Raw genomic sequence first — 81,504 nt, forward strand, 5'->3', positions numbered from 1 at the left:
CCTGCGCGTCGACGTCGATCTTGCGGGTCAGGTCTCCGGTGGCGACGGCGGTGGTGACCTCGGCGATGTTGCGCACCTGGTAGGTCAGGTTGTTGGCCATGAAGTTGACGTTGTCGGTGAGGTCTTTCCAGACGCCGGAGACGCCGCGGACGCGGGCCTGGCCGCCGAGCTGGCCCTCGGTGCCGACCTCGCGGGCGACGCGGGTGACCTCGTCGGCGAACATCGACAGCTGGTCGACCATGGTGTTCAGGGTGTCCTTGAGCTGAAGGATCTCCCCTTGGGCGTCGGCGGTGATCTTCTTGGACAGGTCGCCCTGGGCCACCGCCGTGGCGACCGTGGCGATCGCGCGCACCTGGGTGGTCAGGTTGCCCGCCATGAAGTTGACGTTGTCGGTGAGGTCCTTCCAGACGCCGGAGACGCCGCGGACCTGGGCCTGGCCGCCGAGCTGGCCCTCGGTGCCGACCTCGCGGGCGACGCGGGTGACCTCCTCGGCGAACGCCAGAAGCTGGTCGACCATCGTGTTGACGGTGTTCTTCAGCTCGAACATCTCGCCGACGGCGTCGACGGTGACCTTGCGGCTCAGATCGCCCCTCGCGACCGCGGTGGTGACCAGCGCGATGTCGCGGACCTGCGCGGAGACGCGGCTGGACATGGTGTTGACAGCCTCTGTCAAATCACGCCAGCTGCCGGACATGCCGCGCACGTTGGCCCGGCCGCCCAGACGGCCCTCGGTGCCGACCTCGCGCGCCACCCGCGTCACCTCGGAGGTGAAGAGGGAGAGCTGGTCGACCATGCCGTTGATCGCCTTGCCGAGGCGGCGCACCTCGCCTCTGGCGCTGCGGTCGAGGTCGATCCGGCGTGACAGATCTCCCTTGGCCACGGCGTCGATGACGTCCGCCGCGCCACTGACCGGACCCACCAGGGCGTCGATCAGAGAGTTCACCGAATCGACGCTTTCGGCCCAGGAACCCACGCCTGGACCGGCGGTCAGGCGTTCGCCGAACCGGCCTTCCTTGACCACCTCGCGGCGGACGCGATGGAGCTCGTTGGCCAGGTGCTCGCGACGGTCGGCGACCTCGTTGAGCAGCAGGCGGATCTCGCTGAGAATCCCCGGCGGGGCATGCGGAACCCGGCGACGGAAGTCACCGTCGCGCCAGGTGATGAGCGTCTGAAGGATCGGTTGCAGATCCGACTCGCTGTAACGTCGCTCCTCGACGTCGGGCACGGTGTTGGCCGTGGTCATAAGACCTCCTTGACTCGCGGGGGCGCAGCCGTGAGTCACCCCAGTCTGTCACGGTGCGCAACTTGTAGTCCCGCCTTCGAATCACCCCATGACAGTGGGATGTGTGGTAGTCACGGAACAGTGACCAATGCTCCCCGAGCCGTTCTGGCTGCGACATTCGCCCCAGGAGACACGGCTGTCTCTGCCGCCAGGCGGTTCACCAATGAGGTGTTGACCGCCTGGGCCGCCGTGTCCGTGCTGACAGTGGCGGATCGCCTGGTGGGAGAGCTGGCTTCGCAGGTCGTCGACCTGCCGTTCGAGGTCGTCTGGAGCCATCTGGGCGACGGTCTCCGGGTTGAGGTGCGCCAGAACAGCGCCCCGGCGACGAGCCCCAGCGGTCCCAGTATCCCGGTGGAGGAGTGGGGCGTCACCTTCGCCGGGCAGCACCGCACCCACTGGGCCAGGCTCCGACTGCCCGAATTCGCGGGACGGACGGTCTCCGAGTCGTCCATGGAGGAGCCGAGCCGCGGGCCGATCTGGATGGGTTTCCTCGCCGACGCCAGCGACCTGCTCGCCGGAACCCTCAACCCGGACATGGTGCCCGCGATCATCTCGCAGATCGTGGTGCCCCGGCTGGCCACCTGGTGCGCCGTCTACACCTGGACCGACGGCGGCGGACCGCAGCGCCCGGCCTACCTGTGGCACACCGACGAGCGGCGCATCGACGAGCTGGCCGAGGAGCTGGCCGCGATCCAGATCCCGCAGGCCGGCGGCTCGATGCAGCTCGGCGACTCCCAGATGCTGGTGATCCCGCTTCTCGCGCGCGGGCGGGTGCTGGGGACGATGTGCCTGGGACGGCCCGACCGGTTCCCCGAGGACATTTTCCAGTACGCCGAGGACATCGGCCGCCGGGCGGCCCTCGCCATGGACAACGCCCGGCTCTACGCCACCCAGGCGGCGGCCAACCGGGCGCTGCAGCGCAGCCTGCTGCCCCCGAACGAGCCCGGCGAGATCCCCGGGCTCGACTCCGCCGTGGTCTACGAGCCCGCGGGGGAGACCAACGAGGTCGGCGGCGACTTCTACGATCTGTTCGCGGCGGGAGACGACTCCTGGCGGTTCGCGGTGGGCGACGTCTGCGGGACCGGCCCCGAGGCCGCCGCGGTCACCGGCCTGGCCCGGCACACCCTGCGCCTGCTCTCCAGGGAGGGGTACGGCGTGGCCGCCGTCCTCGACCGCCTCAACCAGGCGATCCTGGAGGAGGGCGAGCGGGCCCGGTTCCTGACCCTGCTGCACGGGGAGATCACACCCGTGCCGACCGGGCTCGACGTGTGGGTGGTCTCCGCCGGCCATCCCGAGGCGCTGCGGCTGAAGCCCAGCGGCGTCGTGGAGACCGTGGTGACCTCCCAGTCCCTGCTGGGCGTCTTCCCCGAGGCGACCTTCAAGGCGGAGCTCGTCCACCTCGACGTCGGCGACGTCCTTCTCGCGGTGACCGACGGGGTGACCGAGCGACGCCGGAACGGCCACCTGCTCGACGACGACGGGGGTCTGGCCAAGCTGCTCGCCGAGTGCGTGGGCCTGTCGGCGCGGGCGGTCGCCGAGCGGATTCGCCGTGCCGTACAGGACTTCGCCCCCGAGCCGAGCGCGGACGACATGGCGATCGTGGTCCTCCGCGCCCGATGACCCGGTGAACCGGCGCCTCGGTGGCCGGGAAAGCCGGTGTCCCAGCGGTCCGGCGACCCCGTGACCGATGCCTCGGCGACCCGGCGGCCGGTGTCCTGGCGACCTTGTGGCCGATGCCCCGGCCATCTGCGCGGCGATCTTGAAGCCCGGCGATTCGGCGACCCGGTGGTTCGCGGGTGGCATGCCGGTGCGCCGGGCGGGGCGGGGGTTAGGCCTCCGTCTTCACGTGCTTGCGGGCGAAGTCCAGCTGGGCCGACATCTGCGCGATGCGCTCGGAGACGACCAGCGAGCCGTGGCCCGCGTCGTAGCGGTACACCTCGTGATCATGAGCGCGCTCGGCGAGCCGGGACACGTACGTCTCGATCTGCCCGATCGGGCAGCGCGGGTCGTTCTCCCCGGCCAGGATCAGCAGCGGGGCCTCGACCTGGTCGACGTAGGTGATCGGCGAGCAGTTCTTGTAGCGCTCCGGCTGTTCGGCGGGAGAGCCGCCGAGCAGCGCCCGGTGGTAGGCGCGCAGCGCCTCGGTCTCCTCCTCGTAGGTGGCCAGATGGTCGGCGATCGGCACCGTCGCGATGCCCGCCGCCCACATCTTGGGCTGGGTGCCCAGGCCGAGGAGCGTGAGATAGCCGCCCCACGAGGCGCCGGCCAGTACCAGCCGGTCCGGGTCGACGACGCCGCGGTCGACCATGGCGTCCCTGACGGCGGCCACGTCGGCGAGCTCGATGTGCCCGACCTCGCCGCTCAGGGCGTCCCGCCAGGCGGAGCCGTACCCGGTCGAGCCTCGGTAGTTGACCCGCACCACCGCGAAGCCGAGGTCGACCCACGCGGCCACCTGGGGCACGAAGGAGTCGTCGTCCTGCGCGGACGGCCCGCCGTGCAGCAGGAAGACCGCGGGGAACGGCCCGGATCCGCGCTCGGGGCGGGAGACCAGGGCGTGGATGCGGCCGCCGGGACCGTCCACGTCGACGTCCTCCACCGGGACGGACGGCGGGGAGATCGGCCCGCCGTGGTTCATCACCACGTGGCCGTTGGTCGACCGGATCACCTGCGGGTGGGCGCCGCTGGACCAGGAATATTCCACGGAGCCGTCGGGACGGGGCGCGGCTGCCTCGATCACGCCGTGCTGGGTCTCGATCGGGAAGTGCCCGCCGCCGGGGAGGTCGTAGCGGGTCAGCTGGGTGCGGCCGCGGTTGGCCCGGATGACGAGCAGCGAGCGCCCGTCGTCGTACCAGTCGGCGGTGATCTCACCGGGGTCGCGTAACCAGATCTCCCGCTGGTCGCCGGTCTCGGGATCCCAGACCAGCGGCTCGCGGCGGCCCCTGCGCTCGTGCAGGGTGAGCAGCCTGCGGTCGCCGGGCAGGGGCGCGAAGCGCAGGCCGAGAACGCCCTTGCCGGGGCCGTCGTACAGGTCGCCGACGAGGTCGCCGTTCGGCCGGAGCACCCGCAGCGCGGGGTGCCGGGAGTCGCCGTGCTCGCTGTGACTGATCGCGATCAGCGAGCCGTCCAGGGAGATCGCGGAGACGGAGGCGGCCTCGGCGTGCTCGTAGATCACACGTGCGGGCTCGCCGGGCCGTACGAGATAGATCGTGAAGCCTCCGCCGGGCCTGGCCATGCCGATGGCCGCCTCGCCGGTCGAGGACAGCGCGATCCCCGCGGGAGAGCCGGGTTCGAGGTCGATCGGCTCGTCGGGACCGCCGCCGAAGGGCTGGCGCATCCAGCGGCCCCACTCGTCGCCGTCGGTGTCGGAGAACCACCAGATCCATTGGCCGTTGGGGTCGAGCGCGCCGTGCGAGGTGCCCTTGGGTCGCGCGGTCGCCTGGCGCGCCGAGCCTGCCGCGCGGTCCCAGACGTAGACCTCCCACGCACCGGAGGCGTTACTGCGGTAGACGGCCCGGGCGGGAGCCTGGCGTGCCCACACGGGCAGCGTCACGCGCGGCGCACCGAACCTGGCCTGCCAGCGTTCCTCCGCCTTCATATGGCGCTTCCCTCCGTCAAGGCATTGGTTTTACGCGTCCTGGCGCGGGCTCGCCGGATTGCGGTCCAGTATGTCGTCTTCAAGGGTTATTCGCTTCACTAATGTCTGGGAATTTCGGACTAAAAGTCACATCAGTAACATGTGTCACGAAGGGGGCTGTCAAGCACACGACTTGATCGGAGATGGGTTTGAAAGATAGACATACGGAAAGAAGCGACCACATTGGTTGTTTCCGGGAGCTCTGTGATTTTTCGTCGCATAACCTCCCTATCTGTATGCCAGGCGCTCGGTCCCATTCCCACGACGGCCTCGATCGTCTCGTGCCCCAGGGCCATCTCGAACTCGTGGGTGCTCCGTCCGGTTTCGAGGAAATGGTCGCTCAGACTCTCCGCCACCCGGCGTTCCTTCGACTCGTCCACCGAGAGCAGCCCCAGGCTCTCGACCAGGGGCGCGAGATGCCGTGAGGTGGGCGTGACCACGATCAGCTCGCCGTCGTCCTTGAGCACCCGGGCGAACTCTGCCCCGTTGCGCGGAGCGAACACATTAAGAAGGACATCCACCGTGTTGTCGCGGACGGGCAGCGGCCTCCACACGTCGGCCACCACGGCCCCCAGCCGCGGATGGGCCCGCGCCGCCCGCCTGATCGCGTGCTTGGACACGTCCAGTGCCATCCCGACGGCCTCGGGGAGACGATCGAGCACCCCGCTGAGATAGTGCCCGGTCCCCGCGCCCGCGTCCGCGACCACTCGCGCCTCGGTACGGCAGGCGCTTGCGAGCGCCTCCGCCAGGGGGTCGAAGTGGCCGGCCCCGAGGAAGGCGTCCCTGGCGGCCACCATGGCGGTGCTGTCGGCCGTGCCGGGCGCCTGGGAGCCGGTCAGCAGGCTGACGTATCCCTGCCTGGCCACGTCGAAGCCGTGCCCTTGGGAGCACCTGACGACCGGGCCGTCCAAGCTCAGCCCGTCGCCGCAGACCGGGCAGGCAAGGTAGTCGACGACGTCAGCCAGCATGTCCCTATCATCCCTGCTTCAGGACATGGTCCGACTGCCGCTCCGAACGCCGACGCCCACGGTCGCCCGTGACCAGGCCGTTTCCGGCATCCGGAGGACGAGGCGATTGGCCGTTTCTGGGGAGTTGAGGAGGCTCAGGCGGTCTGCTGGATCTGCTGGAGGAAGGCGGCGTTGGAGGGCGTCTCCCGGAGTCTGTCGGTGAGGAGCTCCAGGGCCTGCTGCTTCTCCAGGCCTCCCAGGGTACGGCGCAGCCGCCAGGTGAGCTGGTGCTCCAGCGGGTCGAGGAGGATCTCCTCGCGCCGGGTGCCGGAGGCGTCGAGGTCCACGGCGGGGTAGAGGCGTTTGTCGGCGAGGGCGCGACTGAGGCGCAGCTCCATGTTGCCGGTGCCCTTGAACTCCTCGAAGAGGGTGTCGTCCATCCGGGAGCCGGTCTCGACCAGGGCGGTGGCGAGGATCGTCAGCGAACCGCCGTCGCGCAGGTTGCGTGCGGCGCCGAAGAAGCGGCGCGGGGGAAGAAGAGCCGAGGCGTCGATGCCACCGGCGAGGGTGCGTCCGCCGCCGGGGGCAAGATTGTTGTAGGCGCGGGCGAGGCGGGTGAGGGAGTCCAGCAGGAGGACGACGTCGTGCCCGGCCTCGGCGAGGCGCTTGGCGCGTTCGACGGCGAGTTCGGCGACGACGGTGTGGTCGCGGTCGGGGCGGTCGAACGTGGACGCGGCCACCTCGCCGTGGATGGACTCGCGCATCTCGGTGACCTCCTCGGGGCGCTCGCCGACGAGCACGACCATGAGGTGGCAGTCCGGGTGGTTACGGGTGATCGCGGCGGCCAGGTCCTGCAGGATCATGGTCTTGCCGGCCTTGGGCGGGGCGACGATCAGGCCGCGCTGGCCCTTGCCGATCGGGGCGAACAGGTCGACGACCCTGCCGGTCACCGAGCCGGTCTCCAGGCGGAGCCGGTCGCGCGGGTGGATCGGGGTCATGTCCGCGAAGTCGGGTCTGCGCCGCCAGTCGGCGACGCCGTTGACGGTCTCCACGTCGATCAGCTTCTCGTACGGCTTGCGCGCGGTGGCGACGACGTGGTCGCCGGGGCGCAGGCCGTACTGCCTGATCTGGGAGTGGGGAACGCGCACGTCGCCGGGACCGGGCAGGTAGCCGGAGGTCCGGATATATCCGGTCTTGTCATGGATATCGAGCAGGCCGGCCACGGTGTCGACCGGGGCATCGCTCTCGCGGGGACGGGGCGGTCTGGGAGGGCTCTCGCGAGGACGCGAGGATTTCTTGATGGGTGTTTCGACGGTCATCTATGACCTTTCACAGGGGGCGAAAGGTCATAAGCGACCTTTCACGGGGGGTGAACCGCATGCCTGAAAAGGGGCGGTAACTGAGAGAAGCGGGGTGGAACGTCGCACGCGGCCTAGCCAGCAGTGCGTCACACCCGATATCACCGTAGCATCGTCAATCCATTCCGAACAGGAGAACGGATGCCACATCAGTCCATAACAGTCGCCGGGGTCGAGGTGTTCCCGCTGTGTGACGCCGTGGGGCCGATGGGTGACTCGATCCGGCGCCCGCTGCCGGAGATGTTTCCCGGAGGCTGCCACGGGGAGCCGGACGAGTGGGTCCTGCACTTCCACTGCTACCTGCTGCGCGACGCGACGGGCAGGACGGTGCTGGTGGACACCGGAATCGGCCCGGAAAACTCGCCCGCGGCGACCTGGGCGCCGGTTCCCGGAGTTCTCGGCGACGAGCTCGCGCGGGTCGGGGTGGCGCCGGAGAAGGTGGACGCGGTGGTCATCACGCACCTGCACAGCGACCACGCGGGCGGGGCCGTGATCGACGGGTCACCGGCCTTCCCCAACGCCCGGTACGTCCTCCAGCGGGCCGAGATCGACGCGGCCGCCGAGGAGGTCCTCGACCATGTCATCCGGCCGCTGGGCGAGCGGCTCCAGGTGGTGGACGGGCGATCGGACGTGCTTCCCGGCATCCGGGCGCTCCTCGCACCGGGGCACACCCCGGGCCACCAGGTCGTCCAGGTCGGCGATCTGGTGCTGACCGGAGACGTGGTGCTGCACCAGGTGCAGCTGACCGATCCCAGGGTGACCTATCTCTACGACGACGACCCCGAGCTCGCCGCGACCACGCGGGTGGAGTTGCTGGACCGGGTCAGAGCGGAGCGGGGAATGATCGCCACCGCCCACTTCGCCGAGCCGTTCACCAGGCTCCCCTGACGGAGGCGCGCGGGGCACCATCGGACCCGGCGGTCGTTCGCTGACATAGGAAGCTGAGACGCTCGTTCTCCGGCGAGAGGCCGGGGCTCTTCGTTCTCCGGAGCGCTTCAACGCCGTGGCGGGGTTTTCGATCGGGCGTCTCGGCGGGGCGCGCTCCGCGGTCGGGTCCGCTCGGTCGCGGCGATCACGGCCGCGGCGGCGCAGAGGACGGCGGTCCAGGCCAGCGTGGCGTCGGTCGAGGTGTGGTCGGCGAGCATGCCCGTGATCCAGGGGCCGGCGGTCTGACCGGCCGCGAACAGCACGGTGAAGGCGGCCAGGGTGGCGGTCCAGTCGGCGGGTGCGGTGCTGTCCCGGATCAGCGCGGTGACGGCGGCGGGAACGCCCATGAACGTCGCCCCGTAAACGATCGCGGAGGCGATGATGACGGGCGGTGAGGGTGTGGACAGGGCGAGCGCCGCCGCGCCGCCGAGGACGCCCAGCAACGTGGCGAGGGTCCGGGCGCCGGACCAGTTGGTGGTCGGACGGCCCCACAGCGCGGGCGCCGCCACCACGGCGAGGCCGAGCGAGGTCCAGGTGAGCACCACCTGGGCGGGTGACGCGTGCTGGTCGGCGAGATATACGGACAGGAAGGTGATGTAGGAGATGTAGCCGGCGGAGAACAGCAGGTACGCCAGAGCGGTCCGCCGGAGCGGACGCACCCGCGCTCGCCCGGCGGTGGCGGCGACGGGCAGGTCCTCGTCCGTGCGCGCGGCGGTCCAGCCGACGATTGCCGCCAGGCCGGCCGCGGCGCTCAGGGCGACCCAGGCGACGTGCCAGTGATGGCTCAGCATCGGGACGGTCACGCCGCTGAAGGCGATGCCCAGCCCGGTGCCGGCGAAGTAGACGGTGATGGGTGCGGTCGAGGAGACACGGGTGGCGATGCGCGAGGCGATCACACCGCCGGTGATGAACACCAGCGCCCCCGCCGCCCCGGCGGCGGCCCGTGCGGCCAGCAGCACCGGGTAGTCGTCGCTGACCGCGGTGGCGGCCAGTGCCACCGCGGTGAGGATCATCCCCCACCGGAAGGTGGCGGCGGTGCCCAGCCGGCGGACGACGACGGCGGTCACCAGCGCGCCGACGAGGTAGCCGAGCCCGTTGGCGGTGCTCATCGCTCCGGCTTCGGCCAGGCTCCAGCCGAGGTCACCGCGCATCGCCGGGACGAGTAGCCCGTACGCGAAGCGCGCGAGTCCGAGCGCCGAAGCGGTGCCGAGGGCCAGCCGCACCGCCTGCCACTCCGGTGGCCTCATCGGTGTCGCGCCAGGGGGCTCGGCACCGTACGTGCCGGGGTCACGCGGTGGTCCGGCAGGGGACGGCCGGTTGCGAATGCGGTCCGATCTGTCACAGAGTTCCTTTTTCTGACGTTACGGCGTGTGGCAGGCGTGTGAACGACGTGCTGGGCATGGCGAATCCGCCGTTGGCGGATGCCGGTATCGCCCGACGGCCGGCCGGGGCCGCCGGGCTACGGAATCGGTCGACGGTCGAGCAGGGGGCACCGGTCGACGGCCCCGGCCGGGGCCGCTGGGCGAAGGAATCGGGCTGAGCAGTGATCAGCCGGGTTGAACGGCCTCAAGAAGGATCTTCAGCAGATCCTCCGGCGCGTCCCGCATGAGGTTGTGCCTGCTGTCCAGCGCGTGGGTCGTCCACAGCGGGTCGTCGCGCAACCGCTGGTAGATGGGGGTGAACGGCGACTGGCCGTCCCACCCCGCCGCGTACACGTAGTCCCTGCGACGGAACCGCGCGAGGTCGCCGGTGAGCCGGATCGACTGGAGCAGCGAGGCGAGCGGATGGGGCGTGGCACGTGAGTCGAAAAAGGGCAGCGGCCGCACCGAGTAGCCGGTCTCCGCCACGTCCAAATACCATTCTCGTTCCTGGTCGGAGACGAGGGTCCAGCAGGAGTCGCCATGCCGCGGCACGACGGCGTCCAGGTACGCCAAGGAGTCCACCCGCTCCGGCACGCGGTCCGCGACCCCGGTGATCACCATTCCCCCGTAGCTGTGGCCGACCAGCACCGCGTCCTCGATCTCTTCGGCCTCCAGCATGCCGACCACGTCCTGGACATGCGTTTCGAGGTTCACTCCCGCGTTCAGCAGGTGGCCGCGCTCGCCGAGCCCGGTCAACGTCAGCGGGTACGCGCGATGGCCGTGGAGCCGTAGCCCTTCGGTGAGGGGCTCGTAGGTCCAGCCGCCATGGCACATGCCGGGAACGAGAACAAAAGTCGCCAAGATCGTGCTCCTTGTATCGGTTGCCGGCGTTGTCACCGCGTGGGTGGGTGGGTGGGCGGCCGGTCGGGTTCGCCGAGCCCGGCTCCCGCTCGGGTTTGTCGGACCTGGCCACTGCTCGGGTTTGCCGGATCCGGCCCCGCTCGGGTTTGCCGGATCCGGCCCCGCTCGGGTTTGCCGGACCCGGCCCCTGCTCAGATTCGTCGGATCCGGCCCCGCTCGGGTTCGTCGGGCCCGGTCCCTGCTTGGGTTTGCCGGATCCGGCCCAGGGGCCGTTTCTCATATCGGGAGGTGGGGGGTCAGCGGGTGGGAGGGACGAACTCGGGCTGGTCGAGCAGGCGGAGCCAGCTTCCGTCGGGCTGGCGCCGGACGACCTGCGCGCGGGCGCCGGTCCCGTCCTTCGGCGGGGTCGAGGTGAGGGCGATGTCGCCGCTCGTCAGCGTGGGCAGCGGTTGTTCCGGCTCGAAGTGGGGGCGGCCCGCCAGCACCTTCTCCCACAGCGCGCGGATCGCCTCCCGGCCCACCGTCTGGCCGCCCGGCGGGTAGGCCAGGACCGCGTTCTCTTCGTAGAGTTCGGCGACTCCGGCCGCGTCACCGGCATTGGACCGCTCGACGAACAGGCGGGTGAGGTCTTCGGGCCGCATGGCCTTCTCGTACTCCGGCATGGATTCCTCCTTGGGGTCGGGCTTCGACATCTCCCAGCGTGGTCACTCGCTTCCCAGAAGTCCAACAGATGGATCTGCTGGGAACTAGAATCTCCAGTTATGGAGCTGAGGCAGCTGGAATACTTCGTCGCGGTCGCGGAGGAGCGAAACTTCACCCGGGCGGCCGAGCGGGTGCACATCAGCCAGTCCGGCGTCAGCGCCCAGATCCGCCAGCTCGAACGCGAGCTCGGCGCCGAGCTGTTCGACCGGTCGGCACGCACCGCCACCCTCACCGTCGCGGGAAAGGCCGCGCTCGAACACGCCCGCGCCGCGCTCGCCGCCACCGCGGCGCTCGGACAGGCGGTGGGCGAGGTGACCGGCCTGATCCGGGGCCGGCTCACCGTCGGGATGATCATCGGCTGCACCGTCACACCGCTGTTCGACGCACTCGCCGCCTTCCACCGGGCGCATCCCGGTGTGGAGATCTCCCTGTTGGAGGACAACTCCGACCGGCTCGTCGAGGGGGTGCGTGACGGCACCGTCGACCTGGCCCTCATCGGGACCGCGACCGCCGCCCCCGACGGGCTGGACGCGCTGACGATCGTCAGCGAGCGGCTCGTCGCGGCGGTCCCGGCCGGTCACCCCCTGGCGGAGCGGGCCCCGGTCACCCTGCGCGACCTGAGTGCCCACCCGATCGCGTGCATGCCACCCGGCACCGGCCTGCGTACGGTGTTCGACCAGGCCTGCGCGGCGCAGAGCCTCCAACCGGTGATCGCGCTGCAGGCCAGTGCCGCGGACGCCATCGCCGATCTCGCCACCCGCGGGCTCGCCGTCGCCATCCTCAGCGCCTCGATGGCAGAGCGTTACCGCGACCGGCTCATCACCCTCACCATCGACGACGTCGAGACGCCCGCCCTGCTCGCCCTGACCTGGAGGAGCACGCACAACCCCGCGATGCGCGAGCTGCTCGCGCACAGCCGGAGGGCGTTCGCCAAGCCCGATCCCGGACACGCCCCCGCCCGCCGTTGAGGCGTCGGTGAGCTCGGCGACCTCTAGGCCGTTTCGGGTGCCACCTGGTGGCCGGGAGCGGGTTCGGGTGCCGCCTGGCCGGCCAGGAGCAGGCGCCTGGTCTTGCCGCGGTAGCGGAGGACCTGGATCGCGCCCAGCGCCCAGATCGGATACTGCACGGCGAACGCCCACCGGAAGGTGTCCAGGGTGGTCTCTCCCAGCAGGTCGAGGGTGACGCCGACCAGAGCGATCACCGACACGGACGCGACGAAGCCGCCGCCGTTCACGATGCCGGTGGCCGCGCCGATCCGGGCGGCCGGGTTGAAGGTCCTGGCGTAGTCGAAGCCGATCATCGATCCGGGGCCGTTGACCGCGAGCACCGCCACCAGTAGGAAAAGGAGCCAGAGCGGAGCCCGGCCCGGCCAGATCAGTACGGCGGTCCACGCTCCGGCGGTGCTGCCGATCACGATGAGCACCATCCGGGAACGGTGGAAGGGGAACCGCCCGGCGAGATAGCCGAGCAGCGGCCCGCACACCATGCCGCACACGGTCAGCGTCGTCAGCAGCAGGCCCGCCGTCGAGGGATCCAGACCCTGGCCCTGGACCAGGAACGGATATCCCCACAGCAGGAGGAAGGCCGCCGCCGAGCACTGGGTGGCCGCATGGGTCCACATGCCCAGCCGGGTCCCCGGTTCGGCCCAGGCGGCCCTGAGGCTCGGTGGTTCTCCGGTCCGTTCGGGGCGGGAGTCGCCCAGCACCGTGAGCACCAGGAACACCGACACGACACCCAGGCCGGCGGCGCCGAGGAAGGTGGGCGTCCAGCCGTAGGCGTGGAGGGAGTGGATCAGGGGCACCGTTGAGGCGATCGCGCCGAGCTGGCCGAGCAGGCCGGTGAGCTGGACCATCACCGGGTTGCGGTGGGCGGGAAAGTAGAGGTTGACCAGGCGGATCACGCTGATGAACGTCATCGCGTCGCCGCAGCCGATCAGCGCCCGGCCCGCGATCCCCGGCAGCAGCCCGCCTGCCAGCGCGAAGACGAGCTCGCCGCAGGCCATCACGGCGGCCCCGATGACCAGCATGCGCTTGGACCCGAGCCGGTCGACGAGCACTCCGACGGGTACCTGCATGGCCGCGTAGACCAGTAGTTGCAGCATGGCCAGTACCGCGAGCCCGGCCGCGCCGACATCGAGCCTCGCCGCGGCCTCGATGCCGGCGACGCCGAGGGACTGACGGTGGAAGACCGCGATGATGTAGGCCGATACACCGGTGGCCCAGAAGAGAACTGCCTTGGACCGTGGTGTCATGGGATGAATATTACTTTTAGGTATTTTTTCATGACGTAATGGGGTCTTCGGTGGGCCCGGAGATGGGGAATTCGCGCGGGACGTCAAGGACGAGCCCGAGGAAAGGCCATGGGCGGGCCCGCAGAAGTGGGAGCCACCTGGATATCTGAGGCGGACGCCCTACTCGGTGGCGGGGGGCTCGGGGTTGCCCGTGAACCGCGAACCGACAGACCCGGCTGGAAGGCCGGGTGCTGAAATCCTCGGTTTTCAGAGCCGGGGAGGACGTCAAGGACGCGGATAGCGGATCAGCAGGCTGGCCTGAACGTCCTCGTCGCCGACCGTGGCATAGATGTGGGGGACGTCCGACCGCCAGGTGATGTGCTCGCCCGCTCCGGCCAGGAGGGGTGCGTTCACCGGGCCGGCGTTCAGCACCCCCGCGAAGATCGTCATGTGCTCGGTGACGCCTTCGTGGTGGGCGGGGGACACCTGTGTGGAGCCCGCGGGGATCACCAGCCGGTAGAGCTCGTAGGTGACGGACTCGTCCTCGAAGACCTGGAGCAGCACACCTTCGACGGCCGTACCGCGGATCACCGAGGTCGTGTCGGCGGCGAGAAGCGAGGCCAGCGGGACGCCGAGCTCGGCGGTGATCGCCCAGAGCGTTTCGAGGGTGGGGTTGCGGAAGCCGTTCTCCAGGCCGGACAGGGTGGCCTTGCCGATGCCCGCCCGGCGGGCGAGCTCCGACAGGGAGATGCCGTGTTCCTCGCGCAGCAGGCGGATCCTCCGCCCCACGTCATGGGTGCCGGTTTCCAGGGCTGGACGGGGGGTTTGTCGGCCGGAGTCCATGAAGCTATGGTGCATCACGATGACCGTTCCATATACGGAACGATCCGTGAAGCGCCGGGATGACCGGTAAGCCAGGGAAGGGGCGGCGAGGATGACACGTCTGCTTCAGCCGGTTCTGGCGGGAGTGGTGACCGCGCTCGTCGGCTTCGCCAGTTCCTTCGCCGTGGTTCTGGCCGGGCTCCGCGCGGTCGGCGCCGACCAGCGGCAGGCGACTTCGGGGCTGCTCGCGCTCTGCGTGGCGATCGGCGTGGTCTCCATCTGGATGGGTCTGCGGCAGCGCGTGCCGATCACCATCGCCTGGTCCACACCGGGAGCGGCGCTGCTGGTCGCGACCGGCGCCGTCGAGGGCGGGTTTCCCGTCGCGGTCGGCGCGTTTGCGGTCTCGGGGCTGCTCATCACCGCCGCGGGGCTCTTCCCCACGCTGGGCCGCTGGATCGCGGCCATCCCCACCCCGATCGCGGGCGCCATGCTCGCCGGAGTCCTGCTCAACCTGTGTGTGGCACCGGTCAGGGCGCTCGCGGAGGTGCCGCTGATGGCGGGTCCGGTTGTGCTCACCTGGGCGCTGCTGAGCCGCTTCGCCCGCAAGTGGGCGGTCCCCGGAGCCCTGCTGGTCGCCGTCGTGGCGATCGCACTGACCGGGCCGGGGCTGGGGGCGGTGGACGTGCGCCCGGTGATCGAGCCGACCCTGCCGTCCTGGAACGCCCAGGCGATGATCAGCATCGCGCTCCCGCTGTTCCTCGTCACGATGGCCTCGCAGAACGTGCCGGGCATGGCGGTCATGGCGGGGTACGGCTACCGCCCGCCGCTGCGCGGGATCCTTCTCTCCACGGGCCTGGCCGGCACCCTCGGGGCCCTCCTGGGAGGGCACGCGGTGAACCTGGCCGCCATCACCGCGGCCCTGACCGCCGGTCCCGACGCCGACCCCGACCCCGGCCGCCGGTGGATCGCCTCGGTCACCGCCGGGGCCTCGATGATCGTCCTTGGGATCGGCTCGGGACTGGCCACCGCGCTGGTCCTGCTCTCGCCGCCGGTGCTCATCGAGGCCGTCGCCGGTCTCGCCCTGATCGGCGCACTCGCCTCGGCGATCACCGCGGCCATCTCCGAACCCGAGGGCAGGGAGGCCGCGGTGGTCACCTTCGTGGTCACCGCGTCGGGGCTGACCCTGCTCGGGGTGGGCGCCGCCTTCTGGGGACTCGTCGCGGGAGGACTCATGATGCTCCTGCACCGCCGGAGGAAGATCTCACGGGCCGTTTCCGTGGAGCAGGCCGTACCGAAGCCGGCCGTTTCCGAGGAGCGGACCGTGCCGGAGCCGGCCGTTTCCGTGGAGCAGGCCGTGCCGAAGCCGGCCGCGTCCGTGGAATGAGTGCTGGCGCGGGCGGCGTCTTCGTGCGGACATGGCTCCGCCGGTACGGCATGCATGCCGTACCGGCGGAAAGGCAGAGCGAACGATGTGCGTCTGCAGCGGTTACCCGGATGTGCCCGGGACCGTCTGCGGTTATCGGCGGTTGCTCAGAGGCCCGCGGCGACCGGCCACGAGCTCGTCGGTGGCGGGCTGGCTGGGCGCCTCGACGTGGGGGTGGGGCGCCGTCGCCTCGACGCGATCGTCGACGCCGTCGTGATCGCGGTCGACCACGGGGGCCGCGGCGGTCGCGGGGACGACCTCCGGGGTCTCGTCGAGCTTGCGCTCCAGCTCCCGCTTCTCCTCCTCCAGTCGGGCGACGCGGTCACGCGCCTCCGAACGGGAGGAACGGAGCTGGCGGCGCTTCGCGGAGGAACGGCGCATCCCGGCGAACATGATCATCAGGCCGAGCAGGAAAACGGCTCCCACGGCGACACCGGCGAAGAAGAGCTCCAGCTGAGAGAGCTGGACCGTACGATCGAAGATCGTGAACGATGCGGTGGCGGTTGACGCCGCCGTCTCGTCCCAGGAGACCGCGATCACGGTTGCTCCCGCGAGGACGATCAAGAGAAGTCCCAGTACTATCATGTGACCTCGCTCAGGCTGCTTATGTTGTGATAGTCGCTGCTGCCCTGTAGACGCGGGATTATTCATCGGGCGCCGATAGTTGCCAGGAAACGTGGCGAACATCGACGTCGTGGTCATCGGGGCGGGGCAGGCCGGCCTCTCCAGCGCCTACTTTCTCAGCAGGTCCGGGCTGGACTTCGTGGTGCTCGACCGCTCTCCACGTCCCGGCGGTGCCTGGCAGTTCCGCTGGCCGTCCCTCACCCTCGGCGCCACGCATCGCGTACACGACCTGCCGGGGCTGCCGCTGGGCGTCGCCGACACGACCCGGCCGTCCTCGGAGGTCGTCTCCGAATACTTCGCCGCCTACGAGCGGGCCTTCGACCTGCCCGTGCGCCGCCCGGTCGGGGTGCGGTCCGTGAGGGAGGGGCAGGACGGGCGGCTGCTGGTGGAGACCTCGGCCGGAGAGTGGTCGGCCCGTGCGCTGATCAACGCCACCGGCACCTGGGACCGCCCGTTCTGGCCGCGATACCCGGGCCAGGAGTCTTTTCTCGGACGGCAGCTCCACACCGCCGACTACACCAGCCGGGAGGAGTTCGCGGGCAAGCACGTGGTGGTGGTCGGCGCCGGAGCCTCGGGCATCCAGCTTCTGATGGAGATCGCGGAGATCACCACGACCACCTGGGTCACCCGGCGCCCTCCCGTCTTCAAGGAGGGGGTCTTCAACGAGGAAGCCGGCCGCGAGACCGTCGCCAGGGTGGACGCCCGCGTTCGCGCGGGGCTGCCACCGGGAAGCGTCATCGGGGCCTCCACCGGCTATCCGGTGAACCCGGCGGTGAAGGCGGCCATGGCGGCCGGGATCCTGGACCGGCTGCCGATGTTCGACCGGATCGTCCCCGAGGGCGTCGCCTGGGACGACGGCCGTCTGGTCAAGGCCGATGTGATCCTGTGGGCCACCGGTTTCCGCCCGGTCATCAACCACCTTGCCCCGCTGCACCTGCGCGAGCCCGGCGGCGGCATCCGGGTCGAGGACACCCGGGCCGTTCTGGACCCCCGCGTCCATCTGGTCGGGTACGGCCCGTCCGCCAGCACGATCGGGGCCAACCGTGCGGGCCGTACCGCCGTCCAGCACATCCGGCGCCTCCTCGCGGCTCCGGAGGCGGGTGCCTCTCGGGACGTGGTCTCGGGTGGCTCCGGGGCGTTCTCCGCTTCCACAGCGTCGCATGCCTCTCGTGATGTGATCCTGAGTGTCTCCGACGCCTTCCCCGGCTCTGCGGCTTCGAGGGTCTCTTCTGCCGTCGCTCCGGATGTCCCTCTTGTTCCTGTCGACTCGGCTGCCTCCGCGGCATAGAAGCCGCCTCGGCCCGGCTCTCGGGAGAGTGGCAATCCTGAACCTGGGGGAAATTTCAGGCTTCGCATCGCACGGCTACTGTTGGCGGTCATGGAGCGCACCCGCCTTTACCGCAAGGGTGTCCTCGAGTCCGAGGGCTTCCCCATCGCCGACGTGTCCGACTACGTCGGCGATCCAGCCGCCGTTGTGTGGTTCGACCTCTGCTCGCCCACGCGTGAGGACCTGGGGAAGATCAGCGAGGAGCTCGGCCTGCACGCGCTGGCCGTCGAGGACGCGCTTCACAGCCACCAGCGTCCCAAGCTGGACACCTACGAGAGCCACCTGTTCCTCAGCGTCTACGGCGCGAAGCTGATGGAGGCCAGGTCCGACGGCGTCCACGCCGCGGAGCCGACGGACGCCGAGCTCGAACTCATCGAAATATCGATCTTCGTGACCAAGAACGCCCTGGTCACCGTCAGGGAGAGCCCCACCTTCGACATCGACGAGGTGATCAGACGCTGGGACGCCAACCCCGAGATGGCCAAGTACGGAGTGCCGTACCTGCTGCACGGCCTGCTCGACTACGTGGTGGACGGCTACTTCGAGGTGCTGCAGACGCTGGACGACCGGATCGAGGCACTGGAGGACGATCTCTTCGACGGGAATCCGGGCGACCAGGAGCACATCCAGCGGCAGACGTTCCGGATGCGCAAGAAACTGGTGCGGTTCCGGCGGCTGGCGGTGCCGATGCGCGAGATCGTGGGCAGCCTGCTCCGCAGGAGCGAGGAAGTGCTGGAGCCCCAGCTGGTCCCTTACTACCAGGATGTGTACGACCACGCGCTGCGCACCGCCGAGTGGTCCGACTCCCTGCGGGAACTGGTGGGAAACGTCCGCGAGGCTCACATGAACCAGCAGGGCTTCAAGCTCAACGACATCATGAAGAAGATCACGAGCTGGGCGGCCATCATCGCGGTACCCACCCTGATCACCGGTTTCTACGGGCAGAACGTGCCCTACCCGGGCGCGGAGCACCCCATCGGCTTCTGGACGTCCACAATCTTGATAGTCCTGGGGACCGTTCTGCTCTACCGGGCGTTCAAGAAGCGGAACTGGCTCTGACCGAGAAGAACAGAGGTCATACCCTGGGCTTATGGGCATACCAGCCGCCAACGCGCTGGAGCTCGAACCGGCCCTCGACGGGGGGTGACCGCGGTGTGGAACGTGAGGTACGAGCGGTTCGCGCCGCGACCCCGGAGCGGAGCGACCAGGGGGACGCTGCGGAACGCGAAAGATGAACGCCATGGTTTCGGAGCGGGGTGACCAGGTGAGCACCGCGCGTGGGCGGCTGCGGATCTATCTGGGGGCGGCCCCCGGTGTCGGCAAGACCTTCGCGATGCTCAACGAGGGCCGCCGGCGTCGGGACCGTGGCACCGACGTGGTCGTGGGCCTGGTGGAGACCCACGGCCGGCCCCGCACGGCCGAGCTGCTCAAGGACCTGGAGACGGTTCCCCGGCAGTCCATGATCTATCGAGACGCCGTTTTCACGGAGCTGGACGTGGACGCGGTCATCGCACGCAGGCCGAGGGTGGCGTTGATCGATGAGCTGGCGCACACCAACGTGCCGGGGGCGAGGAACAAGAAGCGCTGGCAGGACGTCGAGGAGATCCTCGACGCCGGGATCGACGTCGTCTCCACGGTCAACATCCAGCATCTGGAGTCGCTCAACGACGTCGTCGAGGCGATCACCGGGGTGCCGCAGCGCGAGACCGTGCCCGATGAGGTCGTCCGGCGGGCCGACCAGGTCGAGTTGGTCGACATGTCGCCCGAGGCGCTGCGTCGCAGGATGGCCCACGGCAACGTGTACGCGCCGGAGAAGGTGGACGCCGCCCTCTCCAACTACTTCCGGATCGGGAACCTGACCGCATTGCGGGAACTCGCGCTCCTGTGGCTGGCGGGGAAGGTCGACGATCAGCTCGACCGCTACCGCGCCGACCACGGCATCGCCGGGACGTGGGAGGCCCGCGAGCGGGTCGTCGTCGCGCTGACCGGCGGTCCCGAGGGAGACACGCTCATCCGGCGGGCCGCCAGGGTCGCGGACAGGACCAAGGGCGCCGATCTGCTCGCCGTCCACGTCACCAGATCCGACGGCCTGACCAGCGCCGATCCGGCGAACATGGCCAGACAGCGGACCCTGGTGGAAGAACTGGGCGGCACCTATCACCAGGTCGTCGGCGACGACGTCCCTCGGGCGCTGCTCGACTTCGCCCGGGGGGTCAACGCCACCCAGCTCGTGCTGGGCGCGTCCCGGCGCGGCCGGTTCGCCCAGCTCTTCTCCCGGGGCGTCGGGGTCACGGCGACCACGATGTCCGGGTCCATCGACGTCCACATGATCAATCATGAGGAGGTCAGCAAGGGGATCACCCGGAACCGGTCACGGGCGGCGCTCACGGTCACCCGCCGGGTGGCGGGCTGGCTGATGGCGCTGCTCGGCATCCCGCTGCTCACCGCCGCGCTCGTCCAGATCCGGCACGTCATGACGCTGCCCAGCGAGATCCTGCTGTTCCTGCTGATGGTCGTCTGCGTGGCACTGGTGGGTGGCATGTGGGCGGCGATCACGGCGGCAGTCGTCAGTTTTGTCCTGCTCAACTGGTTCTTCACCCCGCCCCTGCACTCCCTGACCGTGACCGAACCGGAGAACGTCTTCGCGTTGAGCGTCTACGTGCTGGTCGCCGTGATGGTCAGCGCCGTGGTCGACCTGGCCGCTCGCCGTACGAGGGAGGCGGCCCGGGCGAGTGCGGACGCCGAGGTGCTGTCCACCCTGGCGGGCCATGTTCTGCGCGGGGAGGCGGCGCTGCCGTCCCTGCTGGCCCGGCTCAGGGAGACCTTCGGGCTCGACTCGGTGACGCTGCTGGAGCGGGCGGGCGAGCACGGCCCCGACGACCGGTCGGAGCCGCAGGCCTGGCGGATCGTCGCCACCGCGGGCGGCTCCCCGTGCACCTGTCCCGGTAAGGCCGACACGGACGTGATCATCGACGAGAGTCTGGTGCTCGCCGCCTGCGGACGCCTGCTCGACGCGTCCGATCGGCGGGTGCTGGAGGCTTTCGCCGCCGAGGCGGCCGTGGCGCTGCGCCAGGAGAGGCTGAAGCAGGAGGCCGATCAGGTCGGGCCGCTGGCCGAGACCGACAGGATGCGCACCGCGCTGCTCGCCGCCGTCAGCCACGACCTGCGCACCCCGCTCGCCTCGGCCATGGCGGCCGTGGAGAGCCTGCGCACCACCGATGTCGACTGGTCGCCCCGGGATCGGGAGGAACTGCTCGCCACCGCCGACGAATCCCTGGTCAAGCTCGATCGGCTGGTCGCCAACCTTCTCGACATGAGCCGCCTGCAGGCCGGGGTGCTCGGGCTGATGCTCCAGCCGACGGCGCTTGAGGAGGTCGTCCCGCGTGCGATGGACGACCTCGGCCCGATGGGGGACCGGGTCGAGGGTGACGTCTCGGTCGAACTGCCCGAGGTCCTCGCCGATCCGGCGTTGCTGGAGCGGATCCTGGCTAACCTCATGTCCAACGCCGTGCGGTACAACCCGGCCGACGGCAAGGTGCTGGTCACCGCGAGCTCGCACGGCGACCACGTGGAGATCCGGGTCGTCGATCGTGGCCCGGGCATCCCGGCGGAGGCGCACGACAAGGTGTTCCTGCCGTTCCAGCGGCTCGGTGATCGTGACAACCACACCGGTGTCGGCCTCGGCCTCGCCCTCTCCCGGGGACTCGCGGAGGCGATGGGCGGTACCCTCACACCCGAAGAGACACCAGGGGGAGGTCTCACCATGACCCTGACACTGCCCATCTCCTCACCTGCCGCTCACGCACTCTTGGGTGGGACCGGCGTAGGCGATGGCTCCCCCGTGTCCTCGGGTGAGACCGACGTGGGCGACGGCTCCGCCGCGCCGTCGGATGAGACCGGCGTGGGTGGTGGCTCCCCCACACCATCGGGTGAGACCGGCGTGGGTGGTGGCTCCGCCGCGCCCTCGGGTGAGACCGGCATAGGCGGTCCTCACGTGTCGTCGGGTGAGGCCGGCGCGGGTGGCGGTCCTCCTCCCGTATCGGCGGATGAGGCGCCTAAGACCTCTGAGACCTCACAATGACGCGAATTCTCGTCGTCGACGACGAGCCGCAGATCCTCCGGGCGCTGAGGATCAACCTGGCCGCGCGCCACTACGAGGTGGCGGTCGCCCCGGACGGGGGATCGGCGCTCCGCCAGGCCGCCGACTGGCATCCCGACCTGGTCGTCCTCGACCTCGGACTGCCGGACATGCAGGGCGTGGACGTCATCCACGGCCTGCGCGGCTGGACGGCCATACCGATCATCGTCCTGTCCGGCCGGGTGGGCAGCCAGGACAAGGTGGAAGCCCTGGACGCCGGGGCCGACGACTACGTGACCAAGCCGTTCGGCATCGACGAGCTGCTCGCCCGCATCCGCGCGGTGTCCCGCCGGACCGCCGTGCACGAGTCCGAGCTCGCCCAGATCTCCATCGGAGACCACGTGATCGACCTGGTCGGCAAGACGGTTTCCGGCGGGGTACGGCTCACGCCGACCGAGTGGCGTCTCCTGGAGATCCTGGTCCGCAACCCCGGAAAGCTGATCACCCAGCGTCAGTTGCTAAACGATGTCTGGGGAACCGGCTATCTCAAGGAGACCAACTACCTTCGCCAGTATCTGGCCCAGCTCCGCCGCAAGCTCGAACCCGACCCCGGCCATCCGGTCCACCTCCTGACCGAGCCGGGAATGGGATACCGCTTCCAGCCCTGATCGCCGAACCGCTCGGGTCGTTGGGACGGTGGAGATTGCGGCGCCACCGCCGGTTCCAGCCCTGATCACCGCAGAGCCGTTCGGGCCGTTGAGACGGCTGGGACGGTGGAGGTCTCGCGGCGTCATCGCCGGGTCCGGCCCGGATCACCGCAGAGCCGGTCGGGCCGTTGAGACAGCTGGGACGGTGGAGGTCTCGCGGCGTGATCGTCGGTCGGTGCGCCCGTGTCAACCAATGATTTTCCGGGAATTAGTCATATCCGAGCCTGTCGACCCCCCTATGGAGGCTGGGTGAGCACGCGAGACGTGTTCATTGTGGTGCTGGGCGCGGCGGTGCTCTTCTCGTTGGCGTCCCAGGGAGACACCGGCTCACCGAAGGCTCAGGGCGCCGCCCGCGCCGCGCCGCTCGACAACCCGGACGGTGTGCGGCCCGGACTGGCTCCGCTCGGATCGGCGGGTGACAGAGGCGCGGCGGTCAGACTGATCAAGAAGCTGCGGGTCGGGAGCATGGGAACCAAGGCGGGTTACAGCCGGGCCCGGTTCGGCGAGAACTGGGCGGACACGGCGAAGGGCGTGCCGTACGCGCGCAACGGCTGCGGCACCCGGAACGACCTGCTCGCCCGCGACGGCGAGAACGTGCGATACCGCCGGGGATCGAACTGCGTGGTCGTCTCGATGAAGCTGCGCGACCCCTACACGGGCAGGGTCGTCCAGTGGAGCAAGAAGAACTCCGACGAGATCCAGGTCGACCACGTGGTCCCACTGTCATACGAATGGCGGATGGGCGCCTCCCGCTGGCCGATGTCCAAGCGGATGCGCATCGCCAACGACCCGCTCAACCTGCTGCCGGTGTACGGCGACGCCAACGAGGCCAAAGGCGGCTCCGGCCCCGCCTCGTGGCTCCCGCCGGTGCGCCGGGTCCGCTGCGCCTACGTCGTTCGCTTCGCTCAGGTTGCCCTGAAATACAACCTGCCGGTCACCCGGGCCGACAAGGCCGTCATGCTCACCCAGTGCCGTTGACCGGATCTCCGGGTGCACGGTGACCGGATCTCCGGCGTGAATCCCGGAGGTGACCCCCTCCGTCAGGCGCGGGGATTCGCGCTCCGGAGAGCACCCGCGCGGGCCGCTAGAAGCGCCGGAGCAGTGCCTGCTTGGTGACGGTGAACTCCTCATCGGTCAGGACGCCGTTCCTGTGCAGGTCGCCGAGCTCGCGCAGGCGGCGCAGGAGCGCGTCCGGGTCGTCGTCTCCGGCGGGGGCCGGCGGCGGGGCCGCTTCCAGGGAGAGGCGGGAGTCCGAAGGCGCGGAGGGATGGGGCAGCCGGACGAAGATGGCGGTGACGAGCAGCGCGGTCGTGCGGGTCTCCTTGTCCATCCCCCACAGGACCAGGCAGTGCGGGTTGTGCTTGGGAGCCATCTTGTGTTCGGAGCCTCTGAGGTGGAACCGGAGGTGGCCGTTCTCCAGGCCGGCGTTCGGGATCCATTCCAGGCCGATCAGGTCCTTCAGCGCGAATCGCTGGGGACCGGTCGACTTCTTGACCTCCTCCGCCATCCAGTTCCACTCGATGCGGATCCACTCGCCGTCGAACGTCGCGGTGCCGTCGCCCCCGGGCACCGTCAGCGGGAGCGCCGGGCCCGGCAGCAGATAGCGGTCACAGGGGCCTTCCGGCACCCGCTCGATCACCAGGGCGTTGCGCACCTCGTCGACGAGGTATTCGGCGGCGCCCGTACGGCCGGCGTCGATGGTGAGCTGGTAGGGGTCGGCGGTTTCGGCGATCCGCCCGCGCGTGGCCTGGGTGAACGGGTCGGCGCCCTCCCGCAGGCGCAGGCGCAGCCGTCCGCCCTTCTTGCCCGGTTCGTAGGCGATGCCGGCCACCGCCTCCAGCGGCACCGCCACCTCGCCCAGCAACTGCCGCAGCTTCTTCACGCTCCGGTTACGGCCGGGCACGATCCGCAGAATCTCGCCGTCGAACGTCCAGGTCCCGTCGCGAACCATGACCTCAGCCATATGGGGAATCCTATGGGGCGTTTTCCACCCATGGTCGATTCCCGGGCAACGGCCTGAGTAAGGTCCCGGGTGCGGGCCGGACGCGATCCGGGTACGGTCCGGTTTCCGGCTGGGCGGCGAGGTCTTCTATCCTTTGAATACCGTTCGAAGCAGACTTCCGACCAGCAGGCGAAGGAACTTCCGTGTCATCTTCGGCCTTTCAGGCCCCTCCGGTCCTGACCCTCGACGAACTGATCGCCCAGCGGGACGACGCCCTGCGCGACTACGAGGCACTCGTCCGGCGCGGTCTCTCCCTTGACCTCACGCGGGGCAAGCCGTCGGCGCGCCAGCTCGATCTCGCCTCCCGCATGCTGACCCTTCCCAGCGGTCACAAGGCCGCGGACGGCACCGACTGCCGCAACTACGGAGGTCTCCAGGGGCTTTCCGAGCTTCGGGCGATCTTCAGCGGCTCGCTCCAGGTTCCCGTCGCCCAGCTGGTCGCCGCCGGTAACTCCAGCCTCTCGCTCATGCACGACTCCATCGTCCACGCGATGCTCGGCAGGCTTCCGGGGGCCGAGCGCCGCTGGGCGGACGAGCCGCGGATCGCTTTTCTCTGCCCGGTCCCCGGATACGACCGTCACTTCGCCCTGTGCGAGCGGTTCGGCATCGAGCTGATCCCGGTGCCGATGACCGACGAGGGTCCCGACATGGACGTCGTGGAGCGCCTCGCGCTTGAGGACCCCCAGATCAAGGGGATCTGGTGCGTGCCCAAGTACAGCAACCCCAGCGGTGTCTCCTACGGCGACGAGACCGTGCGGCGTCTGGCGGCCATGCCTGTCGCCGCCCCGGATTTCCGGATCTTCTGGGACAACGCCTACGCCGTACACCACCTCACGGACACGCCGGCGGAGATCGCCGACCTCCTGGCGCTGTGCGAGGAGAACGGCAATCCCGACCGCGCCTTTGTCTTCGGCTCCACCTCGAAGATCACTTTTGCCGGTGGGGGCGTCGCCTTCTTCGGCTCGTCCGCGGCCAACGTGGCCTGGCTGCTCGGATACACCGCCAAGCGCACCATCGGCCCGGACAAGATCAACCATCTCCGTCACGTGGAGTTCCTCCGCGACGAGGACGGCCTCGCCGAGCACATGCGCCACCACCGTGAGCTGATCCGGCCGAAGTTCGACGCGGTGGAGACGATCCTCACCAAGGAGCTGGGCGGCACCGGACTGGCGTCCTGGTCCAACCCCGCGGGCGGCTACTTCATCAGCCTCGACGTGCTGGAGGGATGCGCCCGCGAGGTGGTGAGCCGGGCGGCCGGAGCGGGCATCGCCCTGACCCCCGCGGGCGCCACCCACCCGTACGGGAACGACCCCCGCGACAGCACCATCCGCATCGCTCCCACCTACCCCGAGCTGGACGAGGTCGAGCTCGCCATCACGGGTCTGGCCACCTGCGTGCGCCTCGTCGGGACCGAGAAGCTGCTGGAGCAGGCCCGCTAGCCGGGCGGGGGCCAAGGGCCCGGCGCGAGTGTCGCCCCCGCCAGGCCCACCCGCCAGGCCCGGAGCCGTTCCGCCTCGCCGAAGTGCCCTACGCGTCCTGCGGGCTCCTGGCGGCGCGGAAGATCTCCGCGAGCCGCCGCAGACCCGGCTCGATCCTCTCCGGCGGGATCGCGCCGTAGCCGATCACGACTCCCTGCTGCGCCGGGGCCTCGCCGCAGAAGGTGGCGAGGCTCTCGACGGCGATCCCCGCCTCCCGCGCGAGGGCCGTCACGCGGTCCATGTCGACTCCCGCGCCCGGGATCAGGCGGGCGCAGAGATGCAGGCCCGCGGCGGAGGGCACCGGCTCCAGCCAGTCGGTGAAGTCCCGCCGGAGGGTCGTGAGGATCTGTCCGTGGCGGATCGCGTACTCGCGTGTCGCCTTGCGGATGTGCCGTGCGAGCAGCCCCTCGTCGATGAACCGGGCCAGCGCCGCCTGGGTGGGGATCTCGCTGTACCAGTCGGTGAGCCGCTTGGCGCTGCGCAGGGCGGGTTGCAGCGAGGCCGGGGCCACCAGGAAGCCCAGCCGCAGCATCGGCAGCATCGTCTTGGAGAAGGACCCGACGTAGATGACGTGTCCGCTGCGGTCCAGGCTCTGGAGGGGTTCGAGCGGGCGGTCCTCGAAGCGGAACTCGCTGTCGTAGTCGTCCTCGATCACCACGGCGCCGCGCCGTTCCGCCCATTCGAGCAGCGCGGTACGGCGGCCGAGGGACATCGGCGTGCCCAGCGGAAACTGGTGGGAGGGGGTGACGTAGACGAGGCGGGCGTGCTGGGGGATCGCGGAGACGACCAGTCCCTCGGCGTCGACGGGGACACCGGTGACCCGCGCGCCCAGCGACTCGAACAGGAGCCGTGCCGGGTGGTAGCCGGGTTCCTCGACCGCCACGCAGCCGCCCGGCTCGATCAGGACGCGGCCGATGATGTCGAGTGCCTGCTGCGCCCCCTGGGTGACGAGCACGTCGTCGGCGTTCGCGCGCACCGAACGGGAGATCCCGATGTAGCGGGCGATGGCCTCCCTCAGACCCGCGTGACCCGGGGGAGCTTCGTAGATGGCGGAGTACACCAGCGCCGGGCGGAGCTCGCGGGCGACGATCCTGCGCCACGTCTCGAGCGGGAACAGCCGCGCGTCGGGGACGCCCACCCTGAAGTCGTAGATCGGCGGCGGGACCGGTCCGGAGCCCGGTGCGTCCGATCCGGAGCCCGGAGCGGACGCGGCGGCGATGGACTGCCAGAGGCGGCGGGGGCGCACGCCGCTGCCCGGGGGCGCGTTCCGGGGACGCGTGCGGTTGAGGGGTTCGGCGCAGACGAAGGTGCCGGCACCCACCTGGCCGACGAGGAAACCCTCGGCGGTGAGCCGTTCGTAGGCGACGGTCACCGTGGTGCGTGACACGTCGAGTCGTTGTGCCAGCTCACGCGTGGGAGGCAGGCGCTCTCCCGATCGCAGGCGGCCGTCGAGTATGGCGTCCAGGAGCTGCCGGTAGATCCTGGCCGTCAGGTCGCCGCGCTCCGTGAGACTCACATGAAAGTCCACCCGGCCATCTTATTGGTCTGGGTGCTTTGCCAACTATTGGACCTTCTGCGAGACCAATCAGCCTTCTAAAGTGATCTCCAGACCGCTCGGATCGGGCAACGGAGCAGGCAGGAGAGGGCAACGAGGTCGCGTCCGCCGCCGACCTCCGTACGGAATGCGCGGACGCCCCGCACCGCGTTCGCCGCCGACCTCGGCCGGTCTCCGTACGGCATGCACGAACGCCCAGAGGCCCCGCACCGTGTTCGCCACGACCTCGGCCGGTCTCCGTACGGCATGCGCGAACTCCCCGGAGACCCGCACCGCCTCCGCCGTTCGTCCCCCCGCCTCATCGCGGAGATGACCAAGGAGCTCCATGTTCAGCCGGATCATTCCGTTCTCCGGGCCGCCCCGGACCCTCGCCCTGGCGCAGTTGACCAACTCCATCGGCGACGGCGCGTACTACGTGTGTTCGGCGCTGTACTTCATCCGGATCGTGGGGCTCTCCCCGACCCAGATCGGCTTCGGCCTGACCCTCGGCTGGGCCGTCGGATCCGTGGCGGGGGTCCCGCTCGGGCATCTCGCCGACCGGCGGGGACCCCGGGGTACGGCGGTGCTGCTGGCCGTCGCCACCGGATCGGCGGTCGGCTCGTTCCTGTTCGTCAGGTCCTTCGCCCTGTTCGTCGTGGTCGCCTGTCTCTACGCGAGCTGCCAGTGCGGACTCTCCGCCGCCCGGCAGGCGTTGCTCGCGGGGCTCGTGGACCGGGCGCGGCGGACCGAGATCCGGTCCTACCTGCAGGCGACGGTGAACGCCGGGCTGGCGATCGGCGCGGCACTCGGCGGGGCGGCGCTGAGCTTCGACACCGAGGAGGCGTATCTGGCGGTCCTCGCGATGGACGCGGTGAGCTTCCTGCTGTCGGCCCTCGTCCTGCTCCGCCTTCCGGCGATGCCACCCTCTCCGGCTGCCGCTCCCGGCCGGCCGGCGCTGGAGGTCCTCCGGGACAGGCCGTACGCGCTGGTCTCCTTCCTCAACATGATCACGCTGCTGAACATGCCTCTCCTCAGCCTGGTGATCCCCCTGTGGATCGTGCAGCGGACCGAGGCTCCGACCTGGACGGTCTCGGCGCTGCTGGTGCTCAACACCCTGAGCGTCGTGTTCTTCCAGGTGCGCGTGGCCCGGAGGGTGCGGGACCTGACCACCGCCTCCCGGTCCGTACGGCAGGCGGGCGTGGTGATGCTCGCCTCGTGCGCGGCGTTCGCGCTGTCGGCGGCCGGATCCTCGGCATGGGTCGCCGGAGTCGTCCTGCTCGTGGCCGCCTGCCTGCAGGTGTTCGGTGAGATGCTGCAGGCCTCCGGTGCCTGGGAGATCGGGTTCGACCTGGCTCCACCCGACCGGCAGGGCCAGTACCAGGGTTTCTTCGGCACGGGCGCGTCGGTCGCGAGGATGCTCGGCCCCCTGCTGCTCACCACGTTGATCGTCACCTGGGGGACACCGGGCTGGCTCCTGCTGGGCGGGCTGTTCCTGGGGGCCGGTTTCGCGATGGGACCGGCCGTCCGCTGGGCGGAACGGACCCGGGCCGCACGCTCCGCTCCGCTCTCTGATGGAGGGCTCTCGACGGTGCCGTCGATCACGAACGCCCCGAAGGTCAAGTAGGTGGCCCAGGTGCTTGCAGTTGTTTTATGCAATCAACTAGTTGTTAGAATGAACTTAGTTCTAACAAAAGAATGAAAAGCTAATATAAAGAGCATGGCCGGTCGTAGTTATGGACAGTTCTGCGGGCTCTCCCATGCTCTCGAACTCATCGGCGAGCGCTGGGCGCTCCTCATCGTCCGGGGTCTCCTCGTGGGGCCCAGGCGCTTCACCGACCTGCGCCGGGGTCTGCCGAGGATCCCGACGAACATCCTCTCCAGCCGTCTCAGGGAGCTCGAATACGCCGGCGTCGTCCGCCGCCGCGTCCTGCCGCGCCCAGCGGCCTCGGTCGTCTACGAGCTCACCGAGTACGGCCGCGAGCTCGACGACATCGTCCTCCGGCTCGGCCGCTGGGGCGCGAGGACCCTGGGCGAGCCCGGCCCCGAGGACATCGTCACGTCCGACTCACTGATCATGGCCCTTCGCTCCGGCTTCGGGGCCGAGGCGGCCCGCGGCACGCGGACGAGTTACGAGCTGCGCCTGGGCGAGGTCGTCATCCACGCCCGCGTCGACGACGGCGTCCTCCAGGCCGGTGAGGGGCCCCTGGCCGGGGCCGATCTCGTCCTGGAGACGGGGGCCGAGCTCAGGCGTCTGATGACCGGGGAGATCGGCCCCGGCGAGGCGATCGCGAGCGGAGCCGTCCGTGTCACCGGCGACCCCGCCCTCCTGGACCGGTTCGCCGAGATCTTCCACCTCGCCCCCGCCCCGGTCGCGCCTCCCTCCTGACGTGGCGGCGGCGTCTGTATCCGGTCACCCCGATTCCCCGGTCGCGTAAATCGGCGTACGTTGTGCCTACCTTGGTCTGAGGCGGTCCGGTTTGCGAGGCGCTATTGGAAATCGGCGTGGTCCTACCGCTCGCGGAGTACCCCTGGAAACAACCTTCGTATTCCGAGATTCGCGCCCTGGCGCTCTCGGCTGAGGATTCGGGTTTCGACTCGGTCTGGGTCTTCGACCACCTGCTGTTCCGTGGTGCCCCCGGCGAACCGACCGAGGGCATCTGGGAATCCTGGACGATTCTGTCCGCACTCGCGGAAGCCACCGGACGGGTCAGGCTGGGCACCCTGGTGCTCTGTACGGCGTTCCGCAATCCCGCGGTGCTGGCCAAGATGGCCGTGACGCTCGACGAGGTCAGCGAGGGCCGGTTGATCCTCGGCCTGGGCAGCGGATGGCACGAGCCGGAGTTCGAGGCGTTCGGCGTCCCCTTCGAGAATCGGGTCTCACGCTTCGAGGAGTCGCTCCATGTGATCACCTCCCTGCTGCGTACGGGCACGCTCGACTTCGAGGGGCGGCACATTCGCATCCGGGGCGGTGAGCTGCGCCCGCGTGGCGTCCGCGCCTCTGGCCCGCCGATCCTGGTGGCCGCCTTCCAGCCGAGGATGCTGCGCCTGGCCGCCCGCCACGCCGACATGTGGAACACCTGCTGGCTGGGCGGGCCGTCGACCCTGGGCGACTGGCCGGAGCGCGTGAACGCGGCATGCGCCGAGGTGGGACGGGACCCGGCCTCGCTGGACATCACCGTGGGCGTGAACGTCGTCCCCGGCGATTCACCCGCCGACCTGCCCGATGACCGGCCGGTGCTGTCGGGGACGTCCGCACAGATCGCGGCCGGGTTCCTCGGGTACGCCGCGCACGGAGTCAGTCATCTGATCTGCAATCTCAATCCGCACGACGCCACCGCCCAGAAGGCGTTGTCCGCGGCGCTTCACCTGTATCGCGAACAGTGCGATCTCCTCCAGAAAGGGAAGGCCGATGGCATGGGTGGTCGATGAATCGCGCGTGATGCCGTTTCTTACGACGTCCGATCGGAGAGACGTCGTCACGAGGCTGCTGATGCAGCCCATGGTGAGTCGTGTCTTCGATGAGGAATCTCCCGGGCGGTCGCCCACGTCCAGCCCGTACAAAGGGAAGGATTTCAAGGACGGTAAGGACAGCAAGGAGAACAAGGACTACAAGGACGGCAAGGACGGGAAAGACAGCAAGGACTTCAAGGATTTCAAGGACAGCAAAGACGGCAAGGACTTCAAGGACGGTAAGGACAGCAAGGACCGCTCTGACTGGTCGGGAGTCTCCGCGGAGCGCAAGGTGTTCGCGGCTGCGGATGCGACCCGGTCCGGGGCGACCGTCGGCGAAGCTCTGGTGTCGGTTCCCGAGGACGACGCCTCCGAGATTCTGGAGACGCTCCGCGCGTCACGGGCAACCCGGTTGCTGAGGAGACGCGGCCTTGTCATCTGAGTCGTTACCCGATTCGGGGCCGCCGGTTGTGCCCGACCGAGGACAGGTGACCGTGCCCGTCTCGGAGTCGGTGGCCGTGCCCATTTCGGGGTCGCTGGTCGTTCCCGATTCGGGGCCGGTCACCGTGCCCGATTTGGATCTGGCGGCCGTACCCGTCGCCGAAGCCGGCTCGGCGCCCGTGGCCGTGGCTCCGGTCGGCATCGAGTTCGTGATAGTCGCCGATCCCGCCGACAAGGTCGCGGCCGAGTTGGCCGCATACGTTCGGGAGCACGGCCGGACGGCCGCCGTGCTCGACGTGTTCGAGGCCGCGCAGCTCTTCACGCTCTCCGTCATCGGCGGGCGGGCCACGGTCGAGCCCGTGCTGCCGATGATCCTGCGGCTGCCCGCACCACCCGTCCTCCGTACGGACGTCGACGCCGAGTTCCAGTTCAACGAGTGCCTCGCGCAGCTGTGGGCGGTGGCCGCGCTGTCGCCCGCTCCGGTGGTCAACCGGCCCTCCGCCCACTCGCTGGGCGGCCAGGTGTCCTACTCGGCGGCGCTCACCGCGATGAGGGCGGGCGTGCACGACGGGTCGGCCGAGGTCTTCGCCTCCACCTACCCCGAGCCGGGCGTGCCGGAAGGCGACAGGTGGTGGGTGCAGGACACCGGGACGCTGACGACCTCTCCATGGCCCGAACGACCCGTGGGAGAGGGACCTTACCGGGGGCGCTGGTCCGACTCCGACCCCGCCTTCGAGATCGTCGTCGTCCTCGAGGGGCGTGCCTGGCGGTGCACGACCGCGGACCTGGAGCATCTGGACCTCGAAGGTCGCAGCCTCGCCGTCTCGGCGCGGCTCGGGCTGACCCTCACCGCCGTGACCTGGCGCGTGACGGCGGACGCCGAGGACGCGCTCCTGGTCAACGTGGAGCCCTACCCGGGTCTGGAGGAGCTGCGCATGGTCTGGCTGGGGTTCGGTCCGCATCTCATGAAGCTGCTCTTCCCATGATCTACGCCCTGGGTCTGGCGTCGGACGGCACGTTCGAGCACTTCGTCGCGGAGGCGCGCCGGTTCGGGGCGCGGGTGGTCCCCATCGACCTGCGCGACGTCGCCACGCGGGGTGATTGGCGGCTCGCCGTTCCCGACGACGGCGCCGGCTGGGTGTCGGACGGCGACGAGCGCCACGATCTCGACCCCGCCGCGTCCTACTACTGCAGGCTCATCGACCTGTCCGCCCTCCAGGACGACACGCGTGCCGCAACCCGGTGGCACGGTCTGGTCAGGGGGCTGTTCGCCTGGCTCGAAGCGGTGCCGGGCACCGTGGTCAACCGGCCGGGCGCGTGGTCGGACAACGCGTCGAAACCGCTCCACGAGTTCACCCTCCAGAGCCATGGCCTCTCCGTCCCGGAGAGCCTGACGAGTTCCGGCCGAGAGCGGCTGCGCGCCTTCTCGGCTGCCGGGCCCACCATCGTGAAGACGCTCTCCGGCGTCCGCGCCACGGGCAGGCTTGTCGTCCCCGCCGACTTCGACACCTTCGTCGGCGGACAGGGCCCCGTCCACCTGCAGCGATACGTCGCCGGCAGTGACGTGCGCGTGCACGTGTGCGGATCCCACGTGCACGCGGAGCAGATCCGGTCCGGTGCGGTCGACTACCGGGTCGACGACGACGCCGTCTTCACGCCCTACACGCTCCCGGCGGACCTGGCCGAGGCCTTGGTCGAGCACACACGGACCTTCGGCATGGAGTTCGCCGGGTGGGATTTCAAGCGGGACGCCGATGGCGTCCACTGGTGCCTGGAGGTCAATCCCATGCCGGGTTACGACTGGTACGACCGCCGGGCCGGCGGCGCCATCAGCGAATCGTTGGTCGGCCTCCTGGAGGGAGAGAAGACATGATCACCTCTCTGGACGTGCTGGACGAGGAGCAGAGCGCGCGGACCAGGCAGGACGTGTACGCGCTGCGCTCGCACTGGACGCCCCGGGGGGCCGAACCGGCCTCGTTCTTCACCCTGGGATCGCCCAGCTACCTGGACCTCGCGGAGAACCCCGACGGCGGAGGCTACTACGCCCACGCGCGGGCCGACCGGCCCGTCCTGTGGGAGCGTTTCGGCTGGCTGTACGGACGGCTGGCCCAGATGCTCGAAGAGCACCTCAAGGAGCCCGTGCACTATCCCGAGAACCTGGCCCTTCCCGGTTTCCACGTGTGGCTGGCGCCCGCGGTGTTCACCAAGCCCAAGGCGCCGATCCATTTCGACATGCAGTACCGCGCGATGGAGTGGCCGCCGGGTGCGGACCTGTCGAGGCTGATCTCGTTCACACTTCCCCTGCGGCTGCCCGGCGCCGGTGGAGGACTGAACGTCTGGGAGGCCACCTACGAGGAGTTCCGGGAGGCGCTGGACAAGGGATGGATAGACGGGGCGTCCGACCTGCAGCGCTTCCATCCCCGTCAGCACGTGGCGTACACGGTGGGCCGCCTCGTCATGCACTCCGGGCACATCCTCCACCAGGTGGCGCCGTGTGCCCGGGTGGAGCCCGACGACGAGCGCCTGACCCTGCAGGGCCACGGGGTGTGGTGCTCGGGACGCTGGAGCCTCTACTGGTGAACGTCCTCCGCGAGGCAGACCTGGACGCCTTCGTCGAGCGCGGCTTCTGCGTCCTGCGCGGAGCCTTCGACGCCCGGCGGGCCCCGGCCGCACGAGCCCGCGTGTGGCGGCGGATGGAGGAGAAGGCCGGCATCCGCGAGGACGACCCCGCCACCTGGCCGGGGGCCTACGACATCGAGGAGCGACTGGCCGTCCCCGAGGTGCTCGACTGCTTCACCGACAGGCTCGCGGCCGCGATCGAGGAGCTCGTCGGCCCCGGGCGCTGGCGGGGCCTGCGCGAATGGGGCTTCTGGCCGGTCAACTTCTCCTACGGGGCCCGGCTTCCGTACGCCATTCCCACCGAGGGGTGGCACATCGACGGCAACTGGTTCCGGCACACGATCGACGCCCCGAACCAGGGTCTGCTGCTGATCGGGCTCTTCTCCGACGTCGCTCCCCGTGAAGGCGGCACCCTCGTGGCACAGGGATCCCACCGGCGTACGGCACGCGTGCTCGGTGAGCATCCCGGCGGGCTCACCCACCTGGAGCTGTTCGAAGCGGTCCTGGCCGAGCCCATCGGCAACTTCCACGAGCTGACCGGGGAGGCGGGCGACGTGGTCCTCGCGCACCCCTTCCTGTTCCACAGCCGTGGATACAAGCACGGCGGGCCGCCGCGCTTCATCAGCAACACGGAGGCCAACCTGGTGGCACCCCTGCGCCTGCGCGGCCTGGATCTCTCCGTCCTGGAGCGGTCGGTGCGGTCGGCGCTCACCGGCCCGCCGCCCCGCTTCGACGCCCCCCAGCGCTGCCGCTTCTGATCCCTAGCCCCCCGCCGACCCCCCTCTGATCCGTTCCAGATGCGATCGCACCATCTCGGTGAAGGGATTCCCCGGGTCGGGAAGCCGGGCGAAAGTGTCCAGAGCTCGTACGCGAGGGCGGAGCGGGAGTTCAGAGTGGTTGTGTGGCCTGGGCCCAGTGTTCTCTCGCAGTCGGCGACCAGGGCCTGTCCCCAGTCAACGGCACGGGCGACGTCGGAAATGGCGTTCAGGTGACGCAGCACCCACAGCCGGAGATGGAGCACCGGCTCGGCGACACGGGGGCCGGGCCGGTGATACCTTTCCGCCATGATGATGCGTTCGAACCAGTGGTGGCCCGCCTTGTAGGCGGTCCACGGGTTCCAGCGCACCACCGGCCGCCTCGACGAGGCGGCCGTCGTCGTTTCCACAGGCAGCCGCCGCGTCGAGTCCTCGACATCGGAGACGTCAGAGATGACCGAAGCACAATCCCACCCGCCGGCAGATCGTACGACCTGGCCCGCGCTTCTCAACGCGCTCCTCGACGGTGAGCCGCTGCCGGACGCCGCGACCGCGTGGGCGGCGGGCCAGATCAGGACCGGTGCGGCGACCGCCGCGCAGATCGCCGGCTTCGCCGTCGCCCTGCGGGCCAAAGGGGAGACCGTCGCCGAGGTGTCGGGGCTCGCCGAGGGCATGTTCGGCCACGGCATCCAGGTCTCCGGCGACCTGGTCGACCTGGTCGGCACCGGCGGGGACCAGGCCCACACCGTCAACATCTCCACCATGGCCGCCGTCGTCGCGGCGGCCGCCGGAGTGAAGATGGTCAAGCACGGTGGGCGGGCGGCCTCGTCCTCCTCCGGTTCCGCGGACGTTCTGGAGGAGCTGGGAGTGGTGATCACCCTGCCGCCGGAGCAGACCGCGCTGGTCGCCGAGGAGGTCGGCATCACCTTCTGCTTCGCCCCGCTCTTTCATCCGGGTATGAAACACACGGCCGACGCGAGGCGCGAGCTCGGCATTCCGACGGTGTTCAACTTTCTCGGCCCGCTCCTCAATCCCGCCCGGCCCGGGGCGCAGGCGGTCGGCGTCGCCCACCCGCGGATGGCCGCGATCATCGCGGGCGTTCTCGCCGGACGCGGCGGCTCGTCGCTGGTCTTCCGCGGTGACGACGGGCTGGACGAGCTCACCACGTCAGGCCCCTCGACGGTCTGGGTGGTACGGCACGGCACGGTGACCGAGACCCGGTTCGACCCCGCCGAGCTGGGCATCGCCCCCGCCACCCTCAAGGACCTTCGCGGCGAGGACGCCGTCCACAACGCCCGGGTCGCCCGCGCGGTGCTGGCGGGAGAACCGGGACCGGTGCGCGACATCGTGCTGCTCAACGCCGCCGCCGCCGTCGTGGCGGCCGAGGGCGTCCCGGCTCCGGACGCTCTCACCGAGACGATCCGGCAGGCCTGCAAGCGCGCCGCCGAGGCCGTCGACTCCGGCGCGGCCTCGGCACTTCTGGACCGCTGGATCGACGTCAGCCGCTCACTGCGCCCCGCGTGAGCCACCCGATCCCGCGATCGACCAGGACGCGGATGTTCAGACTCTGAAACGGCTCCGGCAGGTCACGGAGGTGGAGCGGTCGCCGGAGCGGCAGCGGGTTTTCCTGGATCACGGCTTGGGGATCGGGGCCGTTCCGGCGGGGCGGTCGTCCTCGTCGGCCATGACGTGGTCGCCGTTCTCCAGCCTTGCGATCAGCCCGCGTGCCCAGTCGGCGCCGCTCGCGGTGGACCACGCCTGCATGCCGAGCAGCTCCCGGATGTGGGACGGCTCTCCCCGCCCGGCGGCTCGGTCCAGGATCTCCGCATGCTCCGCCTCCATCGCGCGGAGCCTCTCCCTGAGCAGGGCGATCGCCTCTTTCCTCGGCAGCGCGGGCAGCAGCGCCAGAGCCGCTCCCAGCGTCTCCGGACGGTGGTCCGGACGGCTGAGGGCGCTGCGGAGGAGGCGCAGGAACTCGGCCGTTCCCTTCGTGGTGATCTTGTAGTCGATGCGTTCCGGCGACTCGTGGATCTCGCCGGCGTCCAGCAGGCCTTCCCTGGCGAGCTGCCTGAGCGACTGGTAGATCGAGCCCGGTTTCAGCCCGGCCCACTTCCCGGCTCCCCATGACTCCAGCTCGGCGTTCACCAGATGGCCGTTCGCCTGCCCGTGTGTGCGCACCACTCCGAGAAGCAGCAGTCGCGTCGCCGACATCGTCGTCATCGCCCACCCATCGCCAAACGTCCGCGTGCGGCACCGGCGAGGTCGCTGAACCAGCCAGCCGTACGTCCTGTCCAGGCTAAACCCGGCCGGGGAGCACTCTCCCTCGCGACGGGGACGCGGCCGCGCTGTCTGCCGCTCCCGCGGTTCAGGTGACCTGGTGTGGGCCGGGGCTCGCGGCGTCCTCCGTTCTCAGGATCACGGGGCCGAACAGGCCCGTCACGCGCTGGCCGGGGAAGATGAAGTGGGTGGGGCTGACCGCGTCGAGGTAGGGGGCCAGCGTGCCCAGCACGAGGATCTCGATCGTGCTCTCCTCCGCGTCCAGGTTCAGGTCGAAGGTGTACGGCCAGCAGACGCGCACCCCCGCCGAACGCCCGTTCACGATCACCTCCGCCGTGCCGCGCACCCGTCCCAGATCGAGCCGCGCCCGCCCGGGGTGCCGGAGAGTGGTCCGGTAGCGGACGCCGCCGCTGTATCCGGCCAGACCCTGCGACTCCCAGTCGCCCAGCCTGATCCGTCCGGGCCCGCAGGCGAACCTGACCGGTCCGGCCAGAGCCGCGCCGTCCTGGAAGCCGGGACGGGTCGTCACCTGGAATTCGGCCCGGCGGGCCGAGCCGTCGAGGACGGCCGGGAGACCGGATTCGACGCCGTCGACGAGGACCCGGACCGGGCCGTGCGCGTCGGCCTCCATCAGCGTCGCGCCCGGCGGGACGTCCACGAGGAACCGCTCGACCCGCTCCGCCGAGTCCGGCACCGCGAAGGTCGCGGGCAGGGCGGTGGCGCGCGCGTCGATCCATCCGGCCTCGGGCAGCGGGTGCGGGCGGGGACGGAGGTGGAGCGCGGCGGGGTCGCCGTGCTGGCGTCGCCGTACGGGAGGACGGCTCGACCAGCCGGGACCGGAGACCACCAGGCCGTCGACGAGCACGGCCCCCTCCGACTCCACCCGGATCGTGTTGGGACCGGGACGAAGCAGGTGCGACACGTTGTAACGGCGTACGCGCGGGATGTCCGCCTCCGCGTACGGGTCGAACCCGCCCTGCCGCCCGGCCTCGGTGCCGTTCACCAGCACCAGGCAGGTCGCGGTGGAGGCGACCTGGAGTGTCCCCTCCTCTGCCTCGACGACCGTCTCCATGTCGGGACCGGTGATCCACTCGGGCCTGCGGGCGGCTCCCGGGTCCGCCGTCAGGGACACGTGCGCCCGCAGCGTGAGGAGGTCCTCGTCGGGGGTGAGCCGGAGTTCCAGCAGGTGCTCGCCGGGGGCGAGCGGGGCCGGGCAGACGGCGAGGTATCCGGAGTCGTCGAGGGGGAGTTCCACCCCGTCCACCCAGACCTCCTTCGCCGTCGCCGCCCCCACGACCAGCCAGGCCTCCGGTGAGCCGGGGACGGTGACGTGGGTGCGGAACCATGCGGCCCGGCCCGCGGGGACGGGGCCGAAGTCGAGGAACTCCTCGGGAACGTGCCCCTTCGGGCCCAGCGTGTCGCGGTGGATCGGGTCCTTGCGCAGGCCGCGCGAGGTCGACCAGACCGCGGGCTGCCAGTCGCCGTCGCCGGTCCGCTGCAGGCCGTGCGGACCGAACGTCACGTGCACGGGGTCGCCGTCCGGCGTCTCCACCTCCCACCGCTCGATGGTGGCGGACGTGCCGAAGTCGCCCCAGGTGTCGTCGAGCGTCGGCACGAGCTCCATGTCCCACTCGTCGCCGAGGTCGATCTCCCGCGCGTACGGCTCGCGCCGCGCTCCGGGGTCTGCCGCTGAACTCAAGGGTTCGGCGCCTCTCCCCGGGTCTGTCCGCTCGGTGGTCGCGTCCCGAGCCGCCTCCTCGGAGAACGTCTCCGGGGAGGCGGAGGGCGTCCCTGGGGCAGAGAGCTCGGAGGATGTTTCGGGGGTGGAGGGCTCGGAGGGCGTCCCGGGGACGGAGGGCTCGGAGGGTGTCCCAGGGATGGAGGGCTCGGAGGGCGTCCCAGGGATGGAGGGCTCGAAGGACGTTCCGGGGACGGGGAGCCCGGGGACCGTCCCCGGGGCGGGGAACAGGAGGAGGGCGGCGGGGCCGTCGTCGAAGGGGACGGTCACCTCGACGACGTCGTCGGCGACGGTGTACGGCAGGGGGCGGGGTTCGCCCCCGAAGGGACTCGCCAGCAGCGGGGCGCCCGTCACGCCGCGGACCCGTACCCGTATCTCCCGCCGGTAGCGGCCGGGGTCGAAGTCGCAGGTCGCGTCCAGCCAGCCCAGCTCGACGCCGCGTTCGTCCGGCTTGCCGACGCTGATCTCGCTCGCCCGCGGGAACGCGGCGGTCAGGAAGACCACGGTCGTGCCGTCCACCTCGCGCACCAGGGGCGGCACGGGAGCCTCGACCCGGGGGACGAACCCCGCCAGGGCCCGCTCCAGATCCGCGGCCGACGCGGCGAAGCGCGCGGTCCCCTCCTCGAAGTGCCTGCGGAGCCGCGGCGAGTCGGGAAGCGCCTCGACGGCGATCAGCCGGCCGCCGGCCGCCGCGAACGCGTCCAGGCGCTCGGCGACGACCTCGTCGAGCACGGTGGCCGCCGGGAGGACGATGACCCCGTACGACTCGGTGGACACCTCAAGCCTGCCGCCCGTGACCACCGCGCGCTGGATCGACTCGTCGTCGATCACGTCGGCGTCCAGGCAGAGCCGGTCGAGCGCCCCGGGAACGGTCTGGAACCACGCCATGTCGCCCACGAGCTCCCGGTAGACCCGCTGCGCCCGCGCAGCGGCGTCCCATGCACCGTCTCCGGTCGCTCGCTCGTTGTCTGCGATGGTGTCCCGCGCGCCGTCTCCGGATCCCGCCTGGGTGGTGGCTCGCTCGTTGTCTGCGGTGGTGTCCCGCGCGCCGTCTCCGGATCCCGACCGTGCCGCGGTGTCCCGGCCGTCGTTTTTGGACGTCCGTACGGCGACGTCCCGCCCGCTGTCTCCGGATCCCGTCTGGGCGGTGGCCGTGGGGAACAGGACCGCGACGTCGCAGAGGTGGCGGCCCAGGGAGAGCACCGCGCACAGGCGGGTGACCGCGTCGGCGAAGACGCGGTGGTGCCGCCAGTACGGCTGGCGCCAGTCGGTCGACGGCGGCGCCCACTCCCACCAGCCGGCCCTCGTCGTGTAGTAGACCGCGTGCGGGTTGTAGAGATTGGCCCCCGCCCGCAGCCAGGGCAGCAGCCAGTCGAACGTCTCCTCCAGCGTGCCGCCCCAGCCGCTGGAGTGGAACGCCTCGATCCACGTGCGCGGCCGGCCGTACAGGTGGGCGAGGGAGGAGTGCACCCGGGCGTCGCCGTGGTGGTCGGAGCCGGGCGCGCTGAACCAGCGGTGCGTGCGCGTGTAGTCGGCGTACAGCTCGACGCCCTCCACGGGGTGTCCCGCGCGGGCCGGGTCCTGCTGGTCGCAGCCGTTCAGCAGGCCGTGCTCGGCGTGCCACTCCGACAGCGGCCGGAAGAACGCCTCCTCGGCGAGTTCGGCCCTGGTCCGCTGGTAGTCGCGCCAGACGGCGGGACCGCCGTCCTGGGAGAACGGGTAGCCGCGCCTGGCGAGGAACTCCTCGGCGAACGTCGCCGACCACGTGGGCATCGACGGCAGCTCGTCCTGGAACGAGCCGACGATCACGCTGCCGAACCGGTGGCCCAGCCGTCGCGCGAACTCGCCGTGCACCCGGTCGAGCAGCACCTCGCACGCCCTGGGGGACAGGTAGTCGAAGCCGCGGGAGGAGATCGAGCCGTCGGCGGCGAGCCACTGCCCGGCGAAGCCCGGGTTCTCCTGCACCAGCCGGGCCTGCAGGTCGGCGCCGGAGAAACCCAGCTGGTCGTAGAACCACAGGCGGGCGCCGATCTCCAGGGCGTCCTCGCAGACCCCGTCCAGCAGCTCCCACCAGTCCTCGGAGAGGAACGGCGGGTCGTCGGCGTCGGCGCCGAACAGCGGGCCGGACGGGGCCAGGTTCAGGATGACCAGGTTGTGCACGCCGCCCGCGACGAGGCGCTCCATCTGCCAGCGCAGCCGGTCCCTGCGCAGCGGCTCACCGCTCCACCACCAGATCGCGGCGGGAGAGTGGCTGCGGGGCGGGTCGCGCAGCACGTCGAACACGTTCATCGAATACCTCCGGCGCGGCGCGGGCCGCGGAAAATGGGTCAGCCCTTCAGGCCGCTGGAGAAGCCCTTGATCACATACTTCTGCAGCACCAGGAAGACGACCACGATCGGCAGCGCGCCCAGCACCAGCCCCGCGAAGACCAGGCCGTAGTCGGAGACGTACTGGCCGACGAAGGCGAAGACGCTCACCGGGATCGTCTCGAACCCGGAACCGCCGAGGTAGAGCAGCGGGGTGAAGAAGTCGTTCCAGATGAACACGGCGTTGAGGATCAGCACCGTGCCGGTGATCGGCCGCAGCAGCGGGAAGACGACCTTGGTGAAGGCCGTCAGGTGCGAGGCGCCGTCGATCTGGGCGGCGCTCGCGTACTCGCGGGGGAGCGCCCGGATGAAACCGGTGTAGAGGAAGATCGTGAACGGCATCTGGACGCCGGTGTAGAAAATGATCATCCCCGCGTGCGTGCCGATCAGGCCCAGGTCGCTGACCAGCTCGTACAGCGGGATCATGCCGAGCTGGAACGGCAGCACGATGCCGAGCAGGAACAGGATGTACAGCCCGTAACCGAGCCGGGTCGCGGTCCGCGCCAGGAAGTAGGCGGCGAACGAGCCCAGCGCGATCAGCGCGATCAGGCTGGCCACCGTGATCAGCGTGCTGTTCATCAGGGACGGGCCGAGCGCCGCCGCCGACCACGCCTCGGTGAAGTTGGCCGTGGTCGGCGGGTTCGGCAGCGAGAGCGGGGTCTGCGAGATCTGGTCGGGGCTCTTCAGCGACAGGGTGACCAGCGCGTAGACGGGGAAGAGGAACGCCACCGCCACCGCGATCATGACGATTTCCAGCAGGAAGGTCCTGGACCTCACTGTGCTACCTCCCGGGAGCGCAGGTAGTAGATCTGCACGAGCGACACCGCCGCCACGAACAAGGCGAGCACGAGCGCGATCGCCGTGCTGTAGCCGAACTTGCCGTAGACGAACGCCTGCTTGTACAGGACGGTCGACAGGGTCTCGGTGGCGTAGCCGGGACCGCCGTTGGTCGCCGCGAACACCTGGTCGAACAGCTTCAGCCCGCCGATCGTGGAGAGCATCAGGTTGATCGTCAGGGCCGGGGCGAGCAGCGGCCAGGTGACGTAGCGGAACCGCTGGAGCGTGCCCGCCCCGTCGATCATCGCGGCCTCGTGCAGCTCCTTCGGGACGCCCTCCAGACCGGCCAGGAAGATGACCATCGAGTAGCCGGCGTACTGCCACACGACCATGCCCGCGATCGACCACAGCGCGACCGACGGGTCGCCCAGCCAGTCGATGTCCAGGCCGAGCAGGCCGTTCAGGCCCGCGGAGGGGTCCGGGGTGTAGACGTACTTCCACAGGAAGGCGACCATGACCGGGCTGACCACGACGGGTGAGAAGAAGATCACCCGCAGCAGCGTCCTGCTCTTCAGCTTGGCGTGCACGCCGAGCGCCAGCAGCAGCCCCACGCCGTTCTGCACGACCAGGATCGCCACGGTCAGCAGGAGCGTGTTCCCGAGGGAGCCCATGACCTGCTCGTCGCCGAGGATCGCCCGGAAGTTCGCCAGGCCGACGAAGGACTTCCCCTCGCCGATCCCGCTCCAGTCGGTGAAGGCGTAGAAGACGCCCACGATGCTCGGGTAGAGCACGACCCCCGCGTAGACCAGCAGGGCGGGGACGGCGAACCACCAGGAGGGGGAGAACGAGGCCGCGCGCCTGGCCCGCCGTGCCCGCACGGCGGGCGGCGTCTCGACCGGCGGCTGGGTGGTCAGGGTCACGGGATCTCCCATCCGCCCGGAACGGCGTGCCGTCTCGCGCGGCCCGGGCCCGTCGCAGGGCCCAGGCTCGGCGCGTGGCCCGGGCCTGTCGCAGGGCCCAAGCCGGCCACGTGGCCCGGACCTGTCACGAAGTGTGGACCGTTCACTTCGCGTACGCCTCGTCCATCTTCTTCAGCGCCTCGTCGATCGTGCTCTTCCCCGACAGCAACTCCTGGACGACCGCGAAGTGGGTCGGCTGCACCTCGGCGTTGGGCCAGCGCTGGTCCATGAACGGCACCGCCCGGTCCTTGGTGAAGGGCAGGAACGACTCCACGGCCGGGTCGATCGTGGAGCTCGCGTCCTGGGTCAGCGGGATCGCGGCGACCGCCTTGGCCCAGGTGTTGATGTTCTCCTGCTTGCCGAGGAAGTCGATGAAGGCCTTGGCCTCCTCGGCGTGCTTGCCCTTGGCGCTCGCGCCGAGCCCCACGACGACGCCCGCGGGGATCCACACGGTGGCGGCGTCGTCGGATCCGGGCAGCGGGAACATCGACAGGTCGTCGGGGCTCGTGGCGGCGTCGCGGAAGGCGGGCAGCACCGCCGACACCTGGATCGCCATCGCGGCCTTGCCGGTCGCGACCATCGAGGTCTGCTGCTCGAAGGTGGTGCCGTTGGGCTTGTCGTTGAAGTAGCCGCGCTTCTGCAGCTCCAGATACATCTCCATGGCGTCGCGCCATCCGGACTGGGCGAAGCTGGTCTGCCCGGCGGACTGCTTGTCGTCGAAGGTCGGGTCCTTCGCGTAGACGGTGGAGGGCACGAGCGCGTAGTTGATGAGCTGGGTGACCCACGGGGTCTGCGCGCCCAGCGCGATCGGGACCTTGCCCGCCTTCTTCAGCTTCTCGCAGACCCCGAGGAACTCGGTCCACGTGGTGGGCGGGGCGTCGATGCCCGCCTCCTGGAAGACCTTCTTGTTGTAGATCGCGCCGATGACCGACGAGCCCGCCGAGTACATGAAGGTCTTGCCGTCCTGCTGGAAGGCCGGCTTGAACCCGGTGGGGATCGTCTGCGTCCAGGCCTGGGCCGACAGGTCCGCGAGCAGCCCGGCCTTGGCGATCTCGGTCATCGACATCGCGCTGCCGCTGCCGGGGTAGACGACGTGCAGGTCGGGGGCGTTGCCCGCGCCGAGCTGGGTGCGCAGCGAGGTCTGCACCTGGTCGGTCGGGGCGTAGGAGGCCGCGATGGACACGCCGGCCTTGGCCTGCTTGTAGGCGGCGAGCAGCGCGTCCATGGGCGCCTTCTGGTCGGCGACGCCCACGAACTTCAGGTCGACCGCCGCGGCGCCGCTCGCGCCGGTGGCGGTGGTGCCGCCCGACTGGGGGTTGGTGGAACACGCGGTGGCTGCGGCTGCCACTGCCAGGCCGCCCATCATGCGGAAGAACTGTGCGCGGCTGATTCTGGCGTCGCGAAGGTCGGTCATGCTTTCTCTCCTCGGACTAGCTCGAAAATGTGGTCCCCCGAGGTCACCCGGCGGATGTCGCCGCCGGGCAGGTGCACCGTCGCCGTGGCGCCGGGTGGGATGTGCGCCTGAAGACGGAAACCTCTGTCGTCGCTTCGCCAGCTCACCGAGATGAGGCCGCGCGCCGACTCGTAGGAGGCGCGGGCGCTGCTCAGCTCGCCGGGGAGGGGCCGGATCACCAGCTCCCGGTAGGCGACGGAGCCGGGTGCCTGATCGATCCCGGCGACGCCGCTGTAGAGCCACTCGCCGATCGATCCGAACGCGTAGTGGTTGAAGGAGTTCATCGAGGCGGCCCCGACTCCGTCCCAGCGCTCCCACACGGTGGTCGCGCCGTGGCGCACCTGGTAGAGCCACGACGGCGGATCGGTCCTGCGGAGCAGGGCGTGTGCGAGGTCGTCGCGGCCGTGCGCGGACAGCACCGGGCAGAGCAGGTTGACGCCGAGGAAACCGGTCAGCGGGCCGGACTCCTCGACCAGCGCGGCCAGCCGCGCGGCGGCGTCGCGGCCCTGCTCGGGGGTGAGCAGGCCGAACGCGAGCGCCAGCAGGTATCCGGTCTGGGTGTCGCCCTCGACCAGGCCGCCGTCGCCGACGAACTCCGCGGTGAACGCCTCACGGATGCGGGCGGCCAGGGCCCCGAGACGCTCCGCCTCGCCGTGCCGGCCGCGCACCCGGGCGGCCTCGGCGGTGAGCGCCGTACTGCGGTGGAAGAACGCGGTGGCCAGCACCTCGCGCGGGGTGGCGGGGCCGGGGGACAGCCAGTCGGCAAAGTGCGGTCCGGTCCGGTGCCGCCAGATCAGGTCGGGGTTGTGCCGCGCGACGAAGTCCACCCACCGGGTCATGGCGTCGACGTCGAGGAATCTCTCGTCGCCGTAGGTCCGGTAGAGGTGCCAGGGAATCAGCGTTCCCGCGTCCGCCCAGCCCGGCGCGCCCTCGTCGGCCACCCCGATGAGCAGCGGGGCGACGTTGGAGAACCCGCCCTCGGGTGACTGGGCGTCGACCACATCCCGCATCCATTTACTGAAAAATCCGGAGACGTCGGCGTTGAAGCAGGCCGTGGGCAGGAACACCTGCGCGTCCGCGAGCCAGCCCAGCCGCTCGTCGCGCTGCGGGCAGTCGGTGGGGACGCTGACGAAGTTGCCGCGCTGGCCCCAGACGATGTTCTCGTACAGCCGGTTGATCTCCGGGTCCGAGCACTCGAACGTGCCGGCCTGCGGGGTGTCGCTGTGCAGGACGACCGCCCGGATGTCGTCGAGCCGGTCGAGTCCGCTCACCTCGGCGTAGCGGAAGCCGTGGTAGGTGAAACGCGGCTCGAACACCTCCTCCGCCCCGCCCGCGGTGATCAGCACGTCGGTCGCGTCGGCGGTGCGCAGGTTCGCGGTGTGCAGGCGGCCGTCGCCGTCGAGCTTCTCGCCATGCCGTACGGTCACCCGCAGCCCCGGCTCCCGGTTCCGTACGGTGAGCCGCACCCGGCCCGCGATGTTCTGCCCGAAGTCGACCAGGTGCACGCCGGGCCGGACCGGGATGGAGGAGACCGGGAGCAGCTCGCCGAGGGCGCGCACCGGCTCGTCGCGGGAGGCGACCAGGAGGGAGTGGTCGTCCCCGGTGACCACGGCGGGGCGCCAGGAGGAGTCGTCGAAGCCGGGCAGGTCCCAGCCGGGGGTCTCGGCGCGGGCGTCGTGGCACTCGCCCTTGAGCAGGTCGCCGTAGCGGATCCTGCCGTGACCGGTGCGCCAGTTCTCGCCGGTGGTGACGATCCGGGTGGAGCCGTCCTCGAAGGTCAGGTGGAGCTCGGCGATGAGCTCGGGGAAGCGGCCGTAGTGGTAACCGGGACGGCGGGGGTCGAACCCGACGAAGCCGCTCCACCAGCCGTCGGCGAGCGTCACGGCCAGCACGTTCTCGCCGTCGAGCAGGAACGGGGTCACGTCGTGGACCTGGTACTGGATCCGCCTGCGGTAGTCGGTCCAGCCCGGGGCGAGCTCGGCGTCGCCGGCCCGGTGGCCGTTGACCCTGGCCTCGTACAGGCCCTTGGCGCTGATGTAGAGCCTGGCGCTCCTCACCCCGGTGCTCGCGAAACCCGTGCGCAGTTGGGGGCAGGGCAGCAGCCCGTGGTGGCTGAGCGCCTGGTCGCCCTCGGTCGGCGGGTCGACGTGTTCGACGGCGTCGGGGTCGTGCGCGATCCAGGACGCCTGCCAGAGGTCCTGGCCGGTCTCGAACCACGACTCCGCGCTGCCGGCGGTGCCGTCCTGCGCCCAGACCGTGACGCGCCAGACATACCTCGTGCGGGGAAGGAGCGGTGGGCCGCCGTAGACCGCGCCGATCGCGGCGGGATCCTCGACCCGGCCACTCGACCAGTCGCCGGCCTCGCCGCTTGACCGGCTGTCGGTCTCCGGTTCACCGGCCTCGCCGTCCGATGAGTCGCCGACCCCCGGGACCTGGCTGTTTGCCGAGCCGCCGGTCTCCGGATCGTCGATCCCGCCGCTCGGCCGGATGCCGACCCGCAGCTCGTAGGCCACCGGATCGTCGCCCGCCTGCGCCGAGGTGAGCCGCCATGACAGCAGCGGCCGGGGCTCGCCGACGCCGAGCGGCGTCCGGCGGTGCTCGCAGCGCAGTCCGTACGGCGTCAGCCTGGCCGCGACCGTCACCTGTCATCCTCCTGCTATCTCTTTGTTAAATCTAACGACTTATGGTGTGATTTTGTGAACGATGGGTGGAGACTATGAGCCACCAGATCTGAGTGTCAAGAGTGACCGCTGCGGGAATCCGTCGTGGTCGGGGCATGAGAGGGCGCATGGGTTCTGAGAACTTCACAGGTGATCCCGCGTGGGCCGGGATGGACATCGGCACCCAGGGGGTGCGGGTGACCGTCGTCGACGGCCGGGGCACGCCGCTGGCGACGGGGTCCGCCCCGCTGGACAGCCTTCGCGGCGAGGGACGTGGGCACGAGCAGAACCCCGAAGACTGGTGGCGGGCCGCGGTCGCGGCGTGCCGGCAGGCCACGGCGGGCCTCGCCCCCGGGCGGATCCGAGCGCTCGCGGTGTGCAGCACCTCCGGCACGATCGTGCTGGCCGACGCCGCGGCCAGGCCCGTCTCGCCCGCCCTCATGTACGACGACGACCGGGGCCGCCCCTACGTGGAGCGGGTGACCGCCGCGGGACGCGAGCTCTGGGACGATCTGAGCGTGCGGATCCAGGCCTCGTGGGCTCTGCCCAAGCTGCTCTGGCTCGCCGAGAACGGCGGGCTGCCCACCGGCGCACGGCTGCTGCACTCGGCCGACTTCGTGACCGCGCGCCTGGCGGGCGAGCTGACCGCGACCGACTCCAGCCACGCGCTGAAGAGCGGTTACGACTCGCTCGGGGAGCGCTGGCCACTGGAGGTGATGTCCAGGCTGGGCCTGCCCTCCGACCTGTTCGGCCCCGTCGTGCGCCCGGGCAGCCCGATCGGCGAGGTGGGGGCGGAGGCCGCCGCCCTCACCGGCCTCCCCGAGGGGTGCGAGATCGTCGCGGGCATGACCGACGGCTGCGCGGGCCAGATCGCCGCCGGTGCGCTGACGCCCGGCAGCGGGGTGTCCGTGCTGGGCACCACGCTGGTGCTCAAGGGGGTGAGCGAGAAGCTCCTGCGCGACCCCAACGGAGCCGTCTACAGCCACCGCCACCCCGACGGCGGCTGGCTGCCCGGCGGCGCGTCGAACGTCGGCGCCGGCGTGCTGGCCTCGGTGTTCCCCGGCCGTGACCTGGCCGCCCTCGACGAGGCCGCCGCGCGGTACGAACCCGCGAGGGCCGTCATCTACCCGCTCACCGCCCGCGGTGAGCGTTTCCCCTTCTACCGGCCGGACGCCGAGCAGGTCGTGGTCGGCGAGATCGGGCCGGAGGCCGAGCACTACGCGGCGCTGCTCCAGGGCGTCGCGTACGGGGAGCGGCTGGGGGTGGCCGCCCTCGCCCTGCTCGGCGCCCCCGTCTCCGAGCCCCTCGCGCTGGTCGGCGGAGCCACGCGCAGTCGCTACTGGTGCCAGCTCCGCGCCGACGTCCTGGGCATGCCGGTCCAGATCCCCCGCTACCCCGAGGCGTCGGTCGGCATGGCCGTGCTCGCGGCCTCGTCCGGGCGCTCGCTCGACGAGACCGCCCGGGAGATGGTGCCCCGCGGCGAGCGGATCGACCCCCGCCCGGACCGCGTGGCACGGTTCGAGCAGAGCTTCCGCCTGCTCGTCGACGCGCTCGTCGAACGGGACTACCTCACCACCGAGCTCGCGGCGAAGGCGGTCGCGTCATGATGATCTTTCTGTTCGCCGAGCGGGACTACCTCACCACCGGACAGGCGGTCGCTTTATGACGATCTTTCTGCTCGCCGGCGCGCTCGCCGAGCGGGATCACCTCACCACCGGACTCGCAGCGAAGGCGGTCGCGTTATGACGATCTTTCTCTCCCGGCACGGACGTACCGAGTGGAGCGTCCAGAAACGCTACGCGGGTGTCACCGACGTCCCCCTCGACGAGGTGGGGCAGGGCCAGGCCCGGCTGCTCGCGAGCTGGGCGCGGGGGGCCAAGCTGGACGGCGTGGTGTCCTCGCCCCTGCTGCGCGCCCGCGACACCGCCACCGGTGCGGCCCGCGCCGCGGAGTTGCCGTTGCGGACCGATCCCCGCCTGCGCGAGCTGGACTTCGGCGTCGCCGAGGGGCTCCGCCGCGCCGAGATGGACCCCGACGTCGTGCGGCGCTTCGAGGCCGATCCCGTCGCGGACTTCCTGCCCGGCGGGGAAGACCCGGTCAAGGCCGTGGAGCGGGTCACCGAGTGCCTGCGGGAGCTCGGTTCACATGGGCGGATCCTCGTGGTCGCGCACAACACGATCCTGCGCCTGGCCCTGTGCGGGCTCCTGGACATCCCGCTGGTCGACTACCGCAGGCGGCTGCCGGTCATCGAGCACGGTTCGGTGACCGAGTTGGTCTTCGGCCCGGGGGGTCCGGCGCTGCGGCGTTTCAACTCTCCGATCCAATAGCGCTACGATGCGCGATCAACACAGTCTTGGAGCTCGCCAGGTGAATTCGCGTCAGCACACGGCCGGCGGCGCCTCCCGGCGTCAGGCGATGGCCGAGCACGTCATGCGCCAGGGTTCGGCCTCGGTCACCGAACTCGCCGAGGCCTTCGCGGTCAGCGTGATGACGGTCCACCGCGATCTGGACGAGCTCGAACGCCAGGGGATGGTACGGAAGTTCCGGGGCGGGGCCACCGCGCAGGCCTCCAACGTCTTCGAGAGCAACATCGTCTACCGGCTCACCGCCAACCAGGAGGAGAAGGAGGCGATCGCGCGGCACGTCGCGCGGCTCGTCGAGCCCGGCAGTTCCATCATGCTCGACGACTCCACGACCGCCCTCGCGGTGGCCAGGCACCTGGGCGACGTCACCCCGCTCACCGTGGTCACGAACTTCCTGGAGGCGATCAAGCTGCTCGCGGCGGCGCCCGGCATCCGGTTGATGGCGCTCGGCGGCGAGTATCACCCCACGCACGACTCCTTCCTCGGCGTCGCCTGCGTGGACGCCGTCGAGGCGATGAGCACCGACGTGGTGATCGTCTCCACCTCCGCGATCTCCGACCGCTACGCCTTCCACCAGGAGCAGGAGATCGTGCTGGTCAAGAGGGCGATGCTCCGCTCCGCGTCCCGCCGCATCCTCGCCATCGACCACTCCAAACTCGACAGGGTGGCGCTGCACCGGGTGGCCCCGCTCGACGACTTCGACCTCATCGTCGTCGACGCGCGCGCTCCCGCCGACGCCGTCCAGCGCCTGCGCGAGAAGCATCGCAACGTCGAGGTCGCCGAGCTCTAGCCCTGTTCTCCGTACGGGCCCCATCGCTTTCACGCCGGCGGGCAGGCGGCGACGGCGCCGGCGTAGCGGGCCGTCAGGGTGCGGAGGTGCTCGACGAGTTCCGGAGGCTCGGTGACCTCGAAGTCGAGGTCGAGCAGGCCCAGGTACACGGCGAGCGTGTTCGGGCTGTCCGCACCGGTGTGCAGCAGGCAGGTCCGCTCGTCCACGGCCTCCACCACGCCGACCGCGGGGTTGATCCGCTCGGTCACGACCTCGGCGGGCGCGTGCACGAGGACCCGCGCGTGGTAGCGCCACGCGGCGGCCGACGCGCCCCGCGCGACGTACGCGGCCGCCCCGCCCTCGGGCGGGTCGCGGGGCGGGAAGCGCGGTCCGTTGGGGGTGCGGGGCTGGACGCGGTCGACCCGGAAGGTGCGCCAGTCGGAGCGGTCGACGTCCCAGGCGACGAGGTACCAGCGGCGACCCCAGGAGACGAGCCGGTACGGTTCGACGGCCCGGACGCTCGTCGACCCGTCGTGTCCGCGATAGTCGAACCGCAGCCGTTCCCGGTCGCGGCAGGCCGCCGCCAGCGCGCTCAGCACGGCCGGTTCGACCACAGGGCCCGGGTGGTCGGGCGGCACCGGCTCGGTGTACGTCTGCAGCGAGTTGACCCGGTGCCGCAGCCGCGACGGCAGCACCTGTTCGAGCTTGGCGAGCGCGCGTACCGAGGTTTCCTCGATGCCCGCGACGGCGCCTCCGGCCGCCGCGGACCGCAGCCCGACCGCCACCGCCACGGCCTCGTCGTCGTCGAGCAGGAGCGGCGGCATGACGGCGCCGGCGCCCAGGCGGTACCCGCCGTCGGTGCCCCGGGTGGCGTTCACCGGATATCCGAGTTCGCGCAGCCGGTCGACGTCACGGCGCACGGTCCGCTCGCTCACGTCCAGCCGCTCCGCGAGGTCGGCGCCGGGCCAGTCGCGTCTGGCCTGCAACAACGACAGCAGGCGCAGCAGGCGCGCCGAGGTCTCCAGCATGTCTTCAGTCTGCCCGGACTTCAGGACAGAGGTTGACCGGAAGGGTCCGTAGTGTTTCCGGCATGAGCACAAACACCGAGATCAAGCCGTTCCGCATCGACGTTCCGCAGGCGGACCTCGACGACCTCCACGACCGGCTCGGCCGCACCCGCTGGCCCGACGAGATCCCGGGTGCCGGCTGGGACTACGGCGTGCCGGTGGAGTACGTGAGGAAGCTGGCCGAGTACTGGCGCGACGGGTACGACTGGCGGGCCTGGGAGGCCACGATCAACCGGCACCCGCAGTTCACCACGGAGATCGACGGGCAGAACATCCACTTCCTGCACATCCGCTCGCCGCACGAGGACGCCCTGCCGCTGATCCTCACGCACGGCTGGCCGGGCTCGATCGTGGAGTACCTGAGGGTCATCGAGCCGCTCACCGACCCGGCCGGCGGGGGGCAGGCCTTTCACGTGGTGATCCCGTCGCTGCCCGGTTTCGGCTTCTCCGGTCCGACCAGGGAGAAGGGCTGGAACCGGTATCGCACCGCCAGGGCGTGGGTGGAGCTGATGCGGCGTCTGGGCTACGAGAAGTACGGCACGGCCGGCAACGACGGCGGCTCGTTCGTCGCGCCGGAGATGGGCCGGATCGACCCCGAGCACGTCGTCGGCGTGCACGTCACGCAGATCTTCTCGTTTCCGTCCGGCGACCCGGCCGAGTTCGAGAAGATCACCCCGGAGGATCAGAAGGCGCTGGAGACGCTGCAGTGGTTCTACGACAACAAGATGTCGTTCAACACGCTGCACTCGCAGCAGCCGCAGACCCTGTCGTACGCGATCTACGACTCGCCGGTCGGGCTGCTCGGGTGGAACGCGCAGCTCTTCGGCGACACCGTCGACGTCGACGACGATTTCATCCTGACCAACACGATGCTCTACTGGCTGACCGGCACCGCCACGTCGGCCACCCGGTTCTACTACGAGGACGCGCGCGCCGCGCATCCCCAGGAGCCCACCACCGTGCCGACCGGCCTGGCGATGTTCGCCGGTGACTTCGTCTCCATGCGGACGTTCGCCGACCGCGATCACACGAACATCGTGCACTGGGAGTCCTACGACCGGGGCGGCCACTATGCCGCGCACATCGTGCCCGACGTGCTCGTCGACGACCTCCGTACGTTCTTCGGCAAACTGCGGTGACCTCCACCGTCACGTTGGCGCCGGCCCTCGGCGGGGTCGGCGCCACCCCTCCCGCCGCGCGGTGAATCGGGGGACGCCCGTAAGGGGCCTGCCTCCGTCAACCGGGTGAGATAATTAACATTAACTATGTTAGCTTTCACATCATTGCGGTAGCGTTTCAGGTCATGCTGAGAGATGTTGTGAACGTGCTGGTCGCCGGAGATTATTTTGTCCGGCCCTCCGCCGTCGCCGAGGGGCTCCACGCCGAGCTGGGCGAGCGCGTCGCGGTGACGTCCCTGACCGGGCCGTGGCCGATGCGGCCTTTCGGCCCGATCGCCGAGGTGCATGAGGCGTCCGGAGACGAGGACGAGCTGATCGCCGCGCTCCGGGACGTCGAGGTCGCGATCACCCAGATGGCGCCGTTCACCTCTCGGGTCCTGGCGAGCGCCCCCGCGCTGAAACTCCTCGTGGTCACCCGGGGCGGGCCCGTCAACGTCAACCTCGCCGAGGCCGCCGCGCGGGGGGTGACGGTGTGCTCCACCCCGGGACGCAACGCGCCCGCCGCGGCGGAGCTGGCCGTGGCGCTGACCCTGGGCGTGCTGCGCCGCCTCAGCGAGGTGCACGCCACGATGCGCGACGGGCAGTGGCGCTCCGACCTCTACGCGTACGACGCCTGCGGCGGTGAGCTCGACGGCGCCGAGGTGGGCATCGTCGGCTTCGGCGCCATCGGCCGCCGGGTCGCCGCCGCCTTCCAGGCGCTCGGCGCCCGCGTCCTCGTGACCGACCCGTTCGCCGGTTCGCTGCCGGAGGGCGTGACCCTGGTGGAGCTGCCCGAGCTGCTCGCGCGCTCCCGGGTGGTGAGCCTGCACGCCCGGCTCACCGCCGAGACGCAGGGCCTGATCGGCGCCGCCGAGCTGGCCCTGATGCCTCGCGGCGCGGTCCTGGTCAACACCGCGCGGGGCGCGCTCGTGGACACGGACGCGCTCACGGCGGCCCTGGAGTCGGGACATCTGGGAGGGGCCGGTCTGGACGTCTACGAGCCGGAGCCGCTGCCCGCGTCCCACCCCCTGAGGTCCGCACCGGGCACCCTCCTCATCCCGCACCTGGCGGGGGCCACCCGGCAGACCGCCGACCGTGCGATCCGGATGGCGGTCGAGGAGGTGGCCCGCTGGTGCCGCGACGAGCCCCTCGCCTACACGGTCGCCGCCCCGTCCCTCACCGGCTGACCACCCCTTTTTGGTTCAGCGGTCCCCTATGAGCAGGAGCTGGAGATGATCGTCGGAGTCGACGCCGGGACGTCCGGAGTCAAGGCGGTGGCGTTCGCGCCGGACGGCGAGGTGATGGCGGTCGAGTCGCGGTCGCTGACGCTCTCCCACCCGGGTCCCGGACAGGTCGAGCAGGACGCGGAGACGGTGGTCGCTGCCGTCGAGGACGTCCTCGGGCGACTCGTGGCCCGGGGCGTCCGGGCGGACGAGGTCCAGGCCACCGGGCTCACCGGCCAGGGAGACGGGCTCTGGCTGCTCGACGGCGAGGGCAGGCCCGCGGGGCCCGCACTGTCCTGGCTGGACGGCCGCGCCACCCCGCTGGTGGACGGATGGATGCGCGACGGCACGTTCGAGGAGCTGTTCCGGCGCACCGGCAACGCCGCCTTCCCCGGTGCGGGCGCACCCCTGCTCGCCCACCTCGACCGCACCGGCCCCGAGACGCTGGATCGGGCGACCACCGCCGCCCGCTGCAAGGACATGATCATGCAGCGGTTCACCGGCGTGCGCGCCACGGACCTGTCCGACGCCTCCAACCTTTTCACCGATCCGCGGACGAGGGTCCGCGACGCCGATCTTCTCCGTCTGTGCGGTCTGGAGCATCGTCAGGGGCTGCTCCCGCCCGTCTCCGCCGAGCTCCCCGCCGGAGAGATCCTGGGGGGCGCCTTCAGGGGCGTCCCTCTCTCCGCGGGGCCGTACGACCTGCCCGCCTGCGCCGCGGGGGCGGGCGTCACCCGGCCCGGCGACGGCCTGCTGATCATCGGGACCACGCTCGCCTGCGAGGTCATCACCGACCGCCTCGACCTGGGCGGAGAGCCCGCCGGCCAGACCCTCTGCCTGCCGGACGGCTGGCTGCGCGCGATGCCCGCCATGACCGGTACGGCGGCGCTCGACTGGTTGCTCGGCCTGGTCGGAGTCAGGCACGACGAGCTCGGCGCGCTCCTCGGGCAGAGCCCGCCCGGGGCGCGGGGCGTGCGCTTCCTGCCGTACCTCTCCCCGTCGGGAGAGCGCGCGCCGTTCGTCGAGCCGAACGCGAGGGGCCGGCTCGACGGACTGGAGCTGGCCGTGACCAGGGCGGACGTCGTCCGTGCCGGATGCGAGGGGCTGGCCTTCGCGGCGAGGCACTGCTTCGAGGCGGCGGGGCTGACCGGGGAGGTGGCCGTCTGCGGCGGCGGCACCGGTTCTGAGGCCTGGCTGCAGATCTTCGCGGACGTGCTGGGGCGCCCGCTCCGGCTGGCCCGCGGACCCGAGGTGGGCGCCATGGGCGCGGCGTTGACGGCGGCCCGCAGGTTCGGGCTTACCGTGGACGAAGCCACCTGGACGGCGGGAACGCGCTGGTACGAGCCCCGTCACGACATGGAGGAGCCCTACCGGCGTTATCTCGACGACGTGCGGGGCCTGAGAAACTCGCTGTGAAATATAAAGCTAAATCTTGTTAAAAACGCATTCCTATTGCTAAAAGTGCGAGCCGATCTTCTTCTTCCCCCATCTTTCCGGGAGAACCATGAACGACGATCGGCGGCTCGCTCGCATTCTCAGCGATCCCTCCCGCCGCGCCTTCCTCAGCCTTACCGGCGCCGCGATGGCACTGGCCTTCACTACCAACCTCGCCGACCCCTGGACCGCACGATCCAGCGGCGGGGACGGCTACCCCTTCCAGCTCGGCGTCGCCTCGGGCGACCCGCTGCCCGGCAGCGTGATCCTCTGGACCCGGCTCGCCGTGCGGCCGCTCGAACCCCTGGGCGGCATGCCGTACGGGCGGATCAAGGTCGACTGGGAGATCGCCGAGGACCCGGCGTTCGCCCGGCGGGCCAAGCACGGCAGCACGTGGGCCGCTCCCGAGTACGGCCACTCGGTCCACGTGAACGTGCGGGGGCTCAGGCCGTGCCGGGAATACTTCTACCGCTTCCGTACCTGCGGCGAGATCAGCCCGATCGGCAGGACCAAGACCGCACCGGCGGTCCGCAGCAGTCCCGAGCGTCTCCTGATGGCGTTCGCCTCGTGCGCCTCGTGGCCGGACGGGTTCTACACCGCCTACCGCCACCTCGCGAACGAGAACGCCGACGTGATCCTCCACCTGGGGGACTACATCTACGAGTACGGGATCGCCGCGAGCGGCGGAATGCGGAACACCCCGGTGCCCGACCAGCTCCGGGTGCAGTGCGACACCCTCGACCGCTACCGGATCCAGTACGGCCTCTACAAGAGCGACCCCGACCTGCAGGCCGCCCACCAGTCCGCCCCGTGGATCGTCACCTGGGACGACCACGAGGTGCTCGACAACTGGGCCGGATTCGCGGGCCCCGGCGGGGAGGTCACACCCGAGGACTTCCTCGTCATCCGGGCGAACGGCTTCCGGGCCTACTGGGAGAACCTGCCGATGCGGCTGCCGCGGCCCGTGGACGGTCCGGACGCCCGGATCTACCGCCGCTTCACGTTCGGCGACCTCGCGGAGCTCAACGTCCTCGACACCCGGCAGTACCGCGACGACCAGGCGTGCGGCGACGGCCCGCGCCACGACTGCGCGGAGAGGCTCGACCCCGCCCGCACGATGCTGGGCACCGAGCAGGAGAAGTGGCTGCTCGATGGTCTCGGCACCACGAGCGCCCGATGGAACGTCCTCGCCCAGCAGATCGCCATGTGCCAGCTCGACGACGACCCCGCACCCGCCCAGAGACTCAGCATGGACATGTGGGACGGCTACCGGGCCGCCAAGGAACGAGTGATCAACGGCATAGTCGAGCGGCGGGTGAGCAACCCGGTGGTGCTCACCGGCGACTTCCACAACAACGTCGCCGGGGAGCTCAAGGCGAACTTCGACGATCCGGCCTCGCCGACCGTCGGCGTCGAGTTCATCGGCACCTCGATCAGCAGCGGCGGCAACGGCAGCGCCGCGATCGGCCTGCCCGCCGGCGGCTCCGACCCGGTCAACCCGCACATCAGGTTCTCCAGCTACCAGCGCGGCTACGTCGCCTGCGACATCACGAGGGCCCGGTGGCAGGCCGACTTCAAGGTGGTCCCCTACGTCGACAGGGTCGGCGCCCCGGTGTCGACCAGGGGCAGCCTCGTGGCACTGAACGGTATCCCCGGCCTGCAGGTTCTCTGAAGGGAGCAACGAACATGCGCCGTCCACGTATCACCGCCGCGCTCGCCGTCGCCGCCGCGGCCGTCCTCGCCGCCGACGCCGCCGTGGCGCCCGGGCTCCCGGCACCCGGATCCGTCGCCGCCGCGACGCTCGGATCGGGTGCGTCCGGATCGGGGACGTCGGGATCGGGTGCGTCCGAATCGAGGGCATCGGGATCGGGTGCGTCCAGGTCGGGGACGTCGGGATCGGGTGCGTCCGAATTGAGGGCATCGGGAACGGGAACGTTCGGGTCGGGGACATCGGGAACGGGGACGCCCGGATCGGGGACGTCCGGATCGGGAGAGCCCGGACCGGAGACGTCCGGGCCGTGGGCATCCGGCCGCGGGCTCGCCGTACAGTCGTCGAAGCTCGTGATCGGCGCCCCCGCGCAGGACCCCGGCATCCGGGTCAGGCGCGGAATCTCGAAGGGGACGGGCAGGCTGACCCCGATCTCCAGGGCCGGTCGGCTGATCGCACCGCTCGGCGTCGACGCGGCCTGCCCGGCCAAGCTGGAGATCGGCATGCGCAGCGACGCGAGGGAACCCCTCTACGCGGACATGTTCGTCGAGATCGACCGGCCGCTCGTCGCCTCGCGCCCCATGCTGTCGAGCTATCTGCCGCCAGGCTACGAACTCGGCGCGAAGCTGCTGGTCGGCGTCCCACCGGTGACCCCCGTGGGTGAGTACAGCCTGCGCCTGAGGGCGGGGAAGGAGGAGCTGACCGTACCGGTCTCCGTCGTCGACGTCGGCGAGCTGGACAATGGAGGCAACCTGGCGCTCTACCGGCCGGTCACGGCGTCGTCGCAGCACACCGGCGCCAACTACCCGCTGTGCAGCGTCGTCGACGGCGACCGCGACTCCAGCGGCTGGGCGGGTGGCAACGGCTGGAACGACGCCACCTCCCGGGTCTGGCCGGACACGCTCGACATCGCGCTCGGCGGGCCCCGGCAGGTCTCCCGGGTCGACCTGTACACCCTGGACACCGAGCGGTACCCGGCGGCCTGGCTGGGGCTGCGCGACTGGGACGTGCAGGTCAGGGAGGACGGCCGGTGGCGTACGGTCGCCCAGGTCCGCGGCAACACCGCCGGGACGGTCAGGTCGGACTTCGCCCCCGTCACCGCCGACGCCGTCCGCATCTCCACGCTGGCCTCGAACGGCCCCGACAACTACAGCCGGATCATCGAGGTCGAGGCCTACTCCTAGACCTGCGTCACGCTTCTGGGCCCGTGTCAGACCTGTGTCAAAGCTCCCAGGACTGGGTCAACGTCCGTCGTGGTGGCCGATCCGGGGTGATCTTCGGATGGCGTGTCGGCAGCCGGCGCAAGCCGGGGTCGAAGGGCGGCGGGCCCTGAGGCCTTCGACCCATATTCGCCCACGCGACCTTGATCGATTTTCTCGCGACGGAGGGCGACATCCGTCCCCGAAACAACCCGGTTAAGGTCTGGATACATCCCATTAACCCGAATCGGGTTATATGTTCCGAAGCTCCCCTCGAAAGTCGTCCCACGGAAACATGGCGGCCGCCGGTGCGCCCAAGTCGGGCGCACCGGCGACTGCTCAGGACGGACCCCCTGCAAGATTTCTACGGTCTTCTTACAAGGGTGAAGCGGCATTATGGTCGTGCCGACCATCGGATGTCCCGAAGGCGGCATTCATAACGACAGTGGAGAACTCCGATAAGCATGTCCGACTTCTCCTCGACCCACAGCATGGTCGATCTTCGCATTCCTGACATCGACGGAAGCCCTGGGCCACAGAGGAGCGGGAGCCGATCGGGGGCAGGGCTCCGGTTCACGCTGCTCGGCCCGGTGCGTGCGTGGCTCGACGGCGCCGAGCTGAACCTGGGCTCGCCGCAGCAGCGCGCGACGCTCGCGATCCTGCTGCTGCACGAGGGCACGCAGGTGACGCTGGAGGAGCTCATCGACACGATCTGGGGCGACGACCCGCCGCGTTCCGCGGTCAGCACCCTGCGCACGTACATCTCCCGGCTGCGCCGCGTGCTCCATCCGGTCGCGATCCACCCGACGCGGGGCGGTTACACGCTGCGGATAGGGCCGGGTGAGCTGGACCTGACGCTTTTCCGGGAGCGGGTCGCGCGGGCGCGGGCGGCTCGCCACAACGGCGAACCCGCCACCGCCGCGGTGCTGCTGCGGGACGCGCTGGCGCTCTGGGAGGGCCGGCCGCTCGCCGGCGTCCCCGGCGCGTACGCGGACGTCCGGCGCATGCGGCTGGTCGAGCTCAGGCTGGACGCCACCGAGGAACGGCTCGCCATCGACCTGGAGCTGGGCCGGGACGTCGAGGCGATCACGGAGCTGTCCGCCATGGTCGCCGAGCACCCGTTGCGTGAGCGGGCGCGAGAGCTGCTGATGCTGGCCCTGTACAGGTCGGGACGGCAGGCCGACGCGCTCGCCATGTTCCGGCAGGGCCGGCGCCTGCTGGTCGGGGAGCTCGGCATCGACCCCGGGCCGGGTCTGCAGCAAATGCACCGGCGCATTCTCGACGCGGACCCGCTGTTGCTCGGTCCGTCAGGGCACCGGCCCCCGCCACCCCGGTGGACACCCGCCCAGCTGCCGCCCGACCTTCCCGACTTCAGCGGGAGAGCCGTCGTGCTGCAAGAGCTGAGCGACGCTCTGACCAGGCCGGACGAGGTGCCCGTCGTGGGCGTCATCGGGCTGGGCGGGGTCGGCAAGACCGCTCTGGCGATCCACGCCGCCCATGCCGTACGGCAGGCGTTCCCCGACGGCCAGGTCTACGCCGACCTCGAGGCGATGGGCGAGCCGGCCAATCCGTCCACCGTGCTCGCGGCCTTCCTGCGCGCCTACGGGGTCCTCAAGGAGGAGATGCCCGACACGTTGTACGAGCGGGCGACCCTGTGGCGCACGATCCTCGCGGGGCGCCGCGTTCTCATCGTCCTGGACAACGTGCGCGACAGTGCCCAGATCCGCGAGTCGCTGCCGGCCACACCCGGATGCGCCGTCGTCATCACCGGCCGGCAGGCGATGCTGGACCTTCCCGGCGTGCGCTGGCACACGCTCGGCCCCTTTTCGCCGGACGAGGCGCTGGCGCTGTTCGAACGTGTCGCCGGTGCCGACCGGGTGCGGGCCGAGCCGCAGGCCGCCCGGAGACTGGTCGCCGCGTGCTTCTTCATGCCGCTGCCGATACGGCTGGCCGGTGCCCTGCTGACGACCCGGCCCGGCTGGACCGTGGCGGCGGCCGAACGTCACCTGCGTGACGAGATGCGCCGGCTGACCGGCAGGCACACGGACTGCCCGGCGGCCGAGGCGCCGCTCCCCCTCGGGTACAGGCAGTCGGACGAGAGAAGGTCAGGAAGGCAGCCCGGCCATCCAGCCGAGCACCAGTGCGTTGAATGTCGACGGTCTCTCCTGCTGCAGCCAGTGACCGGTGTCCCAGACCACCGCCAGGCTGTACGGGTGGACGCTCGCCACCGACTCGTCCCAGCCGACGTCGATGCCCTTGATGTTCAGGACCGTCTGCGTGGAGACGGTCAGGACGGGGCAGGCGCGGCGGCGCAGATATTTCTCACCGGCCGGGCGCCGGGTCACGTCGCCCGAGGCCTCGAACATGCCGATGAACACCTTGGCGACGACCTCCGGGGACATGCCGAGCGTCCGGCGACGGTGCCAGGTCGGCAGCCACTCGGTCGCCGGAAGGGGTTCCGTGCTCTCCACGCTCGACAGGAGCGCGGTGGCGACGGCGATCGGGTCCGGGCCGCGGAACGCGTCGGCGGCTCCCGCGGCGAATTCCTCGTCGAAGCCGTAGCCCGGATCCAGCGCGACGACGGCACGGACGAGGTCGGGCCGCTCGACCGCGAGCACCGAGGCGACGGTGCCGCCCAGCGAGTGGCCCACCGCGATGACCGGCCCCGCGCCGATCCGGTCGAGCAGCAGCGCCAGGTCCTCGGCAAAGATTTTCGGCGTGTGATCTCCCGGGATCTCGGAGGACCGGCCGTGGCTGCGGAGGTCCGGAGCGATCACCCGGTGATCGGCGGCGAAGGGGTCGATCTGCCAGGACCAGTCGTGTGAGTCGCAGGTCGCGCCGTGCAGGAGAAGCACGGCCTGATCGCCCGCACCATCGTCGGTATAGAACAGACGATGGTCGCCGATATTGATATAGGTCATGGTTGCCCCCCGATTTTCGGGTATCTCGGCCCCGATTTTCAGGTGTATCGGCATTGAATGAGGATATGCGCCGGTGCGATGCGTCCGATTCCCCGGAACGCTGTTCGCTGTCTCACGCCTCCGCGAATGTCATGGACGAGAATTCGCCGTGTACGAGAAATCCATGAAAGGCGTGAGTGGTGCGAGAGGCGGCGAGAAAAGGCCAGAATTCGCAATGCTGGATTACTTCCCGGACAGCATGACCACCCGGTCGTCCGGCGCGAGCGCGAGCGGGGCCGACTTGTCAGAATTGAGCGTAACACCGTGCCGTGGAGGCCTGCCGGAGCGCCCGGCCGGCGGTCGAGGCCGTCTCGCCCTGGCCGGCGGGAGGCTTCGACCACCGGCGGCGGCCGGAAGCACGGTCATCACCCGGTTGTGGCCGGCTGCTCCTCGGCGGTCTCGTCCTCGGCGAGATCGCCGCACTTGAAGCCCGGCTCCCGCTCGGGGTCGAGCTGGATGGACCCGAGGTTGGTGGTCTCCATCGGACGCCGGAAGGTCTCGAGCTTGTCGCAGTCGTAGAAGATGTAGGTGCCGTCGCTCTCCCCGAGCAGCATCATCCATCGGCCGTCGTAGAGCGGCTTGTCGTTCTCGGCGTTCTTGATGATGCTCCACTGGTCCTGGAAGCCGACGTAGCTGAGGAACTCGTTGGCCTGCCCGGTCTCCTGCACCTCGACCGCTCCGAAGACCATCTGGATGATCAGCACGAAACCCAGGCCGAGGCCAGTGAGGGCGCCGACGACGACCTTCATCCCCGCGCGGCCGACGGGCCTGCCGCGCAGCAGCCGGAACGGCACCAGAAACGTCAGCACGCCCAGCCCGACGGCGCCGACGACCATGGGGACGAGGTCCTGGACATCGCCGTACAGGTAGAACAGAGCCCAGTAGGCCGCGCCGCACCACAGCGCGCTGATCAGGGCGACGATCCAGGGCCGCTCCCGGAGGACTCCCATGAGCCTGCCGGCCGCACCGCGGGTCAGCTTGTTGATCAGCCAGCTCGCCCCGACGACGAGGCCGAGGGCGGGGATGGCGACCATGAGGGCGAGGACCAGCGTTCCCATCAGCCGGCCGAGCAGGACGGACTGATCGATTCCCGCCTGCTGCGGGGTGATGCCGAATACCGAATACATGCCTTCGACGCCGAGGTAGAGCACGGCGTAAAGCGCGACACCGATCGGAACGACGACGGAGCCGATGCGTTCGATCAATGCCAGGACGCCACTGTCGTGGCCTCCCTGCTCCTGCGGGGTGTCATCCGATGACACGGGCGGAGCGTGATTCTCTGACCCGGAGGGAGTGTAATTCGGTAGCACGGGGGGAATATCACTCGGTTGGGTCGACGTATGTTGACTTGTCACGATGTGCGATCGTAAACCATGCCCGTCGACACGAGATTGACGAAACATAAACGTGCCGGGTCCGCTCGCCGTCGTGCCGGAGGTCCGGGACCGGCCTCCTCCGAAGGTCGCGGTCGCCCGAGGACTCCGGGCGGAGGACCTGAATTTCCGAAGAACGCTCCGGGGTGTCCGTCGCGAGGACGGGCCCGGCCGAGAGCGACGGAGTGGCCGCAGGGATCATGCCGGCCCTCGGGTGGCCCGCCCCGGAACTGCGCAAGGTGACAATGCGCTTTTGCTGCAAAACCTAAAGTGATGGCACTAACCTGCCTAGCGGCAAGGGCTGACGAGGGAAACGATTCCGGATTCCCCGATCCTTTCCGATCCCCGATCCTCGCCGGATCCCTCGATCAGCCCCTCCGGATTTCCTCTCCCCCGACAGGAGCTCAACCATGTCCTCCCATAACACGCTCACGCTTACCCGCACGCCCGACCTCCTGAGAGAGTATGAACCCGGCACCTTCTTCTTCACGTCACCGACCCGGACCCTGCTCGCCAGGGGAGTTCATCTTGAGGTGCCGGACTCGGGGGCGAAGAGCCTGCACGGTCGCGTTTCCTCCGCATTGCGGGACGCCGAGGAGTCCGGCCATCCCCATCCCGTCGCGGTGGGCGCGATCCCCTTCCGCGAAGACCGTCCCGCGCGCCTGCTGGTGCCCGCCGCGGTCTGCTGGACGAGCCCCCGGACCGGGGCGTCCTCCGTTCCCGAACAGGTGACCAGGGCGTCCACCAAACTTGGAGCGGTCCCGGACTCCGGCGACTACGTGCGCGGGGTGGAGATGGCGCTGGCCAAGCTGACCACGGGAGAGCTGAAAAAGATCGTGCTGGCCCGCGCCCTGGACATCACCATGGGCGCTCCGATCGACGTCCGCCAGGTCCTGCGGAACCTGGTCCGCCGCGACCCGCAGGCGTACGGCTACGCGGTGAACCTGCCCTCCGTCACCGGCACGGCCCGCACGCTGCTGGGAGCCAGCCCCGAGCTGCTCTTCTCCCGCTCCGGCCGGCGGATCACGACGAACCCGCTGGCCGGGTCCGCGCCGCGCCACCCGGATCCCGTCGTCGACCAGACCCTGGCGCGAGACCTGCTCTCCTCGGACAAGGATCTTCGCGAGCACGCCCTGGTGGTCGAGAACATCGTGGAGGCCCTGCGTCCGTACTGCCGGGACCTGTCCGTCCCCGCGGGGCCGTCGCTGCTGTCCACCGCCTCCATGTGGCACTTGTCGACCCGGATCACCGGCGTGCTCGACGACCCGGAGATCACGTCGCTGGAGATGGCCACCATGCTGCATCCCACACCGGCGGTCTGCGGCACGCCCGCCGGCGCGGCGCGAGAGGCCATCGCGGAGATCGAGCCGTTCGACCGCGGCCTCTACGCGGGCCTGGTCGGATGGTGCGACGCGGCCGGCGACGGCGAGTGGGTCGTGACCATCCGCTGCGCGGAGGTCGCCGACCAGACCCTGAGGCTGTTCGCCGGAGCGGGGATCGTCGCCGGTTCGGTGCCGGAGGCGGAGCTCGCCGAGACCACCGCCAAGTTCCAGACCATGCTCCGCGCCGTCGGCCTGGACTAAGGTCGCTCCATCCTCGTTGGAGCGCTCCACCCTCCCCGGAGGCCTCCCCGCAATCTCCTGCGCCCCCTCGCGGGGCGTCGGCATCGCCGACGACCGCGCGACCGTATGTCCCGTGAAGACCTCACACTGAACCTCCCCTCCGGAACGCAGCCCCCCGCACGCGGGGACGGGCACAGCCGCCCCTCGTTCTTCGCCTCTGTGACGGCCGTGAACCCCGCCGGATCTCGTAGAGGGCGTATCCGTGCCGGGAACCCGCCAGGATCGTGGGGGCGAGGAGTTCACACGGCGGCGTCACAACCCGGCCGGCCCATGGTCGAGAGGCAGGCCCTGCGCGGCCAGAAGCGCGCAGGGCCTGTGGGTTGCCGTGCGGACCACCCGTCAGATCACCCGGGTCATCGCCGGCTAGGGGCGAAGGTGGGTGCGCTGCCCGTCGTGGTCGAGGATGCACAGGATTTCCGCCGGACCGCCGTGGGCCCTTATGGCGTGGGGGATCATGGTGGAGAACTCCGCCGCCTGGCCGGTCTCGACCAGGATGGTCCGCTCTCCCAGCAGCAGCGCAACGGTTCCCGACAGGACGGTGAGCCAGTCCCTGCCGGGATGAACTCCCAGCTCATCGGCGCCGTTCCCGAGCACCGGGCCGGTGATGCGCATCTTGGCCACGGTCACGCCGTGCGGCCCGGGCTCCCGGCTCAGCAGCCAGACGGTCGTCCCCCGCACCTCGTCGCGCTGCGGCCTGATGACCACGTCTCCGTCATCGGCGGACTCCACCAGCTGGTCGAGCGAGGTTCCCAGGGCCCGGGCGAGCGAGATCAGCTGGTCGAGGCTGATCCGCCGGTGGCCCGTCTCGATACGGCTCAGGGTGGAAGGGCTCATGTAACAGCGTTCGGCCAGGTCATCGAGCGACCAGCCGCGGGCCGTGCGCAGCCCCCTGATGCGCAGGCGGACAATGCTGTCCACACCACCTTCTTGCTTCATACGCAAGATGGTATGCCCTGCGCGCAAAGCGGTATTACGGTCGCAGCATGAAGAACCAGCACCATTCGACGGCCGGAGCCGGCGATATCGCCATGGCCGAGCTCCTGGACCTCGACGCCGAGGTACTGCACACGTATCTGTCCGACGTGACCGCCTGGCTCGAAGAGCTGGCCGGCGATCGGCCCCCGCGCCGGATCCTCGACCTGGGCAGCGGGACCGGTACCGGCACCTTCGCCCTGCTCAAGCGCTTCGAGCGAGCCGACGCGACCACCCTGGACATCTCCCCCCACATGCTGCGTCTTCTCGGCGACAGAGCCCGCGGTCTCGGCATGGCCGACCGGGTCCGCGCCGTCCAGGTGGACCTGGACGCGGCATGGCCGGCTCTCGACACCGTCGACCTGGTGTGGGCGGCCTCGTCCCTGCACCACATGGCGGACCCCGACCACGTCCTGACCGAGGCCTTCGCCGCACTCCGCCCCGGCGGGCTCCTGGTCGTGGTCGAGATGGACTTCTTCCCGCGATTCCTGCCCGACGACGTCGGCCTCGGCCACCCCGGACTCGAAGCGCGCTGCCACGCCGCCCTGATCGCGGGACAGAGCGACGACTGGGGCCCGCACCTGTCCAGGGCCGGCTTCACCATCGAGGCCGAGCGGCCCTTCGCCATCGATCTGCGGCCCCCGTTCCCCGCCTCCATCGGCCGCTACGCTCAGGTGTCCCTGCAGCGCGTCCGGTCCAACCTCGACGGCCGGATGAGCGCCGACGACCTGGCCACGCTCGACACCCTCATCAACGGCGACGGGCCCGAAGGCGTTCTGCGGCGCGACGACCTCACCGTCCGCACCACCAGGACCGTATGGGTGGCCAGGCGGCCGTAGGACGACCGGCGCCGACGGGAGTGGCAGGACGCGGCCGGCTCCGTCCAGGACGGGGGCGCGGGAGGCCTAGCCGGCGGTGAAGAACAGCGGGCTGGTCCATACCTCGTGGCCGTCCGCCTGGACCGCGTGCACGTACAGGGCGCTGTCCTCTCCCCGAGGCGGACGGACCGAGAGCTCTCCGGTGAGGGTCGACGGGAGCCGGGCGGCGTCGGCGATCCGCTCGACCGTGACGTGAAGCCCGGCGCCTCCCAGCTCGCGACGGACCGGGCCCTCGGCGAGGTCGGCCAGGGGCACGCCGAACCGTTCGGTGCGGGCGTCCTCGGTGACGGTGGCCTCGATGACGATCTCCGCGTCGCCGGCGGGATCCAGGCGGAGCACCACACCCGTGTCGTTCCCGTACGTCGCGTTCGACCAGCCGATCCGCCCGCCGTCCACCGTGATCGTCTGCTCCTGGTGCATGGTCGCCCAGGGACGGGCGTCGAGAAGGCCGGCTCCGGCAAGCTGGATGTTCCCGGTCCAGGACGCCCAGCGGTAACGGTCGCGGTGCCGGGCGCCGCCCCAGCGGACCCTGACGAGGTCCGGTGCGTGACCCGTCTCGGCGTTCAGATCGCGGTGCAGCACCGGTCCATGCGTGTCGTAGACCGTCACGCGGTCCCAGGGCGCGTCGCCGTACAGGGCGTAGGAGACGACGAGCTCCTCGTCCGTGGCGGGGTGTTCCTCGCCCATCCACCGGTCTCCGGCCCGCAACAGGGCGACGGCCCGCGCGCCCGTCGTCGCCCAGGTACGGCGTGCCCGCAGGGTTGCCCCGACCGAGGCGCGGGTCAGGTCGGGGGCCAGGACGCCGGTCAGCCCGCCCCGGCCGCCGAAGATGTTGGCGCCCGGCGCCCCGCTGCCGGGGCGTCCCCGATGCTCGTCGCTGTTGGCGCTGACGCCGAGCCGCAGCCCGCGGCTCATGGCGTCGCGCAGGAACCACGGGCTGGTGCCCCACGCCGAGTGCACCTCGATGAGCCGTTCCAGCTCGGGATGGTGCCAGTCGAGGATGGCGCGCCGGCCGCCGACGTGCGGCATCAGCAGGTAGTCGTCCGGATTGGCGGCGTACGCCTCGTACAACTCGGTGATCGGCCAGTGCTCGGGGGCCGGAGAGCGCGTGGTCATCGCGTCATGCCACTCCAGGGACCTGGCCAGCGTGGTGTCCTCACCCAGGTAGATGACGTTGTGGTCGCCGCCCACCCCGGAGTTGCCACACCACTCGACGCCGGGCAGGCACACGAACCGGCCGTCCTCGCTGACCTCCCGGCACAGCGCCACGACGTCCTGCCACGCCTTCTCGGTGATCTGGAAGTCGTTGGCCGTGTAGCCGAGCACGTCCAGGCCGCCGATCCAGCGGCCGTAGGCGAAGTTGTAGGCGCTGTCCTGGGTGCCCACGGTGTCGTCGGAGTGCACGTGCAGGTCGGCGAAGTAGGCGCGCTCGCCGGGCAGCTCCGCCACCGTGTCCACGGTGCAGCCGGCCGTCAGCTCCCGCCCGTCGGGCAGGCCCGCGGAGACGCGCACGTCGTGCGATCCGGCGGCCTGCGGGGGAAGGTCGATGGTGGCCGTGGCCCAGCCTTCGGCGGCGAAGGCGTGAGGCGGGGAGACCCACCCGTCGCTGACGGCTTCGAGCCGCGCGGGGGTGCCGGAGGCCACGTTGCCCCAGGCGTCCTCGAGGTGGGCCCGCAGCGGCGCGGTCGCACCCGCGCGGACCAGGCGCGGTCCCGCCACGACGAGCCGTTCCGCTCCTCCGGCGACGATGTCGACGCTGACGTCGCCCACGTGTCCCATGCGTGAGGTGCCCAGGGCGTCCGCGTACATCCGGAACCTGAAGGCGTCCTCCACGAAGGTCTGCACCCGGGTGCCCGGGCCGCCGTGCCGCCGGTCGCCCAGCCGGATGACGATCTCGTCACCCGGCCGTACGAAACCGTCCTCAAGATGGATGAGGAGAGCCTTCTGGAAGGGCCGCTCACCTCCCTTGACGTCGTACGCGGTCCGTAGCCGGCGCACGGTGGCGAGGCTGTCGGCCGACGCGCCGCCGAGGTCGCCGCGGTGCGTCAGCTCCGCCGTGGCGTAGTCGCGGCCGTCGGGCCGGACGGTCTGCAGGTCCCAGTCGGAGTAGTACTTGAAGCACAGCTTCAGCCATCCGCTGTCGGCGATGCCCGAACCGCCCACGGTGTAGCGCAGCACCAGCTCGGTGACGTCTCCCGCGGTCAGCTCGGTGGTCTCGGTGGTCAGCTCGCCGAGAAACGGCAGCGCCCGTACGGCTTCGGTGGTCTCGCGGCTGACGGCGGCGTCGGTGCAGTCGTGGTAGCGGTGCTCGGTCTGCGGACGCGGTGTGATCTCGGGCCTGTTCAACGGTGTGGTCTCCGGCCTGTTCAACGGTGTGACCTGGGGCCTGCTCGGCGGTGCGGTCTCCGGCCCGTTCGGCGGTGCGACCCGGGGCGGGTTCATTCGGCGATCTTCTCCTTGCCCTCGGCCTGCAACGCCGTATTCAGGGGGCCCAGGTCGGCGAGGCCGCTCAGGTCGCCGCCGGTCAGTACGCCGACGTCCGTCCCGCGGCGCCCGTACTCCTTGATCGTGGGCAGCAGGGGATCGACGGTGAAGGTCATGTCGGCCCAGGCCGCCCGCAGGTCCTCGTCCTTGAGCCCGCTGCCGTTGATCTTGGCGATGGCGGCGTTGGCCCTCTGGCTCGCCTGCGCGGGGTCGGCGTTGACCTGGTCGGTCTCCTTGATCAGACCGCGGAGCAGGGCGACGATCGTCTCCGGGTGCTTCTTGAGGAAGTCCGCCCGTACGAGGAGGTTGGTGGTGGTGAACCGGCCGTCGGGCCACAGGGAGCGTTCGTTCACAAGCACGTGCGCGCCCCGGCTCACCAGGATGGCGGCGTACGGCTGGGGCACCCAGGCGCCGTCGATCGCACCGCTCGCATAGGCGGCCGCTATCTGGGAGTTGTCCTGGGGGGTGACGTGCACGTCGCCGTCACCGGAGGTGCTGGTGCGCAGCCCGTGCTGCTTGAGCCAGTAACGGAGCTGGATGTCGGGCGCACCGCCCAGCGCCGGATCCGCGATCGATGTGCCCTTGAGGTCCGCGGCCGAGGTGATGCCGGCCCTGACCACGAGCTGTGCCCCGCCCGAGGTCGCACCCGAAATGATCTTTACGTCACCCTTGGTCTTGTAGAAGGCGTTGACCGCCGGGGTGGGGCCCACGAAGACCGCGTCGACCGCGTCGGACATGATCGCGGTGATCGCCGGGGGGCCGGAGACGAAGAGCGAGGGTTCGAGTTTCGTGTCCGAGCCGAGGGCGCGCTGGAACGTCCCGTCCTCGACCCCCAGGATCGCCGTGGCGTGGGTGAGGTTCGGAAAGTAGCCGAGCCGCAGTCGCACCGGGCCGGCGTCCGATGAGTTCGCCGAACAGCCGGTCATCGCGGCCGCGACGACGAGGGCGATCGCGGTGACGCGCAGGCGGGTCAGTGCGGGGCGAGGCATCTGTGCTCTCTCTCCTTGGCGCCGTGAGCAGCCGTTCATCATGGTATGTACTGATTCCCTACAGACTTACAGGGGAATATTCATGCGTCAAAGACATGAAAGAGCTAACAGTTATCACTGTGGTTGAATAGTCGGGTGGAGCTACGACAGCTGCGTTACTTTCGGGCGATCGCGCAGACGGGAAGCTTCAGCACCGCGGCGGCGGGGGAGTTCGTCGTGCAGTCCGCGCTGAGCCAGCAGATCCGCAAGCTGGAGGAAGAGCTGGGTGTCAAGCTGTTCGAGCGCACCACCCGCTCCGTCCGGCTCACCCGAGCCGGGTCCCAGCTGCTCCCCCTGGCCGAGCGCGTGCTCAACGACCTCGATCTTCTCGGCGCCGAGGCGGACGCCCTGCGCGGAGTCGTCCGGGGCAACGTCACCGTGGGCATGATGGAGTGCCCGCCCCTGACCCTGGACATGGCGACGCTGCTCAGCGACTTCCACACCCGGCACCCCGGGGTCGAGGTGGCGCTGCGCAGCGGTGGCAGCGACCACATGATCGAGGACGTCCGCCTGGCCAAGCTCGACCTGGCGATCCTCGGCCTGCCGCCGAAGCCGCTGCCCGGGCGACTGTGCGCGCGCACACTGCTGGTCGAGGATCTCGTGGGGCTTGTGCACGTGGACCACCCGCTGACCGGCTCGGTTCCGGCGTCGGAGCTCGCCGGTGAGCGGTTCATCGACTTTCCGCCGGGCTACGGGCTGCGCGAGCAGGTCGACCACGGCTTCGCCCAGGCGGGCGTGGCCCGCCGGGTCGTCTTCGAGGTCGTACGGGTCGAGGAGATGGTCAGGTTCGCCGCCCGCGGTCTGGGCATGACCGTGCTGCCCCGGTCGATCGCGCGATCCGCCTCCCGGCGTGCCCCGCGGTCGCGCGTGCTGGAGATCACCGGCGCGGACCTGCGCCGTACGGTGGCCCTCGTCCACCGGCAGGACGGGCCGGAGTCGCCGGCGGCACGCGCCTTCTTCGAACGTGCCGCGGACCTCCTGCCCGCCCCCTGACCCCGCCCGTCGACGATCTCGAAGCCGGCGCGAACATCCCGGTTTTTGTGTCTCCGCTCGCCGGAGCCATCTCGCCAAGGACGCAGGGCTGGTGCGAGAACCTGACCAATGGGATCTTCTGGATTCAGGGAGTACGGCACTTGCCTGCAATATAACGTCCGTGTTATGACTTGGGGAGAGGTGGAGTTGGAACCCGAGGTCGACGACTGGTTCGACAGCTCGATCAAGAGGATCAGGAGACGGCGTCGTTCTATGTTGATCTGCTGGCCGAGCGCGGTGTCCTCCTCGATGAGCCGTACACCAGGCAGCTCCGGGGCAAGCTGCGGGAACTCCTTTTCCATCTCGACCGAGAGTCGGTACGCATCAGCTACTGGATCGCACCGGGCAGGCGGATCGTCCTGCTGACAACGTTCCGTAAGCAGCGGATACGTGAGACCGCCGAGATCGAGCGGGCGTGGCGGGCCATGCAGCGATGCATCGCCTAAGCGCTCACGGTGGATGAGGAGTGATTGACATGGGAGAGCGCAGAGCTTGGGCCGACAAGCGAGACGAGATCATGAGCCGCCCGGGCGCCGGGGCTGCCTATGAGGCGGCCCGGGTCCGTTTCGAGTTGGGTGAAGCTGTACGGCTTCGCCGTGAGGAACTCGGGCTCACCCAAGCGGAGTTGGCCGACCGTTCGGGCCTCAAGCAACCGGCGGTGGCGCGATTCGAGGCAGGCGGAACGATGCCCACCATTCCCATGCTGGAGCGCCTCGCCGAAGCATTGGAAATGCGGCTCAGCGTTCAGTTGCAGCCACTTCGAGAAGCAAGCTGACAGTGCGTGCCGAAGCGGCGCCTTACCTGGAGACCGCGGTGGTGGCGGGGATGATCCGGTAGTCGCGCTGGAAGACCAGGTTGTGAAGGTCTGCGGCGGTGATGGCGCGCAGGGTGCACAGTTCGGCTGCCGCCTGCTCCTCGTTGAAGACGTTGAGCGGCCATTCGCCGACCGTGGCTCCCCGGAGGTGGGGGTGGTGGAAGCTGCTTCCGTAGAAGGCCCGGATGACGACCGGGCTGATCTCCGCCGCCCGCTGTTCCCGCCACGACAGGGCCCAGACGGCCTCGACTCCGCCGTCGGCCATCCGCTGGATGCCGCCGGAGGTCACCTCCCCGGTTTCGAGGAGCAGGGTGGAGTTGATCTCTTCCAGCGCCTGCCTGGCGTACGGGTCGAGCAGCGTGACGGCCGCCGCGAAGAGCCGCTCCTTGTCCTGCCGTGAGACGGTGTCGCCGTGGGTGCCGTCACGGAGATCGGCGAAGTGGCGCAGCAGTGCCGTGGTGTGGGCGTTCATGGTGTTTCCTCCCCAACTCATGGATGAACGGTCAAGGTGGGTGATGCCCGGAATATGGTGTTGACCCCTTCCGTGCGCACCATGACGTGAGATGCTCCATCGCCGATCGCGTGAGGCGATTCCGGCGATGAGAGGGGCGAGCGGGTGGACACGGCGGAGTTGTACCTGCGGTTCGCGGTGCGGGAGGTCCGGGAACACTCCCCGGCGTATGAGAACCTGGCGCGGGGCATCGCCGCCGACGCACGGCTACTGGCCTTGATCGACGATCTGCCGCCGATCAAGCGGCAGCCGAACCTGCTGCTGGCCTCGGTGCGGTTCCTCGGCGGGCCGGTCGCTGATTTCGCCCCGTTCCAATCATGGGTCGTACGCCACTGGGCGGAGGTGCGGGACACGATCCTCACGCGCAGGACGCAGACCAACGAGGTCGGGCGGTGCGCGAGCCTGCTGCCGATGCTCGCGGGCCTGGCGCAACCCCTGGCCCTCATCGAGGTGGGCGCCTCGGCGGGGCTGTGCCTGTACCCGGATCGCTACCGGTACCACTACGACGACCTGCCGGCCGTCGGGCCCGCGGACAGCCCCGTCGTGCTGGCCTGCCGTACGAACGGGAAGGTCCCGGTGCCCGAGCGGGTGCCAGAGGTGGTGTGGCGAGCCGGCCTCGACCTCAACCCGCTGGACGTGCGCGACGAGGAGGAGATGCGCTGGCTGGAATGCCTGGTCTGGCCCGGCCAGGACGAGCGGCTCCTGCGGCTCCGCGGCGCCGTCCGGGTGGTCCGGGAGGATCCGCCGCACCTGGTCAGGGGCGATCTCAACGAGACGCTCCCCGACCTGGTCGCGCTGGCGCCCAAGGAGGCCACGGTGGTCGTGTTCCACAGCGCGGTCCTGCCGTACCTGGAGCCGGAGGCACGGGACCGGTTCGTGTCGGCCGTACGGAGCCTGCCGGTGCGGTGGATCTCGAACGAGGGCTCGCCCCGGCTGCCCTCGATGCTCGCCCGGCTTGAGCACGGCCTCCCCGAGGATCGCCTGGCATTCCTCCCGGCGCTGGACGGGGAACCGGTCGCCATGGCCGGGCCGCACGGCGAATGGCTGAACTGGCTCGACGCCTGACCCGCCCCGACACCGGACCCCGCTCAGACGTCCCCGTTCGGCATGGCCGCGGGCGGCGAGCTTGCCCGGCTGCTGGGTGCGAGCATGACGCGGCTGCCGTCGGTTCTGGTGCCGCCGCCATCGCGGCGATGGTGTACGGCCTGCTGCCCCGCCTCACCGCGATCATCGCCTACGCCGCGCTCGGCCTGTGTCTCTGCCTCGAGTTCGCGGTGGAACTACTGCACGCTGGCCCGTCGATCCTGGAGATCTCGCCGTTCGCGCAGACGCCCGGGCTTCCGGTCGCCGAATTCACCGTGACGCCGCTGGTCCTGCTGGTCGCGATCGCCGCCGGTCTCACCGCCGCCGGGCCGACCGGGCTCCGCCGCCGCGACCTCGGATGAAACGCGGAGACGTCGCCCGGCGGCGGTCCGGCGCATCGTGGCGCACGCGCTCCCGCCCAGCGCGGCGACCACGAGCAGACCGAGGCGCAGCAGGTCGGACCTGGTGAAGCCGAGCTCTCCGGCGGTGTTGACCAGGAAACCCGTACTGAAGAGCCATGCCATGACGGCCGTCGCCAGCGAGACCGTGACCCGGATCCCGCAGGCGGCATAGCCGAACACGGCGAGCGCCATGATCAGTACGCGGGCGTTGGTCTCCGCCGGGGCGAAGGACAGCGAGGCGACCACGGTCGCGGCGATGACAACGAGGAAACCGCCCCCGAGCGAGAACCCGACCGGCTCGGACCGGGCCGTCGCTTGAGAAGGCCAAGCCCTCGCAACCGCCTCTCCGGGAGGCCGGGACGTCCCAGCCCTCCTCTCGGAAGGCCGAGCTCTCGTAACCGCTTCCCCGGGAGGCCGGGACGTCCCAGCCCTCCTCTCGGAAGGCCGAGCTCTCGTAACCGCTTCCCCGGATGGCCGGAGCGTTCCAGCCGTCCTCTCGGAAGCCGGGGTTGTCACGCCCGCTTTTTCGGGAGGCCAGACCATCACATCGGTCCCCGAGGAAGACGAGACCATCGCATCCCCTTCTCCGGGAGACCGGGCCATCACACCCGCTTCTCCGGGAGGCCGGGCTACACCCGCTTCTCCGGGAGAGCGGAACACCTCAACCGCTCCCCGGGCAGGCTGGAGCACCTCGATCGCTTCTTTGGAAGACCGGAACATCACAACCGCTCCCTACCCCGTCCCCTACAGGCCTACGTCACGGCGCATCAGGTCCTCGTCCACTTCCCGGCGGACGAGCAACCTCGCGCGGTTGTTGTGCACGGCGACGACGGGGGGCCGGCCCATGAGGTTGTAGGTCGAGGCCATCGAGTGGTGGTAGGCCCCGGTGGCAGCCAGCGCGACGAGGTCGCCCGGGCGAAGGTCGGCGGGGAGCTGGACGTCCTCCGCGATCATGTCGCCCGTCTCGCAGTGGTGGCCGACGATGGTGAACGAGCGCGGACCCTCGCGGGAGACGCGTCCGGCCAGACGGACGGCGTAGCGCGCGCCGTACAGGGCGGGGCGGGGGTTGTCGCTCATCCCGCCGTCGACGGCGACGAACGTCCGCGAGCCGCCGTGCTTGACCGCGACGACGCGGTAGAGCGTGGTCCCGGCGGTGCCGACGATCGCCCGGCCCGGCTCCACGATGAGCCGCGGCACCGGCAGGCCGAGTCCCGCGGCCCGCTCCGTGATCGCGGTGAGGACCGAATCCGCGAACCGTTCGGGGCTCAGCCCCTCCTTGCCCGGAAGGTAGGCGATGCCGTGCCCGCCACCCAGGTCGAGCTCGGGCAGGACCACGTGGTGAGTGTCGCGGATCCTGGCCAGCTCGGAGACCAGCGTTCTGGCCGCCAGCTCGTACGGCTCGACGCTGTCGATCTGCGAGCCCAGATGGCAGTGCAGGCCGACCAGCTGCAACCGGGGCTGGCGCAGGACCCGTGACACCGCCTCCCCCGCGGCTCCGCTCATGATGGACAGGCCGAACTTCTGGTCCTCGCCCGCCGTACGGATCTTGGGGTGGGCACCCGCCTCGATGTCGGGCGTCACCCGGACCAGCACCTTCTGACGCCGGTCGATCGGGACGAGCGCGGCGAGCCTGTTGATCTCGCCGATGTTGTCCACCACGATCCTGCCGACGCCCTCGTCCACTGCCTTCTGCAGCTCGGCCGGGGTTTTGGCGTTGCCGTGCATGATGATCCGCTGCGCGGGGAACCCGACGGATCTGGCCATCGCCAGCTCGCCTCCCGAGCAGACGTCGAGGCTCATTCCCTCGGCTCGCATCCAGCTGGCCATCGCGCGGGACAGGAACGCCTTGGCGGCGTAGGCGATCTCGGCATCCGGAAGCGCGGACTTGTAGGCGCGGCAGCGCAGCCGTACGTCCGTTTCGTCGATCACGTAGGTAGGGGTGCCGAACCGGCGGGCGATCTCGGCGAGGGGCACCCCGCCGATCGCGACATCTCCTGTGGCGGTGGTCCGCATGGTCGCCGACCAGGGGGCGCCGGTGGTTTCGATGAGTACGGTCATGTCAGCACCTTGATCAGAATGACTACCACGGACACCACGACGATCATGTAGATCGGGCCGAGGTAGTCGGGCCGGATGAAAGGCCGGGGAAGAGGGCGGCGGGTCACGCCGGCCTCACCGGTATCCGCGTGGAATCCGCCGGAGTCCGGAGGGGACGGAGGGCCAGGACTCCGCGTCCCGGGCGGATGGGGAGCGGCAACGGGGATCCGTCTCTGCGCGAGACGCCCATACGTTCCTCCTGCTTTCGCAGCCGGACGGGATGGCCGGCACAAAGGACGCTAAGCCGACAAAGACCAGAGAGAGCGGGTCCGGACGGGATCCTGACGCGCCCTCACTCAACCCTGACGACCCCTTGACGGGCGATTACCTTGCGTAAAGGCGAAAATTCAGACTGTCACGCCGGTGCCTTGGCGAGCTTGACGTCGCCGTGAGGGGCCGACTGAGGGGGACCCTTCGATTGCGTGGAGAATCTCGGCGATCACTTTCCGTAGTCGGGCGTCAAGAGGCTGTCAGGGTTGGGGGAGGGTGCGTCAGGAACCCATTCGGAACCACTCTTTCCGGTCGTCAACCGCCTTAACGTTCCTTTCGCCGGTCAATGGGCCGGCTGCGAAAGCAGGAGGAACACGTGGAAAGCTCGCGCATTAGCGATCCCCCATTACTGGTGCCCGTCCGTTCGGGGAGTGGAGCCCTGGGGCTTCGCCTCTTCCGGACTCCAGCGGGCGAGCGGACTGCGGTCGCGTTCACCTCACGAGACCAGCTGACCAAGGTATTGGGCGACGGCCAGGAATGGACGTGGCTCTGTGAGCGCGCGCTTCGGGGAATGATCGAAGATCTCGATGTCATCGGCATCGTGATCGATCCCGCGGGCGCCGTGGAGAGCGGAAACCGTCACCTGAGTGCGGCCTGACGCGCTGCGACGTGGGTCCCCGACCCCGTATTACGCGGCTGCGACGTGGGTCCCCGACCCCGTACGACGTGCTGCGATGTGGATCTCCGACCCCGTACGACCCGCTGTGGCGTGAGTCTCCGACTCTGTGCAACGCGCTGATATGTGGGTCCACAGCCCCGTGCGGAGAGAGGTTTCCGACTCCCGCGTGGGGATGGACGAAGGTCTTCGGGCCCCGTGGAGAGATTGTTTCCGAACCCCCGGTGTGGGGATGACGCGGGTATCCGAGCCCCCGTATGGGGATTGTCTCCGAGTCCCCGTGCGGGAAAGACCGTGACTTTCCGAACCCCGTGTAGTGACGGCGTCAAAGCTTGACGGTCCCGCGTATGGAACCCGTCAAGAAGCGCCTTGCAGGGAAAAAATCACGATTTGCTGGTTTCCGCGCCACCCATCCGGTGTGGCGACTATTTCCGGATTTTGAGGAGTGAGATGGCCGACCTCATCTTCGTCGTCCTGACGATCGCGATCTTCGTGATCTTCGGGTTCGTCGTGAAGGCGGTGGAGCGCCTGTGAGCGCCGTCAACGCCGCCGGCCTGGTGGTGGTCATCGGCTTGGTGATCTTCGTGATCGCGGCCCTGCTCTTCCCGGAGCGCTTCTGATGAGTTCTACCTTCGCGGGGGTCCTGTTCATCGGATCCCTCATCATCGTGCTGGGCCTGACCCATCGCCCCCTGGGCGACTACATGTACCGGGTCTACACCAGCGCCAAGCACAACGTCGTCGAGCGCTTCATCTATCGCCTGCTCGGCGTCCAGCCCGACTCCGAGCAGCGGTGGAGCGTCTACGCCCGCAGCGTGCTGGCGTTCTCGCTGATCTCCGTTCTCTTCCTGTACGGCCTGCAGCGCCTGCAGGACAAGCTCTTCCTGTCCCTGGGCATGGCGCCGGTCACCGACCACACCGCGTGGAACACCGCGATCAGCTTCGTGACCAACACCAACTGGCAGTCATACTCCGGTGAGTCCACGATGGGCCACCTGGTGCAGATGTCCGGCCTGGCGGTGCAGAACTTCGTGTCGGCCGCGGTCGGCATGGCCATCGCCATCGCGCTGGTCCGCGGGTTCGCCCGGAGCAAGACCGAGGGGCTCGGAAACTTCTGGGTCGACCTGGTCCGGGGTTCGATCCGCATCCTGCTCCCGATCGCCTTCGTCGGCGCCATCGTGCTGGTCGCCGGCGGCCTGATCCAGAACTTCGCCGGGGCGCACGAGCTGACGACCCTCACGGGCAGCCCGCAGGCGATCACCGGTGGCCCGGTGGCCAGCCAGGAGGTCATCAAGGAGCTCGGCAACAACGGCGGCGGCTTCTACAACACCAACTCCGCGCACCCGTTCGAGAACGCCACAACGTGGACCAACTGGTTCCAGATCTTCCTGATCTTCCTCATCCCGTTCGCCCTGCCACGCACCTTCGGCAGGATGGTCGGCCAGGTCAAGCAGGGCTACGCGATCCTCGCCGTCATGGTCACCCTGGCCGTCGTGAGCGTCGTGCTGCTCAACGTCTTCGAGCTCGCCGGCAACGCCACCGTGCCCCAGGCCGTCGGCGCCGCGATGGAGGGCAAGGACGTGCGGTTCGGAGTGTCGAACTCCGCCACCTTCGCCGCCGCGACCACGCTCACGTCCACCGGCGCGGTCAACTCCTTCCACGACTCGTTCACCCCGCTCGGCGGCATGATGACGATGTTCAACATGATGCTGGGCGAGGTCGCGCCGGGCGGCGCGGGCGCGGGCCTGTACGGCATGCTCGTGCTCGCCGTGATCACCGTCTTCATCGCGGGCCTGATGGTCGGCCGCACGCCGGAATACCTCGGCAAGAAGATCGGCGCCCGTGAGATGAAGCTCGCGTCGATGTACTTCCTGGTCACGCCGACCCTGGTGCTGCTCGGCACCGCTCTCGCCATGGGTTCGCCGGTGCAACGGGCGAGCATGCTGAACAGCGGGCCACACGGCCTGTCCGAGGTGCTCTACGCCTTCACCAGTGCGTCCAACAACAACGGTTCGGCGTTCGGCGGTATCACCGTCAACACCACCTGGTGGGACGTCGCGACCGGTCTGGCCATGGTGTTCGGCCGGTTCCTGCCCATCATCTTCGTCCTGGCCCTGGCCGGATCGCTGGTCAAACAGGCGCCGGTCCCGGCGTCGGCGGGCACGCTGCCCACGCACCGGCCACAGTTCGTCGGCATGGTCGTCGGCGTGACGATCATCGTCGTCGCCCTGACCTTCCTCCCCGCCCTCGCGCTGGGCCCGCTCGCAGAAGGAATCCACTGATGTCCACCCCAGTGCTCGAAGCGCCGGGTCGTACCCCCGCCACGGAGAAGAAGATCGGTGGCGGACTGCTCGACCCCAAACAGCTCGTCAGATCACTGCCGGACGCCTTCAAGAAGCTGAACCCGGCGACGCTGTGGCACAACCCGGTCATGCTGATCGTCGAGGCCGGCGCGCTGTTCACCACCGTCCTCGCGATCGTCGACCCGTCGTTCTTCGCCTGGGCCACAGTCATCTGGCTGTGGCTGACGGTCGTTTTCGCGAACCTGGCCGAGGCCGTGGCCGAGGGCCGCGGCAAGGCCCAGGCCGCCACGTTGCGTGCCGCCAAGCGCGACACCAACGCCCGCCGTCTGAAGGGCTGGAAGCCCGGCGCCGACGCCTCCCAGTGGGACACCGTGGGCGCGCCGGAGCTCAGGCAGGGCGACTTCGTGGTCGTGGAGGCCGGGGAGATCATCCCCGGTGACGGCGACGTGGTCGAGGGCATCGCGTCGGTGGACGAATCTGCCATCACCGGCGAGTCCGCCCCGGTCATCCGCGAGTCCGGCGGTGACCGGTCAGCGGTCACCGGCGGCACCAAGGTCCTGTCGGACCAGATCGTCGTCCAGATCACCCAGAAGCCGGGCGAGAGCTTCATCGACCGGATGATCGCCCTGGTCGAGGGCGCCAACCGGCAGAAGACGCCCAACGAGATCGCGCTCAACATCCTGCTGGCCGCGCTGACGATCATCTTCCTGATCACCACCGCCACCATGCAGCCGCTGGCGATCTTCTCCAAGGCGAACAACCCCGGCATCCCGGACTCGCTCGCCCTGACCGGCGACGGCGTGACCGGCATCGTGCTGGTCTCGCTACTGGTCTGCCTCATCCCGACGACCATCGGCGCGCTGCTCAGCGCGATCGGCATCGCCGGCATGGACCGCCTCGTACAGCGCAACGTGCTGGCGATGAGCGGCCGCGCCGTGGAGGCGGCGGGCGACGTGAGCACGCTGCTGCTGGACAAGACCGGCACCATCACCCTGGGCAACCGGCAGGCGTCGGAGTTCGTGCCCGTACAGGGCGTCACCGCCGAGCAACTGGCGACCACCGCACAGCTGGCCAGCCTCGCCGACGAGACGCCCGAGGGCCGCTCGATCGTGGTCTACGCCAAGCAGGCGTACGGCCTGCGCGAGCGGGAGCCGGGTGAGCTGGCCCACGCCGAGTGGGTCAACTTCACCGCCCAGACCAGGATGTCGGGCGTCAACCTCGACGGCCGTCAGGTCCGCAAGGGCGCGGCCACCGCGGTCATGCGCTGGGTCCGCGAGAACGGCGGGCACCCGACCGACGATGTCGGCGCCACGGTGGACGCGATCTCCGGATCCGGCGGTACCCCGCTGGTGGTCGGTGAGATCGCCGACGGCACGGCGCGCGTACTCGGGGTCATCCACCTCAAGGACGTCGTCAAGCAGGGTATGCGCGAGCGGTTCGACGAGATGCGCAGGATGGGCATCCGGACCGTCATGATCACCGGTGACAACCCGCTGACCGCCAGGGCCATCGCGGACGAGGCGGGCGTGGACGACTTCCTCGCCGAGGCCACGCCCGAGGACAAGCTCGCACTGATCAAGAAGGAGCAGGAGGGCGGCCGGCTGGTCGCCATGACCGGTGACGGCACCAACGACGCGCCCGCGCTCGCGCAGGCCGACGTCGGCGTGGCGATGAACACCGGCACGTCGGCCGCCAAGGAGGCCGGCAACATGGTCGACCTCGACTCCAACCCGACCAAGCTCATCGAGATCGTGGAGATCGGCAAGCAGCTCCTGATCACCCGGGGGGCGCTGACGACCTTCTCGATCGCCAACGACATCGCCAAGTACTTCGCGATCATTCCCGCGATGTTCGCCGCGGTCTACCCGGGCCTGGACGCGCTGAACATCATGCGTCTGGCCAGCCCGCAGTCGGCGATCCTGTCGGCGGTCATCTTCAACGCCCTGGTAATCATCGCGTTGATCCCGCTGGCGCTCAGGGGCGTCCGGTACCGGCCGTCCAGCGCGTCGAAACTGCTCAGCCGCAACCTGTACGTCTACGGTCTGGGCGGCATCATCGTGCCGTTCGTCGGCATCAAAATCATTGACCTTCTCATCCAGTTCCTTCCGGGGATGTCCTAATGGAACGCCTGCCCAGCTGGGTTCGCCAGCACCTCGCCGCGCTCCGCGCGCTGATCGTCCTGACCCTGATCCTCGGCGCGGCCTACCCGCTCCTGGTCACCGGGGTCGCTCAGGCCGTGTTCAACGGCAATGCCAACGGCTCGATCATCGACAAGGGCGGCAAACCGGTCGGCAGCGCGCTGATCGGTCAGAAATTCACCGATGCCGACGGCAACCCGGTGGCGAAGTACTTCCAGAGCCGCCCGTCCGCGGCCGGTGACGGCTACGACCCGACCTCCACCAGCGCCAGCAACCTCGGCCCCGAGGACATCTTGGACACCCTTCCGGTGCCGGGTGCCAAGGACGACGAGGGCAACCCGGACGAGGGAAAGCAGTCGCTGCTCACCCAGGTCTGCGCTCGCTCCAAAGCGATCGGCGAGCTGGACGGCGTCAGCGGGGCCAGGCCGTACTGCACGCCGGACGGCGTGGGCGCGGTGCTGAAGGTCTTCCCGGCCGTCGGCACGGTCACCCGCGCGGTCAGCGTCAACCAGGCCTGTCCCGCCGCGCCGTTCATCGCCACCTACCAGGGCGTGAAGGTTGAGTGCGGCAAGCCCGGCGAGGACTACGCGGCCGGCCGTACCGTCGCCGTCCGCGGTGACGCCAAGGCCGTGGTGCCCGCCGACGCGGTCACCGCCAGCGGCTCCGGCCTCGACCCGGACATCTCGCAGGCCTACGCCGAACTCCAGGCACCTCGCGTCGCCAAGGAGCGCGGAATGCCCCTGGAGAAGGTCAAGCAGCTGATCACGGAGAACACCACCGGTCGCTTCCTGGGCTTCATGGGCGACCCGGCCGTCAACGTCCTGGAGCTCAACCTGGCCCTCGACAGAGGATGACCGCGGTGCGGAATGCGAGGTACGAGCGGTTCGCGCCGCGCCTCCGGAGCGGAGCGACCAGGTGGACGCTGTGGAACGCGAGGTACGAGCGGTTCGCGCCGCGCCTCCGGAGCGGAGCGACCAGGTGGACGCTGTGGAACGCGAGGTACGAGCGGTTCGCGCCGCGACCCCGGAGTGACCGGTTGAAAACCGCAGAACGTGAGGTACAGGCGGTTCGCGCCGGGGTTTCAGAGCGGGACGACCGGTTGAACACGGGGTTCGCACGGTGGCTTCAGAGCGGAGTGGCCAGGTGAGCACCGCGCGTGGGCGGCTGCGGATCTATCTGGGGGCGGCCCCCGGTGTCGGCAAGACCTTCGC

General features: G+C 70.1%; 66 protein-coding genes and 1 pseudogene. 40 read left to right on the top strand and 27 right to left on the bottom strand.

Annotated features, from left to right (window positions below; all coding sequences use genetic code 11):
• Positions 1-1,243, bottom strand: a 1,243-nt coding sequence (locus CHC08_RS33030; protein WP_143653431.1) for a HAMP domain-containing protein, incomplete at its 3' end; no start/stop codon positions are given.
• Positions 1,244-1,453: 210 nt separating this feature from the next.
• Here CHC08_RS33030 and CHC08_RS33035 point away from each other — a divergent pair.
• Positions 1,454-2,902 (top strand): PP2C family protein-serine/threonine phosphatase, encoded by a 1,449-nt coding sequence (locus tag CHC08_RS33035; RefSeq protein ID WP_245878705.1) that lies wholly within the window; start codon positions 1,454-1,456, stop codon positions 2,900-2,902.
• Between the two features lie 208 nt (positions 2,903-3,110).
• On the opposite strand, the gene CHC08_RS33040 is transcribed toward CHC08_RS33035, so the two are convergent.
• From CHC08_RS33040 to rho, 3 genes are all read right to left on the bottom strand, one after another.
• Positions 3,111-4,877, bottom strand: a complete 1,767-nt coding sequence (locus tag CHC08_RS33040; protein WP_089211311.1) for a S9 family peptidase — start codon at positions 4,875-4,877, stop codon at positions 3,111-3,113.
• Between the two features lie 131 nt (positions 4,878-5,008).
• Positions 5,009-5,884 (bottom strand): putative RNA methyltransferase, encoded by an 876-nt coding sequence (locus tag CHC08_RS33045; RefSeq protein ID WP_089211312.1) that lies wholly within the window; start codon positions 5,882-5,884, stop codon positions 5,009-5,011.
• 134 nt (positions 5,885-6,018) lie between these two features.
• Positions 6,019-7,182 (bottom strand): transcription termination factor Rho, encoded by a 1,164-nt coding sequence (gene rho / locus CHC08_RS33050; protein WP_089211313.1) that lies wholly within the window; start codon positions 7,180-7,182, stop codon positions 6,019-6,021.
• Between the two features lie 180 nt (positions 7,183-7,362).
• On the opposite strand from rho, the gene CHC08_RS33055 reads away from it, so the two are divergent.
• The gene (locus tag CHC08_RS33055; protein ID WP_089211314.1) at positions 7,363-8,109 is read left to right on the top strand and encodes an MBL fold metallo-hydrolase; all 747 of its coding nucleotides are present in this window, start codon (positions 7,363-7,365) and stop codon (positions 8,107-8,109) included.
• Between the two features lie 107 nt (positions 8,110-8,216).
• Here the strand turns inward: CHC08_RS33055 and CHC08_RS33060 are convergent, their stop codons facing one another.
• The 3 genes from CHC08_RS33060 to CHC08_RS33070 all read right to left on the bottom strand — a co-directional run bounded on the left by CHC08_RS33060 (position 8,217) and on the right by CHC08_RS33070 (position 11,032).
• Complete coding sequence (locus CHC08_RS33060) at positions 8,217-9,395, bottom strand: YbfB/YjiJ family MFS transporter (RefSeq protein WP_089211315.1); 1,179 nt, start codon at positions 9,393-9,395, stop codon at positions 8,217-8,219.
• 300 nt (positions 9,396-9,695) lie between these two features.
• Positions 9,696-10,370, bottom strand: a complete 675-nt coding sequence (locus CHC08_RS33065; RefSeq protein WP_089211316.1) for an alpha/beta fold hydrolase — start codon at positions 10,368-10,370, stop codon at positions 9,696-9,698.
• 296 nt (positions 10,371-10,666) lie between these two features.
• A complete protein-coding gene (locus CHC08_RS33070; protein WP_089211317.1) occupies positions 10,667-11,032 on the bottom strand; it encodes a YybH family protein in 366 nt (121 codons plus the stop codon).
• Between the two features lie 99 nt (positions 11,033-11,131).
• Between CHC08_RS33070 and CHC08_RS33075 the strand changes: the two genes are divergently transcribed.
• On the top strand, positions 11,132-12,040 hold the full coding sequence (locus CHC08_RS33075; protein ID WP_089211318.1) for a LysR family transcriptional regulator: 909 nt from the start codon (positions 11,132-11,134) through the stop codon (positions 12,038-12,040).
• 23 nt (positions 12,041-12,063) lie between these two features.
• Here CHC08_RS33075 and CHC08_RS33080 read toward each other — a convergent pair whose 3' ends face one another.
• Complete coding sequence (locus CHC08_RS33080) at positions 12,064-13,323, bottom strand: MFS transporter (protein WP_089211319.1); 1,260 nt, start codon at positions 13,321-13,323, stop codon at positions 12,064-12,066.
• A gap of 264 nt (positions 13,324-13,587) precedes the next feature.
• Positions 13,588-14,145 (bottom strand): helix-turn-helix domain-containing protein, encoded by a 558-nt coding sequence (locus CHC08_RS33085; protein ID WP_089211320.1) that lies wholly within the window; start codon positions 14,143-14,145, stop codon positions 13,588-13,590.
• Between the two features lie 91 nt (positions 14,146-14,236).
• Between CHC08_RS33085 and CHC08_RS33090 the strand changes: the two genes are divergently transcribed.
• Entirely contained in the window at positions 14,237-15,508 is a 1,272-nt protein-coding gene (locus CHC08_RS33090) for a benzoate/H(+) symporter BenE family transporter (protein WP_245878706.1), read from the top strand.
• Positions 15,509-15,640: 132 nt separating this feature from the next.
• On the opposite strand, the gene CHC08_RS33095 is transcribed toward CHC08_RS33090, so the two are convergent.
• Positions 15,641-16,132: a hypothetical protein gene (locus CHC08_RS33095; protein WP_143653432.1), complete on the bottom strand. Its 492-nt coding sequence runs from the start codon at positions 16,130-16,132 to the stop codon at positions 15,641-15,643.
• Between the two features lie 91 nt (positions 16,133-16,223).
• Between CHC08_RS33095 and CHC08_RS33100 the strand changes: the two genes are divergently transcribed.
• From CHC08_RS33100 to CHC08_RS33120, 5 genes are all read left to right on the top strand, one after another.
• Entirely contained in the window at positions 16,224-17,459 is a 1,236-nt protein-coding gene (locus tag CHC08_RS33100; RefSeq protein ID WP_245878707.1) for an FAD-dependent oxidoreductase, read from the top strand.
• Positions 17,460-17,549: 90 nt separating this feature from the next.
• Positions 17,550-18,557 carry a magnesium transporter CorA family protein gene (locus CHC08_RS33105; protein WP_089211361.1) on the top strand — a complete coding sequence of 336 codons (1,008 nt, stop codon included), beginning with the start codon at positions 17,550-17,552 and terminating at the stop codon, positions 18,555-18,557.
• Positions 18,558-18,738: 181 nt separating this feature from the next.
• A complete protein-coding gene (locus CHC08_RS33110) occupies positions 18,739-21,579 on the top strand; it encodes a DUF4118 domain-containing protein (RefSeq protein ID WP_420823595.1) in 2,841 nt (946 codons plus the stop codon).
• Entirely contained in the window at positions 21,576-22,244 is a 669-nt protein-coding gene (locus CHC08_RS33115) for a response regulator (RefSeq protein ID WP_089211323.1), read from the top strand. The genes CHC08_RS33110 and CHC08_RS33115 overlap by 4 nt, the downstream gene beginning before the upstream one ends.
• Positions 22,245-22,532: 288 nt before the next feature.
• Positions 22,533-23,261, top strand: coding sequence for an HNH endonuclease family protein (locus CHC08_RS33120; RefSeq protein ID WP_089211324.1), 729 nt, complete (start codon positions 22,533-22,535; stop codon positions 23,259-23,261).
• A gap of 106 nt (positions 23,262-23,367) precedes the next feature.
• Here CHC08_RS33120 and CHC08_RS33125 read toward each other — a convergent pair whose 3' ends face one another.
• A complete protein-coding gene (locus CHC08_RS33125; RefSeq protein ID WP_179282347.1) occupies positions 23,368-24,246 on the bottom strand; it encodes a DUF4429 domain-containing protein in 879 nt (292 codons plus the stop codon).
• A gap of 215 nt (positions 24,247-24,461) precedes the next feature.
• Between CHC08_RS33125 and CHC08_RS33130 the strand changes: the two genes are divergently transcribed.
• Positions 24,462-25,724 (top strand): aspartate aminotransferase type Ic, encoded by a 1,263-nt coding sequence (locus CHC08_RS33130; RefSeq protein ID WP_089211363.1) that lies wholly within the window; start codon positions 24,462-24,464, stop codon positions 25,722-25,724.
• Positions 25,725-25,812: 88 nt separating this feature from the next.
• On the opposite strand, the gene pdxR is transcribed toward CHC08_RS33130, so the two are convergent.
• Positions 25,813-27,291, bottom strand: coding sequence for a MocR-like pyridoxine biosynthesis transcription factor PdxR (pdxR, locus tag CHC08_RS33135; protein ID WP_089211325.1), 1,479 nt, complete (start codon positions 27,289-27,291; stop codon positions 25,813-25,815).
• A 352-nt stretch (positions 27,292-27,643) separates the two neighbouring features.
• Here pdxR and CHC08_RS33140 point away from each other — a divergent pair, with 352 nt between their 5' ends.
• From CHC08_RS33140 to trpD, 9 genes are all read left to right on the top strand, one after another.
• Positions 27,644-28,921: an MFS transporter gene (locus tag CHC08_RS33140; RefSeq protein ID WP_089211326.1), complete on the top strand. Its 1,278-nt coding sequence runs from the start codon at positions 27,644-27,646 to the stop codon at positions 28,919-28,921.
• A gap of 93 nt (positions 28,922-29,014) precedes the next feature.
• On the top strand, positions 29,015-29,683 hold the full coding sequence (locus tag CHC08_RS33145; RefSeq protein ID WP_089211327.1) for a winged helix-turn-helix transcriptional regulator: 669 nt from the start codon (positions 29,015-29,017) through the stop codon (positions 29,681-29,683).
• A gap of 116 nt (positions 29,684-29,799) precedes the next feature.
• The gene (locus CHC08_RS33150) at positions 29,800-30,726 is read left to right on the top strand and encodes an LLM class flavin-dependent oxidoreductase (RefSeq protein ID WP_218825608.1); all 927 of its coding nucleotides are present in this window, start codon (positions 29,800-29,802) and stop codon (positions 30,724-30,726) included.
• Complete coding sequence (locus tag CHC08_RS33155) at positions 30,707-31,189, top strand: hypothetical protein (protein ID WP_089211329.1); 483 nt, start codon at positions 30,707-30,709, stop codon at positions 31,187-31,189. Before CHC08_RS33150 ends, CHC08_RS33155 begins: the two co-directional genes overlap by 20 nt.
• Before the next feature lie 46 nt (positions 31,190-31,235).
• Positions 31,236-32,174 (top strand): hypothetical protein, encoded by a 939-nt coding sequence (locus CHC08_RS33160; RefSeq protein WP_218825609.1) that lies wholly within the window; start codon positions 31,236-31,238, stop codon positions 32,172-32,174.
• Positions 32,171-33,061, top strand: a complete 891-nt coding sequence (locus CHC08_RS33165; protein WP_089211330.1) for an ATP-grasp domain-containing protein — start codon at positions 32,171-32,173, stop codon at positions 33,059-33,061. Before CHC08_RS33160 ends, CHC08_RS33165 begins: the two co-directional genes overlap by 4 nt.
• Complete coding sequence (locus CHC08_RS33170) at positions 33,058-33,768, top strand: hypothetical protein (RefSeq protein WP_089211331.1); 711 nt, start codon at positions 33,058-33,060, stop codon at positions 33,766-33,768. The genes CHC08_RS33165 and CHC08_RS33170 overlap by 4 nt, the downstream gene beginning before the upstream one ends.
• On the top strand, positions 33,765-34,565 hold the full coding sequence (locus tag CHC08_RS33175) for a phytanoyl-CoA dioxygenase family protein (protein WP_089211332.1): 801 nt from the start codon (positions 33,765-33,767) through the stop codon (positions 34,563-34,565). Before CHC08_RS33170 ends, CHC08_RS33175 begins: the two co-directional genes overlap by 4 nt.
• 450 nt (positions 34,566-35,015) lie before the next feature.
• The gene (trpD, locus tag CHC08_RS33180) at positions 35,016-36,086 is read left to right on the top strand and encodes an anthranilate phosphoribosyltransferase (RefSeq protein WP_089211333.1); all 1,071 of its coding nucleotides are present in this window, start codon (positions 35,016-35,018) and stop codon (positions 36,084-36,086) included.
• A 108-nt stretch (positions 36,087-36,194) separates the two neighbouring features.
• Here trpD and CHC08_RS33185 read toward each other — a convergent pair whose 3' ends face one another.
• The 6 genes from CHC08_RS33185 to CHC08_RS33220 all read right to left on the bottom strand — a co-directional run bounded on the left by CHC08_RS33185 (position 36,195) and on the right by CHC08_RS33220 (position 46,774).
• Complete coding sequence (locus CHC08_RS33185; protein ID WP_245878709.1) at positions 36,195-36,782, bottom strand: PadR family transcriptional regulator; 588 nt, start codon at positions 36,780-36,782, stop codon at positions 36,195-36,197.
• 145 nt (positions 36,783-36,927) lie between these two features.
• Positions 36,928-40,866, bottom strand: a complete 3,939-nt coding sequence (locus CHC08_RS50885) for a hypothetical protein (protein WP_218825610.1) — start codon at positions 40,864-40,866, stop codon at positions 36,928-36,930.
• A gap of 38 nt (positions 40,867-40,904) precedes the next feature.
• Positions 40,905-41,720 carry a carbohydrate ABC transporter permease gene (locus CHC08_RS33205; RefSeq protein ID WP_089211334.1) on the bottom strand — a complete coding sequence of 272 codons (816 nt, stop codon included), beginning with the start codon at positions 41,718-41,720 and terminating at the stop codon, positions 40,905-40,907.
• Positions 41,717-42,640, bottom strand: coding sequence for a carbohydrate ABC transporter permease (locus CHC08_RS33210; RefSeq protein ID WP_089211366.1), 924 nt, complete (start codon positions 42,638-42,640; stop codon positions 41,717-41,719). The genes CHC08_RS33205 and CHC08_RS33210 overlap by 4 nt, the downstream gene beginning before the upstream one ends.
• A 142-nt stretch (positions 42,641-42,782) precedes the next feature.
• Entirely contained in the window at positions 42,783-44,093 is a 1,311-nt protein-coding gene (locus tag CHC08_RS33215; RefSeq protein ID WP_089211335.1) for an extracellular solute-binding protein, read from the bottom strand.
• Entirely contained in the window at positions 44,090-46,774 is a 2,685-nt protein-coding gene (locus tag CHC08_RS33220) for an alpha-L-rhamnosidase (RefSeq protein WP_089211336.1), read from the bottom strand. Before CHC08_RS33220 ends, CHC08_RS33215 begins: the two co-directional genes overlap by 4 nt.
• Before the next feature lie 146 nt (positions 46,775-46,920).
• On the opposite strand from CHC08_RS33220, the gene CHC08_RS33225 reads away from it, so the two are divergent.
• The 3 genes from CHC08_RS33225 (at position 46,921) to CHC08_RS33235 (ending at position 49,945) form a co-directional block, all read left to right on the top strand.
• The gene (locus tag CHC08_RS33225; RefSeq protein WP_089211337.1) at positions 46,921-48,399 is read left to right on the top strand and encodes an FGGY-family carbohydrate kinase; all 1,479 of its coding nucleotides are present in this window, start codon (positions 46,921-46,923) and stop codon (positions 48,397-48,399) included.
• Between the two features lie 135 nt (positions 48,400-48,534).
• A complete protein-coding gene (locus CHC08_RS33230; protein WP_089211338.1) occupies positions 48,535-49,119 on the top strand; it encodes a histidine phosphatase family protein in 585 nt (194 codons plus the stop codon).
• Between the two features lie 40 nt (positions 49,120-49,159).
• A complete protein-coding gene (locus CHC08_RS33235) occupies positions 49,160-49,945 on the top strand; it encodes a DeoR/GlpR family DNA-binding transcription regulator (RefSeq protein ID WP_089211339.1) in 786 nt (261 codons plus the stop codon).
• A 29-nt stretch (positions 49,946-49,974) separates the two neighbouring features.
• On the opposite strand, the gene CHC08_RS33240 is transcribed toward CHC08_RS33235, so the two are convergent.
• Entirely contained in the window at positions 49,975-50,952 is a 978-nt protein-coding gene (locus CHC08_RS33240) for a helix-turn-helix transcriptional regulator (protein WP_089211340.1), read from the bottom strand.
• 62 nt (positions 50,953-51,014) lie between these two features.
• Here CHC08_RS33240 and CHC08_RS33245 point away from each other — a divergent pair, with 62 nt between their 5' ends.
• The 6 genes and pseudogenes from CHC08_RS33245 to CHC08_RS53020 form a co-directional block, all read left to right on the top strand.
• Positions 51,015-52,130, top strand: coding sequence for an epoxide hydrolase family protein (locus CHC08_RS33245; protein WP_089211341.1), 1,116 nt, complete (start codon positions 51,015-51,017; stop codon positions 52,128-52,130).
• A gap of 164 nt (positions 52,131-52,294) precedes the next feature.
• A complete protein-coding gene (locus CHC08_RS33250) occupies positions 52,295-53,335 on the top strand; it encodes a 2-hydroxyacid dehydrogenase (RefSeq protein ID WP_089211342.1) in 1,041 nt (346 codons plus the stop codon).
• 45 nt (positions 53,336-53,380) lie between these two features.
• A complete protein-coding gene (locus tag CHC08_RS33255) occupies positions 53,381-54,787 on the top strand; it encodes an FGGY-family carbohydrate kinase (protein ID WP_089211343.1) in 1,407 nt (468 codons plus the stop codon).
• Between the two features lie 88 nt (positions 54,788-54,875).
• Positions 54,876-56,477: an alkaline phosphatase D family protein gene (locus tag CHC08_RS33260; protein WP_089211344.1), complete on the top strand. Its 1,602-nt coding sequence runs from the start codon at positions 54,876-54,878 to the stop codon at positions 56,475-56,477.
• Between the two features lie 14 nt (positions 56,478-56,491).
• Positions 56,492-57,697 (top strand): discoidin domain-containing protein, encoded by a 1,206-nt coding sequence (locus tag CHC08_RS33265; RefSeq protein WP_143653433.1) that lies wholly within the window; start codon positions 56,492-56,494, stop codon positions 57,695-57,697.
• Positions 57,698-58,203: 506 nt separating this feature from the next.
• A pseudogene (locus CHC08_RS53020) lies at positions 58,204-59,574 on the top strand (AfsR/SARP family transcriptional regulator); the annotation flags it as partial.
• A gap of 243 nt (positions 59,575-59,817) precedes the next feature.
• On the opposite strand, the gene CHC08_RS53025 reads toward CHC08_RS53020, so the two are convergent.
• On the bottom strand, positions 59,818-60,567 hold the full coding sequence (locus CHC08_RS53025; RefSeq protein ID WP_245878711.1) for an alpha/beta fold hydrolase: 750 nt from the start codon (positions 60,565-60,567) through the stop codon (positions 59,818-59,820).
• Here CHC08_RS53025 and CHC08_RS49915 point away from each other — a divergent pair.
• Positions 60,553-60,690: a hypothetical protein gene (locus CHC08_RS49915; protein WP_179282348.1), complete on the top strand. Its 138-nt coding sequence runs from the start codon at positions 60,553-60,555 to the stop codon at positions 60,688-60,690. The two genes, CHC08_RS53025 and CHC08_RS49915, sit on opposite strands and share 15 nt — an antisense overlap.
• A gap of 347 nt (positions 60,691-61,037) precedes the next feature.
• On the opposite strand, the gene CHC08_RS33275 is transcribed toward CHC08_RS49915, so the two are convergent.
• Positions 61,038-61,934 (bottom strand): hypothetical protein, encoded by an 897-nt coding sequence (locus CHC08_RS33275; RefSeq protein WP_179282349.1) that lies wholly within the window; start codon positions 61,932-61,934, stop codon positions 61,038-61,040.
• 521 nt (positions 61,935-62,455) lie between these two features.
• Here CHC08_RS33275 and dhbC point away from each other — a divergent pair.
• On the top strand, positions 62,456-63,628 hold the full coding sequence (gene dhbC, locus CHC08_RS33280) for an isochorismate synthase DhbC (RefSeq protein WP_089211347.1): 1,173 nt from the start codon (positions 62,456-62,458) through the stop codon (positions 63,626-63,628).
• 402 nt (positions 63,629-64,030) lie between these two features.
• On the opposite strand, the gene CHC08_RS33285 is transcribed toward dhbC, so the two are convergent.
• Positions 64,031-64,603: a helix-turn-helix domain-containing protein gene (locus tag CHC08_RS33285; RefSeq protein ID WP_089211348.1), complete on the bottom strand. Its 573-nt coding sequence runs from the start codon at positions 64,601-64,603 to the stop codon at positions 64,031-64,033.
• Between the two features lie 47 nt (positions 64,604-64,650).
• Here CHC08_RS33285 and CHC08_RS33290 point away from each other — a divergent pair, with 47 nt between their 5' ends.
• Positions 64,651-65,478, top strand: a complete 828-nt coding sequence (locus CHC08_RS33290) for a class I SAM-dependent methyltransferase (RefSeq protein WP_089211349.1) — start codon at positions 64,651-64,653, stop codon at positions 65,476-65,478.
• Between the two features lie 66 nt (positions 65,479-65,544).
• Here CHC08_RS33290 and CHC08_RS33295 read toward each other — a convergent pair whose 3' ends face one another.
• Positions 65,545-67,959 (bottom strand): DUF3604 domain-containing protein, encoded by a 2,415-nt coding sequence (locus CHC08_RS33295; protein ID WP_218825611.1) that lies wholly within the window; start codon positions 67,957-67,959, stop codon positions 65,545-65,547.
• A complete protein-coding gene (locus CHC08_RS33300; protein ID WP_179282350.1) occupies positions 67,956-68,990 on the bottom strand; it encodes an ABC transporter substrate-binding protein in 1,035 nt (344 codons plus the stop codon). The genes CHC08_RS33295 and CHC08_RS33300 overlap by 4 nt, the downstream gene beginning before the upstream one ends.
• 135 nt (positions 68,991-69,125) lie before the next feature.
• On the opposite strand from CHC08_RS33300, the gene CHC08_RS33305 reads away from it, so the two are divergent.
• The 3 genes from CHC08_RS33305 (at position 69,126) to CHC08_RS33315 (ending at position 70,836) form a co-directional block, all read left to right on the top strand.
• Complete coding sequence (locus tag CHC08_RS33305; protein WP_143653434.1) at positions 69,126-70,022, top strand: LysR family transcriptional regulator; 897 nt, start codon at positions 69,126-69,128, stop codon at positions 70,020-70,022.
• A gap of 170 nt (positions 70,023-70,192) precedes the next feature.
• Entirely contained in the window at positions 70,193-70,507 is a 315-nt protein-coding gene (locus CHC08_RS33310; RefSeq protein ID WP_245878710.1) for a type II toxin-antitoxin system RelE/ParE family toxin, read from the top strand.
• A 29-nt stretch (positions 70,508-70,536) separates the two neighbouring features.
• Positions 70,537-70,836 (top strand): helix-turn-helix domain-containing protein, encoded by a 300-nt coding sequence (locus tag CHC08_RS33315; RefSeq protein WP_089211368.1) that lies wholly within the window; start codon positions 70,537-70,539, stop codon positions 70,834-70,836.
• Positions 70,837-70,858: 22 nt separating this feature from the next.
• Here CHC08_RS33315 and CHC08_RS33320 read toward each other — a convergent pair whose 3' ends face one another.
• The gene (locus CHC08_RS33320) at positions 70,859-71,347 is read right to left on the bottom strand and encodes a hypothetical protein (RefSeq protein WP_089211352.1); all 489 of its coding nucleotides are present in this window, start codon (positions 71,345-71,347) and stop codon (positions 70,859-70,861) included.
• Between the two features lie 144 nt (positions 71,348-71,491).
• On the opposite strand from CHC08_RS33320, the gene CHC08_RS33325 reads away from it, so the two are divergent.
• Complete coding sequence (locus CHC08_RS33325) at positions 71,492-72,451, top strand: DUF2332 domain-containing protein (protein ID WP_089211353.1); 960 nt, start codon at positions 71,492-71,494, stop codon at positions 72,449-72,451.
• Positions 72,452-72,666: 215 nt separating this feature from the next.
• Here the strand turns inward: CHC08_RS33325 and CHC08_RS33330 are convergent, their stop codons facing one another.
• Together CHC08_RS33330 and lysA are read right to left on the bottom strand one after the other, a co-directional pair.
• Positions 72,667-73,116, bottom strand: a complete 450-nt coding sequence (locus CHC08_RS33330) for a hypothetical protein (protein ID WP_089211354.1) — start codon at positions 73,114-73,116, stop codon at positions 72,667-72,669.
• A gap of 498 nt (positions 73,117-73,614) precedes the next feature.
• Positions 73,615-74,928, bottom strand: a complete 1,314-nt coding sequence (gene lysA, locus CHC08_RS33335; RefSeq protein ID WP_089211355.1) for a diaminopimelate decarboxylase — start codon at positions 74,926-74,928, stop codon at positions 73,615-73,617.
• A 625-nt stretch (positions 74,929-75,553) separates the two neighbouring features.
• Here lysA and CHC08_RS33340 point away from each other — a divergent pair.
• The 5 genes from CHC08_RS33340 (at position 75,554) to CHC08_RS33360 (ending at position 81,147) form a co-directional block, all read left to right on the top strand.
• Entirely contained in the window at positions 75,554-75,835 is a 282-nt protein-coding gene (locus CHC08_RS33340) for an SAV_915 family protein (protein WP_218825612.1), read from the top strand.
• A gap of 548 nt (positions 75,836-76,383) precedes the next feature.
• The gene (locus CHC08_RS33345) at positions 76,384-76,473 is read left to right on the top strand and encodes a potassium-transporting ATPase subunit F (RefSeq protein WP_089211357.1); all 90 of its coding nucleotides are present in this window, start codon (positions 76,384-76,386) and stop codon (positions 76,471-76,473) included.
• Positions 76,473-78,134, top strand: a complete 1,662-nt coding sequence (gene kdpA, locus CHC08_RS33350; protein WP_089211358.1) for a potassium-transporting ATPase subunit KdpA — start codon at positions 76,473-76,475, stop codon at positions 78,132-78,134. The genes CHC08_RS33345 and kdpA overlap by 1 nt, the downstream gene beginning before the upstream one ends.
• Positions 78,134-80,275, top strand: coding sequence for a potassium-transporting ATPase subunit KdpB (gene kdpB, locus CHC08_RS33355; RefSeq protein WP_089211359.1), 2,142 nt, complete (start codon positions 78,134-78,136; stop codon positions 80,273-80,275). Before kdpA ends, kdpB begins: the two co-directional genes overlap by 1 nt.
• Positions 80,275-81,147 carry a potassium-transporting ATPase subunit C gene (locus tag CHC08_RS33360; RefSeq protein ID WP_089211360.1) on the top strand — a complete coding sequence of 291 codons (873 nt, stop codon included), beginning with the start codon at positions 80,275-80,277 and terminating at the stop codon, positions 81,145-81,147. Before kdpB ends, CHC08_RS33360 begins: the two co-directional genes overlap by 1 nt.
• The last annotated feature ends 357 nt before the right edge of the window (positions 81,148-81,504 follow it).

Origin of the sequence: Streptosporangium subroseum, assembly GCF_900188345.1 — a bacterium.
Lineage (GTDB): Bacteria > Actinomycetota > Actinomycetes > Streptosporangiales > Streptosporangiaceae > Streptosporangium > Streptosporangium subroseum.

Bases quoted from the DNA above. Each gene is read 5' to 3' on its own strand.
- CHC08_RS33040 (WP_089211311.1), bottom strand. From the start codon at position 4,877: ATGAAGGCGGAGGAACGCTGGCAGGCCAGGTTCGGTGCGCCGCGCGTG.
- CHC08_RS33045 (WP_089211312.1), bottom strand. From the start codon at position 5,884: ATGCTGGCTGACGTCGTCGACTACCTTGCCTGCCCGGTCTGCGGCGAC.
- rho (WP_089211313.1), bottom strand. From the start codon at position 7,182: ATGACCGTCGAAACACCCATCAAGAAATCCTCGCGTCCTCGCGAGAGC.
- CHC08_RS33055 (WP_089211314.1), top strand. From the start codon at position 7,363: ATGCCACATCAGTCCATAACAGTCGCCGGGGTCGAGGTGTTCCCGCTG.
- CHC08_RS33060 (WP_089211315.1), bottom strand. From the start codon at position 9,395: ATGAGGCCACCGGAGTGGCAGGCGGTGCGGCTGGCCCTCGGCACCGCT.
- CHC08_RS33070 (WP_089211317.1), bottom strand. From the start codon at position 11,032: ATGCCGGAGTACGAGAAGGCCATGCGGCCCGAAGACCTCACCCGCCTG.
- CHC08_RS33075 (WP_089211318.1), top strand. From the start codon at position 11,132: ATGGAGCTGAGGCAGCTGGAATACTTCGTCGCGGTCGCGGAGGAGCGA.
- CHC08_RS33080 (WP_089211319.1), bottom strand. From the start codon at position 13,323: ATGACACCACGGTCCAAGGCAGTTCTCTTCTGGGCCACCGGTGTATCG.
- CHC08_RS33085 (WP_089211320.1), bottom strand. From the start codon at position 14,145: ATGGACTCCGGCCGACAAACCCCCCGTCCAGCCCTGGAAACCGGCACC.
- CHC08_RS33090 (WP_245878706.1), top strand. From the start codon at position 14,237: ATGACACGTCTGCTTCAGCCGGTTCTGGCGGGAGTGGTGACCGCGCTC.
- CHC08_RS33095 (WP_143653432.1), bottom strand. From the start codon at position 16,132: ATGATAGTACTGGGACTTCTCTTGATCGTCCTCGCGGGAGCAACCGTG.
- CHC08_RS33105 (WP_089211361.1), top strand. From the start codon at position 17,550: ATGGAGCGCACCCGCCTTTACCGCAAGGGTGTCCTCGAGTCCGAGGGC.
- CHC08_RS33110 (WP_420823595.1), top strand. From the start codon at position 18,739: ATGGTTTCGGAGCGGGGTGACCAGGTGAGCACCGCGCGTGGGCGGCTG.
- CHC08_RS33115 (WP_089211323.1), top strand. From the start codon at position 21,576: ATGACGCGAATTCTCGTCGTCGACGACGAGCCGCAGATCCTCCGGGCG.
- CHC08_RS33125 (WP_179282347.1), bottom strand. From the start codon at position 24,246: ATGGCTGAGGTCATGGTTCGCGACGGGACCTGGACGTTCGACGGCGAG.
- CHC08_RS33140 (WP_089211326.1), top strand. From the start codon at position 27,644: ATGTTCAGCCGGATCATTCCGTTCTCCGGGCCGCCCCGGACCCTCGCC.
- CHC08_RS33145 (WP_089211327.1), top strand. From the start codon at position 29,015: ATGGCCGGTCGTAGTTATGGACAGTTCTGCGGGCTCTCCCATGCTCTC.
- CHC08_RS33155 (WP_089211329.1), top strand. From the start codon at position 30,707: ATGGCATGGGTGGTCGATGAATCGCGCGTGATGCCGTTTCTTACGACG.
- CHC08_RS33165 (WP_089211330.1), top strand. From the start codon at position 32,171: ATGATCTACGCCCTGGGTCTGGCGTCGGACGGCACGTTCGAGCACTTC.
- CHC08_RS33170 (WP_089211331.1), top strand. From the start codon at position 33,058: ATGATCACCTCTCTGGACGTGCTGGACGAGGAGCAGAGCGCGCGGACC.
- trpD (WP_089211333.1), top strand. From the start codon at position 35,016: ATGACCGAAGCACAATCCCACCCGCCGGCAGATCGTACGACCTGGCCC.
- CHC08_RS33185 (WP_245878709.1), bottom strand. From the start codon at position 36,782: ATGACGACGATGTCGGCGACGCGACTGCTGCTTCTCGGAGTGGTGCGC.
- CHC08_RS50885 (WP_218825610.1), bottom strand. From the start codon at position 40,866: ATGAACGTGTTCGACGTGCTGCGCGACCCGCCCCGCAGCCACTCTCCC.
- CHC08_RS33215 (WP_089211335.1), bottom strand. From the start codon at position 44,093: ATGACCGACCTTCGCGACGCCAGAATCAGCCGCGCACAGTTCTTCCGC.
- CHC08_RS33225 (WP_089211337.1), top strand. From the start codon at position 46,921: ATGGGTTCTGAGAACTTCACAGGTGATCCCGCGTGGGCCGGGATGGAC.
- CHC08_RS33230 (WP_089211338.1), top strand. From the start codon at position 48,535: ATGACGATCTTTCTCTCCCGGCACGGACGTACCGAGTGGAGCGTCCAG.
- CHC08_RS33240 (WP_089211340.1), bottom strand. From the start codon at position 50,952: ATGCTGGAGACCTCGGCGCGCCTGCTGCGCCTGCTGTCGTTGTTGCAG.
- CHC08_RS33245 (WP_089211341.1), top strand. From the start codon at position 51,015: ATGAGCACAAACACCGAGATCAAGCCGTTCCGCATCGACGTTCCGCAG.
- CHC08_RS33250 (WP_089211342.1), top strand. From the start codon at position 52,295: ATGCTGAGAGATGTTGTGAACGTGCTGGTCGCCGGAGATTATTTTGTC.
- CHC08_RS33255 (WP_089211343.1), top strand. From the start codon at position 53,381: ATGATCGTCGGAGTCGACGCCGGGACGTCCGGAGTCAAGGCGGTGGCG.
- CHC08_RS33260 (WP_089211344.1), top strand. From the start codon at position 54,876: ATGAACGACGATCGGCGGCTCGCTCGCATTCTCAGCGATCCCTCCCGC.
- CHC08_RS33265 (WP_143653433.1), top strand. From the start codon at position 56,492: ATGCGCCGTCCACGTATCACCGCCGCGCTCGCCGTCGCCGCCGCGGCC.
- dhbC (WP_089211347.1), top strand. From the start codon at position 62,456: ATGTCCTCCCATAACACGCTCACGCTTACCCGCACGCCCGACCTCCTG.
- CHC08_RS33285 (WP_089211348.1), bottom strand. From the start codon at position 64,603: ATGAAGCAAGAAGGTGGTGTGGACAGCATTGTCCGCCTGCGCATCAGG.
- CHC08_RS33290 (WP_089211349.1), top strand. From the start codon at position 64,651: ATGAAGAACCAGCACCATTCGACGGCCGGAGCCGGCGATATCGCCATG.
- CHC08_RS33295 (WP_218825611.1), bottom strand. From the start codon at position 67,959: ATGAACCCGCCCCGGGTCGCACCGCCGAACGGGCCGGAGACCGCACCG.
- CHC08_RS33300 (WP_179282350.1), bottom strand. From the start codon at position 68,990: ATGCCTCGCCCCGCACTGACCCGCCTGCGCGTCACCGCGATCGCCCTC.
- CHC08_RS33315 (WP_089211368.1), top strand. From the start codon at position 70,537: ATGGGAGAGCGCAGAGCTTGGGCCGACAAGCGAGACGAGATCATGAGC.
- CHC08_RS33320 (WP_089211352.1), bottom strand. From the start codon at position 71,347: ATGAACGCCCACACCACGGCACTGCTGCGCCACTTCGCCGATCTCCGT.
- lysA (WP_089211355.1), bottom strand. From the start codon at position 74,928: ATGACCGTACTCATCGAAACCACCGGCGCCCCCTGGTCGGCGACCATG.
- kdpA (WP_089211358.1), top strand. From the start codon at position 76,473: ATGAGTTCTACCTTCGCGGGGGTCCTGTTCATCGGATCCCTCATCATC.
- kdpB (WP_089211359.1), top strand. From the start codon at position 78,134: ATGTCCACCCCAGTGCTCGAAGCGCCGGGTCGTACCCCCGCCACGGAG.
- CHC08_RS33360 (WP_089211360.1), top strand. From the start codon at position 80,275: ATGGAACGCCTGCCCAGCTGGGTTCGCCAGCACCTCGCCGCGCTCCGC.